The 115,343-nt window shown below is 45.3% G+C and carries 101 protein-coding genes, 1 tRNA gene and 4 riboswitches (2 of these 106 only partly in view); of the genes, 76 read left to right on the forward strand and 26 right to left on the reverse strand.

The window, feature by feature from the left end:
• The 10 genes from MHH50_RS02330 to MHH50_RS02375 all read left to right on the forward strand — a co-directional run.
• Nucleotides 1–111: the 3' portion of a LacI family DNA-binding transcriptional regulator gene (locus MHH50_RS02330; protein ID WP_076276011.1), read on the forward strand. 909 nt of this gene lie to the left of the window's left edge; the window shows 111 of its 1,020 coding nt (coding positions 910–1,020); its start codon lies off the left edge, out of view; it ends in the stop codon at nt 109–111.
• 394 nt (nt 112–505) lie between these two features.
• A complete protein-coding gene (locus tag MHH50_RS02335) occupies nt 506–1,843 on the forward strand; it encodes a glycoside hydrolase family 30 protein (protein ID WP_340033898.1) in 1,338 nt (445 codons plus the stop codon).
• A 28-nt stretch (nt 1,844–1,871) separates the two neighbouring features.
• Nucleotides 1,872–5,099, forward strand: coding sequence for a cellobiose phosphorylase (locus tag MHH50_RS02340; protein ID WP_340033899.1), 3,228 nt, complete (start codon nt 1,872–1,874; stop codon nt 5,097–5,099).
• 209 nt (nt 5,100–5,308) lie between these two features.
• On the forward strand, nt 5,309–6,262 hold the full coding sequence (locus MHH50_RS02345; protein WP_051491255.1) for an ABC transporter permease subunit: 954 nt from the start codon (nt 5,309–5,311) through the stop codon (nt 6,260–6,262).
• Between the two features lie 17 nt (nt 6,263–6,279).
• On the forward strand, nt 6,280–7,170 hold the full coding sequence (locus MHH50_RS02350) for a carbohydrate ABC transporter permease (RefSeq protein WP_036682603.1): 891 nt from the start codon (nt 6,280–6,282) through the stop codon (nt 7,168–7,170).
• 92 nt (nt 7,171–7,262) lie between these two features.
• The gene (locus MHH50_RS02355) at nt 7,263–8,957 is read left to right on the forward strand and encodes an extracellular solute-binding protein (RefSeq protein WP_036682600.1); all 1,695 of its coding nucleotides are present in this window, start codon (nt 7,263–7,265) and stop codon (nt 8,955–8,957) included.
• 118 nt (nt 8,958–9,075) lie between these two features.
• Nucleotides 9,076–10,986: a sensor histidine kinase gene (locus MHH50_RS02360; protein ID WP_081387132.1), complete on the forward strand. Its 1,911-nt coding sequence runs from the start codon at nt 9,076–9,078 to the stop codon at nt 10,984–10,986.
• Nucleotides 10,983–12,542 carry a response regulator gene (locus tag MHH50_RS02365; RefSeq protein ID WP_076124545.1) on the forward strand — a complete coding sequence of 520 codons (1,560 nt, stop codon included), beginning with the start codon at nt 10,983–10,985 and terminating at the stop codon, nt 12,540–12,542. Before MHH50_RS02360 ends, MHH50_RS02365 begins: the two co-directional genes overlap by 4 nt.
• Nucleotides 12,543–12,615: 73 nt before the next feature.
• Nucleotides 12,616–13,419: an AAC(3) family N-acetyltransferase gene (locus MHH50_RS02370; protein WP_036682594.1), complete on the forward strand. Its 804-nt coding sequence runs from the start codon at nt 12,616–12,618 to the stop codon at nt 13,417–13,419.
• A 38-nt stretch (nt 13,420–13,457) separates the two neighbouring features.
• The gene (locus tag MHH50_RS02375) at nt 13,458–14,096 is read left to right on the forward strand and encodes a histidine phosphatase family protein (protein WP_076124544.1); all 639 of its coding nucleotides are present in this window, start codon (nt 13,458–13,460) and stop codon (nt 14,094–14,096) included.
• Between the two features lie 106 nt (nt 14,097–14,202).
• On the opposite strand, the gene MHH50_RS02380 is transcribed toward MHH50_RS02375, so the two are convergent.
• The gene (locus MHH50_RS02380; RefSeq protein WP_340033900.1) at nt 14,203–20,499 is read right to left on the reverse strand and encodes a 5'-nucleotidase C-terminal domain-containing protein; all 6,297 of its coding nucleotides are present in this window, start codon (nt 20,497–20,499) and stop codon (nt 14,203–14,205) included.
• A 415-nt stretch (nt 20,500–20,914) separates the two neighbouring features.
• Entirely contained in the window at nt 20,915–22,204 is a 1,290-nt protein-coding gene (gene serS, locus MHH50_RS02385; protein WP_340033901.1) for a serine--tRNA ligase, read from the reverse strand.
• Nucleotides 22,205–22,605: 401 nt separating this feature from the next.
• Here serS and ssuE point away from each other — a divergent pair, with 401 nt between their 5' ends.
• The gene (ssuE, locus tag MHH50_RS02390) at nt 22,606–23,154 is read left to right on the forward strand and encodes an NADPH-dependent FMN reductase (RefSeq protein WP_036682586.1); all 549 of its coding nucleotides are present in this window, start codon (nt 22,606–22,608) and stop codon (nt 23,152–23,154) included.
• Nucleotides 23,155–23,334: 180 nt separating this feature from the next.
• Here the strand turns inward: ssuE and MHH50_RS02395 are convergent, their stop codons facing one another.
• From MHH50_RS02395 to MHH50_RS02410, 4 genes are all read right to left on the reverse strand, one after another.
• On the reverse strand, nt 23,335–24,366 hold the full coding sequence (locus MHH50_RS02395; RefSeq protein WP_036682584.1) for a ribonucleotide-diphosphate reductase subunit beta: 1,032 nt from the start codon (nt 24,364–24,366) through the stop codon (nt 23,335–23,337).
• Nucleotides 24,367–24,650: 284 nt separating this feature from the next.
• Nucleotides 24,651–26,984 (reverse strand): ribonucleoside-diphosphate reductase subunit alpha, encoded by a 2,334-nt coding sequence (locus MHH50_RS02400; protein ID WP_076142084.1) that lies wholly within the window; start codon nt 26,982–26,984, stop codon nt 24,651–24,653.
• Between the two features lie 55 nt (nt 26,985–27,039).
• A complete protein-coding gene (nrdG, locus tag MHH50_RS02405) occupies nt 27,040–27,555 on the reverse strand; it encodes an anaerobic ribonucleoside-triphosphate reductase activating protein (protein WP_076124537.1) in 516 nt (171 codons plus the stop codon).
• Entirely contained in the window at nt 27,552–29,537 is a 1,986-nt protein-coding gene (locus MHH50_RS02410; protein WP_076124534.1) for an anaerobic ribonucleoside triphosphate reductase, read from the reverse strand. The genes nrdG and MHH50_RS02410 overlap by 4 nt, the downstream gene beginning before the upstream one ends.
• Nucleotides 29,538–29,778: 241 nt before the next feature.
• A riboswitch (cobalamin riboswitch) is annotated at nt 29,779–30,014 on the reverse strand.
• A gap of 378 nt (nt 30,015–30,392) precedes the next feature.
• Here MHH50_RS02410 and MHH50_RS02415 point away from each other — a divergent pair.
• The 6 genes from MHH50_RS02415 (at nt 30,393) to MHH50_RS02440 (ending at nt 33,933) form a co-directional block, all read left to right on the forward strand.
• Nucleotides 30,393–30,701, forward strand: a complete 309-nt coding sequence (locus MHH50_RS02415; protein ID WP_036682575.1) for an MTH1187 family thiamine-binding protein — start codon at nt 30,393–30,395, stop codon at nt 30,699–30,701.
• Nucleotides 30,702–30,794: 93 nt separating this feature from the next.
• Nucleotides 30,795–30,866 (forward strand) — tRNA-Thr (locus tag MHH50_RS02420).
• 234 nt (nt 30,867–31,100) lie between these two features.
• On the forward strand, nt 31,101–31,268 hold the full coding sequence (locus MHH50_RS02425) for a hypothetical protein (RefSeq protein ID WP_179087594.1): 168 nt from the start codon (nt 31,101–31,103) through the stop codon (nt 31,266–31,268).
• A 461-nt stretch (nt 31,269–31,729) separates the two neighbouring features.
• Nucleotides 31,730–31,885 (forward strand): hypothetical protein, encoded by a 156-nt coding sequence (locus MHH50_RS02430; protein ID WP_179089420.1) that lies wholly within the window; start codon nt 31,730–31,732, stop codon nt 31,883–31,885.
• Nucleotides 31,886–32,084: 199 nt separating this feature from the next.
• Complete coding sequence (locus MHH50_RS02435; RefSeq protein ID WP_076220559.1) at nt 32,085–32,888, forward strand: undecaprenyl-diphosphate phosphatase; 804 nt, start codon at nt 32,085–32,087, stop codon at nt 32,886–32,888.
• 661 nt (nt 32,889–33,549) lie between these two features.
• Nucleotides 33,550–33,933, forward strand: coding sequence for a hypothetical protein (locus MHH50_RS02440; RefSeq protein WP_076278888.1), 384 nt, complete (start codon nt 33,550–33,552; stop codon nt 33,931–33,933).
• Between the two features lie 215 nt (nt 33,934–34,148).
• On the opposite strand, the gene MHH50_RS02445 is transcribed toward MHH50_RS02440, so the two are convergent.
• Both MHH50_RS02445 and MHH50_RS02450 read right to left on the reverse strand, forming a co-directional pair.
• On the reverse strand, nt 34,149–34,628 hold the full coding sequence (locus tag MHH50_RS02445) for a hypothetical protein (protein ID WP_305953691.1): 480 nt from the start codon (nt 34,626–34,628) through the stop codon (nt 34,149–34,151).
• A gap of 346 nt (nt 34,629–34,974) precedes the next feature.
• On the reverse strand, nt 34,975–35,319 hold the full coding sequence (locus tag MHH50_RS02450; RefSeq protein WP_076142087.1) for a DUF3221 domain-containing protein: 345 nt from the start codon (nt 35,317–35,319) through the stop codon (nt 34,975–34,977).
• Nucleotides 35,320–35,670: 351 nt separating this feature from the next.
• Between MHH50_RS02450 and MHH50_RS02455 the strand changes: the two genes are divergently transcribed.
• A complete protein-coding gene (locus MHH50_RS02455; RefSeq protein ID WP_076179467.1) occupies nt 35,671–36,084 on the forward strand; it encodes an ASCH domain-containing protein in 414 nt (137 codons plus the stop codon).
• A 199-nt stretch (nt 36,085–36,283) separates the two neighbouring features.
• Here the strand turns inward: MHH50_RS02455 and MHH50_RS02460 are convergent, their stop codons facing one another.
• Complete coding sequence (locus MHH50_RS02460) at nt 36,284–36,781, reverse strand: hypothetical protein (RefSeq protein ID WP_141118591.1); 498 nt, start codon at nt 36,779–36,781, stop codon at nt 36,284–36,286.
• A gap of 389 nt (nt 36,782–37,170) precedes the next feature.
• A riboswitch (cyclic di-GMP riboswitch) is annotated at nt 37,171–37,261 on the forward strand.
• A gap of 108 nt (nt 37,262–37,369) precedes the next feature.
• Here MHH50_RS02460 and MHH50_RS02465 point away from each other — a divergent pair.
• The 10 genes from MHH50_RS02465 (at nt 37,370) to MHH50_RS02510 (ending at nt 49,336) form a co-directional block, all read left to right on the forward strand.
• Nucleotides 37,370–39,667 carry a choice-of-anchor A family protein gene (locus tag MHH50_RS02465; RefSeq protein ID WP_340033902.1) on the forward strand — a complete coding sequence of 766 codons (2,298 nt, stop codon included), beginning with the start codon at nt 37,370–37,372 and terminating at the stop codon, nt 39,665–39,667.
• Nucleotides 39,668–39,813: 146 nt separating this feature from the next.
• Nucleotides 39,814–40,749 (forward strand): alpha/beta hydrolase, encoded by a 936-nt coding sequence (locus tag MHH50_RS02470; protein WP_305953543.1) that lies wholly within the window; start codon nt 39,814–39,816, stop codon nt 40,747–40,749.
• Nucleotides 40,750–41,568: 819 nt separating this feature from the next.
• Nucleotides 41,569–41,958 carry a NusG domain II-containing protein gene (locus MHH50_RS02475; protein WP_036681022.1) on the forward strand — a complete coding sequence of 130 codons (390 nt, stop codon included), beginning with the start codon at nt 41,569–41,571 and terminating at the stop codon, nt 41,956–41,958.
• Nucleotides 41,942–42,499 (forward strand): Gx transporter family protein, encoded by a 558-nt coding sequence (locus tag MHH50_RS02480; RefSeq protein WP_076124520.1) that lies wholly within the window; start codon nt 41,942–41,944, stop codon nt 42,497–42,499. The genes MHH50_RS02475 and MHH50_RS02480 overlap by 17 nt, the downstream gene beginning before the upstream one ends.
• A 29-nt stretch (nt 42,500–42,528) precedes the next feature.
• Nucleotides 42,529–43,383 (forward strand): ATP-binding cassette domain-containing protein, encoded by an 855-nt coding sequence (locus MHH50_RS02485; protein WP_076124518.1) that lies wholly within the window; start codon nt 42,529–42,531, stop codon nt 43,381–43,383.
• Nucleotides 43,374–44,276, forward strand: a complete 903-nt coding sequence (locus tag MHH50_RS02490; RefSeq protein ID WP_076124517.1) for an energy-coupling factor transporter ATPase — start codon at nt 43,374–43,376, stop codon at nt 44,274–44,276. Before MHH50_RS02485 ends, MHH50_RS02490 begins: the two co-directional genes overlap by 10 nt.
• On the forward strand, nt 44,269–45,060 hold the full coding sequence (locus tag MHH50_RS02495) for an energy-coupling factor transporter transmembrane component T (RefSeq protein WP_036681014.1): 792 nt from the start codon (nt 44,269–44,271) through the stop codon (nt 45,058–45,060). Before MHH50_RS02490 ends, MHH50_RS02495 begins: the two co-directional genes overlap by 8 nt.
• Nucleotides 45,061–45,103: 43 nt before the next feature.
• The gene (locus MHH50_RS02500) at nt 45,104–47,029 is read left to right on the forward strand and encodes a U32 family peptidase (protein ID WP_076310508.1); all 1,926 of its coding nucleotides are present in this window, start codon (nt 45,104–45,106) and stop codon (nt 47,027–47,029) included.
• Nucleotides 47,030–47,126: 97 nt separating this feature from the next.
• Nucleotides 47,127–48,413 carry an aspartate aminotransferase family protein gene (locus MHH50_RS02505; RefSeq protein ID WP_076310507.1) on the forward strand — a complete coding sequence of 429 codons (1,287 nt, stop codon included), beginning with the start codon at nt 47,127–47,129 and terminating at the stop codon, nt 48,411–48,413.
• A 38-nt stretch (nt 48,414–48,451) separates the two neighbouring features.
• Nucleotides 48,452–49,336, forward strand: coding sequence for a UbiA-like polyprenyltransferase (locus tag MHH50_RS02510; protein WP_076179740.1), 885 nt, complete (start codon nt 48,452–48,454; stop codon nt 49,334–49,336).
• A 569-nt stretch (nt 49,337–49,905) separates the two neighbouring features.
• Here the strand turns inward: MHH50_RS02510 and MHH50_RS02515 are convergent.
• The 4 genes from MHH50_RS02515 to MHH50_RS02530 all read right to left on the reverse strand — a co-directional run bounded on the left by MHH50_RS02515 (nt 49,906) and on the right by MHH50_RS02530 (nt 54,420).
• Nucleotides 49,906–50,886, reverse strand: coding sequence for a polyprenyl synthetase family protein (locus MHH50_RS02515; RefSeq protein ID WP_076124510.1), 981 nt, complete (start codon nt 50,884–50,886; stop codon nt 49,906–49,908).
• 16 nt (nt 50,887–50,902) lie between these two features.
• Nucleotides 50,903–51,352 carry a hypothetical protein gene (locus MHH50_RS02520; protein ID WP_076124508.1) on the reverse strand — a complete coding sequence of 150 codons (450 nt, stop codon included), beginning with the start codon at nt 51,350–51,352 and terminating at the stop codon, nt 50,903–50,905.
• A 245-nt stretch (nt 51,353–51,597) separates the two neighbouring features.
• Nucleotides 51,598–53,478, reverse strand: coding sequence for an FAD-dependent oxidoreductase (locus tag MHH50_RS02525; protein ID WP_076124507.1), 1,881 nt, complete (start codon nt 53,476–53,478; stop codon nt 51,598–51,600).
• 48 nt (nt 53,479–53,526) lie between these two features.
• Entirely contained in the window at nt 53,527–54,420 is an 894-nt protein-coding gene (locus MHH50_RS02530; RefSeq protein ID WP_076124505.1) for an FMN-binding protein, read from the reverse strand.
• Nucleotides 54,421–54,880: 460 nt separating this feature from the next.
• On the opposite strand from MHH50_RS02530, the gene MHH50_RS02535 reads away from it, so the two are divergent.
• The 5 genes from MHH50_RS02535 to MHH50_RS02555 all read left to right on the forward strand — a co-directional run bounded on the left by MHH50_RS02535 (nt 54,881) and on the right by MHH50_RS02555 (nt 59,195).
• On the forward strand, nt 54,881–55,084 hold the full coding sequence (locus MHH50_RS02535; protein ID WP_036682530.1) for a CsbD family protein: 204 nt from the start codon (nt 54,881–54,883) through the stop codon (nt 55,082–55,084).
• A 169-nt stretch (nt 55,085–55,253) separates the two neighbouring features.
• Complete coding sequence (locus MHH50_RS02540; RefSeq protein WP_076124504.1) at nt 55,254–56,666, forward strand: ATP-binding protein; 1,413 nt, start codon at nt 55,254–55,256, stop codon at nt 56,664–56,666.
• Nucleotides 56,667–56,770: 104 nt separating this feature from the next.
• Complete coding sequence (locus MHH50_RS02545; RefSeq protein ID WP_036682545.1) at nt 56,771–58,036, forward strand: MFS transporter; 1,266 nt, start codon at nt 56,771–56,773, stop codon at nt 58,034–58,036.
• Nucleotides 58,037–58,055: 19 nt separating this feature from the next.
• The gene (locus MHH50_RS02550) at nt 58,056–58,721 is read left to right on the forward strand and encodes an oxidoreductase (RefSeq protein WP_076124502.1); all 666 of its coding nucleotides are present in this window, start codon (nt 58,056–58,058) and stop codon (nt 58,719–58,721) included.
• 93 nt (nt 58,722–58,814) lie between these two features.
• Entirely contained in the window at nt 58,815–59,195 is a 381-nt protein-coding gene (locus tag MHH50_RS02555) for a RidA family protein (RefSeq protein ID WP_036682524.1), read from the forward strand.
• A 94-nt stretch (nt 59,196–59,289) separates the two neighbouring features.
• On the opposite strand, the gene MHH50_RS02560 is transcribed toward MHH50_RS02555, so the two are convergent.
• A complete protein-coding gene (locus MHH50_RS02560; RefSeq protein WP_076124500.1) occupies nt 59,290–60,057 on the reverse strand; it encodes a TspO/MBR family protein in 768 nt (255 codons plus the stop codon).
• Nucleotides 60,058–60,520: 463 nt separating this feature from the next.
• On the opposite strand from MHH50_RS02560, the gene MHH50_RS02565 reads away from it, so the two are divergent.
• The 3 genes from MHH50_RS02565 to MHH50_RS02575 all read left to right on the forward strand — a co-directional run bounded on the left by MHH50_RS02565 (nt 60,521) and on the right by MHH50_RS02575 (nt 65,734).
• Nucleotides 60,521–63,616 carry a DEAD/DEAH box helicase gene (locus MHH50_RS02565; protein ID WP_076124498.1) on the forward strand — a complete coding sequence of 1,032 codons (3,096 nt, stop codon included), beginning with the start codon at nt 60,521–60,523 and terminating at the stop codon, nt 63,614–63,616.
• A gap of 33 nt (nt 63,617–63,649) precedes the next feature.
• Nucleotides 63,650–64,441, forward strand: a complete 792-nt coding sequence (locus MHH50_RS02570) for a hypothetical protein (RefSeq protein ID WP_076124497.1) — start codon at nt 63,650–63,652, stop codon at nt 64,439–64,441.
• Nucleotides 64,442–64,582: 141 nt separating this feature from the next.
• The gene (locus MHH50_RS02575; protein ID WP_340033903.1) at nt 64,583–65,734 is read left to right on the forward strand and encodes a YCF48-related protein; all 1,152 of its coding nucleotides are present in this window, start codon (nt 64,583–64,585) and stop codon (nt 65,732–65,734) included.
• 364 nt (nt 65,735–66,098) lie between these two features.
• Here MHH50_RS02575 and MHH50_RS02580 read toward each other — a convergent pair whose 3' ends face one another.
• A complete protein-coding gene (locus MHH50_RS02580) occupies nt 66,099–66,827 on the reverse strand; it encodes a GTP pyrophosphokinase family protein (RefSeq protein ID WP_076218890.1) in 729 nt (242 codons plus the stop codon).
• 204 nt (nt 66,828–67,031) lie between these two features.
• Here MHH50_RS02580 and MHH50_RS02585 point away from each other — a divergent pair, with 204 nt between their 5' ends.
• The 4 genes from MHH50_RS02585 to MHH50_RS02600 are packed head-to-tail and all read left to right on the forward strand — an operon-like array spanning nt 67,032 to nt 69,646.
• Nucleotides 67,032–67,823, forward strand: a complete 792-nt coding sequence (locus tag MHH50_RS02585; protein ID WP_076124493.1) for a zinc ribbon domain-containing protein — start codon at nt 67,032–67,034, stop codon at nt 67,821–67,823.
• 40 nt (nt 67,824–67,863) lie between these two features.
• On the forward strand, nt 67,864–68,682 hold the full coding sequence (locus MHH50_RS02590) for a TrmB family transcriptional regulator (RefSeq protein ID WP_076124492.1): 819 nt from the start codon (nt 67,864–67,866) through the stop codon (nt 68,680–68,682).
• Between the two features lie 25 nt (nt 68,683–68,707).
• Nucleotides 68,708–69,010 carry a hypothetical protein gene (locus tag MHH50_RS02595; protein WP_038568522.1) on the forward strand — a complete coding sequence of 101 codons (303 nt, stop codon included), beginning with the start codon at nt 68,708–68,710 and terminating at the stop codon, nt 69,008–69,010.
• Between the two features lie 42 nt (nt 69,011–69,052).
• A complete protein-coding gene (locus tag MHH50_RS02600; protein ID WP_076101352.1) occupies nt 69,053–69,646 on the forward strand; it encodes a xanthine phosphoribosyltransferase in 594 nt (197 codons plus the stop codon).
• A 113-nt stretch (nt 69,647–69,759) separates the two neighbouring features.
• Here MHH50_RS02600 and MHH50_RS02605 read toward each other — a convergent pair whose 3' ends face one another.
• The 3 genes from MHH50_RS02605 to MHH50_RS02615 form a co-directional block, all read right to left on the reverse strand.
• Entirely contained in the window at nt 69,760–70,716 is a 957-nt protein-coding gene (locus MHH50_RS02605) for a diacylglycerol kinase family protein (RefSeq protein ID WP_340033904.1), read from the reverse strand.
• A gap of 110 nt (nt 70,717–70,826) precedes the next feature.
• Complete coding sequence (locus MHH50_RS02610; RefSeq protein ID WP_036682511.1) at nt 70,827–71,165, reverse strand: membrane protein; 339 nt, start codon at nt 71,163–71,165, stop codon at nt 70,827–70,829.
• 93 nt (nt 71,166–71,258) lie between these two features.
• Nucleotides 71,259–72,248 (reverse strand): serine hydrolase, encoded by a 990-nt coding sequence (locus MHH50_RS02615; RefSeq protein ID WP_076276043.1) that lies wholly within the window; start codon nt 72,246–72,248, stop codon nt 71,259–71,261.
• 469 nt (nt 72,249–72,717) lie between these two features.
• Between MHH50_RS02615 and MHH50_RS02620 the strand changes: the two genes are divergently transcribed.
• From MHH50_RS02620 to MHH50_RS02680, 13 genes are all read left to right on the forward strand, one after another.
• A complete protein-coding gene (locus tag MHH50_RS02620; protein ID WP_019913840.1) occupies nt 72,718–72,906 on the forward strand; it encodes a hypothetical protein in 189 nt (62 codons plus the stop codon).
• A gap of 403 nt (nt 72,907–73,309) precedes the next feature.
• Entirely contained in the window at nt 73,310–74,356 is a 1,047-nt protein-coding gene (coxB, locus tag MHH50_RS02625; RefSeq protein ID WP_076124488.1) for a cytochrome c oxidase subunit II, read from the forward strand.
• Nucleotides 74,357–74,482: 126 nt separating this feature from the next.
• Nucleotides 74,483–76,330, forward strand: a complete 1,848-nt coding sequence (gene ctaD / locus MHH50_RS02630; RefSeq protein ID WP_076185229.1) for a cytochrome c oxidase subunit I — start codon at nt 74,483–74,485, stop codon at nt 76,328–76,330.
• Nucleotides 76,327–76,953, forward strand: a complete 627-nt coding sequence (locus tag MHH50_RS02635) for a cytochrome (ubi)quinol oxidase subunit III (protein WP_038568531.1) — start codon at nt 76,327–76,329, stop codon at nt 76,951–76,953. Before ctaD ends, MHH50_RS02635 begins: the two co-directional genes overlap by 4 nt.
• A gap of 5 nt (nt 76,954–76,958) precedes the next feature.
• Nucleotides 76,959–77,285: a cytochrome C oxidase subunit IV family protein gene (locus tag MHH50_RS02640; RefSeq protein ID WP_340033905.1), complete on the forward strand. Its 327-nt coding sequence runs from the start codon at nt 76,959–76,961 to the stop codon at nt 77,283–77,285.
• Nucleotides 77,286–77,370: 85 nt separating this feature from the next.
• Nucleotides 77,371–78,291: a cytochrome c oxidase assembly factor CtaG gene (gene ctaG / locus MHH50_RS02645; protein WP_248549082.1), complete on the forward strand. Its 921-nt coding sequence runs from the start codon at nt 77,371–77,373 to the stop codon at nt 78,289–78,291.
• A gap of 26 nt (nt 78,292–78,317) precedes the next feature.
• Nucleotides 78,318–78,782: a DUF420 domain-containing protein gene (locus MHH50_RS02650; protein WP_076124485.1), complete on the forward strand. Its 465-nt coding sequence runs from the start codon at nt 78,318–78,320 to the stop codon at nt 78,780–78,782.
• A gap of 865 nt (nt 78,783–79,647) precedes the next feature.
• Complete coding sequence (locus MHH50_RS02655) at nt 79,648–80,376, forward strand: hypothetical protein (RefSeq protein WP_076124484.1); 729 nt, start codon at nt 79,648–79,650, stop codon at nt 80,374–80,376.
• Nucleotides 80,377–80,437: 61 nt separating this feature from the next.
• Complete coding sequence (locus MHH50_RS02660; RefSeq protein ID WP_036676688.1) at nt 80,438–80,833, forward strand: GntR family transcriptional regulator; 396 nt, start codon at nt 80,438–80,440, stop codon at nt 80,831–80,833.
• 27 nt (nt 80,834–80,860) lie between these two features.
• Nucleotides 80,861–81,781, forward strand: coding sequence for an ABC transporter ATP-binding protein (locus MHH50_RS02665; RefSeq protein ID WP_340033906.1), 921 nt, complete (start codon nt 80,861–80,863; stop codon nt 81,779–81,781).
• A 4-nt stretch (nt 81,782–81,785) separates the two neighbouring features.
• Nucleotides 81,786–82,688, forward strand: coding sequence for an ATP-binding cassette domain-containing protein (locus MHH50_RS02670; protein WP_036676693.1), 903 nt, complete (start codon nt 81,786–81,788; stop codon nt 82,686–82,688).
• Entirely contained in the window at nt 82,681–83,961 is a 1,281-nt protein-coding gene (locus tag MHH50_RS02675) for an ABC transporter permease (RefSeq protein WP_076124479.1), read from the forward strand. The genes MHH50_RS02670 and MHH50_RS02675 overlap by 8 nt, the downstream gene beginning before the upstream one ends.
• Before the next feature lie 31 nt (nt 83,962–83,992).
• Nucleotides 83,993–84,184 carry a hypothetical protein gene (locus MHH50_RS02680; protein ID WP_312150298.1) on the forward strand — a complete coding sequence of 64 codons (192 nt, stop codon included), beginning with the start codon at nt 83,993–83,995 and terminating at the stop codon, nt 84,182–84,184.
• A 459-nt stretch (nt 84,185–84,643) separates the two neighbouring features.
• Here MHH50_RS02680 and MHH50_RS02685 read toward each other — a convergent pair whose 3' ends face one another.
• From MHH50_RS02685 to MHH50_RS02695, 3 genes are all read right to left on the reverse strand, one after another.
• Complete coding sequence (locus MHH50_RS02685; protein WP_139331106.1) at nt 84,644–85,003, reverse strand: hypothetical protein; 360 nt, start codon at nt 85,001–85,003, stop codon at nt 84,644–84,646.
• Nucleotides 85,004–85,136: 133 nt separating this feature from the next.
• Nucleotides 85,137–85,658, reverse strand: a complete 522-nt coding sequence (locus MHH50_RS02690) for a hypothetical protein (protein WP_051490930.1) — start codon at nt 85,656–85,658, stop codon at nt 85,137–85,139.
• A gap of 14 nt (nt 85,659–85,672) precedes the next feature.
• Nucleotides 85,673–86,227, reverse strand: coding sequence for a hypothetical protein (locus tag MHH50_RS02695; RefSeq protein ID WP_076306879.1), 555 nt, complete (start codon nt 86,225–86,227; stop codon nt 85,673–85,675).
• A 68-nt stretch (nt 86,228–86,295) separates the two neighbouring features.
• Nucleotides 86,296–86,460: riboswitch (cyclic di-AMP (ydaO/yuaA leader) on the reverse strand.
• 419 nt (nt 86,461–86,879) lie between these two features.
• A riboswitch (cyclic di-AMP (ydaO/yuaA leader) is annotated at nt 86,880–87,069 on the forward strand.
• A 250-nt stretch (nt 87,070–87,319) separates the two neighbouring features.
• Between MHH50_RS02695 and MHH50_RS02700 the strand changes: the two genes are divergently transcribed.
• The 5 genes from MHH50_RS02700 (at nt 87,320) to MHH50_RS02720 (ending at nt 94,772) form a co-directional block, all read left to right on the forward strand.
• A complete protein-coding gene (locus MHH50_RS02700; RefSeq protein ID WP_076124472.1) occupies nt 87,320–87,736 on the forward strand; it encodes a hypothetical protein in 417 nt (138 codons plus the stop codon).
• Between the two features lie 216 nt (nt 87,737–87,952).
• Nucleotides 87,953–89,629: a potassium-transporting ATPase subunit KdpA gene (gene kdpA / locus MHH50_RS02705; RefSeq protein WP_076141854.1), complete on the forward strand. Its 1,677-nt coding sequence runs from the start codon at nt 87,953–87,955 to the stop codon at nt 89,627–89,629.
• Nucleotides 89,630–89,645: 16 nt separating this feature from the next.
• Entirely contained in the window at nt 89,646–91,679 is a 2,034-nt protein-coding gene (gene kdpB / locus MHH50_RS02710; RefSeq protein WP_076124469.1) for a potassium-transporting ATPase subunit KdpB, read from the forward strand.
• 37 nt (nt 91,680–91,716) lie between these two features.
• Complete coding sequence (gene kdpC / locus MHH50_RS02715; protein WP_081383332.1) at nt 91,717–92,343, forward strand: potassium-transporting ATPase subunit KdpC; 627 nt, start codon at nt 91,717–91,719, stop codon at nt 92,341–92,343.
• 104 nt (nt 92,344–92,447) lie between these two features.
• Entirely contained in the window at nt 92,448–94,772 is a 2,325-nt protein-coding gene (locus tag MHH50_RS02720; protein WP_076185175.1) for a histidine kinase, read from the forward strand.
• A gap of 99 nt (nt 94,773–94,871) precedes the next feature.
• On the opposite strand, the gene MHH50_RS02725 is transcribed toward MHH50_RS02720, so the two are convergent.
• Nucleotides 94,872–95,111 (reverse strand): glutaredoxin family protein, encoded by a 240-nt coding sequence (locus MHH50_RS02725; RefSeq protein ID WP_076124465.1) that lies wholly within the window; start codon nt 95,109–95,111, stop codon nt 94,872–94,874.
• Nucleotides 95,108–95,434, reverse strand: coding sequence for a bacillithiol system redox-active protein YtxJ (ytxJ, locus tag MHH50_RS02730; protein WP_042123836.1), 327 nt, complete (start codon nt 95,432–95,434; stop codon nt 95,108–95,110). Before ytxJ ends, MHH50_RS02725 begins: the two co-directional genes overlap by 4 nt.
• Nucleotides 95,435–95,662: 228 nt before the next feature.
• Between ytxJ and MHH50_RS02735 the strand changes: the two genes are divergently transcribed.
• From MHH50_RS02735 to MHH50_RS02765, 7 genes are all read left to right on the forward strand, one after another.
• The gene (locus MHH50_RS02735) at nt 95,663–96,385 is read left to right on the forward strand and encodes an SDR family NAD(P)-dependent oxidoreductase (protein WP_076307921.1); all 723 of its coding nucleotides are present in this window, start codon (nt 95,663–95,665) and stop codon (nt 96,383–96,385) included.
• Nucleotides 96,386–96,434: 49 nt separating this feature from the next.
• On the forward strand, nt 96,435–97,070 hold the full coding sequence (locus tag MHH50_RS02740) for a ThuA domain-containing protein (protein WP_076124462.1): 636 nt from the start codon (nt 96,435–96,437) through the stop codon (nt 97,068–97,070).
• 145 nt (nt 97,071–97,215) lie between these two features.
• A complete protein-coding gene (locus MHH50_RS02745; protein WP_076307920.1) occupies nt 97,216–97,608 on the forward strand; it encodes a MerR family transcriptional regulator in 393 nt (130 codons plus the stop codon).
• A gap of 37 nt (nt 97,609–97,645) precedes the next feature.
• Entirely contained in the window at nt 97,646–97,972 is a 327-nt protein-coding gene (locus MHH50_RS02750; protein ID WP_076124458.1) for a thioredoxin domain-containing protein, read from the forward strand.
• Nucleotides 97,973–98,083: 111 nt separating this feature from the next.
• The gene (locus MHH50_RS02755; RefSeq protein WP_143763881.1) at nt 98,084–99,832 is read left to right on the forward strand and encodes a spore germination protein; all 1,749 of its coding nucleotides are present in this window, start codon (nt 98,084–98,086) and stop codon (nt 99,830–99,832) included.
• A 27-nt stretch (nt 99,833–99,859) separates the two neighbouring features.
• A complete protein-coding gene (locus MHH50_RS02760) occupies nt 99,860–100,951 on the forward strand; it encodes a GerAB/ArcD/ProY family transporter (protein WP_076124454.1) in 1,092 nt (363 codons plus the stop codon).
• The gene (locus MHH50_RS02765; protein ID WP_340033907.1) at nt 100,948–102,159 is read left to right on the forward strand and encodes a Ger(x)C family spore germination protein; all 1,212 of its coding nucleotides are present in this window, start codon (nt 100,948–100,950) and stop codon (nt 102,157–102,159) included. Before MHH50_RS02760 ends, MHH50_RS02765 begins: the two co-directional genes overlap by 4 nt.
• Nucleotides 102,160–102,187: 28 nt before the next feature.
• On the opposite strand, the gene MHH50_RS02770 is transcribed toward MHH50_RS02765, so the two are convergent.
• A complete protein-coding gene (locus MHH50_RS02770) occupies nt 102,188–103,075 on the reverse strand; it encodes a CHAD domain-containing protein (protein WP_340033908.1) in 888 nt (295 codons plus the stop codon).
• Between the two features lie 239 nt (nt 103,076–103,314).
• Here MHH50_RS02770 and MHH50_RS02775 point away from each other — a divergent pair, with 239 nt between their 5' ends.
• Nucleotides 103,315–104,208, forward strand: coding sequence for a hypothetical protein (locus MHH50_RS02775; RefSeq protein WP_340033909.1), 894 nt, complete (start codon nt 103,315–103,317; stop codon nt 104,206–104,208).
• A 102-nt stretch (nt 104,209–104,310) separates the two neighbouring features.
• Here the strand turns inward: MHH50_RS02775 and MHH50_RS02780 are convergent, their stop codons facing one another.
• The gene (locus MHH50_RS02780) at nt 104,311–105,096 is read right to left on the reverse strand and encodes a carbon-nitrogen family hydrolase (protein WP_076124736.1); all 786 of its coding nucleotides are present in this window, start codon (nt 105,094–105,096) and stop codon (nt 104,311–104,313) included.
• A gap of 158 nt (nt 105,097–105,254) precedes the next feature.
• On the opposite strand from MHH50_RS02780, the gene MHH50_RS02785 reads away from it, so the two are divergent.
• From MHH50_RS02785 to MHH50_RS02820, 8 genes are all read left to right on the forward strand, one after another.
• Nucleotides 105,255–105,683 carry a MarR family transcriptional regulator gene (locus tag MHH50_RS02785; protein WP_076304354.1) on the forward strand — a complete coding sequence of 143 codons (429 nt, stop codon included), beginning with the start codon at nt 105,255–105,257 and terminating at the stop codon, nt 105,681–105,683.
• A gap of 33 nt (nt 105,684–105,716) precedes the next feature.
• Nucleotides 105,717–106,352: a nitroreductase family protein gene (locus tag MHH50_RS02790; protein ID WP_076101373.1), complete on the forward strand. Its 636-nt coding sequence runs from the start codon at nt 105,717–105,719 to the stop codon at nt 106,350–106,352.
• A 58-nt stretch (nt 106,353–106,410) separates the two neighbouring features.
• A complete protein-coding gene (locus tag MHH50_RS02795; RefSeq protein WP_076124444.1) occupies nt 106,411–106,704 on the forward strand; it encodes a putative quinol monooxygenase in 294 nt (97 codons plus the stop codon).
• 175 nt (nt 106,705–106,879) lie between these two features.
• The gene (locus MHH50_RS02800) at nt 106,880–108,448 is read left to right on the forward strand and encodes a phosphatidylserine/phosphatidylglycerophosphate/cardiolipin synthase family protein (RefSeq protein ID WP_076124442.1); all 1,569 of its coding nucleotides are present in this window, start codon (nt 106,880–106,882) and stop codon (nt 108,446–108,448) included.
• 62 nt (nt 108,449–108,510) lie between these two features.
• A complete protein-coding gene (locus MHH50_RS02805; RefSeq protein WP_038568565.1) occupies nt 108,511–108,888 on the forward strand; it encodes a hypothetical protein in 378 nt (125 codons plus the stop codon).
• A 61-nt stretch (nt 108,889–108,949) separates the two neighbouring features.
• The gene (locus MHH50_RS02810; protein WP_036676741.1) at nt 108,950–109,276 is read left to right on the forward strand and encodes a metalloregulator ArsR/SmtB family transcription factor; all 327 of its coding nucleotides are present in this window, start codon (nt 108,950–108,952) and stop codon (nt 109,274–109,276) included.
• Nucleotides 109,277–109,383: 107 nt separating this feature from the next.
• On the forward strand, nt 109,384–111,147 hold the full coding sequence (locus tag MHH50_RS02815; RefSeq protein ID WP_340033910.1) for a SulP family inorganic anion transporter: 1,764 nt from the start codon (nt 109,384–109,386) through the stop codon (nt 111,145–111,147).
• A gap of 150 nt (nt 111,148–111,297) precedes the next feature.
• Complete coding sequence (locus tag MHH50_RS02820; RefSeq protein WP_038568569.1) at nt 111,298–111,993, forward strand: DUF1361 domain-containing protein; 696 nt, start codon at nt 111,298–111,300, stop codon at nt 111,991–111,993.
• Here MHH50_RS02820 and MHH50_RS02825 read toward each other — a convergent pair.
• The gene (locus MHH50_RS02825; RefSeq protein WP_076124439.1) at nt 111,990–112,307 is read right to left on the reverse strand and encodes an MGMT family protein; all 318 of its coding nucleotides are present in this window, start codon (nt 112,305–112,307) and stop codon (nt 111,990–111,992) included. The genes MHH50_RS02820 and MHH50_RS02825 overlap by 4 nt on opposite strands.
• 214 nt (nt 112,308–112,521) lie before the next feature.
• On the opposite strand from MHH50_RS02825, the gene MHH50_RS02830 reads away from it, so the two are divergent.
• Nucleotides 112,522–113,574, forward strand: coding sequence for a LacI family DNA-binding transcriptional regulator (locus MHH50_RS02830; RefSeq protein ID WP_076124437.1), 1,053 nt, complete (start codon nt 112,522–112,524; stop codon nt 113,572–113,574).
• 67 nt (nt 113,575–113,641) lie between these two features.
• Nucleotides 113,642–115,343: the 5' portion of a hypothetical protein gene (locus MHH50_RS02835; protein WP_076310498.1), read on the forward strand. 713 nt of this gene lie beyond the right edge of the window; only the first 1,702 of its 2,415 coding nucleotides appear in the window; its start codon is at nt 113,642–113,644; its stop codon lies beyond the right edge, outside the window.

Raw genomic sequence — 115,343 nt, forward strand, 5'->3', positions numbered from 1 at the left:
GACATTCTTTTAGCATCGATTGAAGGGAAAAAGTTGGATAAGGAAGCGGTTTTAGTTCCGGTAGAAGTGATCGAACGGGAATCCTGTGCACCTCCGGCTAGCGGGAATTAGGGCTGTATCAAATTCCATAACTACAGAGAGCGGGCTGCTATCCACAGGATAAATCTTGACGTAGAGAAAAGAGTCCTGATAAAGTAGAGGACATCATAGCTTGAATTTTTTCTATGCGGTATTTGCTACAGCGTATTCAGAGGAATAGGGCTATAATGGGCATATTGTTATGCCGCTTTTTACCTGCTCTCGTTAGATCATTTTTTTTCGTTATAATCGAAACCGGTTTCGATTATAGGTTTCGAATTGAGATGAAATCAAAATTTACCGAGGGCTTCCTTGAATTTTCTCAAACGTTTCAGTGGCCCATCGCTCCGAACCCTAACATCGGATGGTGATCCAGTAAAGGCAGTGCTTGTTGTTAGTAACAAAACAATTAGAGGAGATGGATGAAATGGCAAAAGTTCAAACTGTAGTAACTGCAAAAGATACAGGGGAACGCTTAACTCCGAAAGAGGCAATTGTTTTTAGCACAAGAGTAGATTCTGGATCTGCCGATGTAGAGCTTAGGCCAGAGCAGGAGTTCCAAAAGATGATCGGATTTGGCGGCGCTTTCACAGAAGCTGCGGCCTATACGTTGTCACGGCTCAGTCCTGAGAAACGGGCAGAGGTTATTCACCGCTATTTTCATCCGGTAGAGGGATTAGGCTATAACATGGGTCGTGTTCATATCCATAGCTGTGACTTTGCTCTTGGAAATTATACTTATGTCGCTGATCATGATACGGAGCTGGCTACCTTTGATATCTCTCATGATCATAAGTGGGTGCTTCCGCTGATTAAGGATGCAATGCAGGTAAAAGGCGGACCGTTCACGATGTTGGCGTCTCCTTGGAGCCCTCCGGCATGGATGAAAACAAATGGTGAAATGAATAATGGAGGATCACTCAAGCCAGAATACGCTGAAGTTTGGGCACGCTATTATACCAAATTTATCGAAGCTTATGGGAAGGAAGGCGTACCTATTTGGGCGGTTTCCGTGCAAAATGAGCCGGCTGCTGTTCAAGTCTGGGATTCTTGCATTTATAGTGCGGAAGAGGAACGCGATTTTGTTAAAAATCATCTCGGTCCAGTGATGCAGCAGGCAGGCCATTCCGATGTGAACATTGTCATCTGGGATCATAACCGCGATATTATGGTCGAACGTGCTTCGGTCGTGTTGTCTGATCCTGAAACTGCACAATATGTGTGGGGTACAGGCATCCACTGGTATGGTGGTGAGGAGTTCGACAAGGTAGAGAAGGTACATGATCTATTTCCTGACAAACATCTATTGTTCACTGAGGGCTGTCAAGAGGGCGGCGTCAAGCTTGGCGAATGGTTTACAGGTGAACGTTACGGCAGAAATATGATTGGGGATCTCAATGCATGGACAGAAGGGTACCTGGACTGGAACCTGGTACTGGATGAGACCGGCGGGCCCAATCATGTAGGGAATCTCTGTGATGCCCCAATTATTGCAGATACAACAACAGACGAATTGCACTATAACAGCTCTTATTATTATATCGGGCATTTCAGTAAATTTATCGCGCCAGGTGCGGTACGGATTGGCTTTACTTCTGAAGCGGAAGGAATCCTATCCACAGCATTCCGTAATCCGGACGGCAGCATTGCTGTCATATTGATGAATGAGAGCGAAGAAGTTCGCACAGTAACCCTGGGGCTTGGCGATGAGATTGCCAACTGCGAGCTATCCCCTCATTCTATCGTAACGCATCTGATTTCATAAATAAGTAACAGTTTAGGAGGACATTAACGTGAGTAATTATTATTTCCAATCAGGTAACTTTGTAATGGAGCAGTTTGATACAGGAAAGCCTTTCTCTAGTTTCCTGCCAGGTCTTGCAGGTCTTAAGGGAATTCCAATGTGGACTTTTTATGTAAACCGGGGGCAAGCGATTTGCAGCTTTGGGGTACGCGACAAGAACTCGCCAATCATGGAATTCTCTCCAGCAAATATCTCTTATAAAGACGTAGGAACCACCGGATTCCGAACCTTTATTAAAATAAAAGGCGAGCAAGAGATTTATGAGCCATTTCAATCGGCACGTCCAGATTCTGCCGCCAAGCGGATCATGACCATTTTGCCTAACGGACTGACCCTTGAAGAAAGCCATGCCGGGCATGGGCTGAAGACGACTGTACACTATTTCAATCTGCCTAATGATGATTATGCCGCGTTGGTACGTCGGGTGGAGATTGAGAATATCGGTGGCAAAGAGATTGAGCTGGAGCTGATGGATGGTCTGCCTGAGATTTTGCCTTACGGAGTAGAAAACAGCGGCTACAAGGAGATTGGTAACCTGCTGCGCAGCTGGATGGACGTATACAATCTGGAGAACGGTATTCCGTTCTATAAGCTGCGTTCCAGCACCAATGATAGTGCACAGGTTAGCGAAATCACAAATGGACATTTCTATCTGTCGTTTACTGGAGATGGAGAAAAAGTCGCACCAATCGTTGATTTCGAACTTATTTTCGGCGGCAATACCTCTCTTACTTACCCAGACCGCTTTGCGGGATTAACGCTTTCGGAGCTGAGTGAGCTTCCACAATATCCAGTCAATAAGGTTCCTTGCGGCTTCAGTGGTGTGGCTAGACGTTTGGCACCCGGCAGCAGCTTGACCCTGAATACTTTGGTTGGGCATGTAAATGACATCGACAAAATCAATAAAAAGGCGGAGCAGTTATGCCGGGATGAATATATCCTGTCCAAATCCAAGGAAGCCGCAGGTCTGACAGAGGAATTAACAGAAGACATTGCCACGCACACTTCATCGGCTGTATTTGATGCTTATTGCCGTCAGTCCTATCTCGATAACTTCCTGCGGGGAGGCTATCCTTTTATTTTTGACAATGGCGGAGATGGCTTTGTAGTTCATTTATATTCCCGCAAGCATGGCGATTTGGAGCGCGACTATAACTTCTTCTCACTTGCCCCAGAATACTATTCACAGGGGAACGGTAACTTCCGCGACATGAATCAGAACCGCCGGAATGATGTGTTTTTTAATCCGAAGGTGGGCAGCTTCAACATCAAAATGTTCTATAGCTTGATTCAAGCAGATGGCTACAATCCACTAAGTGTTCAAGGAACAACCTTTGAAGTGAAGCCAGATAGCAAAGCTAAGGCTGCGGAATGGATCGGAGAAGCGGCTGCGGATCATCAAGCTGAGCTTGTTAAGCTATGCAACAGCCGGTTCACCCCAGGCAGCCTGATCAATTACATTGCGGATCAAAACGTTACGCTGAAGGTTAGTGAGCAGGAGTTTCTGTCGGGTCTGCTGGCTCTTTCACAGCAAAACATTGAGGCTGCTTTTGGCGAAGGCTTCTGGTCTGATCACTGGACATATAATTTGGATCTCGTAGTAGGTTATTTGGACATTTTCCCTGACAAGAAGCAGGAGCTTTTATTTGGGGATAGTACTTATGCGTTCTATGACAGCCCAGCATATGTGCTGCCACGTAGTGAGAAGTATGTAATTAGTGACGGAAAAGCCCGGCAATATGGCGCCCTCCTTGAGGATGAGGAGAAGCTGCATAAGCTGAAATGGAAAGCTGGAGATACCCATTGGCTGCGTACCAAAGGTGGGCAAGGTGCTATTTACCACACCAATCTGTTCGTGAAGATGTTGTCTCTTGCTTTGAATAAATTTGCTACGCTTGACCCTTACGGCATGGGTGTGGAGATGGAAGGCAACAAGCCGGGCTGGAACGATGCTATGAACGGTCTGCCGGGATTGTTTGGCTCCGGAATGAGTGAGACTTTTGAGCTGAGGCGTACTGTAGTCTTTTTGCTGGATGTGCTGAACGGTGCTGAGAATGTACAGGGAGCTGTAAAGCTGCCAGAAGAAATCGCGGAGCTGCTTGAAGCGGTATATCACGCGGTAACTGCTGTCCTAGCAGGAGAAGTGGAACAATTCAACTATTGGGATACAGTAGCTTCAGCCCGTGAAGCTTATAGAGCAAGTATCCGGTTTGGCATTACGGGTGCTGAAACTGAAGTAACCTTGGAACACATCCGCGAAGCCCTTTCCAAGTTCCTGGTTAAAATTGATGAGGGGATCAACAAGGCGGTAGAAATGGGCAATGGACTTACCCCAACCTATTTCCGTTTTGAAGCGGAGAAATTCCATCAGGTAACAGATGCTGAGGGTCAGCCAGTCATTAGCGGATACGGATTGCCAAAGGCTGTGGTAGAGGAGTTTAAGGCTTATGCCTTGCCTTATTTCCTTGAAGGACCTACCCGCTGGTTGAAGACGATGAAGAACCCGGTGCAGGCAAAAAAAATCTATAATCTGATTAAGCAAACAGAGCTGTATGATCAGGCAACATCTATGTATCAGACCTCTGTTAGTCTAGAAGGTGAATCGCATGAAATCGGACGGATGAGAGCCTTCACACCAGGCTGGCTAGAACGGGAGTCTAACTTCCTGCACATGTCCTATAAGTATTTGCTTGAGCTGCTGAAGGGCGGGCTGTATGAGGAATTCTACGGCGAGCTGAAGACGTCGCTGGTGCCATTCCTTGATCCTTCTGTTTATGGACGTAGTACACTGGAGAATTCATCATTTATCGCAACTGGAGGCAATCCTGATCCAAATAACCATGGTAGAGGGTTCGTAGCGAGACTTAGTGGATCGACCGCGGAATTCTTAAGCATGTGGAGAACAATGATGGCTGGAAGCCATGTTTTCAGAATGGAGGATGGAGCGCTTACGCTGTCTCTCGATCCGGTATTGCCAGGATGGCTGTTTGATGAAGAGGGCAAACTGTCTTTCACTTTCCTAGGGAATACGGAGGTAATCTATTCTAATCCAAAACGTGAAAATACCTTTGGCGAGAAGAAGGTTAGCATTCAATCTTTGATGCTTGTATACCGCAATGGAACTGTGACTAAAATATCTGGAGCGTTCGTGCGCGGTGAAGAGGCAGAGGCTCTGCGGCGTGGAGAAATCGCGCAAATTCAAGCAGTATTAGCATAAAAATAGAGGGGCGAGCTGCGGCTCGCCCTTAAATTTTCACTCAATCCGAAAAATGGTACCTATAATCCGAAATTCAAAGCCTTACGGAGACAGGCAAAAGCAAATACAATGGATACATAAACATTGTAAGCGCTTTAGATTAAATACAGATATAGAGCCTGGAGGTCCAAAGGATGGAGAACAAAAAAAGCATGGAAGTAAGCTCAGCGATGAAGCCGTTAATTCCTGGCAATTTCGAAACCGGTAAAGTAAATCGGAGCCCGCTTTGGAAGAGGTTCATTGCCCAGCGTCATTTGCAGACAATGGCTCTACTCGGCATTGCGTGGATGATAATCTTTAACTACATTCCCATGTATGGAATTATCATTGCTTTTAAAGATTACAACATCGTTAAAACGATTGCAGAAGCCCCATGGGTGGGACTTACACATTTCAAAGAGTTCATGGATGATGACAATCTCTCGAATGTAATTAAAAATACGCTCGGCATCAGCTTGTTTAAGCTAATTATCGGATTTCCATTGCCAATAATATTTGCTCTATTTCTGAATGAAGTTCGTTCAATGAAATTCAAGAAGACCATACAGACGATTTCGTATTTGCCCCACTTTCTCTCATGGGTGGTACTCGGAGGGATTTTGGCTACATGGCTTGCTGATGTAGGAATTATCAATAACATTTTGCTAGCGCTTCATCTGATTGATCAGCCAATTACATACTTGGCTGAGCCTGGTTACTTCTGGACAATTATTATCTCCTCTGATATCTGGAAAGAACTTGGATGGTCAGCGATTATCTATTTAGCAGCAATTTCCGGTGTATCTCCTGAAATGTACGAGGCGGCGACAATCGACGGCGCGGGCAGATTTCAGAAGATGTGGTATGTTACCTTGCCGGCGATTAAATCGACAATCAGCATTCTCTTCATTCTCGCGGTCAGCGGAGTGCTGAACTCCAACTTTGATCAGATTCTGGTCCTGCGCAACTCACTGAATGATAGTGCAAGTAATGTAATTGATTACTATGTGTACTATACAGGGATTCTCTCAGGCCGCTTCTCTTACTCAACTGCAGTTGGATTGTTAAAATCGGTTATCGCTCTAATATTGCTGCTGATTGCCAACCAAGTATCTAAAAAAATCAACGATACATCGTTGTTCTAGGATAAGGAGGACCATATATGTTTGCACTTAAGCGTAAAACGAAGGGCGAGGCCCTGTTCGATATCATCAATAACCTTATCATGTTATGTATCTGCTTCATAACGCTTTACCCGATCTGGTACGTATTGGTTAATGCCTTCAATAACGGTAATGACGCCATGCGGGGAGGAATCTACTGGTGGCCGCGGATGTTCAGCTTTGAGAATTTCGAGGCCGTGTTTGCCAGCCCCGGCATCATGCAGGCGATGTGGGTTACTGTCGCCAAAACACTTTTGGGTACTGTACTGCATGTATTTTTCACAGCGATGGTAGCTTATGCATTCTCCAGAAAAAACCTCATTGGCGGTAAGTTCTACATGCTGATGGGTACAGTGACTCTCTTTTTTGGCGGGGGACTCATTCCTACCTTCCTGCTGATGAAGGACCTTCACCTATTGGAGAATTTCCTAGTCTATATTATTCCGGTTATGTTTAGCTTCTTTGATCTTATTATCTTCATGACCTTCTTCCGGGAGATTCCCGATGGGCTGGAAGAAGCGGCACGGATTGACGGTGCTAATGATTGGTCCATCTTTCTAAGAATCGTACTTCCAGTATCCATGCCTGTAATTGCTACCATTGCGCTGTTCCATGGCGTGTATCAGTGGAATGATTACTTCACGGGTATGATCTATATCAATAATACTGATCTACAGCCGATTCAGACGTATTTGTTCCGGGTCGTCGCACAATCGAGCTCTAGTCAAATGATGGTCGCTGTACAAGGCAGCAGCGTTACGAGAAGCGTAACGTCACAGTCCATTAAGCTGGCGACGATGGTAGTGACCACACTGCCGATAGTATTCGTGTATCCGTTCCTGCAGCGTTATTTCGTTAAAGGGATGATGATCGGCTCCATTAAGGGCTGATGTCTAGCAGTGATAACTCCTCCGGTTGCCTACAGCTGTAGGCACTGGGGTTGAGCTTATAATTAACATTCATAGAAAAGGGGTAAACAAGCATGGGCATGAAACGTAAGCCAAAAGCAATGGGAGTTCTGCTTCTCGCAATAATGATGTCATTGTCAGCCGCAGGCTGCTCCAGCGGGAATAATGCTGGCAAGAATGCCGAAGGTAATGCTAACAGCGCTAAAGCTACTAATACGGAGGCAAGTGCTGAACCGACTGCTGCTGCATTATCAGCAGATGAACCGGGATGGAAGATTGATACTTCACCCATTACATTTGACTGGTACCTGAACTTCTCATGGTTCCCTAATAAATGGGGCGTGGACCCAACCTCCCAATATGTAACTAAGAAGACCGGAGTTGATATTAATTTCATCGTTCCGGCTGGTAACGAGAATGAGAAGCTTAACACGCTGATTGCATCCGGTAAATTGCCTGATTTCATCACTTTGGGCTTCTGGGAAGATGCGATTAAGAAAATGGTCGAAGGTGAACTTGTTCTTCCATTGAACAAACTTGCTGATGAATATGATCCGTACTTCTTTAAAGTATCCGATGCTGATAAGCTGGGCTGGTATACACAAGAAGACGGCAATGTGTATGGCTATCCTAACTCTTCTTCCTCTCCTGCCGACTATGAGAAATATGGAGAAAATTACGTATCCAACCAAGTATTCGCTGTCCGCAAGGATATGTATGAAGCTATTGGAAGTCCAGATATGCGCACACCAGAAGGTTTCTTGAATGCGCTTAAATTAGCGAAAGAGAAATTCCCTGACGTAAATGGACAGCCGCTTATTCCACTTGGTTTGCATGAATTTACCGAGAACGGTAACGATTCTTTGGAAGGTTACCTGCAGAACTTCTTGGCAATCCCAAGAGAAAAAGATGGCAAGGTATATGCTCGTGAAACCGATCCTGAATATATCCGCTGGATGAAGGCACTTCGTCAAGCGAATCAAGACGGTCTGCTGGCTAAAGATATCTTTATCGACAAACGCCCACAAATGGAAGAAAAAATTGCCCAAGGCCGTTATTTCGCAATGCTGTATCAACGTACAGACTTTGCAGCACAACTAGGAACGATTTACCAACAGGATCCAACTAAAACGTATATCGCTGTTGACGGACCTTCCAATACGAACTTGGATAAACCAACCCTTGATGGCCCTGGTATCTCCGGTTGGACGGTAACACTGATCTCCAAAGATGTTAAGGATAAAGCACGTGCTATCCGCTTCCTCAGCTACTTGAACAGTGAAGAAGGCAACAAAGACTTGTTCTTAGGCGAAAAAGGTGTCAGCTACGATACGATTGATGGAAAAGATCAATTTAAACCAGAAGTGTTTGATTTGATGAATAAAGACCGTTCGACGTTTGATAAGCAAATCGGATCTTCCTTTACATTCTGGATGCTGCAAAATACGAATATCACAGACCAATGGGCTCCTAAATCGGTAGAACCATTTAAGCAATTGGAAGATTGGACTAGAGGTAAATCCATAGGCTCCTCCGAGTTCCAACAAATCGAACCAACAGGAAACTCTCCTGAAGGCATCATCGCTTCGAAGCTGAAACAGCTGCGCGGTAAAACTATGCCGAAATTGCTCATGGCTTCCTCCGATGCGGAATTCGATAAGATTTGGAATGAGTATTTAGAGAAGAGAAAGAAGGAAGGCGAAGATGTATTTGATGCCTACCAACAAAAGAAATATGAAGAGAATAAAGTGAAGCTGTCCATAAAATAAAAAGTATGACCCAAAATGCCCGCTAACTGCGGGCTTTTGGGTTATTTTCGAATTATAATAAGGAATAGATATTAAGTATTTGAATATTCACTATTTTAGCGAGGTGGACAGGACAGAAGTGTATAAAGTGAATAGGCGAGATCGAACCAGAGCATTATGGCATTCTTTTAGTTATTGGTGGGGGCGAAGATCACTTCAGAGCCGTTTAATTGCAGCTTATGTTTTTATTGTTTTAGGCCCGTGTATGCTGGTTTCTGTCTACTCCTATAAAGCCATTAATAATACCTATCTCCGCGATGCCGTCGAGAAAAATGATTATTTGTCGCAAATGGAGAAGCTGCATATTCATAATCAGATCGAAGCGATGGAACGGGCGGCGCAAATGGCTTATTCTGATGCCGAAGTAGAAAAATTCTTAGCGAATGAAACCGAACCGCAGCTAGTAGATTTGGTTGATTTTAATACAAATGCTTATGTGAATATGACTCGTATTCAATTTAATAATCCGAATATTGAGCATTTAAGACTGTATTCGAGAAGTAATAAGGTGCATGAAATTTGGCCGATTATCTTTCGCGAAGAGCGGGTTTCTTCCACCCCATGGTTTCAGAAAGCGCTTCAATTGAAGGGGCAGGAATACTGGTCTTTTCAGAAAAATGATCCGGATTTGATGCAGAGATACTTGGGAGCACCGACGGAGAGTCTGCCAAAGGTTTCTTTGCTGCGTGAGAAGAGTCGGCCAGCAGACAATCATATCGGCATGGTGCAGGTGGATATGCTGCTTAGTCGATTTACACCCAAGACGTATACAGATGTACGGGATAATCAGACCCAGATGTTTCTTGTGGATAGTGAGCTGCAGCTTTTCACCAGGCCGGACAATTCTTTTTTGCAGGATAATCTAGAGATGGCTGATATGATTGCAGAACGGTATAAGCAGTTCCGGGAAACTGGCGAATGGGACAGTAATTACTCGGAGAATGGTAAATCGTTTTTGTTAATTAACACTCCGCTAGAACGAATTGATGCTTATTTGTTAAATGTAGTGTCAATGGAAGGAGTGATGAAGGATATCTCCCGCACGCGCAACTTAATCATTGGAGCCAATGTTGGTTTTATTACTTTACTAACGCTGATCGCTTATGTGACAAATGCCTTTATTCTAAAAAATCTGCGTAGATTGACCGAAACGATGAAAAAAGTGCGTAGAGGTGAAGCGTACACTGGAATAATGATTCGTGGTGGAGGGGAAGTCGGGGAGCTTGCCCATCATTTCTCCAAGCTGATGAACACCATCAATACGTTGGTGGCTCAGGCAGTGAGCAAGCAGGCGTTGTCTAAAGAGGCTGAGCTGCGTACGCTGCATAACCAGATTGACGCACATTTTTTGTATAATACGCTGGAAAATATAAAAATGCTGGCTGAAATTGAGAACCAGCGAACGATCTCGGACGCACTGACCTCGCTGGGTGGGATGATGCGCTATAATTTTAAATGGTCCGGAGAGTATGTGAAGCTGCGGGATGAAGTCCGCCACATTGAAAATTACATTGAAGTGATGAATATTCGTTTTGAATATCCGGTTAAGTTAGTGCTTCATATTGAACCTCGATATTTGGAGCTGGAGGTGCTGAAAATGTCACTGCAGCCTATTGTAGAGAACAGTGTTAAGCATGCTTGGTGCGACGAGAAAGAGAATTTACAGGACCCGAACATTCATATTCATATTTCGGAAACGGAAGGTGATATTTGCATAGAGCTTCGTGATAATGGCATCGGCTTAACTCCAGAGCGTTTGGTTGCTTTGAACGAGGCGATTTATGCGAAAGATGAGCGCTGTGAGAGTGCTTCAGAACAGAGGGATGTTGACCGCCGAACAGGTGGTATTGGACTGAGAAATGTACATCAGCGACTGCAAATCTTTTATGGTGATGAATATGGGCTTGTAGTACAGAGTGAAGCAGGGAGTTGGACGATGGTACGTCTGACCTTGCCGAAAGTTCTTTTGACAGGAGAAAAACAACTATGAAGAAGCTACTGATCATTGATGATGAAAAGAATATCCGTTACGGTCTCAAGACTATGATAGAAAGAGAATTTCCGTCCGTGTATACCATCACAATGGCGAGTAATGGCGCAGAGGGTTTCGAGATATTTAAGACCGAAGGTGCAGATATTATTATTACAGATATACGTATGCCAGTGATGGATGGAATTACACTGTTGGAGCAGATATCTAAGCTAACAAGTGGTGAGAAAAGCCCAGCAGTGCTGATCTTAAGCGGGTATGATGATTTCGAATATGCCAAAAGCGCGATTCGTTATCGCGTGAAGGATTACTTGCTGAAGCCGATTCGCCGAGATGAGTTGTTCGAAATTTTGAAGAATATCGATAAGGAACAGGAAGAACAGGATCTCAGCGCAAGGCAGCTGGAACAGGAAACGGAACACTTCCGCAGGGAACTGCGGTCCAGTCGTTTACGGGGACTGCTAATGCAGCAGGAGGTTCCGCTGGAGCGTGAGCAGCAAGAGTGGCTAAGTGATCTGCAAGCACCTTTTACAGTTGGTGTGTTGAATTACTATTACAATGACGGAACAAGAATGAAGTCGGGGGATGTTCAGGGACTGGCGGAACGATTGATCGGACCGCTTGAAAAGTTTTTCTCGGAAATCACAACGGATTGGGATGGCAAATTAGTCTTGATCGGGAGCAGAAAACAGGATTTTATAGAGCTGTCCAGACAAGCTGAAGCTAAGGAAATAAAGGGATTATCGATTGGGATTAGCAGCGAAGGAGAAAGTCTTGAGGACCTCCGTTCCTGTTATAAGGAAGCATGCCGGGCACTGCAATATACTTTTTTATATCCGCAAGTGAGTTTGTTGGATTATGGGGATGTTGGTCAGGGACGGTCTAACTTTCCGTTACCTAAGGAAGAGCTTCGCAAGCTGCTCAATATGCTGGGAACAGAACGCGAGAAGGAGATGAAGCATCTTCTATCTGTGATTTTTCAAACTGAGCATTTGAAGGAACTGGACCTAGCTTATCTGGAGTCCGTGGGACAGAATGTAAACGAACTGGTGTTGGATGAAGTATTTCGGGTACATGGCGAAGCCTCGGTAGAGGTATTGAAGCTGTATCGCACGGTAGGCAATATGTACAACTATCGTCATTTCCACGAATATTATCGTGCGCTGGAGAACTTACTCTTGAGTGTGAATGAATACATTGTAGGCGTAAGGTCCGCGCATACCGAGCATGCGGATATGGAAGAGGCACTGAGCTATATTGAAGCCAACTACGCCCGTCCACTGAATATGGCTATGGTCAGCAATCATGTATCCTTGAATTATTCTTATTTTAGCGAAGCCTTTAAGGCATATACCGGTGAGAATTTTGTTATTTATTTAAAAAAGGTCCGTATCCGTCACGCTAAAGAGCTATTGGCAAAAGGCTGCAGTAAGCTCGCAACAGTCTCAGAAGAGGTAGGCTTCGAGAACAGTAAACAATTTGCCCGTGTTTTTAAAGAGCTGGAGGGGATTTCTCCAGGTGATTATAGAGCGAAAATAGTATCCGAAGAGTGTTGAGGCTATTGAAGGTGCATTTAGAAGCGGCCCTCCTATATAATGGATTTGAGAAGATTCATTGGAGGAATGAAGGGTGGAAGAAATACAAGGCAATTTGATTACGGTTCAGACATTAGCAGCGGATTTTCGTCGACTGGGCGTTAAGGCGGGCATGACGATTTTATTGCATTCTTCTTTTAAATCGTTAGGCCAATGGGTAGCCGGGGGCCCGGTCGCTGTTATTTTGGCATTGGAGGAGGTCCTCGGAGAATCTGGCACGCTGGTAATGCCCACTCATTCCAGTGACCTGACTGATCCCGCAGGCTGGAGCAACCCACCGGTGCCGGAGGCGTGGTGGCAGAGTATCCGCGAGCAGATGCCGGCTTATGATCCAGACCTGACCCAGCTTAGAGGAATGGGGGTTATTCCGGACTGCTTCCGTAAACAAAAAGGAGTAAAACGCAGTGACCATCCGATTCATTCGTTTGCCGCTTGGGGCAAGCATAGAGACGAAATTATGTATGGTCATTCGCTTGAAATGGGTCTGGGGGAAGATTCTCCGCTGGCTCGGATTTACGATTTGGGCGGACATGTACTGTTGCTGGGTGTTGGCAATCTTAATAATACTTCTCTGCATCTTGCCGAATGCCGCGCATCTTATGCTGGCAAGAAGGAAACCCTTGGCGGGGCGCCCATTATGGTGGATGGAGTTAGGCAGTGGGTGGAATTTAAGGAGCTGGATTGGGATTCTGACGATTTCGTTCAGCTGGCAGATCAGTTTGGACAAGAGACGGGACTTATTACATATGGACAGGTTGCTTCCGCAACCGCTCAATTGATTCCGCAACGGGAAATCGTAGATTATGCAGTGAACTGGATGGAACAGAACAGGAAGTAAAACCTCATTGGATAGGGGAAACGGAAGGAGAAGCTGGCATGAGTACAACAACGATATTTTTAACCCGGCATGGTCAAACGGAATGGAACGTGCAGCATCGGATGCAGGGACATATGGATTCTGAACTGACGGCTCTTGGTGTGCAACAGGCAGAATGGCTGAGCCGGGGAATGCGCACTGAACAGCTGGATGTCATCTATGCAAGCCCCAGCCCAAGGGCGCTGCGCACAGCTGAAATTATTCGAGGAGAGCGGAGTACTCCGCTTAAGACCTCTGAGGCGTTCAAAGAGATTGGCATGGGGGTATGGGAAGGCCGTGATTCTACTGAGCTGGAGAGCGAGTATTCGGAGCAGCATCGCAATTTCTGGCAAGACCCTGAGCAGTTTAAAGTGGAGGGTAGTGAAACCTTTGCAGAGGTGCAGGCACGGGCGCTGGGCAAGCTTCAGGAAATTCTCATTGCCCATCAGGGTGAGACCATTCTTATCGTCACACATACAGTAGTGATTAAGCTGTTAATGGCCTATTTTGAGGGCAGAGCGTTGCCTAAGCTCTGGGATCTGCCTTACATTTATCCGACCTGCTTATGCAGGGTTGATTTTACGGATGGTGTGCCGGAAATCCTGCTGCATGGGGATACGAGCCATTACGAAGAGAGTGAAGCTGGGATGGAATCATAACACTTCCTACAGATCAGATTGGGTTTATAAAAAAAGGCGGTTCCTCGGGTGCATTACGCACTCGAAGAACCGCCTTTTTGACTTCAGAGCTGGAGATCAGCTTTTGCTAGTTGATAAACTGGAGAGATTTCAATGTCTTCTCCAGCATCGTAACCGCTTCGGCACGAGTTGCCAGCTTCTGTGGAGCAAAGGATCCATCTGTTGCTCCTTGGATAATTCCCTCAGCAGCGATTTCTGCTACTGCTGCTTGGGACCAAGCTGGAATGCTTGCTGCGTCACTGAATTTAGCCAGTGCTGCAGGGTCGGCATTTAAGGTTTTCCCTGTGTACTTAATAGCTTTCGCTAATACCGAGGCCATTTCCTGACGAGTGATTGGGCTACCCGGCTTAAAGCTACCATCGGTATAACCGGAAATCAATCCGGCTTCTGCTGCGGTGCGAATAGCATCAGCATACCAAGCACTTGGGTTTACATCTTTAAATGTGGTCTCACCATTAGCTATCGCAAGTCCCAGAGAACGCGTAATTATTGCCGCGAACTCAGCACGTGTGATCGACTGTGAAGGAGAGAACGTATCGTTGCTTGTTCCGCTGACGATTAGTTTGGTAGCTAAGAGATCAATGGATGATTTAGCCCAGTGTCCGTTAGTATCTGCGAACGTTTTGGAAGACTTAACAACGGTGTAGTAGCTGTTGCTGTTCCGTTTAATCGTAACGTCCGTTGTTCCATCTGCTTTAGGAACAAAGATAGCAGGCACGAAGGAGATCTTACCTGAAGCAGGATCGAAGACCACTGCCGTTGCGTTATTTGAATTTAAGACGGCAGGTACATTGATCGTGCGCTTCACGTAAGTGCTGCCGAAATTGTTCAACTGCACACTCTTAGTTCCGGCTTGTGCTGAAACGCTGAATTCGATTACTGGAGCAGCTAAAGTAGCATTACCTAGCTGTGAGGCTATAGCTTGGTTTGTGCTGCTTTGTGTTCCCGAATTCGCTACTAGAATGGATACCGTAATTGTAAAGTCGCTGGTGCCTAATTGAGCGGCAAGTGCTGCGCTGTTTACAACACGGAGTGGCAAGGAATAAGAAGCACCATCCGTAGTAAAGGTAAGAACTGTGTTAGGTTGTGCTGCTGCTTGTTTTACAAGCACACTGCCTGGAAGCACTACTTGAGCGCCGCCTGTAGTGGCTTTAACCGGAATAACCAGCTCTTGGCTACCCGTTGGCAGTTCAGCAAGTTGTTTGGTTAGATCAGCAGCATCAATTGTTGTTACTTGTGCTGAAGCAATTGGAGCCACAGTTGGAGCAACAGTTGGTGATGGTGTAGCTGTTGGTACTGTTGGAGCCGATGTTGGTACTGATGTTGGTACTGAAGTTGGTACTGAAGTTGGATCTGGTGTTGGTACTGGTGTTGGGTCTGGTGTCGGAGTTGGATTTGTCTCCGGCAGTGGTGCACCTTTTAGATCAACAATCCGGCCTTCAACGGCGGAAGTGTTCGCAGTGACCGTTCCAACCTTCTGCAGATACTTCGTAAATACATCAAAGTCCGGTAGGTACAGCAGATTCACGCGGCCTTCTTTATAGGCCTTTTCAAGTGAAGTATAGAAATCTCCACCCTTAGCTGTGAAAGCATTAGTAGCTACTTCATAAGATGCTTTTAGATCTAGAGGAACGTATTTATCCCCGTTTTTCACTTCAATACGCAATACACGTTCGTTCACAGGTTTCGTAGAGTCGTAATAGAATTTCAACCCTGCAACGTGTGGGAAACGTCCGTCTGCTGCCGGCGTTTTGGAAACCCCGTTCTCCATAGCATCCTTAATTTCTTGTCCAGTCAAAGTGATCGTAACCAGATCGTTGTTGAATGGAAGTACACCGAGTACTTCGCCTTGTGTGATCGGTCCTTCGTTGATGGATTCGCGAATACCGCCGCCGTTTTGCAAGGCGATTACGGCATTAGTGCCCGCTTTTTGAGCTGCATAAAGCATGCCATCGGCAATCAGGTTACCAAGATTAGTTTCCTTTGTGCGCACATTATCACGAACGCCGTTTAGAACAACCTCTGAATTTCCTACTACCTCATTGGTTAGTTCTTGAATCCCCGGCTTATACTCGGTATCCAGGATCTTTTTAGCTTCAGGGTCCTCTGCGATAACGTAGTTAGTACCGTTTTTAGCATCGATGGAGATTAATTGGTCTTTCCAATCGGTCAGTACGCCATCTTTGTTAAATTTAACTTCAAGTTGGCCAAGGAAAAGACCTTTTTCACCAGTTTGTACAATTAGCTTCGGTGCTTTTGGATCGGTGTTATCAACAACGGCTTGATTCAGTTGCGTGTGGCTGTGACCCCCAACGATAATATCAATGCCGTTAACGGCTTTGGCTAGCTTGAGATCTTCTTCATAGCCAAGGTGAGAGAGAACAATGATCTTGTTAACTTTCTCTTTTTCAAGCATAGCGACCGTTGCTTCCGCTTTAGCGAAGGCATTCTCAAAGGTCACTTTACCTGGTGAAGCAATGTTCGCCGTATCTTCTGTCGTCAGACCCATGATACCGACCTGTTGGCCGTCTACTTCTTTGATCAGCGCAGGGTAGATGGTTCCAGCATTACCTGACCGGCCGATTTCATTGGTGAACATTTTGCTAAGAATATCATCCGCTGAGAAGTTCACATTGGAGGAGACAAATGGGAACTTTGCGTTGCCGATGAATTTGGACAGTACATCTGAATCTTTATCAAACTCATGATTACCGAAAGTCATAGCATCATATTTAACCAGATTCATAAAGGCCAGATCTGCTTGACCCAGATACTTATTGAAGTAAAGCGTTCCGGAGAACACATCACCTGCGTCTACAAGAATAGGATTCTCTGTAGTCGCCTTGGCATCTTTGATTGCTGTTACACGGCGCAAGATGTTGTTTGGCGAGCTGACAGTATCTAATCCTGCATGTGTATCATTGGTGTGCAGAATGGTTAGTGGGAAGTCTTCAGCAGTATTAAAATCAATCTGTGCCAAAACCGCATCATGATCGGATACCCGACCGTTCGATGGTGAGAAGTCGGCATTTAGATGAACGACATCTACTTTAGAAGAAGCCGTTAGATTTTTACTGACAAGAATATGATCTAGCACTTGAGAGTTTCCATCATAGGTGTACGTATACTGCTCATTTAAAGGTAATGTATCGATCAAATTGTCTAGTTCTGTACCTTTTAAGAGGGTTGCAGTTTTAGTAAATTGGAAATCATTCAAATCGCCAAGAGCTACGATGTTGGCTTTAGGATTTGCAGTCAGAACCTCTTTGACAAATCCGTTTACGACCGCCGCGATTTTATGGCGTTGTGTTTCACTGGACAATACAGGGGGCTGAACGTTTCCGAAAGGACCGGTATCGCCGCCTTTTGAATTGAAATGGTTAGCGATCACAATTACTGTTTCGCCACCGAATACGAACTGTGCAGCAAGGGGTTTACGTGAACTTGCAAAGGCAGAGTTTGTTGGATCAATTCGTCCTGGATTGTAGGTCAATTGATCTGCCGCTGCGTTATATCCAACGGATTGTGTAGCTGTACCTTTTTGTCCGCTCACACTGTCCGCAAGCTGTACTCTTGCTGGATTGTACAGGAATCCTACGCGAATGTTTCCGCCTGGGGCACCGCCATCCATATTGTTCTCCGGAGCGATATCTGTGTATTTATATACAGGACCGCCAGCGGTTTCAATAGCCTTAATCAATTCGGCTGCACTTGCTTCAGTGATACCATTATTGGCTTCACCATTGCTGTCCTGCATTTCGACAACGCCGATAATGTCAGGTTTTTTCATATTGTTTGTGATGGAGTCGGCTAGTTTCTGGATTTTTGTTGCTCCGACACCCGGGTAGAAGTTTTCAATGTTGTACGATGCGATCAACAACTTACTATCATTGACTTCAAGAGTAGTTGTTTCTTGCTTAAAGGTACTTGGAGTGATGGCTGGAAGCTTACCGTTTTCCGGAATCACTTTGAAGTTACTGTTGTTGTATCCGATGACGCCAGTTACATCTCCCGCGAACTTATCTCCGGTGATGACTTCTTGACCCGGATTTCCGTAAGCAATGATGAGGCGCTGAGGATTGTATTGGTTGTATTCTTTGAGAACTAATCCACCAGCTGGTGTGATGACATCAGGTGTTTCATTTTCTACTCTTGTAGGGATGTTATACAGCATGGAATTTCCGCTACCACTTGTCCAGTAAGGACTGATAATCGTAGGGGTAGGGAGCTTGACGAGCATACCTTCTAACGATTCGTAGAAATCAATTGCATCTTCATTAGGCTCAAAATCAGCCATGCCGTCATTGTCAATTATGGAAGACGGAATGGCTCTCCCGCCTTTACCAAGTACGACAGGCTCTGGCACAGTATAACTTGAAGAGGAGTCTACTTTTATTGAAGTCATAGTAATTTGAGTAGAGGTTAAATTACTTGCGTTACCTTCGTTGTATTCGGAAACAGTTCCACTAACTTGGACTAAATCTCCAATTTGAGGCTTAAGGGATGAATTAGTGCTGTATACAAAAATACCTTCCGAAGTGTTTACATTATCGTCTGGCTGAGGGTCTTGCATAAAGAAACCTCTATAAGCGCCAGTGGCGAAGGTGTACCCATATTGGGTAACGATGCCTTCTACATCGGAAACGTTCTGACCTGCATACTCAGAAGTATGAGATTCTCCTTGAATATCATGTATACGAGGGAGTTCAGATGCTTTATATGCAAAGGTATAAACCTTACTTGTCTTGCCATCTGCTACGACAATTGCATGGATGGTAAGATCTTGATTAACTGTAATCGGATCTGAATAAAGCTTACTTGCTGTTGTTGGTTCAGTTCCGTTGGTCGTGTAGTAAATCTGTGCTCCAAGAGTAGGGCTGGATAGGGTCACAGAACTTCCTTTGATGATGCGACCTGCGCCAGGGCTGGCCATAACGGAAAAAGTTTCTTCCACCAAAGCATTTTCATTAAGTGGAATGAATTGATAAGTCGTACTATATTGCTCGATAACTCCAGTGATATTGTCAAAGGTTTTACCCTTAACTAGTTTAGGCAGGGTTGAAAAAATTGTGAATTGTTGTCCACCTTGGCTAGCAGTCACCGTGCTGCCATTTACATTGTCTATGGTCACATTATTCATAGTTACCAGCTGAGCTTCGTGGCTTTCGCCGTTCGCGGCAGACAAGTCGGTTGCTGTAATCAATTTTGGTGCAGGCACCCCAACATTTTGTGCAGCTACATTGTATTGAAGTCCACTTTGGAATTTGATTTCTTGCAGGTTGCTGTAGATATCCATTGTGCCGCTTACTTCAACACGATCTCCAACGTTTGCGAACTCTGGGAAACCATAAAGTACGATCCCGCCGGATTCATCCTGAATATACATTTTTGCTGCATTAATGTGAGTTACGATACCTTCTGTTAAAATATTCTGACCTTTACTAGCAAGGCGTGCTTTTGCAACAACTGTTTTGGCCAGAATAGTGTAATCAAAAGTCGATATAGGGCTGTCTGGCATATTTGGTTCTGAAGCATACGCTTTAATCGTAGTGTCCTCAGTTAAGGTAATAGGCCCTGTGTAAGGTTGGAAATTAGTTGAACCACCTGATCCATAAACAGCTGCATAGACGGATGCTCCAACCGTTGGAGAATTCAAAGATATTTCTGTACCAGCCGGCCAGGCATTAGGGGCTGGTAAAGCTACTGCGGAACTAGCAGTTTCCGGTAATTCAGGGAACGTACCGTAGGTGCTGTTCCGTGGACTTGGTGCTTGGACAACAAAATCCGTAGAGTTGTTATCCGTATCTAGACCGCGGCTGTCTGCTGGTGCACCAGCCGCAGCTTTACGGATAGCGGCTGTCGTATTGGAGAGAGCAGCGGTCGCACTTCCCTCGACATTTGTAGCTGTTCCGTAGCCAACTAAATCAATTGTTGTACCTGATTTATCAACGAGGTCGACTTTGCCGTTTGTACCACTCATAGCAAGGATTCCCTTGCTAACATCAGGAGTAGGCAAGTCGGTAGTTCCTCCCGTTCCAGCGGCCTCCTCAATAAGGAAGTATCCATTTGCCGGGATGGTTCCATTTAAGTCTGTTCCGCTACTAAAGGTTCCGGCCGCTGAGGTATAGCGAACTTTCCATCCAGTCAAATCTACTGGATGATTTGTAGGATTGTATAATTCAATAAAATCATTTTTAAATTCCGCTCCGCCGTTTCCACCACCACCATAGACCTGCGAGATAACAATATTGCTATTATCCGGTGCTGCCTCGGCGGTCTGGACAGCTGGTAACACACTGCCGGCAACCATTAACATTGCCAGTCCAGTAGCGAACCATTTCCTTACTCTTGAAGAAATAATCATTTGGATAAGTCATTCTCCCCTCGAATCTTTTATTTACAACCTATTAAATCTTAGCATTCAAATGTAAAATGAAAGGTTGTCTTTCATGAATATAAATTAAAGTTTGCATCATTTAAATCTAAAAATTGAAATGTTGTGATTTTAGTATAAAAACAGTGCATAAATACAATATTAATTATAAATTTAGTGTTTTTATGGTTAATAGATCACCGATATTTTAATTTTATGTTATATATATTGTTGAATTTATTATGGATTGCGACAAATTTATTCTAGAGTTTTGTTAATTTTTACATAGGGAAAACAATAGAGATTAGAATTATATAGAATGTATCGGAACAAAAATAATGCCCCTCCAGCTTCTTATCGAGAAGTGGAAGGGCATTATTAATTTTAAATCTACTTGGACAACACATCACTGCTGGTGCGGAAGCTCAAGCCGTTCAATTCCATCCATATATTTACGCAGTGCCTGCGGAATGTAAATGGATCCATCCTCCAGTTGATGATTCTCCAGCAGCGGAATTAGGATCCTTGGTGTAGCCACTGCGGTGTTATTTAAGGTGTGGCAGTATTGCAGCTTACCGTCGGCATCCCGGTAACGAATGCCCGAACGACGAGCTTGGAAATCGAGCAGGTTGGAAGCCGAGTGTGTCTCTCCGTATGCCTCTCTGCTTGGCATCCAAGTCTCGATGTCATACTGCTTATGTGTCTTCAGGGACATATCTCCTGTGCAGACAGACATGATCCGATAGGGAAGTTCCAAGAGCTGTAGAATATGCTCTGCATTCGCAAGAATCTCCTGCAGCATGCCCTCTGATACGCCCTCATCATTCCGACATAAGATAACTTGTTCAATTTTTGAGAATTGATGAACACGGTACAGGCCACGCACGTCTCGTCCCGCCGATCCTACCTCACGGCGGAAGCAGGCCGACATTCCGGCGAGTCGCATTGGCGAATCCAGTTCGACAATCTCATCGCTATACAGCGAGACAAGCGACACCTCCGATGTGCCTACCAGCCAGCGATTGTCTCCGTTTAGCTCATAGGTCTGATCCATCCCGCCGGGGAAGAAGCCCGTACGTTCCAGCGCTTCCGGACGGACAATTACGGGAACATCCATCACCGTGAACCCGCGGGCAGTTAGTACATCAATGGCCAGCCGCTGTACAGCGAGATGTAACAACAACCCTGCACCCTTCAGCACATAGCTGCGTGGGCCGCCTGCTTTGATGCCACGGGGGATATCGATGATATTGTGGAGCTCGCCTAGCTCTACATGATCACGCGGTTTAAAGCCGAATTCCGGCAGCGTTCCGGTTCGTCGCAGTTCTACATTATCTTTATCATCATGGCCAATCGGTGTATCCTGCGATACAGGGTTTGGTGCGAGCAGCATGAGTTCTCCACAGCGCCGGTCTGCCTCAGTTAGTTCTGCCTCATAGAGATTCAGGCGGTTGTTCAGTTCTCTTACTTGTTCTTTAACTGCTTCTCCTGCCACGCTGTCACCCTGTCGTAAAAGTCGTTCAACCTCTTTGGTCAGCCCGTTACGCTGGGCTCTCAACTGTTCCGTATCTTGGCGCAATTCGCGCCGTTTCTCATCCCATTCCAGCAGTTCATCCAGTGGGAAGTCGACTCTTTTCCAAGCCGTAATGTTTCTTACAAGTTCCTGATTGTCTTTGATCCAGTTCATATCCAGCATACCGTTTCGCTCCTTTTTGGTTAAAAAAACGCAAAAAACGCCCTCATCCATGGGACGAGGAGCGTCAGCTCGCGGTGCCACCCAGGTTGATCGAATCTCCTTAACTGCAGGAACAATCCGACCCTCTTTGGTCTTCGCGGTAACGGGCGAAACCCGGTGAACTTAGGGAGTTGTTGTAGACTCCGGTCGCAGACGCCTCACGGTTGGATGCCGATCATTGGCCTGATTGTTGGATTTAATATTGTTGCTTAGTATAACGTAAGAGTGGGAGGAGCGCAAGTGGTTATGGTTTGACAAAAATATCAATTCTACGTTAGGATTAGTATTAATTTAAAGTAATTTTGTCGGGATAATAAATAAAGCAGTGAGAGCTGCTTAAGTGGGATGGAAGAGGTGGAGAAGTGGCTAAAATTGTTGTGATTAACGGAACGCCTTCCCTGGTATCGCGTATCAATGCAGCTATAGAATATGCGGAGGCCAGCTTAACCAATCAGGGCTTCGAGGTTGAGCGTATTAACGTAGCAGAGCTACCAGCGGAGGATTTGATTCACACTAAGTTTGAAAGTGAGTCTATCGTCAAAGCCAATGGCCTTGTAGCGGAAGCTGATGCGGTAATTGTGGTTAGCCCGGTTTATAAAGCTTCTTATACAGGCGTGTTGAAGACCTTTTTAGATCTGGTTCCACAAAAGGGATTGGCCGGAAAAGTTGTACTCCCGCTGTTCATGGGCGGCAGTCTTGCACATCTGCTCACAATTGATTACGCATTGAAACCTGTGTTGTCTGTACTGGGCGCGCGTTACATTCTTGGCGGCGTCTATGCCGTGGATTCTCAAGTGGTTCGTAATGATCACGGAGTGGTAGAGCTTGCTGAGGAGCTGAAGCTGCGCCTGAACGATGCATTAGATGAGCTTGCAGAAGAAACTACACATCGTGTGGAACGCAAGGCATAAGACTAAGTAGTAAGCCTTCTGTGCTTAGTGCTAATAACAAACGTATAAGCGTCTCTTTCATCCCTGATACCAGGGGAGAGGGGCGCTTTTTGCATTATATAAGCTATAGCAAAAAGGCCATCTCACTAAGAAAGTAGAGAATGGCCTCTTTTTTATATAGGGATCGTTATATATCCGGTCTTACAAATCGTCGAATCCGTTATCGTCGCCAACCTTACCATAGTTGCGGGACTTAGCTTCGAAGAAGTCAGTTTTGGTAGCATTAAGCGCATCATCGGAGAAGGGTTTGATCCAAGGCATACAGTTAACGTCAACACCTTGATAAGCTTTTTCCATACCCATCAAAGTCAGACGTTTGTTCGCTGTATATTTGATGTAGTCGCTAAGCTCGTTAAGATCAATACCACGCACGTTAGTAAGTGTGTAATAAGCCCAGTTGGTTTCGAGCTCTACCGCGCGGTCGATGGTACGGTATACGTAATCCATGTTTTCTTTGGTGTTCAGCTCAGGGAAGTCTACAAGCAGCTGCTTAAATACTTCTGCGAAGAAGTAGCAGTGCTGATTCTCGTCACGTTGAATATAAGAGATCATTTGGCTAGTTGCCATCATCTTCTGGTCACGGGCCAGATTGTAGAAGAAGGCGAAAGTACTGTAGAAGAAAATCCCTTCCAAGATGAGATCTGCTACCAGCGCATGGAAAAAGGTCTGTCTCGTAGGGTTATCACGGAACTCTTGATAAATATCAGAGATAAACTGATTACGTTCCAGCAGGACAGGATCTTTTTTCCAATATTCAAAAATTTCCTTCTGCTCACTCTCCGACACGATAGAGGAAAGAACATAGGAATAGGATTGGTTATGCACCACTTCTTGCTGCCCGATAATAGCGGAGATAGCTTCCAAAGAGGAATCGGTGAAATAACGCTTCACGTCGCTCACGAACATCGTCTGCATCGAATCCAGCACAGCGAGTAGGGAGATATTAATCTTAAATACGCGTTGTTCCTCGGCATCCAGCATCGGGAATTGTTGCGCATCCTTGGACATTGGAATTTCATCCGCGATCCAGTGATTAAGCAGCAGTACCTTATACAGCTTGTACATATGAGGCATGCGAATATCATTCCAGTTCAGAATACCTGAGCATTCACCGTCGATAATGCGTGTGGATTGGTTAGGTGCTTCAGTATTAAAAATCTTTTGTAATTGCATTTCTTATCCCTCCATTTTTTGCGCGGGTAATCTTTCTTGGTGTCTTGTTCATAGAAAGATGGTGATGGAGTAACGGAGAGGAAGTTTGGAGCTGTAGGAGCGTCAGCGTTCGCCCGAAAGCTTTCCGTAGGAAAGCTCGCATCGAAAGCATATGCTGTCATCGGATGTCATCCGCTAATAGCGGTAAAGATCTAGACCTCTGATGACAACAGCGGCCGGAAGCCCAAACATTCCTCGCAGTTACGAAATTCATCATCGTTTTTCTATTCAGGGCACTAAGATAATTAGCTAGCGCAAGATTCACACTCTTCTATAGTCAAAGCACGGCTACGCACATAATAAGTTGATTTCAAGCCGCCCTTCCAGGCATTCAGATGCAGTTCCAGGAACTCGGTAGCCTTGATGTCAGGACGGACATACAGGTTGAAGCTTTGGCCTTGATCGACGTGACGCTGGCGAGCAGAAGCCATGCGGATCGACCAGTTTTGGTCAATCGTAAATGCTGTCTTATAGTACCAGATCGTTTTGTCGGACAGATCCGGTGCTGGGTTAGCAATCTTATAAGTTGTTTTTTCTTCATAGGAAAGCAGTTCATACAGCGGATCAATGCTGGCGGTGGAGCCGGCAATAATCGATGTAGATCCATTCGGCGCAATGGCGAACATCCAAGCGTTACGTACGCCGTCCTTAGCTACTTCTTCTTGCAGCTCGCGCCATTGCTCAGTCGTTACATATTTACCTTCTTGCTCACCGCTAACATAACCGCGGGAAGTGAAGTATGCGCCAGTCTCCCAATCGGATCCAGCAAATTTCGGATAACGGCCTTTTTCACGGGCAAGCTCCATGCTCGAACGAACCAACAGGTAGTTGATATGTTCATATAAATGATTGTTATATTCTACGGCTTCATCGGATTCCCAACGAATGCCCTTGAGTGCCAATAGGTGATGCAGGCCGAATGTGCCGAGACCTACTGCGCGGTACTGGCTGTTCGTGTATTGTGCCTGCAGAACTTCAATATTATTAATGTCGATTACGTTATCAAGCATACGAACTTGGATCGGAACAAGTCTTTCTAATACGCCAGCTGGAATCGCCCGTGCTAAGTGAATCGAATTCAGATTGCAGACTACGAAGTCGCCAGGGATTTTGGAAATAACGATCCGGGTCTGGCCATCTTTAGTTACTAATTCTTCTTGCTCAATAACTGTTGCAGACTGATTCTGCATAATTTCTGTACACAGGTTGGAGGAGAAAACCATACCTTGATGACGGTTTGGGTTAGTCCGGTTCACGGTATCGCGGTAGAACATGTACGGTGTACCTGTTTCTAGCTGTGATTTCATAATCCGTTTCATGATGTCGATCGCAGGAACAGTGATCCGGGATAATTCCAGGTTCGCTGTAGCTTCAGCATATTTTTCACGGAAAGTACCTTTGCCAAGCTCTTCATCGTAGAAATCTTCCAATCCTAGTGGACGGCCATTTTTATCTGTCCAGCCCATGACCTTTTTCACCTCATGAGGGCAGAAGAGGTTCCAATGGCTGCGCGATTCTACAGCTTCCATGAACAGGTCAGGCAGGGAGACGCCATGGAACACGTCATGTGCACGCATGCGCTCGTCACCGTTGTTCAGCTTAAGATCGAGGAAAGCGAGAATATCTTTATGGAATACATCAAGATAAACAGCTACAGCACCTTTACGTGTGCCCAACTGGTCTACACTGACTGCTGTATTGTTCAACTGGCGAATCCAAGGGATTACACCGGAGCTTGTGTTCTTGTGGCCACGGATATCCGAACCACGTGCCCGTACTTTTCCGAGGTAAACGCCGATGCCGCCGCCCATTTTGCTAAGACGTGCTACGTCTGTATTGGAGTCAAAGATACCCTCTAGGGAATCGTCTACAGTATCAATAAAACAGCTGGATAGTTGTCCAGCGACCTTTTTGCCGGCATTGGACATTGTAGGTGTAGCAGCAGTCATATAGATGTTGCTCATAGCCCAATAAGCTTCTTTTACAAGCTCAAGACGTTTTTCAGCTGGCTCACGGTGCATCAGGTACATAGCAATAATCATATAACGTTCTTGTGGAAGCTCCATTACACGGCCGTCAAAATCATGCGCCAAATAACGGTCGGATAGCGTAAGCAGACCGATATAGTCAAACAAAAGGTCGCGTGTATAATCGATACACCCGCCTAGTTCGATAATTTGTTCTTTGGTGTAATGACTTAGAAGTTCTTCGCGATAGATTCCTTTTTTCACGAGATCCGTAATTAGTGGATACAATTCACCGTAAGGCTCTTCTGGATAAGCTTTGTAGCGGCGATGAACGGCAGCTTTTTTATAAAGGGTAGTCAGAAGGGCGCGGGCAGCTGCGAACTTCCAGTTAGGCTCTTCTTTTGTTACAAGCTCTAGAGCGCTCATGGTGAAGGCGTTGCTGATTTCTTCTCCGCTTACCGAGTCACGACGCAGTTTGGAATTCACTCCACGCAGCAAAGTTTCTTTATTTAGTTGATCGAGACCTTCCAGAATACGGTCAGCGTAGACGGAGAGACGGTTCTCATCAAAAGCCAGTTGGCGATTATCCGGTTTTACTACGAATTGCGGCATGGTTAGTTTATCCCTTCTTATTTCAAATTAATTTTCAATATCAAAAATTGATATATTATAGCGCAGCAGGCTGCCACAGAAAGACCTCCGAGCCGTTCATGCTGGCCGGAATGTCGATAATGCGTTGGTTGGAGCTTCCCCGGTAGAGAAGCGTAGTATCTTTCAGTTCTTCTACAAATCTTCCATCTATTAACACCTGACACTGTTTAAGTAGATTCCACTCCGGCGTACCGGGAAGGGCTGTAAGTTCTTCGTACGTATAACCACTGTAAATCCAGATTGAGAACCCTGGCAGTACAGTGCGAAGCTCATGAATGAACCCCAGCAACTCTTCTGCTGAGAAAAAAGGATCGCCGCCTGCCAGTGTCAGACCATCCAGCAAAGGGTTAGCGGCGATTTCTGCAATGATTTCATGTTGTCGTTCTAAGGTGAAGACTTCTCCATATTTAAAGTTCCATGTCTCGGGATTAAAACATCCCGGGCAACGATGGCGGCAGCCGCTGAGAAAGAGGACGGCCCGCATGCCCTCTCCCTCGTTAATCGACTCCGGATAGTAACCGCAAATATTCATAGATGCTTAACGCGATCCCGAACTTCAGCTTGTTTGGCGGCATTAAAGCGGGTCTGATAGTCGCCGGTTAAATAACCTGTAACTCTGCGCAAACGGCGGATGTGCACATCATTCTCATTTGCGTTGCAGGAAGGACAGTTTGTCCCAATTACGCCTTCGTATCCACAGCTGGAGCAGCGGTCAATCGGATGGTTAATGCTGAAATAACTGACCTGTTGTTCGAGCGCATATTTAATGATTTTGATAAAAGCCGATGGGTTGTTGCGGGCATTGCCGTTTAATTCGACATAAGAAATAGCCCCGGCATTGCAGTATTCATGGAAAGGAGCTTCCAAGCTGATCTTCTGAGCAGCACCCAGATCGAAGTATACAGGGATGTGAAAAGAGTTCGTATAATATTCACGGTCGGTTACGCCCGGAATGGAACCCAGTACCTTGCGGTCAACTTTGGTGAATTTACCGGACAAACCTTCTGCTGGAGTAGCGAACAGGGTGATGTTAAGATCCAGTTCCTCACTTTTCCGATCGCAATAGTCCCGCATATGACGCACGATAGCCAGCGCCTTGGCATGAACTTCCATATCCTCGCCATGGTGTTTGCCGTACATAGCTTTCATACATTCCGCCATACCGATGAAGCCAAGAGACAGACTGCCATGCTTCAGCAGATCGCCTACAGTGTCATCGGGTGCAAGATGTTCGCCGCCTTCCCAAACGCCTTCTCGCATCATGAAATCGGAAGCTTTAGCTTTTTGTGCGGTTTGGATGTGGAAGCGATGGAGAAGTCCTTCCAGCGCAATATCCATATAATGATTTAGATCTTCATAGAAGCCAGCTTCGTCTGCGACGGTACGTCTGCCTGTTACTGTGCCGTGTGCCAGACCTAGCCGAACCAGATTTAGTGTATTAAAGGAAAGGTTGCCCTTCCCAGAGCAATGATTACGCCCAAAACGGTCACCGAGCACTCGGGTTCGGCAGCCCATTGTAGCGAACTCCGTATCAGGATCACTTGAATCATAATACTGCAAGTTGAGCGGAGCGTCCAGATTAGCGAAGTTTGGATATAGTCTGCGCGCAGAACATTCAGCTGCTTTTAGGAACAGTTCATAGTTAGGATCGCCTTGCTGTTGATTGATTCCTTGCTTGCATTTGAAGATTTGAATCGGGAACACTGGTGTTTCTCCGCTGCCAAGTCCGTTCATAGTTGCGGTTAGCAGAGAACTGATCACAAGCTGACCTTCTGGTGAAGTACAAGTACCGTAGTTGATGCTGGTAAACGGTATTTGTCCACCGGATCGGCTGGACATGGTATTCAGATTATGTACCATACTTTCAGCCGCTTGCAGGGTTTCGATTTCGGTTTCCTTTAGTGCAAAACGGAACGCTCTTGGATATGACTCCGCCAGATCGGTCCGGCTCATCGTAATCTCGCCCAAAGATTCGTCAGCTTGTCCTTCTTCAAAATAATCCAGACCCTTGCGGAACAGCTTGGCGAAGGATTTGGTTACATAAGGTGCCAGATCGTAATCGAGTTTATTGGCGGATACACCACCATATTGAGCATTTTGCTGGGATTGGAAAATAATCGCTACCAGAGACATAGCTGTCATTATTGAGTTCGGAGGACGAACGCTGCCGTTGCCGGTATTGAAACCTTCACGGAGAAGTTTATCAAACGGGATAAAAATACAGTTCGTCGTTCCAATCGCGTATTGATCCAGATCATGCACATAGACGACATTGTCATCAATAGCCTGCACTAGCTGTGGCGGCATCGTAAAATTGCGGGCGTACCATTTTGAATATTCACTGCCGAACTTGCTCATTTTACCGGAGAAACTCTCTCCATTCAAATTGGCATTCTCGCGCAATAGGTCCATATCCCGACTGTCGATAATATCCCGGCCTAAATCAATGAGCTCTTCTAAAAGAACTTCCCGTGCATTTTCTACTCCATTAAATTGTCTCTCCAACAACGTCATTGTACAGCTCTCCTCTCAGTATAAAAGAAAAACATCTATCATCAAATCCATATATCCATAAGAAGTTGGACTGCTATAAGCAGTCGTATATTTGTTCAGATTACATAAAAAAAGCATCCCCTACCCGAGGATGGCAGAAAATGCCCGATGCGTTATGTAAATATCCACACGGATATTTGCAGAGGTCTCTACGTAGATGACCGCATGCGGACACCATCCCTGTTCCTCGCAGGCATCAATAGTTGGTGTCGTCGAAACAGGTAGGTCTCCTGGCTTCCGTGGGATCTCTCGGCGCCTTCCCAAGGGTGTTCCTAACCCTCAGTGGCATTTGCCGGGAGATGTGGATTCTCAAGCTTCCCAGAAGCTTAAGAAGGCCATCCGGTTACAGTGGCGGGACCGCAGCGGATTCTCACCGCGCTTCCCTATTAAGCTCTAAATCCGGTTAAGGATCAAAGCGCCTGTCTCCACTATATTTTGTTGTCGTTAGATAAAAATAACCCAAGATGTTGTGTTTGTAAACAGTTTTTTAGAAAACCCGCGCGGGGAGCGGGTTCTTCAAAAGTACTCCACAAATGATCCACAGGCTGTCCATAAGTAATCCACAATTGATCCACAGGGAGATGCGAAATGATTCATAAATTGTCCGAAAAGATGCCACAAAGAGTCCATAAATATAGTGCAGATGACCCTAGAATTTGCTCATGAGAAAATACTCTTAGCCCAAAGTCATATTTTGGAGTAATCAGAAGAAATAGAAGAGATAAGGGAGGATAATCTTGCTTAGTTTGTGACAGAGCGGTGGAATTGTTACAATGGAAGGAGACAGCTACTATAAAATTTCGAGGAGGTATTCTCATGCCTATCGCTGAAGTTACAGTTATTCCAATTGGAACAGGCAGTACCAGTCTTAGCAGCTATGTTGCGGATATGCAGCGGGTGCTGAAGACAGTAGAAGGGATTACTTATGAACTTACGTCTATGGGTACGATCATCGAAGGGCCTCTGCAACGCATTTTTGCCGCGGTAGAAGCTTTGCATGAGTCTCCTTTTGCCGCAGGTGCAGAACGTGTCTCTACTTCACTTAAAATAGACGACCGCCGCGATAAACCCTCTACTAGCCGTGGAAAGTTAGAGTCTGTGGAGCGTAAGCTACAGGTGGATTAGCAGTTTAGGAGGGCGGAAAACAGGGAGAAATAGGCTTGCGTTTCTGGCTGAAAGTTGTATAATATTTTTTGTTTGACAGAAAAACAGCGTTAAGCTGGTGTAGCTCAGGGGTAGAGCAACGCACTCGTAATGCGTAGGCCGGGGGTTCAATTCCCTTCACCAGCATATCTAAGAATGGCGCAATGGCGCGGTTTTCCGGGATTCCGGGACCGTGCCATTTTTCGTTAAATCCCCCTGACTTCTTCCATTCTTCTACCCTTTATCCGAGTAAAGTGGGTGTCTCGTCAATTTTCTCCACTTCTTTTCGGGTTCCTAGAATAGAATCTCCGATACATCGGGGCACTGCTTCCTGCAAGTTGGGGAGAACATGTGAATAAGTATCCAGGGTGATATTTATTGATGAATGGCCTAATCTTTCCTGAAGTCGAATATGATGGACAGCCCCTGCCGTTCCCTGTTCTTCTGGAGAAACGTATCAAGGAAGATAAGACATGGCGCGAAATCGCTAATGAAAACGGTATGACTAGTGGTCACTGTCGAGCAGATGGAAGGCGTGTCGCAAGCTGACAGCAATCAGAATGAAGGATGTGGCGGAGGTGCAGCATAAGCTGCTTTTCTCTTGCGGGGGCAGATCGGTTAGATGGTAATTACTATAAAAATAAAAAAGACACCACAAGGTGTCTTAGTACAGATACTTTTCGCTCGAATTTCACGAGCTCGTCAGTGAACTGAGTTCATAAGCAAGACTGGCTACGGCTAACAGATGAAGAGATAAAGTAATATCAATGTTAAAATGTGCGGTAATATTAATTTTCATAGATAACCACGCTCCTAAAGTATAAATACACATAAAGAAAACTTTATAAAGCGCTTGGCCTGCCATCATCAGTGCCAGGTAGCCATCCTGTACAGACGCCTTAGCGTTTCGACAATAACATTATACTTAATATTTTGTGTTTTGCCAAAAAAAGCCCCCCTATTCTTGGTTGGGGTGGCGGTTCTGTGTGGTTTCTCAGCGTTTTGGAATCATGATGGTCATTGAGGCTACGCGCACGCAGCCGCAGAATGATCAAATGGAAGTTACGTTTCGGTATTCATATCTGCTGCATGCTCTGAAATTGATTATCCAAAATAACGGGCAGCAAGTTCAGAAGGTTAACGGATTTTTTATTGATACAGGTTGAATTTAATGTTTGATACTGTTGTTATGCTAACAGGAAAGGATAGTTTAATAAAGGAGTTACTTAAGACTGGAATAATGAGCAATGTGACAATTATGTCATTCTGAATTGAATATTGTTAGGTTAATCGATGGGGAAGTTTACGTGTCTCCCTTATACTGGAAATTAAATGATTTTATTTCCGAAAGGGGACAATGCGCTAATGACTGATGTAATTAAAGCAATAATACTTGGCATAATAGAGGGCTTAACTGAATTTTTACCAGTATCATCTACTGGACATCTTATTCTAGCAGGAGATTTGCTTAGCTTTGAGGGAGATGCTGCAATAACTTTTAAAATTGTTATTCAGTTGGGTGCAGTGATGGCAGTTTTAATTCTTTATTGGAAAAGGTATTTGGAGATTGGGGTTAATATGATTAGAATGGATTTTTCCAAAAGCAAAGGATTAAATGTCATTCATATGATTTTGGCTATGTTACCAGCATTAACCCTATATCTTCTCTTCAAGGACACAATAAAAAGCCAATTATTTGGCCCAACCCCTGTTTTGATAGGTCTAGTTGTTGGTGGCGTGTTGATGATCATTGCAGCGCGGAATAGGCGGACTGAAACCGCTGATACTATCGATGGGATTAATTATAAACAGGCTTTCGGAATTGGTCTGTTTCAATGCTTGGCGTTATGGCCGGGATTTTCGAGATCAGGTTCGACGATTTCAGGTGGCCTGTTGCTTGGCACTAGCCAAAAAGCCGCAGCAGATTTTACATTCCTTATTTCTGTGCCTGTTATGTTTGGTGCAAGCTTGTTGGATTTGTACGATAGTCGTGATTTGCTGAGTTCTGACGATTTGCTTCTAATGTTAATTGGCTTTGCGACATCCTTTCTTGTGGCAATGATTGCAGTAGTGACGTTCATCAAACTGATTAAGAGACTTCGATTGGAGTGGTTTGCTCTATACCGGTTTGTTTTAGCAGCTCTCTTCTATTTAATTGTCATACAGTAATTAGGCAAATGTAAAGAAAATTGTAGCCTTAATGGATTACGAGGGAAACCCTATCGAAACCGTTATTCAATATAGCGGAATGGAATGGACAATCTTAAGGCCGTCAGAATTTATGAAGAATGCATTATATTTTTGGGCAGAATCCATTCAAAAAGAAGGAATTTTAAAATAACCCCCCAGTGAGTTTGCACTAGGAGTTCCAGTGAAGGAAACGAGGTTAGAGTTTCCTTATCAATATATGCACTATAAAGGTTGTAATCGGATATATTTTACTACCCAAAGCGGAAATGAAATAATACCATTACCTGTGTTTAAATGGACGAATTGGTTACTAAAATTTTCTTCGCAAATGCCTTCAAAGGTTTCGCCACTGATTAAGTATAGGCGCACTGGTGAATGTTCTTTTATTGACTCCTCGACTCTTTTGTTGATCAAAACAAGCCACCTCTTTTTTTAAGTGATTACATTATCACTTATGCTATACCTATAAACACATTTATCCCAACTCAACAATAAGTGTGAATTTATATGTGAAAAATAATACATATATTTATGTTTCAAAAGAGTATATACTGGATTCACTATCAAGTTGTGATTACCAACTAGAATTTTTTTGGTGAGTTTAGATCACATCTTCTTATCATTTGGGGAGGTGTCTTATTTGGAAAAAACCCTTAATTATGTACAAGATTTTAAATTGCTTGAAGAACGAATTAATGCATTTATAAATTATGATTCATGCATTGAATACGTAGAAGGATCTGAAGAAGTTGTAGCTGGCGGGGCCTTTGCCTGGACCAAGTTAAAATCGGCGGAGAGCTATAAACAAGAGCACATTGATGCTGACTACGTAGAATTAGCAGAAAGGGTACGTACAGTACTGGAAAACGAACATAGTCCTAACATTGAAAAGTTTGAGCGTAGTTATGAGCTAGTAATGAATTATATCCGACAAGATACTTTTCTCTGGGTACCTGGTTTGAAAAATGTTATTGAGAGTATAAAATCTGAATTGGATTTGCAACAATTTTTTCTTAATCAATAGTAATAGTAAATTTAATGCGTCAATCATAAGTGGTGACTAGCTATTTCATAGGTGTCTTATAAAAAGTTTAATTATATAAATTGAGAATGATACTTTTAATTCAATTAATTCTACATACAGTTTTCTTCCTTTGAATTTGGGAACAATACTAAAGCCTCCATTTATAACTCCATAAAAAAGCCCGTCAATTTTAATGGTTGGCGGGCTTTTTTTGTTTATTGAATTGTATACTCACTGACTTCAAATGTAAGTATTTTATCAAATATTACGTACTCTTTGCGCTTGCTAAAAGGCCCCTTGTTGTTGGAATGCTTATTAATTCCATATGATCCTGTACCTCTTCCTGCATCACGAGCATCGTACCAGTTTAAGAATGCATCTACTTCAGCAATTGGTAGGTCGTATTCTTTTTCTGTTCCATTCACCAGAGTGATGGTAAGAATAGCTCGATCCCCTGATGGCTGCTCTGGAGTTGTTGTAGGTTTAGGCGTCACTGTTGGTATTGGGTCTTCTGAATAAGTGCCGAATATATCAAATTCGTATATACGAGCAGTAAAAGGGCTATAAGTATTAACGAATTCAATATATACAACACCTTTTAAATCAAGCGCATACTCAGCACCGGAGGTTACTCCAGGCGAATTATTAAACGAAATTTTCTTTAAAAGTTCTCTTTTACTATCAAGAAAGTTCATATAATAATATGAAGATGTCTCAGTCGACTTTAAATAAAACTTAGTAATATCAGCGCTATAGTAATTTGGAAATTAAGATTGATACGTTACCTTGTTTGATCGGTTTCGATAAAAATAATAAAAATTCAGCAAATCTTTAGACGGGCTTCATACTTATTTAAGCTAAGAGGATTATAGTAATTACATAACCCCCTTATAATATAGATCTAGACCCTGCCGGAAGTTGGTGGGGTCACTTTTTTGCACAGAGTAATTTTATAAATATGGATTTCTCCTTAAATCTACACAAAGAAGCGCCGTCCCTTTGGAGACGCCGCTTCTTTATAGTAGATTCTATTCTTTTTGCTCAATTCTTGATTTTGGTGATCTTTTTGGCGGTAACTTGTGCAGGGAATGAATCATCACTTACTTCAAAAAACACTTTAATCTCATCGCCTTTTTTATATTTAGAAGGTGCAACTTTATTTACCCAAATGGCTTGAGAGTACTCATTAGATTCGAGAATTTCCTTGTATTCCTTGTTCAAGTCTTCTTCTTTTAATTCAGAAATTACTAAAATTCTTTTATTTTCTACATCTATTGTGTGTACAATTCCTTTCAAAACTTCATTATTCTTACTACAGGCGGTGACGAATAATAAAAAAACAAAAATAAGAGTCCATTTAATAGTAGTACGTGGTTTTTGAATCATGGACCTTCCCCTCCAGTGGTTACGACATTAGTTTAAAATCGGTTGCACAGGCATAGCATTTAGTACATTACCAATATAAGAATAAACAGCAGCCTTTCCATTATGACGACCTTTATTGATTCTGGGGAGTTACAGGTGAATGCCTGTAGTATTGATATTTTCATAAGAACTTTTGTTTGTATATAATAAAAATAAATGTTCTTATTTTAGAGGCGATCAATGATGGAAATGAGTATCGACCAAACGGTTGGGATTATTTATCAGGTCAAGGTGAGCAAGATTACACAACGCGAGATCGAGATCCGTGGCATCCGTGACAAACGTCCAACATAAACAAAGGGGATAAATATCATGCGGTGTATAACAATACGGCAGCCTTGGGCGACCTTAATTGCTCTTGGTGAAAAAGAGTTTGAAACTCGTTCATGGAGAACAGCCTACCGCGGCGAGTTAGGCATCCATGCCGGAATGAGGATTGACAAAAAGATTTGTGAACAGGAACCGTACAAATCAGTATTGGCGAAACATGGCTATACAGCGAATAATTTGCCGACAGGAGCTATTATTGCTACAGGTCAGCTCGCGGGATGTTATGTGGTTACTCCAGAGGTGGATTTAAGGGAATGGATCAATGGGAACGAATATGATTTTGGCGACTATAGTGAAGGACGGTTTGCCTGGAAGCTTGAAGGGGTTCATCCATTAAGCCATCCAATTCCAGCTAAAGGTCGGCTAAGCTTGTGGGAGCACTCTAATCACTTCTGAACGGCGAACAATATTTTTAATGTAATTTTTATGTGCCTATCAGCTATTTTTCAGGTTCGAGGTATATATTAGAGACACCAAACACCCCCCAGTGTTTTGTGGTATATCTCTCTCAGGTCTTGCCAACTCCCATGGTAAGGCCTATTTTTTTGTTCACTAATTGATTGGGGGGAGAGAGCGCAGCGGCTTCTATACAGCTTTACTTAATCTGGTACTGTTCTTCGTAACTCTTAAAAGATGAAATATCCAGCCCTAGGTATCTGCGCATATGGATGGCAGCTTGAGCCGCAACAATGTCATTCAACAGCAGCATTCGTTCATGATAGCCACGACATATATACTTGGCTTCAATTCCCGTATTAAGTCTGTTTTGCTCATACACCTTGATTCCCCGTCTTCTCATTTCTGCACGAACATCCCTTAGATCTGTTGTAGCTACTGCAGCAGCTGTTCCAAGAACCTCCAGATAAGGGGCGGGTGTTCGTAAGTGTGTAGATAAAATGGCGGAGTCCCGTTCGAAAGCTGATAAAATCATCGGAAGCAATAAATAAGATTTCACCAGCATGTTGTCCCTGCTTTCTGCTCTATGCATGAATCTCATCACCTCTAATAGGAACGTATATTCGTATTCTACCCCGATATTCCAAAAATAATCAATGGTATTTCTAAACAGCTTATCCAATGTGATTAAATTCACAACTAAATAACGAAGAATAAATTATATTAAAATTGTAATAATAAAAATTAATGTATCTAACGCACATAAAGGAGAATTATGATGGAAAAAGAGGGCAGCCTCCAGCGTGGATTGTTTTTTGGTTTAATTCTGAGTGTTCCCTTATGGATATCCATATTGGGCTATATACAGTTACTTTAAAATTTAATGAAAAACCTTATGCGAAGCGCCTTTAGGCGCTTTTTTTGTGTGGTACTAATGCGGGGAATTATCGAAAGGAATTGATTGACAATTGTGGGTGTCGGGAGCTAAACTGTTATTAATTCAAAAGTATTAAAAGTCATAGACTGTTATTGGATAGAATGCTTCAGCTACCAGTTCTGGACTTGCAGTGTAATACATATATATAGTCATGATAATAGCAAACCGTCTGAAAGGGCGGGACGCAAAGTCCAGGAGTCTAAAGTGTCTTAAAGGCACAATGACCGTCCGACTGCCATGAGAAGGGAATTCCACTTCTTTTTGGCGGTCTTTTTTGTTGTTAGGTCCTTTAGAGTTTCTGGTAATTATTCTGATTAATATAAATCATAGTTTTAGGAGGTGTGCCATTTGAAAAGAAGAATAAAACCGTTACTCTCGCTTGTATTAGCTGGGATTTTGACGGTAGGTAGTGGGCTTTCCTCATTGGGAGCTGGAGTTGCTGGAGCTAGTAGTTCTTCTACATTGGGAATTGCAGCGGTCTACAACGTGTTTATTCTAGGGGATATAACAACAGTTTCGGATACGGAAGGAAGGTTTGCTGCTGGAGGTAACGTTAACTTAACCAACTATAGTGTTGGAGATAGGTTGACCGCTGCAGAGGTTTCCCTGACTGACACACTTGTTGTTGGAGGGAATCTTACTTTCAACGGAGGTACTGTTTATGGGAATATCGTGCACGGGGGAGATTTTTCAGGGAATGTAACGCTCCTCAAGGGTGGTACAAAAAGACAGGGGAGTACGATTGACTTTTCAGCCGTAGGTCAGTCTTTGAAGGACAAATCAGCAGAACTTGCAGCATTGCCGGCGAATGGAACAACAGTGTACCAATATGGCAGCCTTACCCTGACAGGTACAGATCCTGCGGTCAATGTTTTTAATGTTTCAGGAGATAACGTCTCTAATACCTACGGAATTACAATAAATGTTCCTTCAGGATCTACTGCAATTATTAATATTGATGGTTCTAACGTAAAAATGAAAAACTTCGGATTTCTACCTAATAACGTGTTGAACAGCAAGAAAATTTTGCTTAACTTTAGCCAAGCTGCGTATCTTGATATGGCAGGCATAGGTGTAATGGGAAGCATACTTGCCCCCTATGCTCATGTTGATTTTATTAATGGTCAGATTAACGGTACTTTAGTGGCGGCTTCACTCAAAGGTACTGGTGGTGGTGAATTTCACCACTATCCATACGATGGTGATGAACCCGGACCAACGCCGACACCAACGCCGACAGTGACGCCGACACCAACAGTGACACCAACGCCGACGCCGACAGTGACACCAACGCCGACACCGACGCCAACACCATGTCCGACGCCGACAGTGACACCAACGCCGACGCCGACACCAACGCCGACAGTGACGCCAACGCCGACAGTGACACCGACGCCAACACCAACAGTGACACCAACGCCGACAGTGACGCCAACACCGACACCAACGCCGACAGTGACGCCAACACCGACACCAACACCGACGCCAACGCCGACGCCGACAGTGACACCGACGCCAACGCCAACAGTGACACCAACACCGACACCAACGCCGACAGTGACGCCAACACCGACACCAACACCGACACCAACGCCGACAGTGACACCAACACCAACGCCGACGCCGACAGTGACACCAACGCCGACGCCGACAGTGACACCAACGCCGACGCCGACAGTGACACCAACGCCGACAGTGACGCCAACACCGACACCAACGCCGACAGTGACGCCAACACCGACACCAACACCGACACCAACGCCGACACCAACGCCAACGCCGACGCCGACACCAACGCCGACAGTGACACCAACACCAACGCCGACAGTGACACCAACACCAACGCCAACAGTGACACCAACGCCGACAGTGACGCCAACACCGACACCAACGCCAACGCCGACGCCGACACCAACGCCGACACCAACGCCAACGCTGACGCCGACACCAACGCCAACGCCGACGCCGACACCAACGCCGACAGTGACACCAACGCCGACACCAACACCGACGCCGACAGTGACGCCAACGCCAACACCGACACCAACGCCGACGGTAACACCTGAGGCGACGCCAACGCCATCGCCGACGGTAACGCCTGAGGCAACACCAACACCGACGGTAACGCCTGAGGCAACACCGACACCGACGGTAACGCCTGAGGCAACACCAACACCGACGGTAACACCAGAGGCAACACCGACACCGACGGTAACGCCTGAAGCAACACCAACACCGACGGTAACGCCAGAGGTAACACCAACGTCGACACCAGAGACTTCTGTGTTCCCGACACCAACGCCATCATCCGTAATTGGCACTATAGTTCTTGCAGAAGATCCCGTGCCGCTTGGGCCTGTAGCTTCGCCGACACCAGCGCCAGTACCAACACCGTCGAATAGCACAGAAGTACTTGTTGATGATGATGAGATCCCATTAGGTCCGGTACCGGCAGTGACACCAACGCCAACACCAACACCTGATGAAATCATCGTAGTGGACGATACGATCCCATTAGGAAAGCCACCTGTGAAGGAATTGCCAAAAACGGGTGAATCAAGTCCTGCACCTTACTACGTAGCAGGTTTAGGTTTTGCACTTATCGGATTATTAATGAGAACCAAGTTCTCCAAAAAGAATAAATAATAAAGGGTAGATCAACATAGAGTCGCTTTCGGGAGTGTTCCGATGGCGGCTCTATTTGTATGTCATGATTGCGATAGTTTGGTGCATTCTAAGTAGATGGTATACTCTTGTTGGAAAAGAAATGAAGAGGGGATGGCGAAGGCGAATTGATATGGTTCATTATTAGCGCTGTAATCATCATAGGGATTCTAATCTATGTGGGATTTTTCTTCTATGGTATTGCTATTAAACGAGCGCCAAAGGTATTTCTAAGTAATAATCCTAATCTGAAGGCTGATCCTCCGGTTGCCGGAGCTTCTTGGGGGGAGGGGAAGGATTGGGTCTCTCGCCAGAGCTTCGAGAATATTGAGATCGTATCTGCAGATGGACTTAAATTAAGAGGTTACTTACTCCAATCTAATCGTGCTGCGGGACGCACAGCCATTCTAGCCCACGGTTATTCAGGTAAAGCAAAGGATATGGGGGCGTACGCCAAAATCTACTACGAGAACTTAGGCTTTAACATCCTAATTCCCGATGCAAGAGGGCATGGAGATAGCGCAGGGGATTACATTGGTTTTGGTTGGCCGGAACGAAAAGATTATTTGCAATGGATTGAATACATGATTAAAAAGACTGGGCCTAGTGCTCAAATTGTGCTTCACGGTGTCTCTATGGGTGGTGCTACAGTGCTAATGACCTCAGGGGAAGATCTTCCGCCGCAGGTAAAAGCTATTGTTGCGGACTGCGCTTATACCTCAGTAAAAGCACAATTATCTTACCAACTACGACGAATGTATCGCTTGCCAAGTTTCCCTTTCGTTCAAAGTGCAAGTCTAATCACCCGCTTGAAGGCGGGGTATGGCTTTGGTGAAGCCTCTGCATTAAAACAAGTGCGGAAAGCGAAGGCTCCGATTCTTTTTATTCATGGGGATGCGGATAACTTTGTACCTTTTGCTATGATGAATGAATTGTATGAGGCATGCCAGAGTCCAAAAGAGAGGCTCATAGTACCGCAAGCGGGGCATGGATTGTCTTATGATACGGATAAGGCGGGGTATATAGATGTAGTAACAGCTTTTGTAAGTCGATATGTAAAATAAGTCCTGAACGTAGACAGCGCCCGATATCCGCTAGGTAGCGGTTATCGGGCGCCTATATTTTTCCACACATGACGTAGTCCTTGAATAAGGATCGTACCGTCATGCTTTCTCGTTATATTCATCCCCCGCCGTTCGTGAGTAACGGGTGTCTTAATTCCTTGTTATTTCCAGCAGCCGTGTGGCGAGAATAATCCTTCCAATACGACAAAAGCCCTACCTCTCTTTTGCCCTTGCGGCTCCATTGACCGCGCCAGTGTGAATCGGAATGCTATATTTCGAATTTAATCTCATAAAAAGGAAGAGTACTGCAAGAAAACATAAAGCCTCTTTGTCCAAAATGCCGATGTGTATAATAGTCGGCCTGACATCTTCTTGGTGGGGATATTCAATATATCGAAAAACAAATACCATATAAATATAACACACTATTGTTTAAAAGGCAAATATAATAATGAATTCCAAGATAAGGTTTATTTGATTCTAGAGAGGAACAAACCTCGATAAGGGGCGCTTAGATTTTGAAAGTAACTTAAATTGGGTTAATTGTGAATTATTCCGGAAAAGCTAGTAAACCAGAGGAGATGGGCGATCTCGGTGCAAATGGGCTAAAATGTAAGTTGGATATTTTTGCAAACGCTACAAACTTCAACTGAAAATGCCAGAGACGAATGGGTTGTGTCTGCTGGGGTTATTTTGCGTGCCTATTTTGTGAACAGCTCTCTAAAACTGACAATAAACTCCAACATTGATTGAAGGATTGAGGGTAGACCGTTATAATTAATAAGTCTGGATTTTAATTAAAAAATAAGGGAGATTTTTATGAAACGCGCAGATGTGTGGCTGATTTCCATCGTATTGATTGCTGCGCTCGCTTTTCTCGTACCGAGATGGTTTTCGGACAATGATGACAAAGGTGGGGCCGGTAAAAATCTCATAGCCAATGTAACGGTGGACGGTGAGTTATTTAAAACGGTAAAGCTTACAAAAGAAGAACAAACCATTGAGGTCCGCACGGAACGCGGCTATAACATTTTGAAGGTGCATGATTACGGGATTGAAATGTACGATGCCGATTGCGCTGATAAAGTTTGCCTAGGTTTTGGTTTTATTACCCTGCCCAAACAGACGATTGTCTGTCTACCGCATAGAGTATTAGTCGAAATCACCAGTGCGTCGGGGGAGGATGATATAGATGCCTATGTCCAGTAGTGAATCTGCAACAGCTTTAAAAAGAACAGTGATTATTGCGATTTTCGCCGCAGTGGCAGTAGTGTTAAGTTTAATAGAGGCACAGATTCCGTTATCCGGAATGGGACTGGTGCCGGGTGCTAAGCTCGGACTGGCCAACATTATGATTTTGACTTGTATTTACTTTTTACGTGGACGGGATGCTTTGCTGCTTGTCATCCTCAAAACACTGCTTACTGCATTTCTGCTAGGTACCTTCTCAAGCTTGCTGTTTAGTTTATTTGGTTCACTTTTTAGCTTTGTTGTTATGTTTGTGCTGATGCTGATTAGTGGCAAAGGTAAGAGTATAAGCTTGATCGGAATTAGTATAGCCGGTGGGATTGCGCATAATATCGGTCAGCTGCTGGCAGCTTCTATGGTATTTGCATCACTTAGTATTTTTTATTATCTTCCCATGCTGCTGATCACTGGGGTAGTAACAGGAATTGCCGTGGGCTATGCAGTCCGTTATTTGGTGGCGTCATTGTCAAAAATATCGCTGTTTGAAGAATTTTTGGACTGATTAGTCACATCAGCGGAAGGATGACTAACATGAATGAATCATACGAAGGTCAAGACTTAGAGGGAGAGGGACAAGCAGTCATCTCTCTGGATGGGGTATCGTTTGGCTATGATCCCGAGCATCCGATTCTTCAAAATATAACGTTATCTATCTCTCAAGGACAATGGGTCAGCTTGGTTGGTCCTAATGGCTGCGGGAAGTCTACGTTGGTCAAGCTGCTCAATGCTCTGCTGCCTAAGGGGGCTGGTGAGATTGTGGTTAGTGGCATGCTGCTTAGTGAGGAAACGATCGGAAGCATTCGGCAATGTATCGGAATGGTGTTCCAAAATCCGGATAATCAGTTTATTGGAGCCACTGTAGAGGAAGATATCCTATTCGGCCTGGAAGGGCTTTGTTTGCCGTACGAAGAGATGGCTGAACGTTTGCGCTCCTATACGACGAGACTAGGAATAAATCATCTGTTGTCCAAGCATCCGGGTGAGCTGTCGGGAGGTCAAAAGCAGCGTGTTGCTATCGCTTCCATTCTTGCTATGGAACCAGGCATCGTCATTTTTGACGAGGCCTCTTCTATGTTGGATGAAGGAAGCAGAAATGACCTTCTCGGTATTCTGCAGGATATGCGGGCAGAAGGGAAGTACACGATCCTCATGATTACACATGATGCAGATGAGATTTTGGCATCGGATCGGGTGCTTGCGCTGCATGGAGGTGGTTTGGCTGCAGATGTTACACCGGCGGAGTTGTTCCGGAACGAGGAGCTTCTGGAAAAATGCCATCTGCGTGAACCTTATCCTTGGCGCCTTGCACGCGAGCTGCAGAACCAGGGTATTCATGTGGATGTTCCGACCAGTGAAAAGGAGCTTATAGACACGTTATGGCCATAGAATTACAGCAAGTAAGTTACACCTACGCTGACCGAAGCCTCTGGAAGCTGACGGCGCTCCGGGACATTAACCTCAGTGTACCCATTGGCTCGATGGTTGGTATTGCGGGGGCGACGGGCTCAGGTAAATCGACGCTGCTGCAATTGTTTAACGGGATACTGAAACCAACCGAGGGTACGGTAAAAGTGCTTGATGTAACTATTCAGGCTGGTGAGAAGTCACCTAAGCTAATGCCACTGCGCCGCCGAGTCGGATTGGTATTTCAATTTCCGGAGCAGCAGATGTTCGAAGATACGGTCGAGAAGGATCTCATTTTCGGTCCCCTTAATTTCGGCATGAGTCTCGAAGAGGCAAAGTCACGTGCACGTCAGGCCATGTCAGATATGGGGCTGGATCTCGCACTGCTAGAGCGGAATCCTTTCCAATTGAGCGGTGGACAAATGCGTAAGGCGGCTATCGCTTCCGTGCTAGCTATGGACCCTGAGGTCATCGTTCTGGATGAGCCCACGGCAACGCTTGATCCCATTAGCCGTGCAGAGTTAATCAGCTTGCTGGAGAGATTATGTCGTGAGCAGGGCAGAACGATCATTATCGTCACGCATCGGATGGATGAGTTATTGCCCTATGCAGACAGCTGGGTTGTACTTAAAGAGGGCAGCACGGCGTTTCAGGGCAGTGTAAAGGCGCTTGCAGATGATCCTTCAATTCTGGAACAGTGTGGTTTGACGGTTCCGCAGTCCCTTCGTTACTGGCGTGCAGTTGCTGATCATTTAGGTCTTGTGGATGAAGCCCCCCGCTTGACGGCTGAGAGTCTGGCAGAGCTTATAGCTTCGCTGCCAGCGGAATCAATAAGCACTGGTAAGCCCGATGGAAAGAGGGATGACCATGAATGAGAAACTGATCTTAGGTAGGAGTATTGAGACCGGTTCGTGGGTGCACAAACTGGATGCTCGTGCCAAAATCACTGGCATGCTATTATACGTAGCTGTTATCCTGCTCTCACGTTCGTGGATGGCCATGGCTGTGCTGGCTATTTTTTCGATAGCCGTTATGGCTTCAACGCGGATTCCGCTTAAATACTTCCTGAAAGCAGCTAAGCCTTTACGTTATTTAATGTTGTTTATCTTTATTGTGCAGGTGGTGTCTGTAAAGACAGGGGAGGTAGTGCTGACTCTTGGTTCCTGGTCTATCTATGAGGGAGGGCTAAGATTAGGGGCATTTTCGGTCATCCGCATGTTCTTTCTTATCACCTTTACAGCGCTTCTGACCTTCACAACAACGCCGGGGAAGCTGAATCAAGGGCTGGAGGGGATCTTGACACCCTTCAAAAAGCTTGGCTTATCCCCTGACCGTATCACGCTGATGATCAGCATTTCACTTCGTTTCATTCCTACGATTCTAGATGAATCGCAGATCATAATGAAAGCGCAGGCCTCAAGGGGAGCCGATCTGAAAGAGCTGCCTTTGAAGGAAAAGGGACGGATGTTAGTCTCCCTGCTGGTCCCGATTATCGCCAGTGCTTTTAGGCGTGCTCAGGATCTGGTGTATTCCATGGAAGCCCGCGGTTTTCGCATGGATGCTCCCCGCAGTCGGTATCACCGCCTAAGGTGGGGCAAATTCGATACTGTTTTTATTGGGATGTTTGTGGTCATGGGAATTGCAGTAGCTTTGTTATAATACTCATTCCCTATTAGTAGTATCAACTTGGGAGGGAACTTGAATGGCACGTTATTTTAACGGTAGAGAAGTCGAATTACTCGCACCCGCAGGAACGTTTGAGATTTTCAAGGAAGTGATCCAATCACGGTGTGATGCAGTTTATTTTGGTGGACCTGTATTGAATATGAGAATGATGCGTAAAGGTTATAATCTTACTCATGAAGAGATCGTAGAGGCACTTGATATCGCACACCGTCTAGACAAAAAAGTGTATATCACTGTGAATAATCTTTTTAGTGAGGAAGATGTGGAGGAAGCTAGAGAATACTTGTGTTTCCTTGATGGTGCTCGGCCAGATGCCTTGATTGTTCAGGATATGGCAGTGTTGGAGCTTATTCGGGAGATGGAGCTTAACCTTCCTATTCACTCTTCCGTAATGATGAATGTTCACAACCTGGAGATGATCTATGCGCTGCGTGATCTGGGTGTAACTCGTGTAGTTACCTCGCGGGAAATGGACCTGCAGACAGCTAAGCTGCTTGGTCAGCGGAGTGGCATGGAGCTGGAATATTTTATTCACGGGGATATGTGCTCTGTCCATGGTGCAAATTGTTACTTCAGTTCCCATGTCTTTGGTATGAGCAGCAACCGGGGGAAATGTATGAAGCCTTGCCGCTGGGATTATCGGGTAAAAAAAGACGGATATGTATATCCTGCTGAATATCCACTGGCTGTCAAAGATATGTTTATGTATGAGCATCTTCCGGAATTGATTGAATCAGGCATTACTTCCTTCAAAATAGAAGGCCGTATGCGTGATAAGGATTTTATGGTGATGCTGGCGAATAGCTACGGCGAAGCCATTGACCGATATATCGATGATCCGATTGGCTTTGATCGTACGGTTGATACTAAAGAGCTGTACAACAACCGCAAGCGCGACTTTTCGACAGCTTATGCTTTTGGTAAACCAGGGTTAGCTAACATTAACCGTCGTTATGAAGGTACGGGCAAATTCTATAGCACTGGAAAAGTATTTAGCACACCAACCGCAGAACGTGAGCTATCTGAAAAACGTGTAGAGGAATTGCGGGAACGTTTGGCGCAAGAAAAGAAACCAAAGACAACAAAAGCTAAGTTGGCTGTACGTGTGAATAATATGGAACAGGCGCGCGTAGTATTGGAGCTGGGTGTGGATAGTTTATACTTGCCGGGGGATGTATTTGAACCGGATAGACCTTTTACAAAACGTGATATTAAGGAACTTGGTGAGCTAAAAGGCGATAGCAAAATCTATTTAGGGTTGCCACGCATGATGACCGAGCTGCATTTCGATCAATATGATCAATTGCTTGGTGGAGAACGCTTGCCGATCGACGGTATAATCGTTACTAATTTGGGAGCGATTCGCAGATACAGTTCTACAGGTTATCCGTTAATTGGAGATGGTAGTTTAAATGTCTACAATCATCTTTCAGCCCAATTATATGCAAAATTAGGTTTAACTCAGCTTTCGGTTTCACCGGAAATGACGCTGGAGCACTTTGCTACCTTTGCCTCGCGTTGTGACACGCCTTTGGAAGTTGTTGTACATGGTACACCTGCACTAATGTATATGGAACATGACCTTTATGAGAATACTGAAGTAATGGAGCCTATCGCTGAAGAGGATAATCAATATGTGCACAATAATGTATTGGTTCTAAAAACAGACAAAGGTGAAAATCCGGTATATCGTGATCAGCACGGCCGTTGCCATCTTTTGTTCGCGAAAGAGCTCTGCTATTTACCGTTGCTTGGTGAGATGATTGATCTAGGCATATCTAGTTTCCGTATTGAAGGAGCGACATATAGCGCTCAGCAGTTGCGTGAAATTATAATTTCTTATCAACAAGCTATGAATCGTACTGAAGTAAAAGATGATATGCTAGGTGGTCTTGAGCCCATTTATGCGGGTTATACTCTAGGTTCGCTGCAATTTAACTAATTCTATTTTTTGGGGCAAAATACCGTCTGCTAGTAAGAAGAATGCACAGTACTCTATGAATAAGTTACTATTTTCACAAGAAGAGAGGGAATCAATCATGGAACAACAAGAATTCATCGGAAGAGAAGCCGTAGCGGCAAAGCGTAAGCAATATTTCTATCCGTGTACACAGCATTTTTACCGCGATGCGCCTCAGCTTGTGCGAGGTTCGATGCAGTTTGTGTATGATGAAAATGGCAAACAATATACAGATTTCTTCGCAGGTGTATCTGTAGTTGCCTGTGGGCACTGCAATCCAGCCATAACTGAACGTACGATTGAGCAACTGCAGCAGCTGCAGCATACGTCTACGATCTATTTAACTCAGCCAAATGTGGATTTGGCTGAACGTCTGGAAGAGGTTATGCCAGGCGGTCTACGCCGAACCTTTTTCGTGAACAGCGGCTCAGAGGCTAATGAAGGCGCACTGCTGCTCGCTCGGATGTATACAGGACGCAAGGGGTTCATTGCACTGGAAAGTGGTCTACACGGCCGTACCAATCTAACTATGAGCGTGACAGGTCTGCCGATGTGGCGTACCGATAAATACTTGGATCATGACGTTGAGTTTATTCCTCGCCCATATCATCCAGAACTATCTCTAGAGGAAGCCGCTGCACTATCCCTGGAATCTCTGGAGCGAGTGCTTGAGGAGAAGGGGAATACTATCGCCGCAATGATCGTAGAGCCAATCCAAGGCAATGGTGGTATGATTATGCCAACGCCAACCTATTTCAGTGAGGTCAAAATGTTGCTGGAGAGATACGGCGTGCTTCTGATCGCTGATGAAATTCAAACTGGATTTGGTCGTACAGGCAAAATATTTGCTATGGAGCATTTTGACGTAGTGCCCGATATTATTAGTATGGCCAAGGCACTGGGGAATGGAATTCCGGTGGCAGCCTTTGCGACAACGGATGAGATTGCCCTCGCGCTGAACCGTCCGTCGGCTTCAACCTTTGGAGGCAATCCGGTATCTGCTGCAACGGCGCTGGCTGTGCTTGATTATATTCGCGATGAACGGCTTCCTGAACGCTCAGTGCTGCTCGGAGAACGATTGAAAGCAGGGCTAAAGATCCTTCAAGACCGTTATCCTTCGCTTATTGTGGATGTACGGGGAATTGGGCTTATGTTGGGAGCGGAGCTTGCTGGTGAGGATGCAGAAGGCTCTGCGGCGCTTACAGATCAAGTACTGGAAGCGATGAAAGACAGAGGATACCTGATCGGCAAAAATGGCATAGGACGCAACGTACTAGCCTTTCAACCGCCGATGATTATTACGGAAGAGGATATCGACGGGCTGCTTAACAACCTGAATGAAGTCCTTGCGGAGCTTAATGACTAATATAATGAATTTCAAGTAGCGAAGAAAGAGGAAAACGAATGGCTATTCTAAACATTTTTAAAACTGCAGGCCTAAAGCTTAAAATGTTCAGTGAACTGGTGATGTTCTCTCATACGCTTTTTTCGCTGCCGTTTGCCATTATCTCGATGGTGTGGGCTGCTGGGGGCTGGCCATCAGGGCATGTGATGATCTGGGGTCTGATTGCATTGATCGGTGCCCGTAATGGCGCTAATGCATTCAATCGGCTGGCAGACCGTACGTTTGATGAACAGAATCCTCGTACGGCACATCGGCATTTGCCACAACGGTTATTGGCAGAAAAAGAAGTGGTTGTCTTTGTTATTGTCAATTATGCCATCTTTATTGTGGCTTCAGGCATGCTGAACTTGCTCTGCCTGCTCTTATCGCCGGTAGCAATCGTGTTAATATCGACTTATTCTTATACAAAACGTTTTACCTTTCTAAGCCATTTATATTTAGGCTTTGTTATTGCTTCCGCACCGATTGGTGCATGGTTTGCCGTAACCGGAAATATCGCATTTACCCCGTTTGTGATCGGGACGGTAGTTATGCTCTGGATTGCCGGATTTGATATTATCTACGGCACTCAGGACATTGAATTTGACCGGCGGCATGGATTATGGTCTATTCCAAGCTTCTTTGGATTAGAGAATGCGCTGCGTATCGCCAAAGGTCTACATTTCATTATGATTATGCTGCTATTATTTCTATACGTATGGCAGGATCTCGGCTGGGTGTATCTGGTTGGGATTGGCATCGCTACATTGCTCCTGATGACCGAGCATAAGATTATAAAACCTTCGAATCGTAAGCTGATGAAGGTGGCTTCTTATAATCTAAATCAGGTAATCAGCATAGTGATATTATTGTGTACGCTGATTGATTTTTTCTATGTTAGTTAGGGAGCGGGCTTTGGTGAGCCGGCTGGCTGAGCATTGGCACATTGCCCTCAAACTAACAACAAAAGACAATAGCCTACCCAAAAGGGGTAGGCAAGGGGATCGGAAAGCTGGCTACGCTAGCTTTCTTTTTTTGTGTTGACTCGGGTCCCCGCTCTGCAAGGGGGAAGCTACGAGTTGAATGCAAAGATTAGGGAAAACCTCCCTAATCTTATTGAGTTTTTTATCCTTTGACTCTGTTTTAGGGAATTTCTCCCTGAAATATAGCTGATTACTCTTAAAAGCATGCTAAAGTGGACTTTATTAGGGAGCAATTCCCTAATATCGTGCTTTTCGAACGATTATTAGCTAATTTTAGGGAGGTTTTCCCTAATTATATCCGATGGAGTAGAATGACTGAATTAGCTCATGTGCGCTACGCTGCGTTTGCGTGTTTAGCTTGTCCTGTTGAAGCGGAAAAATAGCAGTTGAATTGCGACAAGATCAATAAAATGATGTGTCTAAATCAAAAAAAAAGGATACCCCCAAGTGAATGGGAGGTATCCTTTTTTATTTGTATTAGATCGTACGCTTTAGCGATCACGGTCCGCAAAATATTGCAGCAACGTTTCCAGATCAGCATGCGCAGGGTAGGAGGAGAGCTGCTGCACAATAGCTGCAGCTTTATCCAGATAGTTCTGGCTGACCCGTTCAGCGCGAGCGAGGGCATCGCTATTGTTAATTAGGGTGAGCACATGTGCTACTTCAGCGTCGGAAGAATCCGGGCCGATTGCACGGATCACAGGCGAGAGCTTAGGGTCCTGCAAGGCGTACAGCACTGGCAGGGTGACCTGACCATGTCGCAGGTCGCTACCGGCAGGTTTGCCTAGGACATCGGCGGACTGTGTGAAATCTAGCAGGTCATCTTGTATCTGAAAGGACATCCCTAAGGCTTCTCCAAAATTATAAAGGAGATTGGCAACTTCTTCGGTGCTTTCAGTGGACAGTGCACCAACCCGTAAGCAGGTTGCCATAAGAAGAGCGGTTTTGTTTAAGGATTTCTCCAAATACTGATCCATTGTAATTTCATAATCAAAAGCATGTTCCATTTGCTGATATTCACCCAGACACAGCTGAGCGGTGGCTACAGAGGATAAGTCATGAACGTATCTGTTTTTATCGCCGGTATATTTGCTCAGCAGCTCGATGACCCGAGCGGACATGTAATTACCAACATGTACTGCTGACAATGTCCCCGTCTTAATATGTAAGGCGGGTACGCCCCGCCGTAACTCAGAACGGTCAATGATATCATCATGAATTAATGAGGCGGCATGAATAAATTCAGCAGCAGCAGCTAATTGAAGCGCTCTGCGACCGGTATCCTTACGGCCAAACCGACTGCCAACAATGACCATGAGGGGACGAAGGCGTTTACCACCGGAATTTATAAGCTCTAGAACACTTTGCGCGAGCTGAGATTTCTTAGGTACATCTTTATCACGCGTCACAAGGTTTACGATTTCGCGGTTGATTTCATTTATGTCTATATTTAAGGCCTCATGCAGCTTCATTTATGGATCCCACCTGTCAAATGGCTTTGCTTGTGCGACTACGCTGTCTGCACTCTTGAATCAAGAACTCTTCGATTCCAGTAGCTGGATCATGTTCCGCGAAGTCTCCATTTGACCGTCTAATCTGCATTTTTTTGATCGAAGGAGCTAGATAAGCAACTAAGTCGAGCTCACGGCATTTCACCGCAAACTGCAGGTAAAAGCTATACAAATAATCTCCATCCAAAATGTTGCGTGTAAGGTCGGGATGATGTGGGATACATTCCATATGGCGCTCTGCTGCCAAAGTGAGAATAGTGTAAATACCCAGCAAATTGACTTTGCGGCTGTATTCCAGATCATGGCGTTCCAGTACCGAGATTAGCTGTTCACATGCAGCCGGAGAGGGCTGAAGCTCAATTCCGGCAATAGGTGACATTTCAGTATGCAACAACCGGAGGGTATCTTCTATGAGTTGTTTGTTCACAAGATTCTCTCCTTCTTGTCGGTTTTGCCGGAAGAAACCATACCCCGATCATCCCTACAAAACCATTCATTCAAGAAAAAACCACCATTTCCTAGGATTAGGAAGGTTATTTTCTTCTTGTAAATAAGGAGAGTAATGTGTCCTAGGGACACATTACTCTGAAGTATATCCATATTTAACCCTAATAAAATACAATTTGCACATATGTTCTATATGATAAATTACACAAATTCAGGGTTTTATTATCAGTCGGTGTATAGATACCATCGTCTGACGAGCGGAATTCTCTTCCACTGTTTCTTAAGCCAAGGAAGTACATAGTAGTCTAGACCAAGTGTGCTTCCCGATCCGCCGATGCAGGCAATACCAGCAGCAACGTACCATAACATTTCTGTCGAGGCCATTTTGGTTGACCAAATCATGACCGACATGCCTACGGTTGCTATAGAAGCAAGTGCTGTGAAGAGACCAACGATGAGCATAATACCGAAGACGATTTCTGCACATACCATACCGATTTGGAACCATTTCGCGAGGAAAGTATAACTTCCGTCGTTGTTGTAGAACATCAAATCCATGAACCAGTTTGTAATGTTGTATACGAAGTTAGGTACAGGCAACGCTTCAACTGCTTCTTTTGCAGTGGATACTGCTGAAGCTGCAGATTGTGCATCTACGGTGTCTTTAACTGCATCTACTGCAACACTGGCTGCTGATGAAGCATCCGTTGCAAAAGGAGCAGCTGGAATCAAGAAAATCTTATCTGGATCTTTCCAAATCTTTTGGATCTTCTCAATACCTTCGTATAACCACATACCCCCAAGTAGAACACGAAGTGGAACGAGCCAGAAATTAGGTGAACGTTTGGAGAAGTGACCACCCAAGAAGCTCTTGCGGTTCTCAACATGGAAGAATTCATGCATCATATATGTCCATACTTTATTGAATCCGACAACCTGAGACAGGTAGAACATATTAATAAAGTGTTTGGATAGCATTGCCATGAATCCAGTAAGCATAAAGAACTTACCTGGCAGACCAACGTTAGCTACGCCGTAGCGGCTACCAATGGAGACCATTGTACCGTGGAAACCTGGTTTGTAAGCTTTTTTAGCAGTGTTCTGAATGTCGGCGGCAATGTTGCCAGCAACAATCGGAGCGGCTTGTTCAGCGTTCTCAACCATTTGTGGTACAGGACGAGTTTCACCTTCAGGAATGTAGAAAATGTTGTCCCCTACTACGTAGACGTTCTTATGATCTACACTTTCCAGGTTCTCATTCGTAACAATCCGTTTGCGGCCTTGTTGTTGAACTTCAAGTCCACCAACGATTTCGGAGCCTTCAACACCAGCAGTCCAAACAATTGTTTGGGAATCGACAACGTTTTTCTCACCAAGGGCAACACTACCATTGCCTACTTCGGTGATTTTAGCGCCAGTAACGATTTCCACGTTCAGCTTACGAAGGCGAGCTTCAGCTTTTTGAATCAGCTTATCTGGAAGGATAGGCAGAATCTTCGGAGCCATATCAGCCACAATCAGTCTTACTTCGGATGGGTCGATAAAGAACTCCTTGCATAATTCCTCGCGTTGTTCAGCCATTTCACCAACCAGCTCGACACCAGTAAAGCCGGCACCGATAATAACGAAGGTCAGCATAGCACGGCGTACAGCTGGATTTTTCTCCATAGCCGCTTTGGTATACATATCGCGGATTTGGCGTTTCAATGCTACCGCATCATCGTAAGACCAGAAGGAGAAGGTGTTTTCTTCTGCGCCTGGAATACCGAAGAAGGTTGGTTTGCTACCTGTGCCGATTACAAGGTAATCGTAAGCGTAGGTAGCTTTATCGGACTTAAGTTTTCTGCTTTTGAAATCGATATTGCTGATCTCATCAAGAACAACATCTACTTTAAGGCCCGCAAAAATTTTCTTAAGATCGATCTTGATTGAATCCTCTGGAGCACGGTTCGCGGCAACCTCATGCAGCTCAGTCAATAGAGTGTGATATGGATTCCGGTCGATCAGTGTAATTTCAACATCTTTGTTTTTCTTAAATTTCTTTGCCAGTTTCTTAGCCGTGAGTACGCCGCCGTAGCCGCCGCCCAAAATGACTATTTTCTTCAAGAGAAATTCACCTCATTCGTCTGATTAGCTGCAGAAGGTCCTGCGAAATTATTTCGCGCCTTCGAGTGCTTTTTCTGCAAGTGTAAAATATTCACCAACATGAATACTCACGCCGGAAATTGCATCAGTTTTGCCTTCAGCATCAAGCGTTGGAGCAGTACCTTTGTTTTCAAGGAAGTATTTTTCAGCCAAAGCGATTTCTTCATGCCATTCAGCAGAAGCGCCGCCAGCTTTCATACCATATTTACCATCAACGGAGAATTGCTTCTTGTCATCGCCAGCAGCATTCAAACCACTGAATTTAACAGCTACAACATTACCGTTAGCAACAGTCAGGTCAACAGTGGATTTCCAACCGGATTCAGCGTCCATTTCGCCTTCAGCATGGTAGCCTCCGTCTTTATATTGACCAGCTTCTACTGGACCAGCAGCAAGAGCAGCTTGAGCAGCTTTTACAAAGTCAGATACGTGTACGGATACACCAGAGATGGCATCAGTTTTCCCCTCAGCATCAAAAGTTATAGCTGCTGGATCTTGTTTTTCGATCAGGAATTCTTCAGCTTTAGCTGCTTGCTCGTGCCATTCAGAAGAAGCACCGCCAGCTTTCATGCCATATTTACCATCTTCAGAAACCTTTTTCTTCAGGTCGCCTGCAGTGTTAACGTTAAAGGCATCCCAGTCAGCTTTAGTGATCTTTCCACCTTCTACAGTTAAGAGTGCGAAATATTGCCAGCCAGTTTTAGCATCAACGTCAGCAGTACCGTAGTAAACTCCGTCTTTGTACTGTCCAGCTTCAGTTCCAGCGTTACCGGAATTTGTTGCAGGAGCAGTTGTTTCAGCTGGTGCGTTAGTAGGGGCTGCGGCGTTGTCTGTGTTGTTACCACAACCTGCGAGCAATCCAAGGATAAGTGCGCTCGACAAGATAACAGAAGCTTTTTTCATTTCAAATGACCTCCAAAAATATAGTTTAAAATATATATATTAAAATGTAAAACATTTTAATAGTCGAGCGAAGTGATAAAAATCACTTTATAAATGATATTTGTCACTTTAATCTCATACCTCATTACCCGTTTGTAACAGTATCATGACTTATATCGGCATAGATTAGAAAAAAATTTAATGATGTTGTTTTATCTCCGATGGCATTCTAGCATATGGAATAGGAAAACATTTGTGAAATAAATCACTTAAAAAATTAAATATTTAATTTATATCTGGATTATATCAAATTTTAAAAGATTTGAATACATAAATTAAAAAATATATGTGACAGAATACGACTTAATTTGCTAATGCCATGAATGGCGGAAAGATTCATAGCGAATGGGGAAGGGTAAGTAAAGGTAACACGGGATAACGATCCTACCCTAATTAATTCAGCTAAGGAGATGAGCTAATAATGGACAACAATGTATTTAAAGGGAAATGGAAACAGCTCAAAGGCGAGGCCAAGAAGCAATGGGGCAAGCTTACAGATGATGATCTTGACGTAATTGATGGTGAAAAGGATAAATTAGTAGGTAAACTACAAGAACGTTATGGACACACGAAAGAAGACGCGGAAAAAGAGTACCAAACTTGGGGACGTTCCTACCGCGATTAATTCGTTACTAATGACGTCTATAATAAAATTCCAGAAGAAGAGCGCAAATCGCATCTGATTTGCGCTCTTCTTCTGCGTCCGTGGGCGGTTAGTTATCGAATAGGGCTTTAGTATGGTAGTATTATGAGATGAAAGTTGTAATTTATTTTGCCAAGGTGGGAGTGAATCTATGGGTTATCTTAAAATATTTTTTGGAAACACCGCGATGCTAATAGCTGTAGCCTATTTGGCTAATCTTATATATAAAAGCACCATTTCAAATGCAAGTGTAAGAATAAAGAAAGTAAGCTGGGTATTACTAGCCATCTTTGCCGGGTGGATTAGTACTCTTTTTGGATATAGGCTGGATGAGCATGTGATTTTTGATTTACGTTTTGTGCCACTTATTATTTCAACGCTGGCTTATCCGCATCCTTTCATTCTTGTTTTGATTGGTATAGGAACAGGTCTTACACGGTTAACTTTTGGAGTAAATGAGGCAGCAATGGCTGGTACAATTAATTTGTCCATTCTAGGATTTATTTGTGCTGCGCTTAGCTACTGGGTCAGACGATCTAGCTTATGCATAGTGAACAAAGGTTTGATCGTGATTCTAGTCGTAAATGTAATGAATGCAATCAACATTATGGTGTTTGGTGTGATTCCCGCCCCAGAGTACATAAGAGAGATTATGCCGATTACTTTCCCTGCGGGGTTGATTCTAAGTGTTCTATTCTCCTTAATTATTCGTGACTTTCAATTAGGACTCTTACGGAATGTGCAGATTCAGCGTGCTAATGAACAACTGTCCGCCCAGACGGAGGAGCTGCATAAGAATAAGATAGCGCTTGAAGAACGTGCCGATCAGTTAATGATGGCTTCGCAATTTAAATCCGAATTTCTGGCCAATATGTCTCATGAGCTTCGAACACCACTGAATAGCATCATTAATTTATCGCAATTAATTGAAGACAATGATAATTCTCTTACGGAAGCAGAAATGAGTGAGTATGCAGCCATTATTCGCCGTTCTGGTGAAGAATTATTGATGATAATTGGCGATATATTAGATCTGTCCAAAGTGGAAGCAGGTCGATTGGATATTATAAATGAAGATTTAAGTGTTATTGAGATCCCAGAGATCCTGGCTATGCAATTCGCTGTCACGGCTAAACAAAAGGAATTAGAATTTACTATTGCTATGGAAGAAAACATCCCGCAAATGATTCATTCCGATCCACAGCGGATTCAGCAGATCCTGCGTAATTTGCTCTCTAATGCTTTTAAATTTACAAAGTCTGGCCATGTCGCACTCCGTATTCGTCAAGAGGAACGTGGGGAAAGAGCTATTGTGAAGCATTGGATTGTATTTGAGGTAGAAGATAGTGGGATAGGTATTGCACCAGAGAAGCATGCCATGATCTTTGAAGCCTTCCAACAGGCGGATAGAACAATTAGTCGAAAATATGGCGGAACAGGATTAGGACTTTCTATTAGTAATGATTTGGCCAGACTGCTCGGAGGGTTCATTACTTTAGAAAGTGAGGAGGGTAAAGGGAGTCGTTTTTCGCTTTATTTACCCCTCGAATTCATAGAAGAGTAAGCTCCAATATTATTTGTTAATTTGGCGTATTGACAGTAGATTGATGCGGAGTAGAATGAAGCAAATGCCGCATCAAAGGAGTGTTACCCCTTTCTATGAACAACATGGAAACTAAGCACACAGTTACTAGTTCAAAGCGTGTCCGTAAAACCTCAGTACATCGCAGGAATTTGCGCATTGCTACCTGGGAAGGTGTGCCATCGACCATTTTCCAGGTCCTGCTGCAAGGGCAGTTTCTAACAGGATTCCTGCTATATTTAGGAGCCACTTCAAGTCAAATTGGATTTGTGCTAGCGCTTACCACTTTGGTTAACGTGATGCAGATCGGGGTAGCTTTTTTGATTCAGAAGCTGCCAAGCCGCAAATGGGCTATGGTTACTTTTATCGGCCTGCATAGGATACTTTGGAGTTCTACGGGGCTAATTCCGTTTATTTTTCCTAAAGAGTATTGGGTCATGGCTTTTATAGCCTTATATACTACTGCTTTTATTGCCAATACGGCGGGTGGTGTGCTGTGGAGCTCTGTGATCAGCGATCTTGTTCCGGCACGTGTGCGTGGACGTTATTTTGGGATTCGTAATACGTTCCTGAATGCACTCGGTAGTCTGGTGATGTATGGTGGGGGTATCGTTTTGGATCGTTATCCCGGGAGCCATGGCTTTCTGATTCTTTATATTGTTGTGTGGATCTTCGCGATCTCTAACGTCGTTGTATTCTTTTTTTATCCCGACGTGCCTTTCGAGAAATCGGAAGAACATAAATTTTTACCGATGTTTAAGAAACCGCTTAAAGATACTTTATTTATGAAGTCTACTTTGTTTCTGGCCGCCTGGTTGCTGCTGCAGAATTTAACTGTTCCGCTATACTCGTATGTCATGTTGCAGTTACTTCATATAAATTATGAAACGTTATCACTGCTTAATGTGTCCCAGACTCTTTTTATGATGGCTAGTTTCTACGTTTGGGGTAATCTAAATGCAAAATATAGCAATAAACGTCTGTTGTTCTTTACGTTGCCGATTATTGCCTTGTCCTCGTTGATGTGGGGACTCTTGTCTGTGTTGCCGATGCTGTTGGTGTTGTTTGCCGCTCATATTGTTTTTGGTGTAGGTGTAGGCGGTTTCAACCAGCTGGCCTTTAATTTTATTATTGGAGACACGCCGAAAAAAGAACGGCCTATGTATATGGCGACCTATGCGGCGCTTACGGGTTTATCATCCTTTTTTGGTCCGCTTATTGGGGGACAGCTGTATGAAAAAATTGCCCACTGGCCGCAATGGACCCAAGTATACGGTATGCAGTTGGTAGTGGGAACGCTTATGATCGCTCTTGCCTTCCTGCTGGGCCGTCGTATTCTAAAGGACGAATAGAAGTAAAGGGGACTATTCCATGTTAAGGATTGCGTTGGTATTAGGGGCTACTGGATTAGTAGGGAAAGCGGTTACGGAGGAATTGCTGAATCGTGAAGGTTGGGGTGAGGTGAGAGTGCTTGTACGGACTCCATTAGCTTTAGAACATCCTAAGCTTAAGCAAATCGTTGTGGATTGGGAGAGCCTGGCGGAGTATAGCGATTCGTTCGAAGGCGTTCATTCCATCTTCTGTTGCCTCGGGACTACGATCAAGAAGGCAGGTTCACAAGAGCAGTTCGAACGTGTCGATCTGGATTATCCGCTTGCAGCTGCTGCTATTGCGAGAGATCACGGTGTTAAACAGTTCTTGGTTGTTTCATCCATGGGGGCAGATGCCAAATCGCGCAATTTCTACAGTCGGACTAAGGGGAGAGCAGAGGAAGCGTTAAGCAAAATCGGTTTTCAAGGGCTGCATTTGTTTCGGCCATCCTTGCTGCTGGGTCATCGTGAGGAATTCAGACTGGGAGAACGCGTCGCGGCTAGATTGATGAAAGCACTGGAGTTTGTGATGGTTGGCAAAGCGGCTAAATATCGTGCCATACCTGGTGTAACTGTGGCGAGAGCTATGGTTAACATTGCCTCTGCTGACACGCATGGTCTGCATATCTACACGAATGAAGTAATACATGTGATTGGAAAACGTTAAGTTTTTCGGGCTGCTAATAAATTTGCATTACGGTGAGAACAGGACTTACAATGGACAATAAATGATCAGCGTTTAATGGAGAGGGGTAACAAGATGAGTAAAAAACAAGTAGCTACTACAAAAGCACCAGGAGCCATTGGTCCTTATAGTCAAGCCATTACCACCGGTAGTTGGGTATACACTTCAGGACAACTGGGCCTTAATCCCGAGACAGGGAATTTGGCTGAAGGCGTTCAGGAACAAGCTCGTCAAGCACTTAGCAATGTACAAGCTATTCTTGAGGAAGCTGGTGCATCACTGGATCATGTAGTGAAGACCACCGTATTCCTAAAAGATATGAATGATTTTGCAGCAGTTAACGAGGTTTACAGCACTTTCTTTAAAGAACCTTATCCTGCCCGCAGTGCCATTGAGGTTGCTCGGCTGCCCAAAGACGGACTTGTTGAGATCGAAGCGGTAGCACGTAAGAAATAAATATGATTTCGCACTTCTAGATTATTCTACAAAAAAAGGCGGGTTAAGGAGGATCACCTTCTTAGCCTGCCTTTTTATATTATCAAGAGGACAATCAGTATCTGCTGTATCTTCTGCGGCGTGGTGTGAGCAATAGCCAAATGCTGTAGAGCAGCAGAAGACCTGCCGTTACTGTGCCCGTTACAAAGACTGCATTAGCTTCTCTATGTTCCAAGGCGATCGCGATGAAAGCCCATACGAAGACCAGAGGATAGATGCTGTCTCGGTTAGGGTAGCTGACTAACACCGCAAGCAGTGTCCCCACGCAGAGCATGATCACGGCCCAGGTTATCCCGCTAAGTCCAAACCCATCCCAATGATTTTTCTCCAGAACAACGCTAACATTCACGATAGTCGCCACAGAGATCCAGCCAAGGTATATACTAAAGGGTAGCTTGATCAGCCATTTCTCACCTGAAGTAGGATTTGCGATCTGGCGCGTTCGGCGATAGATAACAATGATGGAAATTAACATTAACACCATGGCAATCAAAGAAAGCTCGATGTATAGATACTGCCAGAGGAAAAGCCAGCTCATATTAAAAACACAGCTCAGGATAAACCAGAACGAAATAGCTCGTACAGAATCCCTAGAACTTGTATAGGAGCGGAATTGATAAATAACGAAACCGGCTAACAAGAGGTAGATCAGCGACCAAATGGAGAACGCGTAGCCAGCAGGAGTCATGTAAGTCTTATATTTGTCAGAGATTTCTCCTGTACTGTTTCCGCCCAAAGGCAAGGTTACCGCCAGCACATTTACGATAATTACACCCACAAAGAATACGAGGTTCCACCATTTATAAGGATTATAACGTCTCAAATAATTCACTCCCTAGCTTTTTTAATAGGGTGTTGCTTATTTAGAATATACCCCTTTTTGGCCTAATTAAGACTATAAAAAGAAAAGAAGTGACTAGTGAGTCATAACATTCTTGGATAGCAGGGCAGTAGTGCGGGGTATTTTAAATGAATCAAATTACTGGGTGTTTCTATATCCTTCAACTTTATTTCATAAAAATCTACAGAAAATATGCAGAAATGTTTTTAAATCAGCGCTTTTTCGTATAAGATGAAGAGATGAAGATTCAAGAAAATATAAGTTTTGTCCTAGTTCTTTATCCTTATATTTACCGCAGGACCGCATTCCCTCTCTAAAAGAGGAAGAAGCGACTTCTACTTGTATAGCTTCAAAATTTATTTCTCGCGGAAAAGGTTGCAGTTACCCTTCCTGATGGTGGGGGGCTGGTTCTTTTTTTGCTTGCTTAAAAGACAGGAGATCACCGATGACTAAGCATCTGTATGCAATATGGTTAGGGGACGTTTTATTTTGCTTCTCTGGCGAAACTTCGGAGCCGAAGGTTGACGCTTGGACTCGCGTAGTGAAGCGGATGGAGCTACAGGGAGGAGTGCGTCCTTTTGCAACTGCTGCTCTGCGTCTGGCAGAAGTGAAATATCCGGCTCCCCCTGTAGAGGGGAAGCCAGCCCGGCGCGGATTGCCCGGACGAACGTTCGAAGGGCTCGCCTTGGTTCCTAGCGATGCATTTCAACTGCTTCTGGCATGGGATGAGACGTTATGCCGAGATCAGGGAGTGGAGCCAGGCGGCGAACTGCGTTACTGGGCGGCAGCGGCACGTTTTGCGCTGGAGCTGATGGGTACGGGCGGGATTACGCCGGGGGCCTTGCCACCACGCCCTGTGGGCTCACGTCGCCGCGGCGGCGAACAGGCGGCGACGGTCTGCTGGTCGCCAGCTTTCCGAAAGCAGGAGGACAAAGAGATCTTTCTGCAGCTGGCAGCATCCATGCCTGTTCTTGCACTAGGAACGCATATCGCAGAGGCAGGGGATTTATCCTCTCGTGATGAGGCTGGAGCATATGTGCTTTACTCCTTTATGCAGGCTGTAATGACTGCTGAGATAAAAAAAGTAATTGCGGGCATTGAAAGTGAGTTAATCCCTTATAAAGCGAATTATCGCCGGGGTTATTCCCCTTTAACTGAACTGTGGTGGAATAGCCTTCTCACGGGAAGCCGAGATATACCCGTGCAAGGAACTCCAGCTGAGGTGACAGACCTTTTGGTCACTGTGAACGAGACCGCTGGCAGCGATGTGCCACATTCAGAGCCAGAGGAAGCACGGAGCGGGCAGCTGGGTCTTGGGCTACGGCTGGAGCCGCCAGAAGACAATGAAAACAATAATGAAGTCTGGCGGTTAACCTTCTGGGCGGAGAATAAGGAAGAAGGGGAATTCTGGTTTCCCGCCAAATCGATCTGGAGTAGTAAAGAACGAGAGTTTACGTTATGGGGTAAACGCTATCGCAATATCCAGCAGCAGCTGCTTATAGCGCTGGGCCGGGCTGCGAAGATATCGCCGGATATTCAGCGCGCTCTTGCTAAGCCTGCGCCTACGGGGGCGGATTTGGAACCGGAGCGTCTTTATTTCTTTTTGAAGGAGACGGTGCAGCAGCTGCGCGATCGGGGAATAACGGTGCAGATGCCTTCGCGCTGGAGCCGTGAGGGACGCCGCCGCATTGGCATGAAGATGAAAATGCAGCCGGGCGTGAACGGGGGCGATAGCCCTGCGCCCGCAGCTCTGGGTATGGAAGAGCTGATCTCGTTCCGTATTGAGGCCTCGCTTGGAGATAGTACGATTAGTGAGGAAGAATTAAATGCATTAGTAGAGGCCGGTGTACCTTTTGTACGTTTCCGCGGGGAATGGATCGAGATAGATCCTAAAGAAATCCGCCAGGTTCTTAGATATATGAAACGCCATGAAAACGGAGAAATGACTGCCGCGGATTGGATGCGTCTAGAAGCCGAGGATGGTGAAGATCGGCTCTGGAAAGGAATGTCCGTCACTGGGATGGAGACATCCGGGCTGTTGGCATCACTTATGCGCGGAGATGTATTACGTAATCTTCCGGTGCGTCCCGTACCTGAAGGTCTGCATGGAACTTTAAGACCTTATCAGGAGCGGGGTTATCAATGGCTGGCCGAGCTCAGTGGTCTGGGTTTTGGGGTATGCCTCGCCGATGATATGGGTCTAGGTAAAACGGTGCAGGTTATCACTTGCCTGCTGGACCGGGCGTTAAGTGCTCCCCCTGAAGAGAAGCAGGAGCCTGTGCTGATTCTCTGCCCAACTTCGCTTCTTGGCAACTGGCAGCGGGAGCTGCAGCGCTTTGCACCTTCGCTTAATGTACACATACATCATGGTGGACGCCGTGTTCGGGGAGATAGCTTCTTAGAACTGGCAACGAGTCATGATATCGTACTGACGACCTATCATTTGGCAGGCCGTGACAGTGAGGATTTAGCCAATGTTCAGTGGTCAACAGTGGTGCTGGATGAAGCTCAATATATTAAAAATCACCGTACGAAGCAGGCGCAGAGTGTGATGAAGTTATCAGCGCCGCATCGCATAGCTATGACAGGTACTCCGGTAGAGAACAGACTTGGCGAGTTATGGTCTATTTTCCACTTTTTAAACCCGGGCTATTTAGGAACCTATCATTCCTTCCGGCAGCGTTATGTGTCTGGTGAAGGTGGGGAACGTCTGCGGGAGCTGCATCGCTTGGTATCCCCCTTCCTGTTGCGGCGTCTGAAGAGTGACCCGGATATTTCTAAGGATTTACCGGAGAAGCTGGAGCTGAAGTCTTATTGCCCTCTGACCGAGACCCAAGCTGCCCTGTATCAGGGTGTCGTGGATGAAATGCTCGGTGTGATCGGGGAGAGCAGTGGTATGGCCCGCCGTGGACTGGTGTTATCCTCTCTGACGAAGCTGAAGCAGATTTGCGATCATCCTCAGCTATTCCGGAAAGAAGAAGGACGGAGTCCACGCAATGAACATTCCGGTAAAATGGAGGTTATGTTCGAGGTGCTGGACAGTGTCGCTGAAGTTGGCGAATCTGTGTTGATCTTTACGCAATACGTAGCGATGGGGGAGCTGCTGGTGAGCAAGCTTACTAAGCGTTATGGTACATCGCCGCTGTTCCTTCATGGGGGGATTCCAAAACGGGAGCGGGACGAGATGGTGCATGATTTTCAAGAGGGCAAGGGGCCAGCCTTCTTCGTGTTATCTCTTAAAGCGGGCGGAGTAGGTTTGAACCTAACCCGGGCCAATCATGTTATTCATTACGATCGCTGGTGGAATCCGGCAGTGGAGAATCAGGCGACAGACCGGGCTTTCCGAATTGGGCAGGATAAGAACGTACAAGTTCATAAGCTGATTTGCCAAGGAACGCTGGAGGAACGTATTGACGAATTAATTGAGCGGAAGAAAAGCCTTTCGGAGCAGGTTGTTGGTTCTGGTGAAACATGGTTGACCGAGATGTCTAATCATGAACTGAAGGAGCTTATTGAACTGCAGGATCAGGATTGGATGTAAAGAAAGACATGAGCAATACGGAGGGATCGAACAATGAGTGAACTGTTAGAGATGCGGCTGGAAGTTGTGCCTGGATTAGTAAAAGCAGCATGGACGGCTTCGCCCGGGAAAGTGACGGGAGGGTCGCGGGCAAAAGGTGAATGGAATGTCGGTACTTCTGCTGTTCCTCAGGGACAAAGAACGGAGCAACCTCTCTCTCTGAAGGTTCCAGTATGGCATGCTGCCCGTAGAAAAGAAATATTGCGGCGTCTGGCGCTAAGTCCGGATGAGGTATTTGCTTTGCTGCAAGGGAGATTGACGGGTGGGCTGGCGGAACTGGAGCTTCTGCCTACAGATACTGAGCTGGAGCAAGCCCTCTTTGAGGGGGAAGGGTTAGAGAACCAGGCGGAGACTCTGCAGCTTATAAAAGAACGACTTGCTGAAGAGCCGCTGCTGGCGCTTTCTCTGAGAGGATTTACTAAGGGAGAACTCCTGGATGGAATATTTGCCCTTTGGGCTGAAACTGATATAGCTGCCGATGATTCTGAGACAGAGGCAGCCCCAGCTAGTGAGCTTGCAACAGAATTAGCACGGCTAGAGCGCAAGGGCCCCGCAATTTCTTCTGGGGAATGGCTTGCAGAAGCGGCTGCTGAAGGTTCGCTTCACCAGCCGGGACCGCAGTTCCATGAGATTACGGCTAGGCCATTTCCCTCATCGCCGGTAGTAGCAGCGGTAACGGAAGACTGGGGAGCTTTGCTGCCTCAGACACCTAAGGCTCTAGAAGGCCTAACTTTGATTATGAATCGAGTAGCAGAAGCTGCTGCCCGTCGTGCAAGTAAGGCGTAGTTAAACAGCAGTGGAGTTTAGAGAAGCCGCTTCCTATCTGAGGAGGCGGCTTCTTCTTTGTGTAAAGCTTCTGTAACCTTTTACTATTAAACTCTGTCTATGATTATAGAATAGAAGGAAATGGAAAAAGGAGGGTTTCATTTGAGACTATATGCCGTTTTTGCCCCGATAATCATTGCTGGGTTATTTCTGCAATCCTACATGGTAAACGATAATCTTGGTTTAGATTCGAGTATGGGGACAAATACCGCTGAGCTGAAGACGAATATGAATTCTTTGCAGGGGTATCCTGCTAAATTTAGCATGAATGACATAAAGCATGGATGGGGAATAGACGAGACTGGATTATGGACTACGAACGATGGAGGAAGTAGTTGGTACCATCCGGACAGCAATATCGTTCCTATTCCACAAGAAACAGGCATCTTTGCCGCAGCAAGCTTTTTCCTGAATGCCACAAATGGCTGGATTATTAGTAGTCATGGTATGGGTCAACCTATTCAGATCTATCATACCTCTGATCAGGGCCAGACCTGGAAGGAGACAAAACTTCCCGTCACGGAGGATTGGGAGCAAGGATACAGTGGCGGATTTATTCATTTTATCGATGTGAATAACGGGTATGTGCTGCTGGATTCAGAACCTGGTCTCGGGATGATGGAGAAATCCTTGTATCGCACGGCTGATGGCGGGAACAGCTGGAAGCGAATCGGAAATCTAACGGGGAGTATTAAAGCCTATCCAACAGGGATAACCTTTCAGGATTCCCAGAATGGCTGGATCACCTCCAGCAACCATGGGCAAGAATACATTTTAACGTTCAGAACTACGGATGGCGGGAAGAGCTGGAAGCCGGAGCAATTAAAGAAGCCAGCTGCTCTGGCAGCCTTTACTTACAGTAATAGTTATCCGCCTAAATTCTCAGGCAAAGACAATATGAAAGGCATCCTGCCGCTGGAGATTGTTGACGATGGGATTCGAAGTATGGTGTTTTACACAAGTGATAACGGAGGCAGGACATGGAAGCTTGGCCCTCAATTGCTCGGTACTGAGGCAGCGAGAACAACATGGCTGAACGCTCGTGAAGGTTGGGCTTTGCAGGAGGGCGGCAAACTGGTGGCGACTGTCAACGGGGGTGTAAGCTGGAGGTTGATTGCGACATCACAGCTATTCGCGAAGGCAGAAAACATTCAGTTCGTTACGCCGGAAAACGGCTGGTTGGCGGGTCCAGGATTTCTACAGACCACTACAGATGGCGGCGTTACATGGAAGCCTTTGGTTAGTAAGCCTTGAGGCTGAATACAGCGGAACGCCGGGTCATGATTAGCCGTTGGTTGAGGCTTAGGGACTCAGGAGGCGTTATTCACACATTTATCGCCTATCCAGTATGTTTTCGGACTCCAGTGCAGCTATTTCATATAGTAGGGCGCAGATCGGGTGTTTTTTATGCCGTTAGCGACTTTGGGGTCCGTTAGTATGCAAAATGGAGGATTATTTTGCGAATAAGATCGGCTGTGTCCGATAGCACCTTGCTTCGGCGGCGAAGGGTAATGATCAAACGGCCTAATCGATTAAAAAGAAGGGGGTGGCCCAGCAGCCATTGTCATGGCTTATGAGACATCCCCTTAATTTTTGAGAAATGTAGAAATATGAAAGCTTAAACCTGCCCGCCGGCAGGGGATTCCCCTTCTGCAAGTTCCAGAATCTCGCGGCGTAGGCGCAGCATTTTTTGATCCAGTTCATCGGCGGCGCGTGCGGCATCCTTCAATTCCTCCGCAACATGCGAAGGAAGCTGCTTATCGAATTTATAATACAGAATATGTTCCATACTTGCCCAGAAGTCCATGGCTAGGGTTCGCAGCTGTATTTCGGCTTTGACCCAGCGTGTTCCTTCCAGCAGGACGAGCGGAATTGCGACGATAAGATGCAGGCTTTGATACCCATTCGGCTTGGGATGGGCTATATAATCTTTGATCTCCAATACGCGAATGTCTTCGCGTGTGCTGAGGTGATCAACCAGACGGTAAATATCTTTAACAAAAGCACATACAATCCGCATACCTGCAATATCGTGAATGTGCTGCTCCATATTTTCCAAGTTGAACTCGAAACCTTTGCGCTCCATCTTTTGAAGGATGCTCTTGGGTTCTTTAATTCGGCATTTAACATGCTCGATGGGACTGAAGCCGTCACGGACCTGCCATTCCGTTTTGATCACATCGATTTTATTCTCAAGATCGTTTAGTGCATGGCGATAGAGTGCTGGCAGAGACTTGAACTCATTGATAAGATTTGTGAAATCCTCGTTATCCTGCCAATGTTGCAGATCCTTAACGTGTACCTGCATCTGTTTTAGCGTAAGCTGTGTGCTGTCATGTTCTTCCACTGAAACTCTCCCAATTTCGTTATTTGTGATTAATTCTATTTTAACCGATGTAGAACCCCTGACGCAAAATAACGTCTGAAATCAGGGAAAATAAGAATTTATAGGAACATTCTCCGCTAAATCGCGTATTAAAGCACATTAATGAATCTGTTCGATACATTTGGTATGATAGAAACACGTATCGCTGGAGAGGGAGGAACTGTAATGAGTTTTATGAAACGAATCAAAGATAGTGCGAGCCGGGTTACCGAAAAAGCACAAAGCTCTGTTGAGATCGGCAAGCTGAACGGGCTTATTTCCGATATTGAACGTGAGATGGAAGTGGAATTCACGAAAATGGGCAGGCTTTTTTATGAAGGGTATCGCTCTAAGGATATGTCTGTAGCTGAAGGCAAAATGGTAGAACTGGCACGGACCTGTTCCAAGCTTCAGGAAAAAATTGAAGTCCAACGCGCAAGAATTGCTGAACTGAAAAATGAACGGTTATGTTCTTGTGGCAATGTTGTGGCGCTCGATGCAAATTTTTGTCCAAAGTGTGGAAGTAAGCTGGAGGAGCTAACCACATCAAGAAAGATTCCGTCACCGCCGGTATTCGTCAAAACTGTGGATGAGGACGAAGAGGATGAGGATCAATACTATGGTGCGGATGAGCTAACGGATGAAGAGAAGGAGATTGCAATGAAGCTCCATCCGCAAAGTGTGGTGTATTCTGAGATCCTGCCTTCAGAGGATGATGAGCTGCCATTGGAGGAATATGCGGCGAACGAACATGACATTGAACGGGATCGCAGACATGCTGATCAGCTGGAACGGGAAAGACAAAGACAGCTTGAGCTGGATCGTCGCATCCGCGATTGGAACGCGAATGAACATCAGGAGGAGACCGCAGTCACCCAGGACAGTGGTGTTCGTGATATGATTAAGTGTCAAATCTGTCGGAATGAATTGCCAAAGGGCTCCTTATGGTGCCCACGTTGTGGATCGGAGCAAATATAGTACAGATATCAGTCAGCTTAGGGCTTAGGGGGACAACAAGATGGAACAGCTGCTGCTGCATCTGCGCAATCTGGGCTTCACGGAGATGGAGTCCAAAATCATGGTCGAGCTTGCGACTAAAGGTCAGGCTTCTGGCTATGAGGTTGCCAAACAGCTCGGAGTTTCAAGATCAAATGTGTATGCGGCGCTTCAGCGCCTAACACAGCAGGGATATGTACGATGTGGTGAAGGAGAGCCTGCGCGGTATAGTGTTCTTAATCCGGAGGAGCTGGCGACGATGATCTCGGGAAGAGTTCAAGCTTCGCTGGCTTATATGGAAAGCGAGATGCCTCGCGGGGGGCCTGTTAGTCCTTCTTTTTATAATGTAGAGGGCGACCGCAATGTAATGGGGGCGCTGATTCGCCAGCTTAACATGGCAGAGCAGGAGATTGTAGTGGATATGTGGCGCGAGGAAGCGTCGCTTCTGCGGAGCGAACTTGAACAGGCCGAACTGCGTGGCGTTAGGCTTTTATGGGCTTTTGACGGTGGCAATGCTGCTGCTGCCTCTTACCCGGTATGGCCGTCATTCGGAAAAAATTCGCAGCGGGCGGATGGACGGAAGTTCTCATTTGTGATTGACCGGAGCTGGTGTATGCTGGGGATGCGTTATGATGATGGATCCGCGCAAGCAGTGGTAACAGAGCACCCGGTGTTAGTGGAGCTGCTGTTGAATCATTTTACACAGGAAATGGTCTTGTTCGAGCTGGAGCAGGATATGGGCGCAGAATTAGTAGAGCGTTATGGAGAACGTTACAGCAAAATTCATAGCAAATATGTTATGTATGATCAAGGCGATGATGGGGAAGAACAGGCGCAGTAGTTATTATCATAGGGAGGTGAGAAGCATGGAATGTATCGTCCATTTTGAAGTGGTGCACAATGATGGTCCTAAGAAATTGCGTGGACTGTTGTTTCTGGATAAGGGAGCATCTCCTGGAGAAGCAGAATTAGTCGAAATGTTTAAGGATATGAATTTTAACGTGAGACTGGAAGACCGCGAAAAATTGATTTTTAAACCGGTAAATCCGGGGGATTTCTTGGAGATTCGAATTACGGGTTATGATAACGGTCAGGAAAAGAGCAAGGATGATCATAATTTAAAATCGATCGTTGGAAATTTATTGCCTCAGAAGCCGACAGGTCTGTAATGTGGGGAGAATGGATTCAATGATGGGAGAAGGAGGAGCACTATGGAGCTGTTGAGACAAAAAGTGTTGAAAGAAGGTATTGTACTCGGGCAAGGAGTGCTCAAGGTGGATTCTTTTCTGAATCATCAGATGGACCCCTTCCTGATGCGTGAGGTTGGCCGTGAGTTTATCCGCCGGTTCGCTGGCGAAGAAATTACGAAGGTGCTGACTATAGAATCCTCGGGGATTGCTCCGGGGATTATGACAGCATTAGAGCTGGAGGTTCCGCTGATTTTTGCCCGTAAGCAGAAATCGCTGACGCTGACAGAAGACATTTACGTGGAGAAGGTCTACTCCTTCACGAAGAAAGAAACGAATGAAATTACCGTTTCGAAGAAATTCATTGCTCCCGGAGAACGGGTACTGATTGTTGATGATTTCTTGGCGAATGGTGAAGCCGCCTTCGGACTTGCCCGTATTGTTGAGCAGGCGGGGGGAAGTGTGGTTGGAATTGGTATTGTGATCGAAAAAGCGTTCCAGCCAGGGAATCGGCTGCTGCAGGAAGCGGGATATCGCGTAGAGTCACTTGTGCGTATTGCTTCATTGGAGGACGGAAGAGTCACTTTCGTGGAAGACGAGGAAGAGCCTCTTGTTTGAGGCTTTTGGAATGCATTCTCAAACAAAAGCTATAGGATATACAAAACAGCAAGCGAACTGGTAATGAACCAGTCGCTTGCTGTTTTTTGTGTGTATGGTATGCACGGGTCAGGTTACCCGTTGCTGCCGCATGCCGCTGCAGTGTCGACGGGCAGCTGTACGCTGTCCGCCGTCAGCGGCGATAGCACCCGCAGCGCCCCCGGCTCGCAGCGAACGGCCAGCGGCCCTTTGCCGAGGCTCTCGCCGTCGCCGATCGCAGGCCGGGCCTCGGCAAAGCCCACAGCTACGCTACGTCCGCGCAGCATAGACACGAAGGGCAACGCCACATGCTTGCCCTTCAGTACCGTGGGGAACAACCGCAGCAGCTGCCCGCGGCTGCACCCATGCACGACGCAGACGTCAAGCTGGCCGTCATCGGCCTTTGCCTGCGGGCAGATCAAAAGCCCGCCGCCGTAGCTGGGCAGGTTGCAGATCGAGACCAGCCATGCCTTCTCGAAGGCGTGCTCCGTACCGTCGCAGACTACGCTTACCCGGCAGGGCTTGAATGTCATCAGCGTATGCAATATGCCGATGATATACGCGAGCTGGCCTGCTCCAATGGCATTGCACAGCCTTTTGTATCGGCTGGCATTCACATTCTCGGCCACTTGAGCATCAAAGCCATTGGCAACGGCTGTTACGGTCAGTCCGTTTGCTCCTGAAAGCAGGTCTGCTTCGATATACCGCTCGCTAAGGGCGGCCTCCAGCGCGGCTTCTATGGAAAGTGGAATGCCGAACCCCCGGGCGGTGTCGTTGCCGGAGCCGGCAGGAATTACGCCCATGGGGATATCTTTGCCGCAAAGTGCACCCAAAATGCTATGGAGCGTGCCGTCACCGCCGATTACAATCACGGCTTTCCAATCCTCGCGATGCTTTAGTGTATTTAAAACAAGGGCTTCTGCACCCTCTACGCTGTGCGTAAACAAGGACATGAAAGGCAGCGAACGCTCCTTCATGAGCGCCTCTACAGTATGCCAGGTCCGGCCGCCTGCTCCCCCGCCGGAACGCGGGTTTATGATAAATAGATACATATGATTTCCTCCAGCCTGTAGAATTCCATTGATGCCCTTTCTACATTGTAAGGAGTGGATGGGTAAAAGGGAATACTTTTCAGCGATCAGAGGGGCTGCTTTTTGGGGGATTACAGATGGCGAATCTGACTTTCTGCGATATCACCTGCCCAAGGAAGTTTATACCACCTGCCACTTAAGGCATGGTAGATCATTAACAGCCACACCCCAAAGCTGCAAAGAGAGACGAGGGCACTCATCAAGGGGCCGAGGAATGGGACCAATCCGGTTAGAACGTGGAGGATCATCAGCACCCCGAAGGTAATCAGTGATTGCAGCGAATGGAACAGCACAAAGCGGCTGCGTTTCTCCAATGCGAGAAAGACGACGCCGCCGAGAAAAGGGAAAAAGTAACATAACGCGCCCGCTATATTATCGGGCAATCCGGTGGATGATTTAAAAGGGGACAATGGGCTCACTCTCCTTCTGCTTGGAGAAGAAGGGGCTTGATTGTTCGAATCCTTCTTCCTTACAAGCCTATGACTTGTCAGGAAAAAGTATGTTTAGCTCATTGAAGGGAGAACATACTTTTCAAGCAGCCTGCGAGGGTTCTTCCAGTTGTTTGTCTTGCTCTCTGCTGTAAAGACCACTACAGCATCCAGATTGGGAAAGAGCAGAATCTGCTGCCCGCCATGCCCGTGGGCGAGCTTGTAGGGCTGCCCGCTCATCGTACCGATCCAAAACTGATATCCGTAATCACCAAACGCTGGATATCCCTTTGCTTGAGCGGTAAGTGCATCCTGCAACCAATGTTCTGGGATGATTTGCTGCTCTGCAAACACTCCATTATTCAGCAGGCAGATTCCGAATTTAGCCATATCCCGAGACGTTAGGTGCAAACCGATATGACCCATGCTATGTCCTTCGGGGCTAGGTAACCAAGCGGTATTAGCCATTCGGAGTGGAGTGAATAAATGCTGTGCTGCATAGGAAAATGCATCAAGACCTGTAGATTCACTAATCATTATCGAGATTAGATGTGAGTCGATGCTTCGATATTGGAACTGGCCGATTTGTTCTGGAATAATGTTCAAGCTAAGGCCAAAGGAACCCCAGCGGCGGCTGCGATGGAGGTTCCGAACAAGCGGTTCACCAAGCTTCTTCCCTGTGATCCAGCTAAAACCGGAAGTCATGGTAAGAAGATGACGGAGTGTAATTTTTGAGAGATGTGGGGAGTGAAGGTATGGAATATGCTTGCGAAGGACCTCGGACACAGAAATATGGAGATCAGGCATCTCTCCACGGCCGATAGCGATTCCCGTAAGGACACTGACAAAACTTTTGGTGGCAGAACGGAGATCATTTAATGCTCCAGCATGATGGTCGTTATAATAACGTTCGAAGATAAGTTTTCCATGACGCACAATAAGCATGCTATGCATCTTGGGGTATTCTTTTAGGATAGCTTGATGGGCTTGTTCAAGACCCTCCCTGCGTGTATCGGTGTCTTCTGGCGTTGCGGTAGTCATTAGGGGAATTACAGGCTGGGCCATAAAGATCTCCTTCTCATTTGTTGATAAATACAATTTCGCTTGCTGTATAGGTTATTGTATTTTAACCAGTTTGGAGAGATCTGACTTACGAAGACAGCTGTAAAAAATAATATTTTCCAAATAGTACATTTTACAAGGAAAGGTGGAAGTTAATCCGGAATATGATACAATATAACGATAAGGCCCGAAAGGAGTGATTCAGTAAGTGGCTCTTCGGGTAATAAAAGTGTCAAGGAGCTATCGTTCATCAGGCGTCCTTACTCTCAGCCCAAATCACGACGAACCTGCTTCACCGGCAAGGCGGTGTCTCAAAGGCTAGATTTAGCTTTAGATTCCACGTTTTGACGGATAGTGCAAGCCACGTATGTGTAATGGATACTTCACTTGCATTCGAGGTTACGGCGTACTTTTCATCATGCATTCTCTACAACGGAGCATTCATTTTCAATGTTTTGGGAGGGAACTGATCATGGCAAGTAAAGGTCATAACGAAGTCAAGGAAAGTCTACGGGAAATGACACGCATTTTCCGGCCCAAAGATCCCAAGAAATTCGTAAAGGAGTACGTCCGAAAGTATCGGATTACAGGAGGCTATGAAGAAGAACTGACCATGGTCGTGGAACACGAGTTGGTACGGATGAATTCATCCGTCTCCTAGCTAACAGATACGTTTGTCACTTGCTTAACTTTAGACATCATTTTGAGTAATAACATCCACGAGGATTCTTATAAACCGTGCCCGAGCGACTTTTGTTGCTGGAATCGGTTTTTTTTGTATGTACATTTACGAATAAGGAAAAGTCTTCCTCATAGAATAGTCAAATGAATTAATAGACACTTTTTAAATTGAATGCGCTTTCTTTATTATTTTTTATTTGTTTGCGTTTTCATAAAATGCTATAAAATCCAGATGGGACAAGGGTTTATTGTGTCGAAAATTACAATGTGAACTAGTTGTGAACGATTGACAAAACTTTCCCTTAAACTTATATTAATAGTGATTGTTATAATTGACAGAAAAAAACAGGAATCTACGAAATCGGGAAAAGCGGGGTAGATCAATGATGAAAACGTGGCAGGCTGTAAAGCGACTCCTTCCCATGACCGCTATGTTTGGACTCTTTCTTGCCGGGTGCGGTCGTGAGGACTTGTCAGTACTCAGACCACAGGGACCTGCAGCAGACAGATCTTACGGATTAATGGAGCTGTCGATCAGCATTATGATCGTGGTGTTGCTGATTGTCTTTACGATTGCAGCTTATGTACTGATCCGCTTCCGCAGAAGACCGGGTCAGAATGAAATCCCTGAGCAGGTTGAGGGCAGTATGAAACTTGAGATTCTCTGGACAGTCATTCCGCTCATCCTTGTTGTAGTACTGGCCGTGCCAACGGTTAAAGCTGTGTTTGCCGCTGGAGATGATCATTCCAATGACAAGAATGCGATCAAGGTTAAAGTAACCGGCCACCAATACTGGTGGGAGTTTGAGTATACCGACTATAAGGTAACTACAGCGCAGGACCTGATTATTCCGGTGGGCAAAGATATCGCCTTTGAACTGGAAACTAAAGATGTGCTGCACTCCTTCTGGGTCCCTTCTCTTTCCGGTAAAATTGATACCAACCCAGCTGGAACGATTAACCGCTTTAGCTTTAGTGCGCCTAATGAAGGCGTTTACCGTGGGAAATGTGCGGAGCTATGTGGACCTTCTCATGGATTGATGGAATTTAAGGTGAAATCAGTTAGTGAACAAGAGTTTCAAAAGTGGATTGATTCGATGAAAGCACCTGTAGCTGTGCTGCCAGAGGATCCTGCTTTAGCTGAGAAGTTCAAAGCGGCATGTCTGACTTGCCACGCTGTAGGCGATCAAGGGATTAATAATGCGCCGAACTTGACCGGAATTGGTTCTCGGGAATCGATTGCTGGAATTCTGCTCAACGACGACACGAGGGAAGATGGTGCGCCGATTGAAGAGAATCTCAAAACCTGGCTGCACGACCCGCAATCCGTAAAACCAGGCAATCTGATGCCTAACCCCAAAGATCTGGGCCTGAGTGATGCTGAGATTGATGGCATTGCAGAGTATCTGGCCAACTATAAGCTGGACTAATGCCTTAGCCTAAAGGCGGGCGGAACTTTCGAAAAGGGGGGACGAACTTTGGCTCAAGCAGCGCATACCTTGAATTCATCCAAGCCTCTGGGGCACGGCCACAGTGTGAAGCGCCATACAGGACTTATGGATTGGCTAACAACCGTCGATCACAAAAAAATCGCGATTTTGTACCTATGGGCCGGAGGATTATTTTTTGGCATCGGGGGAATTGAAGCGCTTCTGATTCGTTGGCAGCTCATCAAGCCGATGAATAACTTTTTGGATGCACAAACGTTTAATGAACTCATAACCATGCATGGTACGACGATGATCTTCCTCGGCGTCATGCCAGTCATCTTCGCACTCATGAATGCCGTCATTCCGCTACAGATCGGTGCACGTGACGTAGCCTTTCCTTTTCTAAATGCACTTGGTTTCTGGACCTTCCTGTTCGGCGGGATTCTACTGAATCTTAGCTGGGTTATGGGTGGTGCTCCTGATGCCGGGTGGACCGCCTACACCCCACTATCTACGAGTACATACAGCACTACACACGGTGTAGACTTCTATACGATCGGCTTGCAAATTGCCGGATTAGGGACCCTCATCGGGGGGATTAACTTTCTAGCCACGATCATTACGATGCGTGCGCCGGGAATGACCTATATGCGGATGCCGATGTTCGCCTGGACTACATTTATTACTTCCGCCATTATTTTGTTTGCTTTTCCAGCAATAACAGTAGGTTTAGTACTGCTGACATTCGACCGGATTCTAGGAGCCAATTTCTTCGAAGTCGGAGCCGGAGGAAGTCCAGTGCTATGGCAGCATATCTTCTGGATATTTGGTCACCCGGAAGTGTATATTCTCATTCTGCCTGCCTTCGGGATTATTTCTGAGGTCATCCCAACCTTTTCGCGTAAAAGACTGTTCGGATATAGCTCCATGGTGTTTGCAACCATCTTGATCGCCTTCTTAGGTTTTATGGTTTGGGCTCACCACATGTTCACAACTGGACTTGGACCTGTAGCTAACGCGTTGTTCTCCGTATCAACGATGTTAATTGCGGTTCCGACCGGGATTAAAATTTTTAACTGGTTGTTCACGATGTGGGGCGGGCAAGTACGTTTCACAACCCCTAACCTGTTCGCTGTAGGATTTATTCCTACATTTACTATGGGGGGAGTAACTGGAGTGATGCTGGCGTCCGCACCTGCTGACTTTCAGTTCCATGATACGTATTTTGTTGTAGCGCATTTCCACTATGTTATTGTAGGTGGTTTGGTGCTTGGCCTGTTCGCAGGTCTGCACTACTGGTGGCCAAAAATGTTCGGAAGGATGCTGAGTGAGACGCTGGGCAAGTGGACTTTCTGGACGTTTATCATCGGATTCCATCTGACCTTTTTTGTACAGCATTTCCTTGGGCTTATGGGGATGCAGCGCCGCGTATTTACTTATTTACCAAATCAGCAATTTGATTTGCTAAATCTAGTCAGTACCATTGGTGCAGGACTTATGGGTGTTGGTATGATTATTTTCTTGGTGAACATCTTCCTGACTTCCAGAAAACCAGCGGATGCAGGCAATGATCCGTGGGAGGATGGACGTACATTGGAATGGACCATTCCTTCACCGCCGCCAGAATATAACTTCAAGCAAACACCTCTTATTCGGGGGATTGATGCCTTCTGGAAAGAAAAAGTAGCAGGGAATAAAGGCATGACACCAGCAGAGCCGGTGGGCTCAATTCATATGCCGTCGGCAACGATTTTACCGTTTACGATGTCTGTCGGAATTTTTATCGCTGGGCTTGGCTTTATGTTTAGCCGTGATGAATTCGGCAATGCTTTTATGAGCTTCCTGTTTAATAATTATATCGTTACAGCCATCGGTCTTATTATTACATTTGGATCCATGCTGATGCGTTCGCTGTATGATGATCACGGATGGCATATTGAACCTGAAGAGCTGGAAGGAAGTGAGCGGACATGACAACGGCACATGCAGAAGCTTCTAAGGATACCTTTCCGCACGAGCCGGAAAAAGCTACGCTCGAAGGACGCAACAAGGTTCTTGCCTTTTGGTTGTTTCTAGGCGGCGAAGCGGTATTGTTCGGCACGTTGTTCGCTACTTTCCTCGCACTGCGTAATCAGACGAATGAGGGGCCTTCGGCGAATGAACTGTTTCATCTGCCGCTTGTAGCCGCTGCAACATTCATCCTGCTGGTAAGCAGTCTGACGAGTGTATTCGCTATTCAAGCAATGCACAGAAATCGGCCGGCACTGCTACGGAATTGGCTTTTAGTTACTGTAGGTTTAGGTTTAGGTTTCCTGGTTTTGGAGATCTATGAGTTTACTCAATATGTAAGACACGAAGAATTCGGAATGACCACAAGTGCATTCAGCTCGGCATTCTACACACTGGTAGGATTTCATGGTGCGCACGTAGCCTTCGGGATCGCTTGGATCTCCATCTTGATCGGGCAGCTCGCCCGCAAGGGGTTAACGGTTGTTACTGCACCAAAAGTGTATGTGTCAGCCATGTACTGGCATTTTATCGATGTAGTATGGGTCTTCATCTTTACGGTTGTATACCTACTCGGAAAGGTGGGCTAGGCACTATGACGACGGATCAGCATATGCCAGATAGCGGCGGGTATAAGCAACGTCATCGGCATGAAGGACCACAGAAACATATTGTTGTCTTTATTTTCTCCATTGTCTTAACATTGATTGCTTTCGCTGCTGTTGCGGCTGGGGGCGTAAATGCAACCTTTGCGATTATTTTGCTGCTGGTAATGGCTGTTCTTCAGGTCATTGTGCAGATGGGCTTCTGGATGCATCTAAAAGATAAAAGGCATCTTCTGCCGATTCTCTTCATGCTGGGCGGCTTCTTTATCGCTGGGACCTGTATTGTTATGTCGCTGTATTGGGTTTGGTGGAATTAACGGACGATAATGAAAGAGGTGGGCTGCGATGCCCCCTCTTTTTGATGTTTAGATATATGAATTCCTGCGCTAGGAGGTTGGGATTATGCTGGGATTAGAATACTTTAACTTTGCTGAACTATGGAGTCCGCTTTTTCTAGCGGTAATGCTGCTGCTGACAGCAGGTTATTTTGTGTGGATTGGTCCGATTGCTGGGCGTTATGCCGATTCATTACCGGTGCCATTTTGGCGTAGAGCGTTATTTGTCTGTGGGATGCTTGCCCTTTACCTGGCACAAGGAGGACCCATTAGCCTTTTAGGGCATATGATGTTTTCCTTCCACATGGTCAGTATGGCCTTGTCTTATCTGGTAGCGGTGCCGCTGATTATGCTTGGAATTCCAGATTTTATCTGGCGCAGGATACTAAAGGTGAATCCGCTTCGGCGGTTATCTTTTTTAGCTCATCCGGTAGTAGCTGCTCTATTGTTTAACGGACTTTTTTCCTTGTACCATATTCCTGTTATTCATGATTATGTGATGCTGCATTTTACTGTTCATCGTATTTATTACATTGTTTTGTTCCTGACTTCTGCTTTAATGTGGTGGACACTGATTAATCCGCTGCCGGAACATCGTATGGCGAGTGGGCTTGGGAAGATTGGATTTATTTTTCTGAACATGGTATTGCTGACGCCGGCTTGCGGGCTGATTATATTTGCCGATCATCCGCTCTACGCCACTTACAGTGATCCAGAGACTTGGGCGCGTGCTATGGGCTATTGTATCTCGGGAGACCCCTCTGTTTTACTTCAGAATTTTGGAGGTCCTGCATTCTTTGAAGTGATGTCGCCGAAGGTGGATCAACAGGTGGGAGGCATCGCGATGAAGTTCATTCAGGAATTTATTTTTGCCTCTATGCTTGCTTATGTGTTCTATCATTGGTATAAAAAAGAGAACGGACAAGACGACGATGAATTGTCGACGCCATCCTCAACACTTCAGGAGAGCAACTTGAACCGTGCATAACTGGTAGACTGCCGAGGGGGAGAATCATGGATATTTTCACAGTGTTTCCGACTATTAGTACGTCATTCATCGTGATCAGCGCGGTGCTGGTGGCTATAGGTTGGTGGCTCATTATCAAGGGCAAACGCGAGGCGCATAAGAAAACGATGATTGCTGCCGCTATCGCTGCGCTGCTGTTTTTTATTGTTTACGTATCGAGAACGTTGTTTGTGGGAAATACCTCATGGGGTGGACCGGATGAACTGAAGACAATTTATCAAGTGTTTTTGATCTTCCATATCGTTCTGGCAACCGTAGCTGCGGTATTCGGACTTACTACGTTAACACTTGGTTTCAAGGCGAAGTATTCCAAGCACCGTAAGTGGGGCAGAGTGACATCCATAATCTGGTTTATCACAGCGATTACAGGCGTTATGGTGTACGTGCTGTTGTATGTTTTGTATCCAGGTGGACACACCAAGCCGGTGTGGGAAGTTATTTTGGGTGCGTAAAATAAGTGCTTGAATAGAGCACAGAGTTTAGTGCGTTGAGCGAATGAACAGCACTAGAGTAGCAGAACCGTAAATAGTTATGAAATAAGCCTATATATCCGCATGTTCCTGAGTAGGGATTGCGGGTGATGGGCTTATTTTGGTTTGTAGAGCTTCGGGATCTGTCCTGAAATTGAACGAAGTTAGCTTGAAAAAGACGCAATTAGGGAAAACCTCCCTGATAATGCACGAAATTAGCTAAAAAAGGCCATAATTAGGGAAATCCTCCCTGAAAGTGAATGGATTTAGCTCAATAACGGAGTAATAGCTGAAATTTTGGGGAGGATTTCCCTAAAAACTAATAATCTAAGCTCGGTTGGGCAGATTTTAGGGAGTTTTTCCCTAATGTTAATCCGCCCGGCAGTCGCCCATATCCCACACCCGAAACCTGAACCAGTCAGCAGCCGAATCAGCACCCCGCCCCCGAAACCGCACCATCCGCCATACCCGCCTCCCTCAACACACATCACACCAACACGTTGCATAGAAGCAGAGAGTGAGCTCTTACTACTTCATTTCCAGAATGAATTATCTAATAAACTCAATTATCCCAGTTACATTCGCCCCGTAGCATTCTGCCTCAATTCCCCTTCATTGTAGTTAATCTCAATTAATAAGCGTTACCTAACGTTCGAGAGTGTCTTCATAAGCTTGAAGTATGAGGTTGCCCAAACCTCCTATTTCTTTTGAATAATTTCCAGTTACAGGATTGACAATGTAAAATCAAGGTCATATACTGTGTATATAGATATATACAGTAAGCACAGGGATATGAACACCTGCTTCTGCTAGACGCTGAAGACATTGTAAAGCGAGGTTAGCATTAATGAGAACATTAAAAGATTCATGGTTTATGTTGCGCTCTGATTTTCGCGGAGACAAATTAAAAATATTAGGGACCCTCGTAATAACAGTTGTTTTTATGAGTTATCTTGGTGGACTGACTAGCCTGATAGCAAATGATGTACTAGGTGAGCAGGATCGGACGATGCTAGCGGATTTCTTATTTCTCTCCTTTATCCCCTTATTGGGATTAACATTCTCTCGCCGCTCCATGAAATATTGGAGTGAAGACTCTTACACAAAAATGTTGGTTTACTTACGAACTTTACCGATTCCAGCTGCAGTAATATTATCGCGGAGGAAACTTCAGGGTGTGGGCTCCTTTACTCTAAATGGTACGTTATTCTTCGTTATTATTTACTTGTTAGGAGAGAATTTCCGGGCAGAGCTGGCGGTTCCTTCGTACATAGCTTTTGCGATTACTTGGCTCGGCTTCGGATTCATGGTCTCAGGTCTATATATTTTTATTGAATATCTTTTTAGCGGCAAAGCTTATCTATGGCTAACATTGCTTATCGTAGTTTTATCGTGGGCAACATCGTTCTTAGTTACACTGGGCGGAGGCAGTTTGTTCTTATACAGTATCTCCTATTCGAAGGAGTGGGGGCTGTTATCTCCGATCATGTGGGGGTCACTTCTGCTGGGAACAATATCTGTGCAGTTATTCTCTAAATGGACTATACATCGGCTGAAAAGTCGCAATCTCATATAAAAAATCGGAAATGGCAAGGACTGCGCTCTAGCACGCTAGAGTGGAAGGCGAGGTGTAAATAATGTGGATACCGGTACAAATCAACGAAAATAGTGCAGAGCCCCTCTATCATCAAATAGAGACTCAGCTTAGATCATTAATCATTAGCGGAGTCATTACAGAAGGTACGCTGCTGCCCTCGATTCGTGAGTTCGCAGGAGATCTGAAATGCAGTGTAATTACCGTGCGGCGGGTATATCAGGATCTGGAGAACGAAGGTTTGCTGCGAACGCGACAAGGAACGGGTACCTTTGTATCCCATGTAGGTGACGGAGCCATGGAAGAATATAAACGTGAAACGGTTGGCAAAGCACTTGAAAGTGCAGTCGATATCGGCCGATCGGTACATTGCAGTAAGGATGAGCTTGAACAGATTTTTATGGAGATTGTAGAACGCAAGTATAGAGAAAAGGATTGAGAGGGGGCGCTTACTCATATGGTACAGATGGCTATAGAATTGCGGAATGTACTTAAACGGCGGCGAAACAAGACGATAGGACCGCTGACCCTGAATCTGCCTAAAGGATATATTACAGCTTTGGTAGGTCAGAATGGATCCGGCAAAAGCACGCTGCTGAATCTGCTGATGCAGCTGACTAATCCAGAGGAAGGCGAGATTTATTGGTTCGAGAACAGGTATGATAGCGGGTTGTCTCTGGAGCTTCGCCAGACCATTGCCTATGTTCCTGAAACGTCAATTACTGAGGAGAACCACTGGAATGCAGAGGAGGCAGCTCGATTTCGGAAGTATTGGTATCCAAATTGGGACGATCAGTATTTTCACGAGCTGATGGATCGCTTTGAGGTTCCGTATCATATGAGACTTTCGAAGATGTCTAAAGGGGAGCGCCGGAAATTCGAAATTGCTGCAGCACTTGCGGCACGGCCAAGTCTGCTGCTATTGGATGAACCTTCATCGGGTCTTGATCCTTTTGCCTGGAAGATTATGATCGAGACACTTCGTAAATATATGGATGAGCACAACGCAACGATTATCATCTCCACACACATTGTGGATGAGGTGCGGCGGCTGGCGGATTATATCGTCCTTATGCATCGGGGAGAACTGCTGGGTATGGCTGAAAAAGACAGTCTGTTCGGTGCTTGGACCGAGGTTTGGGTGAATGCTGCGGATGAAGAGGAGCTTGCGGAGTTATCGGCTGAGTTGCCAGGAGGCTTGCACTTTACCATGGATACACCGGGTGTAGCTTCTTTTATCATAGAACAATTTTCTGAAAACGAGAAACGCATTCATGACTTGGGCGTAATGGTTATCAAGAGCCGCAGTTTGGAACTGGACGAAATATTAAGTTTATGGACACAGGGTCATCGTCCTATTCTAATTGACCACAAGAGAGGGGACTAGAGAAATGGAAGCCTTAAAGCTGGAAAGTGTAGTTAAGCAATATGGAGAAAAAACCGCAGTAAACGGAATTAACCTAACCGTAGGTAAAGGGGAAATTTACGGATTACTGGGGGCGAACGGCGCGGGGAAAACAACCACGATGCGTATGGTGCTCGGCCTAATCTACCCTGATGAAGGCAAGATTTTGTATAACGGAAAACCTTTCAACAGTGAACTGCAGCAACTTATGGGTTATCTGCCCGAAGAACGTGGACTATATCCTAAGGTGAAGATCAGTGATCAAATCGTTTACTTGGCCCGCCTGCGTGGGATGTCAGCTAGTGATGCAGATAAGAGCTTGCGCTATTGGCTGGATCGATTCGAGGTTCCGGATTATTACAATAAAAAAATAGAAGAGCTTTCCAAAGGAAATCAGCAAAAAATGGGCTTTATCGCCGCTGTCGTTCATAAGCCGCAGATTCTGATTCTAGATGAAGCTTTCAGCGGGCTGGACCCAGTAAACGTGGAGCTGCTGAAAGATACGGTCAAAGAATTACGTGATTCGGGAACAAGTATTCTCTTCTCTACGCACCGGATGGAGCATGTGGAAGAGCTATGCCGTAATATTACGATTCTCGATCGTTCCAATACGGTCGTTCAAGGGGATATCCGCACGATCAAGAATGGCTACCCGCGGGAAGAAGTATTGCTGCGTACAGCTAATGAGGTAAAAGGTCTGGAGTCCATCGCAGGTGTTACAGCAGTGAAACGGCTGGAGCGTGGGTATCTGTTATCGATCAGTGAGATCGGTGCAGCACAGCGTATTTTACAGCAGGCGATAGCACAGGGTGAAGTGGAGCATTTTGAAATCAAGGAACCTACGTTAAACCAAATCTTTATCAGAGCGGTGGGTGAATCTAATGAATAAGATGGGGACAATTATCGGCTTTACCTTTAAAAATAAAGTTAGAACGAAATCATTTATGATTACTACTTTGATTCTAGTATTATTGCTCAGCATAGGGATGAATCTTCCCTATATCATCGATCAGTTTAAGGGTGATTCGGCCAAAAGTGAAGTTACTCAAATTGCTGTGATTGCTGAAGAGGGAAATCAGGTTGCAGAATTGTTGAAGGCTTATACTGCGCCAGAGGGCATGCCACAGGCTAAGATAGTACAATATGCTTCTGCGGAGGATGCCGAGTTAAAGAAAGCATTAGATGAAGAGACCGTAGAAGGTTATGTTACTTTTGCGGAACCTACTGGTGAAGGGCTTCCACCCGTTACTTATCATAGTAATGATGGGGAACTAAACGGAGATGTGCAAGTTTATCTCCAAAATGCACTTCAGCAAGCAAATACACAATTCATCGTTGGCGACAAGCTGACCTCTGAACAGATTGCTGCAATGTCAACACCTGTGCAGATTACTACACAACAGCTTAACGCAGGCGGTGGCAGTGAAAGCTCTCAGGAGGACACTCCAGCCATTAACTACATTATCGTATATGCCATGCTTATGTTGTTCTTTATGTCCATTATGATGACAGGCAACATGATTGCCGCAGAGATAACTTCTGAGAAAAGCTCGCGGATTATGGAGATTCTGATTACAAGTGCCTCACCTTTAGCGCAAATGTTCGGTAAAGTTATCGGTGTTTTCCTAGTAGGAATATTGCAAATTGGGATCTTTGTCGCAGCGATCGTCGTCAATTTGACGCTCCCGCATAATGCGACTGTATTGGCTGATTTTGATCTCGATTTAGGCCAGCTCAATATTAACTTGCTGCTCTATGGATTTGTCTTGTACGTATTAGGTTACTTCCTCTATGCCTTGATGTATGCGGCTGTAGGTTCGATTGTCAGCCGTACGGAGGATCTCGGTCAGGCGGTAATGCCAATCATGATGTTAGGCTTCGTAGCGTTCTATGTTCCACTGTTCAGTATCTCCAATGCAGATACTCTAGTGGTTAAGATAGCGAGTTATGTGCCTTTCACCTCACCATTGACGATGCTACTCCGAATTGGTGTCGGCGAGGTGGCGATCTGGCAAGTCATTGTATCGCTGCTGATCCTGCTTGTGACTACCTTCATCTTCGGATGGCTGGCAGCCAAGATCTATCGTACCGGCGTACTGATGTACGGCAAACGCCCAAGTATTAAAGAAATCAGAAAAGCAATGAAAGCTTACAAGATCTAAGATGACCTCATATAACTTTTAAGGAGTGCTAATGATGTCTACAAGCGAACAATATACCATTATGCTTTTAATGAGTTCTGTATCGCTGGCTACGGTTAGTAGAATGCTTCCGGATGGCTCCACTTTTATGGATTTCGTTCAAGGCCTATTGACTGGTATTGCTATAGTGGGGATGTTGGCGGGATTGTGGATGTACGGTAAGGCGCGTAAGAGTAAAGCGTAATAGTAAGCACTGAGTTTTCGGGGGTATCCTAACAGCCGTTTATGGTTGCTGGGATATCCCCGTTTTTGAGTTGGCAATCTCTTTGTATACGAGCTGATATAGCTAACGAACCCAGCAGCACTTAAATGCAGCAATCATCGAGATTTGGCAAGATATCGGACACTATAGTCGCTATTGGCATGAAAAAGGGTGAATCAGTAGCTCTTTTAACCAAATAGTTGCACTGGAGTCCGATACTATGCTCAAAAGGCGATAAACGTGCAAATAACGTCATCTGGGTCCGTAAGCCTTGGTGGAAGATGATTAGGGCTTGCTTTAAGACGATCCGAGACGTTCATTGCTCGGGATTTCTACTGGAGTCCGAACGCCGGCCATATTTGTGGAAAAGCTTCAATTAAAGGCTCCTGAGTCCATTAGTCGCTTCATGCGCTCAAAGATCGTTTGAATTCTAGTCAGAGACTAAATTATAGAAAGATTTGCGCTCGTTAGTATATCCGTTTGGGTGGTCATCTGCTCCCGTAGAGCTCTAAGCTGTGTTTTCAGTGCGGGAACACTTTTTTGCAGAATAATGCTTATTTGAGAAAGAGGCAGCTTTAGGCCGTACCACATGACCTTCACAAGCTGTTCCTCCCAAGGTAATGCCTTAGCCGATAGAAGGGAGCGCCGGGCAAAAGAATCAGCACACTGGTGAATACAAGTGCGGTAAGCGTGGATAGAGAATAACTGAGGATCAAAATCATCCTGACGATATATTTTATGAAGCTCTATGAAGGTGCGGATAGTAATCTTGTCTGCCTCATTAGATTGTTCTAACAACATGGAACTAAGTACGTAGACTTCATTAGTATACTTTTGAACACACTCTGCAAATTTAGTACTGTAGGTGGACTCGGGAGGTAAGGGGTCAGGCATGGTGAACACGATCCTTTCAGATTGAGAGATTTGCTTGAATCTATAATATAGAAAAGTAAGAGATGGATTTATTGATGAGATCGGCGGTGTCTGGTTCCGGGCAACTGTGTTTTTGCTGGGAGGCAGTGGATAAAGCTTTTGAAGGCTTGTAGTAGAGCCGTTCACTTCTGGAATTGCTCCCCCCTGCTGCAACACTGTACAGACGCCCTTGCTGAATATGCCCTGCCAAGGATTTACCCTGGAGCTTGGCCTTTAAATCCTGCAAAGCACCCTGAACTAGCTCAAGCTTAACCTGCTCCCAATCTGAACCTTCGCGGCGGACCTTATCCAGCGCTTCTTCAAGACGGCAATGACAGATGGCCCGTAAAAAAGAACTCCATTTAATAAGATCGAAATTTTTGGTGTTGGCAGAGATCAGACAAGCCCCCCAACTGCAGCCTCCCTTACAGGTGAGCTTCAGAATACCATAACGGCAGCCTTCAGCCCCTTCCATTCCATAGTGAATAGGCTCGGGTTCATCCAATACAAATACTTCAATGCGGGATAGTCTGCGCTGGTCCATAGTAGGGTTCCTCCTTAGATTTCCAAAAGCTTTAAGTCAACATGATGAGTGACACTAGCCTTTTCTACACAAGCGAGCATCTCCATTTTATTCTCACAGACTGCGGTATGCTCTAGCCATAGTCGGAACTTCTCTTTTCGTATAACAGATAGATGTAAGGGAAAGGTGCTGCGGGATCTCAAGACATACCAACCGGCGCTTACATCTTTCCAAGGCTCCTTGAAGGCTGTAAACCACGGGAGCTTTTGGTGTGATGACCAATCCTGCTGCTGCTGTTGTTCTCGAATTTTTTTATATATCTCATATACAATCTTAGAGTCTAAACAGTCTTTACAAGAAGAAGGTGTGCTGAACTGGCGAAGGGCTTGGATCTGGTTCTGGCCAAATGCATAGCCTACAATGTACCTGTGATTATGTTCTTCGAACCACAAGGCCCCGAAACAAATGTAATTTAGACTTATCGGCTCAAGCAGCCCTTGATGTATCCCTAAATAATAGTGCTTCAAAACATTCACCCCATCCAGCGTGCTATCACCTAATAAGCTTAGGTAACGCAAAAACCGCAGCAAGAGGAGGACCTCTGCTGCGGTTTTGGATTACAGGCAGATATACCTGGGCCAAAGCGTGGCGGATCAAGGGTCTCTCTCTTTACGCTTACGAGGTTAGCTGTCGGATTCGGACGGTGAGAGTCGCCCTACCTATTGAGACTTATGCAGTCTCCTTTGGATTCACCCCAAGTAGGCCAGGTGGCCTGATGGTTCCCCCGTTCCCTGCGAATGCAGGAACTCAGCGTTGATTGTTTTTCATGAATTAGATTCAACCCGAATCATACTCTTTTCAAGATTTTCTGTAAAAAACGGAAAATGTTCTTTTAGAGCAATTTTAACCATATCCTGCCGACTACGACTGAAAAACGAGGTAAATAGGTATTTATGGCGTGTTATCGCGCCTCTTTCTCGCTCAGCCTCAGCTTCTTGCGTTTCTACCTATAATGGGAATTTGCAGTATTTTCGCTCTAAAAAGGTGAATAAAATCACATGTATTATAGATAGCGATTAAACGCTCCAAACTCGAGTAAACAAGAGATATAGAGAGATTAGATATCAAGTAAGCGCTATCTAATGGGAAAATAGTTTTTAATTTGCATTATTTTGGCATCATTCAGGTTTTACAAGTCTTCGTGCATAAGAGTATGATTACTCCTGTTTCAACGACAATCGAATATTTGATCCGCTTAATTTCCGGTAAGGAAAGCGGGGGAACCAACAATCGGCAGCCGATGTGAGAGTCGGAAGCCGGTTATGGGGTGAATCCTGTAGAGGGTGTGAGTGAGCTTGCATCTATACAGGTAGGGCGACTCTCACCGCCCGAATCCGACAGCTAACCTCGTAAGCGTATGGAGAGAGGATGAGTGCAATGTGACCGCTAGCGAGCCACAGAGGAGATCCTTTGTGGCTTTTTGCTGTGCTCTTAGAAGCAAAGCATTTATGGAGGCCTCCCCTAAGAGGTCGCTAAATTCATCATTAGCGGTATTTGTAAGGCAGCGTCTAATGACGTGACACAACCGAGCTTTAGGTTGTGCCCGAAAATGACGATAGGTCAACATCCTTTCGGAGATTTTCGTTGCCTCCTTGTTGTAAATGAGCAGGAGGAGAAAAAAGATGACGGATCAGAATGAATATGTGCTTGTATGTGCGCCTACAAAGGCGGGAGAACATTTCATTAAACTTCTGAAGTTCAGGGGTATTAAGATGGCGGGATTAACCAACAATGTGGCTGAGAAAGCTTTACTTGAGGAGCTCGGGATTGAGCAGGTTATTCTAGTGGATACCCGCCATCAGAGCACTTGGTTTCGCCCATCGTTCCCGGTAGGAAGGGTATATCTGTTTGAGAGCAGCTTTCCGCTTTGCTGCCGCTATATTCAGATGTGCCGTACCTGGACGACACAGCCGATTTTTGTGATTACAAGTTCAATAAATCCTAGATTGGTCTATAAAAGACTTGGTGCGAGCTATGTAATCTATTCCCATAGTGGTGATGCTGATTTTCTAATCGATAGATCACCTCATCAAGGATAATGGAAGGAGTGCGGAAGATATGATGGATCTGTATATGGTGGCTTCGTTAGCTGTAATTTACGGGTTATTTTATGGCTTTATGCGCTGGTGCGCAGGTGTAGTTGAGGATACGGGGAGGGATAAGCTGTGATTCTAGTAATCGCTGTTACCCTACTGTTGTTTATATATCTGGTTTACGCGTTGATTCATCCTGAGAAATTTTAAGGAGGGGCATTCATGGGCATTTTGCAAATAGTCGTCGTAATTGTAATTCTCATCTTGCTGGTCAAGCCGATGGGAACGTATTTATATCATGTATTTTCTAACGAACCGAATCGTACGGATCGCTGGTTTGCAGGCACAGAGAAAGGTATTTATAAGCTGATCGGCCTGAAAAAACGGGACGGAATGTCCTGGAAGAAGTATGCACTCAGCTTTGTTTTAACTAATATCGTACTGGTTGCTTTCAGTTATATTTTTCTAAGATTACAGCGGGGATTGCCGCTGAACCCGAATGGAATTGCTGATATGGAACAGACGCTTTCATTCAATACGGTGATCAGCTTTATGACCAATACGAACCTGCAGCATTATAGCGGGGAGACGGGACTATCGTATTTTTCACAAATGGCAGTCATCACGATGATGATGTTCACGTCTGCAGCGAGCGGATTTTCTGTTGCGGTTGCTTTTGTCAGAGGGATTACAGGACAGAAATCAGTCGGGAACTTTTTCGAGGACTTCGTAAAAGCACATATTCGTGTATTCATTCCATTAGCTCTGCTAGTTTCATTGGTGCTGGTAGGATTGCATGTGCCACAAACGCTCAAGCCATCGCTTGAGGTCACTACACTTGAAGGGCAGACGCAACAAATCGCTATCGGTCCAGTCGCTTCTTTGGAATCAATTAAACACTTAGGTACGAATGGTGGCGGCTTCTTCGGAGCCAATTCAGCACATCCTTTTGAGAACCCTAATCCACTTACGAACGTTCTGGAGATTCTCTCTATGTGGATGCTGCCAGCCTCTTTGCCATATATGTACGGATTGTTCGCTAAGAACAAACGTCAGGGCTGGGTGATTTTCACAGCAATGATGACCTTGTTCGTACTACTGCTGGGATTGAATTATTATGCGGAAACCAAAGGCAATCCAGCTATCAATGCGCTGGGGATCGAGTCTTCGCAAGGCAGCATGGAAGGTAAAGAGGTACGTTTTGGTATCCCGCAATCTTCGCTGTTCACTTCGGTAACAACGGCAGCTACGACAGGTAGTGTTAACAATATGCATGATACGCTGACACCGCTGGGTGGCATTACCCCTCTGGCCCTAATGATGCTCAACAACGTCTTCGGGGGAAAAGGTGTCGGACTAATCAATATGCTGATGTATGCCATCATGGGCGTCTTCTTATGTGGACTAATGGTCGGCAGAACTCCAGAGTTTCTCGGGCGAAAGATAGAAGCCAAGGAGATGAAGCTGATTGCGATTGCTATCCTTGTGCATCCGTTCATTATCCTTGTACCAACAGCAGGTGCGTTCTTAACGGACTTGGGCAACGGTTCCATCACGAATCCCGGATTCCATGGACTTAGCCAAGTGTTATATGAATATGTCTCTTCTGCCGCGAACAATGGTTCAGGATTTGAAGGGCTTGCGGACAACACCACCTTTTGGAATGTTACAACCGGAATCGTAATGCTGCTTGGCCGTTATGTCTCTATAATCGCGATGCTGGCAGTTGCAGGCTCACTGATCCAGAAGAAGCCAGTTCCTGAGACGATTGGCACATTCCGCACAGACAATGGTCTGTTCACCGGAATTCTGATTGGTACCGTAGTAATTATCGGGGCTCTGACGTTTCTGCCAGTCATTGTGCTCGGCCCGATTGCAGAATATTTGACCTTACGGTAGGAAGAGGGAGAACAAGATGAGTACTGTAAAAAGAAAAAAGCTGCTGACGGGACCCATACTCCTAAGCGCTGTAAAGGATAGCTTTATTAAGCTTAACCCGGTGACGTTAATCAAAAATCCGGTCATGTTCGTTGTCGAAATCGGTACGATTATTGTATTGCTTATGGTACTGGCCCCCGGATATTTTAATGCAGAGAAATCGGTAGGCTTCAATATCACAGTGTTGTTCATTCTGTTATTCACAGTGTTGTTTGCCAACTTCGCTGAAGCGCTGGCTGAAGGCCGCGGGAAAGCCCAGGCGGATTCACTCAAGAAAACGAAACAGGATATCACAGCTAACAAACTCGTTGGAGGGTCTGTGAAGACCGTTTCTTCTTCCGAGCTTCGTAAAGGAGATATTGTCATCGTCAGTCAGGGAGAACTTATCCCTGGCGATGGTGAAGTGATTGAAGGGCTGGCCTCCGTAGATGAATCTGCAATTACAGGTGAATCTGCACCTGTTATTAAGGAAGCCGGCGGAGATTTTGGCTCAGTCACAGGCGGCACCCGGGTAGTCAGTGATGAGATTAAAGTCAAAATTACCAGTGATCCCGGTGAGTCATTCCTGGATCGGATGATCTCCCTCGTTGAAGGGGCGAAACGCCAAAAGACACCCAATGAAATTGCACTAAATACACTTTTGATCAGTCTGACGTTGATTTTCCTGATTGTAGTAGTGACCTTGCGGCCTATTGCGACTTATCTGGGCGTTGATCTAGATATTCCTGTTATGATCGCCTTGCTGGTCTGTCTGATCCCGACCACAATCGGGGGACTGCTCTCCGCTATCGGGATAGCAGGGATGGACCGCGTCACACAGTTTAATGTCCTTGCTATGTCAGGGAAGGCCGTTGAAGCTGCCGGCGACATTAATACAATGATTCTAGATAAGACCGGTACGATTACTTTCGGAAACCGGATGGCGAGTGATTTTGTGCCTGTTGGAGATGAAACGGAAGCTGAGCTTACGGCTTGGGCAGCTATTAGTTCGCTAAAGGATGAGACTCCGGAAGGACGTTCGGTTATTGAGCTGGCTAAGAAGCTGGAGCGCAGCTATGACAGCAAACTTGCTGAAGGCGGAGAGTTCGTAGAGTTTAAGGCTGAGACCCGGATGAGTGGTATAGATCTACTTGATGGACGATCTGTTCGTAAAGGGGCAGTCGATTCCGTGAAGAAATGGGTACAGTCGAAGGGCGGAGTCATTCCCGCGAACCTCGACAGTAATTCCGATGCTATCGCTCGGATGGGGGGGACCCCGCTTGCTGTTGCGGTAGACAACCGGATTTATGGACTTATTTACTTAAAGGATACGGTTAAGCCAGGGATGAAAGAGCGGTTTGATGAGCTGCGAAAAATGGGAATCAAGACTATCATGTGTACAGGGGACAATCCGCTGACCGCAGCTACTATTGCCCGTGAAGCAGGGGTAGATGATTTTATTGCAGAGAGTACACCTGAGGATAAAATAGCGGTTATCCGCCGTGAGCAGAACGAAGGCAAGCTGGTGGCAATGACTGGTGATGGTACGAATGACGCACCTGCCCTTGCCCAAGCTGATGTGGGCTTAGCGATGAACAGTGGGACTACAGCCGCTAAGGAAGCAGCAAACATGGTTGATCTGGACTCCGATCCCTCGAAGATCATTGAGGTTGTAGCTATTGGTAAACAGCTACTGATGACGCGGGGCGCGTTGACAACGTTCAGTATTGCGAATGATATCGCTAAATACTTCGCAATTATTCCGGCAATGTTCATGCTCGCCATTCCTGAAATGGAAGCCCTGAATGTCATGGGATTGGGTTCACCTAGCTCGGCAATTATATCTGCATTAATATTTAATGCGATTATTATTCCGCTGCTGATCCCATTGGCTATGAAAGGTGTCTCGTATAAAGCGATGAGTTCTACGAAGCTGCTGGGACGTAATATTTTTATCTATGGTTTAGGTGGAGTAGTCGTTCCTTTTGCGGGCATCAAGCTTATTGATTTGCTCGTAAGTGTATGGATATAACAACGGATTGACTAATCATTGAAAGGGTGAGAGCATCGTGAATAACAGAAAATCGAATGCGGACGCTGAAGAACAGTTGTCATCATCGAAGGGTGCTAATTTCTTTATTATATTACGGCTATGTCTAGTGTTTATTGTTCTTTGCGGAGTGATTTATCCTCTGACTACTACAGCGATTGCTCAAGTTCTGATGCCATCGCAAGCGAACGGCAGTCAGCTGAAGAATGACGCTGGAGTAGTTGTGGGCTCAGAACTCATCGGGCAAAGCTTTACGGACCCGGCATTATTCCATGGCCGTGTATCCAGCATTGATTATAAAGCGGAAGCCTCAGGCTCCAATAACTACGGCCCATCCAACCCGGATATGCTGCAGCGGACGAAGGATTCCATCACACAGTGGCAGCTTGATAATCCGGATGTGCCTGTAAACAAGCTGCCGGTTGATTTAGTAACCAACTCGGGTTCAGGTCTTGATCCGCATATCACTCCTGCGTCGGCAATTGTGCAGATTCCCCGGATCAGTAATTTGACTGGGATTCCAGCCGCGCAGCTGGAAGAGCTAGTGAATAAGCAGACCGAAGGTCGCGATCTAGGGCTGTTTGGTGAAAAGCGGGTAAATGTTCTGAAGCTGAACATGGAGCTGCAGAAATTAACGAACAAATAAATATAGCTAATATCCCTGCCCGATTGTTCAAACTGGGTCAGGGATATCTTGCTTTCTGGCATAGAAGAGTGAATGGGTGAACGGGTTATTAAGGAGTGGTCTTGATGGGAACATATCGGAGGAAGACGCCGGAGGAACTGCTGCTCTCTATTTATGAGCTGCATCGTGGACGTCTGAAGATCTATATAGGTCCGGTCAGTGGATCAGGCAAGACCTATCAGATGCTGCGTGAGGGTCAGGCGCTGAAAGCACAGGGCATCGATGTTGTAATCTGTGCGGTTTCAACCAACCAAAGTCCAGAAACAAGGGATCAGCTGGGTGACTTGGAACGGATTCCAAGTATTCATTGGTTTCAGAAGGAGATCGAGAAGAAGGATCTGGACGTGGAGGCCATTGTGGCGCGTAATCCAGAGGTTGTACTGACCGATGGATTGGCTCATCATAATCGCGAGGGTGCGGAGAGATCGACTAGGCTGGAGGATATCAAATATTTATTGGGCTGTGGAATTAGTGTCATCACAACTGTAAACGTATACGAGCTGGAAGGCGCAGCAGATCTTGCGCGGAAGTGGACGGGGATTGAGGTGGAATATTCCTTGCCTGCGGAAGTGCTCACCCTTGCAGATGATATCGTTCTAATTGATGTGACTCCGGAAAAGATACTTCAACGTTTGTCCGAAGGACATTTGGGCAAGAAGCAGCGGACTTCGCTTTTTAACAAAGGGAATCTAAGCAAGCTGCGGGAGCTGGCGCTGAGAATGGTTGCGGAGGATGTTAATGGTTCGCTGGAGAAGCATCGGGAGGAGCAAGGATTGCTGGGGGCTTCGGGGATTGCCGAAAAAGTGTTGGTGTCCGCACAGTATTATTGGAATGGCTCGATTCATATCCGCCGTGGGCAGCAAATCGCTAAACGGTTAAACGGAGATCTGGCGGTGGTATCCTTCTGGAAGCAGGGCCTGACGCCCTCTAAGGAAGCAGCAACCTTCAAGCGATCCCTATGGAAGCTGACTGAGAAGATTGGGGCCTCGATGGAGGAGATTTCTTTTCGTTCGAAGAGGGAGATTCCGGGACTTCTAGTGAAATACGCCATCCAGCATAATATTACCCGTATCGTTATGGGTCACTCTAAGCAAACGGCGTGGCAGGAGCTGTGGAAGGGTTCGATTGCTAACTCATTGTTAAAGCAAATCCGTGGAGTAGATGTGTTTTTCGTGGCTGATCGTGCTGAGCGTGAGGGAGAACGTGTTCTTCCTACCCGGCAGAGCCGAAATGAGCGGAAAGCTGATGCCTATCACAGATTAAGCACTCAGGAAGTAAAGGATAAAATCGATGCGATTCGTGGGGGCACATTTAAAGTGTACATTGGTGCTGCTCCCGGGGTGGGCAAGACTTATAAGATGCTGCGAGAAGGAAATGATCTCTTAAAGAGAGGGATCGATGTTGTTATTGGACTACTAGAAACGCATGGACGTAAAGAAACCCTTGAACAGATCGGTGATCTGGAGATCCTTCCGCGACTGAGCATTGACTATCGGGGGACTGTCCTTGAGGAAATGGATACGGCAGCTATTATTAAGCGTAATCCGGAGGTCGTACTGGTAGATGAACTGGCACATACCAATATGCCGGGCAGCAAGCATAAGAAGCGGTATATGGATGTTATGGAGTTATTGGATGCGGGGATCTCTGTAATCTCCACAGTGAATGTTCAGCATTTAGAAAGCTTGAATGATGCAGTAGAACAAATTACCGGAGTTAGAGTTAGAGAGACTTTCCCGGACAGCATTCTGCAACGGGCCGACGAGGTTGAACTTATCGATGTATCCCCCAAAACACTGCAAGAGCGGATGAAGGATGGAAAAATATATGCGATGACCAAAGTGGATCAGGCGCTGGGTGCTTTTTTCAAAATCGGCAATCTAATCGCCCTCCGTGAACTGGCGCTGCGGGAAATTGCTGATGATGTGGATGAACGTCTGGAGGCCTGGGAACGTGTCGGGTCGCTGCGGGGACCTTGGCGGCGGCAGGAAGTGATCTATGTGTGCATCACCTTAGGAGATCATGCGGAACGTCTGATTCGGCGCGGTTTTCGGATTGCCTATCGTCTAAAAGCTTGCTGGTATGTTACGTACGTACAGGAATATAAGCAGAGCGGGCCTTCTTACGATAAACGAATTAATGATTTGAAAGAATTGACGGAACGACTGGGTGGAACGTTTAAGATGATTCCTAACGTGCTCCCGGCACGAGTGTCTTCCTTGCTGCTTGAAAGGTCTCAAGCCTTACAGAGCACACAGATTATTATCGGCCAGTCCCAACGCTCATGGGTGCGCAAATGGCTACGCGGGGATGTCACTAAACAGATTTTGCGTTCGGCCAGAAATGTAGATGTACTGGTCGTGGCAAATCTTATGCGTGAGGAACCCTAAGCTTTAGAACAATGAAAAAAAGGGATTCCTTGCCGAGTGGCTGCTGGAATCCCCTTTTTTGTAAGCATATATCAAGTGCTAAATAATTAAACGAATGAATTACTGAGCAGCTTCGAGAAGTGCTTTCAGCTCGGGAAGATTGAATCCTTTGGTGGCGTGATCCCCTGCTACAGTAACAGGAACACCCATGAAACCAAGCTTTTCGACTTCCTCTTGATAGACGGTGCTAGTCATAACATCTCTTACTTCAAAAGGGATACCTTGCTCCGTAAGATATTGTTTGACCAGATTACAGTCGCTGCAGCCTGCTGTTGAATAAACAATCACTTGCTGGCTCATTGGTTCACAGCCTCTTTGATAGCATCTCTTGTGATCTTCCAGTGGGAAGTGTTCCAGCGGACCTCATTATCCTCAAGCAGGAAGAGCTGTGGAGATTCATGCTTAATCCCGAAATCCTCGGCAATTTGATTGGAAACTGGACGATCCTCGATGACTAGAACTACTGCTGCTGCAGTATCCGCATCCTTTAGATAAGCCTGGAATTCTTCATTAGCTTTGGCGCTAATCGGGCAGGTAGTGCTGTGTTTGAACAGCAGCTTCTTGCCAGGTTTAGCCACATACTGCTCAAGATCTTCCAATGTATGAAGTTGTTGAATAGACATAGATATCACCCTCCTGGGATCGTTATTTTACTAACCATTGTGTTGTTAACAACCTGTAATCATGATTGTAACATATATTAAATTTAAAACAAAAAGGATTCTGGAGCAGCTAATCCAAGGATGACTAAACCCTCATTTTAGTGCGTTGAAAAAAAGAGGACGGCATGCTAAGGTGAAAGGAAGACAACTTGCTTCAATAATCCTTACTAGGTAGGAGTGTTGATAAGAATGAACAGAGTTGCATGTGTGACTGGAACTGATCGGGGTCTCGGATTGTCTCTTGTGCACTCTCTTTTAGAGAAACAGTTCTCAGTATTTGCTGGACAATACATGAGAGATACAGATGAATTGAAAGCGCTTAAAGAGGAGTATCCGGAACAGCTGGAACTTATTCCACTCGATATTGGTAGTAAGGACAGTGTAAAGCAGGCAGCAAGGGCTATCGCCAGCAGAACTGGGCATGTTGATATTCTTATTAATAATGCCGGAATTATTCATTCCGCAGATGATGCTACGATGCTGGTGGATATGGATGATGAGGGCATGGCGGAGATTTATAATGTGAATACACTAGGCGCGTTGAGAGTCAGCAATGCACTTATGGGACTTTTATTGCAAAGTAAGGATAAATTGATTGTTAATATTTCTTCGGAAGCGGGCAGCATTGGCAGAAATAAACGTATTAATATGTACGGCTACTGCATGTCTAAGGCGGCTCTCAATATGCAATCCTCCCTGATGCACAATCATCTAAAGACGCTTGGGGGTCAAGTGATGGTGTTTCACCCCGGCTGGATGAAGACTTATATGCATGGCGAAAAAAATGAGCAAGCGGATATTTCACCCGATGTGTCTGCAGACCAGATTATAAGTCAGGTTATGGAGTATAAAAAGCATCTAGGGGATGAGCCGGCCTATCTTGACGTGGATGGAAATACATGGCCTTGGTAGATGGGCTTCCCGTAATCAAAAAAACTACACGAAGAAAGGCGATGATAGGATGTCTACACTAAAAGCACTGGCACTCGGAAGTTATTCGGAGGTTAAATATCACCCATTTGCGGGAGTAGACCGGGAGATTGAGCAGATCCTTGCCAATGATCTGCAGGTATTCTCCTCGGAGGATTATGGGCTGCTTAATAAAGAAACATTATCTGACTACAAGCTGGTGATCTCTTATACCGAATTCTCCGATTATAAAATACCGGCGGAACAAAGCAGCGCATTGCTCTCCTATGTGGCTAACGGTGGCGGATTACTAGTGGTACATAACGGAATCTCCTTACAGCGTAATCAGGAGCTAGGCGCTATGCTGGGAGCGCATTTCACTCATCATCCAGAATTCACTTCGCTCCAGATGTCCATACCGGCACGGGAGCATCCCATTATGCAGGGGATCGAAGAATTTGTGATCGATGATGAGCCTTATTATTTTGAGCAGCATCCCTATTTCGAAACAACTGTGCTTATGGAATATCCTCATGATGGGGCAATGAGACAGGCAGCTTGGTGCCATGAATTTGGTCTAGGCCGGGTTGTTTATTTAATGCCTGGTCATCATTTGCCGTCATTTTCCGTAGAGCCCTTTCGCCAGATGATTCTTAGAGGTGGACTTTGGGCGGCAGGATTATTATAGGATATAAGCGGATATACCTGTTGTAAAATAAAACACGAGTCCAACTGCGGGTTAGCCGCGGTTGGATTTTTTTTGTTGACTCTAACATTGGTGTCAGGGTTTATACTGGTGTAGAACAATTCTCATGAACCCCGGGGAGAATGCTATGAAAATAGGTGAGCTTGCTAAACTGACGGGCGTAAGCGTCCGTTCACTTCGTTACTATGAGAGTCAAGGATTAATCTCGCCGATCCGTCAGGCCAACGGATATCGGGAGTATTCTTCACTTGCTGTAGAGACGGTAGAAACGATTAAACTATATTTGAACCTGGGTCTGTCGACAGAGCAGATCGCGGGCTTTCTACATTGTGTCTTGAAGAACAAAGAAGCTTTCTGCGCAGAAGTGATGCCACTATACCGCAGTAAATTGGAAGATATTGAACGTCAGCTTGTAGAGCTGAATCAGATCAAGAGGAATTTGGAAGAACGAATGGCATCTATTCTGCAGGAGCAGGATGAGAGCAAGTTGAGAACGTGTCCACTGGAGAACTTGGAATAGTACTGCTGGTGTTGAAAAATATGAGGAGGAATGGCAAATGTCTATTATAAATGCCGATAGTGCGGATTGGGTGCGGTCAGAAATACGTGGTGGAGGAACGGTACTGGTGGATTATGGTGCGCCATGGTGCCCCCCTTGTAAGGTGCTGCTGCCTGTTCTGGAAGATCTTCACCAGGAATATGGAGACGATGTTTCTATTGTTAAGGTGAATTGTGATGAACTGCCGGATTTGGCTGGAGAAGCGGGTGTTATGGGGATGCCTACAGTCATTGTATATAAAGAGGGGCAGCCCGTGGAAAAGCTGGTCGGTCTGCGTCCGAAAGCAGCCTACCAAGGCATACTGAACAAGGTTCTTCAAGCATAAGGCGATAATTTTAAAGATGAAATTAGGGAGACTCCATATTGTGGGGTCTTTTTTGCGTGCATGATTTACCCATCTTCGGTAAAAAATACGAACACAGTTATAAAGGAGGTGATGAGGGTGTGGAATATTATTCTAGAGATAATTCCTAAATGGAGTGTGATTTTCCAAGCTATTATGATCTTTTTCGTTCCGTTTATTCTAATCCGGATGATGAGTTGGGCTAATGTAAAGGAAGATACGATAAGTACTAGAGCAAAAAAAGCTGCCGGCAGCATAGGTGGTGGGGTTCCTTACGGAGAAGCATCTCTAGGTTCTAGCAATACGAAAAAGGTTACTAAGGCGGACGATTCCGTTGGAATCAGTGAAGAATCTCCTACAGGAGCAAGCTATAGCGGTCAATTTCGGGAGGATTTGCAAAGATTTAAAGAGATGAGCACAGATATGCATGATGTGAGTTTTCGGGAGTTGCGTATCGGAGGTATAAAGCTGCAAGCGGCCCTTATATTTGTAGATGGACTGACAGATAAAGATAAAATGGATCGCAATATTCTGAAGCCTTTAATGGATGCCTATAAGGTTTTTAAGGATCCCCATACGATACCGGAAGCAAAGGATCTAAAAGATATTCTCATTCATGAGATCGTGCTTATTTCGGAAGTTGAGTTTACGGATAATGTGAAGCTCTCCCTTCAAAAGGTATTGTTCGGCTCTGTAGTGCTGTTAGTAGAAGGGATACCGGAGGCTATTGTGCTCAGCACCCCGAAGGGGAACACAAGAGGGATAGAGGAGCCTGAATCAGAAGCTGTCTTGCGGGGATCTCGAAGCGGATTTAATGAGACGTTAAGTGATAACACGGCATTACTGCGCCGACATGGGCAGAGCACAGAGCTAGCCATGATTTCTTTTACTGTAGGAAAGAGGATGAAGAAGGATCTGGTTCTAACTTATATCAAAGATATCGCGAATGATGAACTTGTCGAAGAAGTCAAACGAAGAATTAGGACGATTGATATAGATGATGTGCAAGAATCTGGTTATGTGGAGCAATTAATCGAAGATAATAGCTTCACGCCATTCCAGCAGATTCAGAATACGGAAAGACCTGACCGCGTAATGGCAGCGTTATTGGAAGGGAGAGTAGCTATCCTGCTGGATGGCACACCCTTTGCCTTGATCATGCCCGTGTCCTTCGGGATGCTGTTGCAATCCCCAGAGGATTATTACGATCGGTGGATGGTGGGGTCGTTGGTGCGCTTACTGCGTTTTCTCGCCGCATTGATATCAATGTTTGCACCGGCACTATATATTTCCTTCCTCTCCTTTCAGCCGGGATTGATTCCGACAAAGTTGGCCATTTCAATCATCAGCTCCCGCCAAGGTGTACCTTTTTCGGTATTAATCGAAGCTTTGATCATGGAGACCTCAATCGAAATATTACGGGAGGCTGGACTCCGGCTGCCTAAACCTATCGGTCCCGCGATGGGGATTGTTGGCGGTCTAATCATCGGCCAAGCCGCGGTAGAAGCGGGAATTGTGAGTCCAATTCTAGTCATCGTTGTTTCAGTTACAGCAATCTCCTCCTTCACCATCCCTATGTATAGTGCGGGAATGACGCTGCGTATGCTCCGTTTTATAGCGATGTTTTCTGCAGCAGTCTTTGGATTATATGGAGTTGTGTTATTTTTCCTTTTCCTGAGTGCCCATTTAATCAAGCTAAAAAGCTTCGGCATGCCTTATCTTGGCATGTTTATACCTTATAAGATTAAGGATTGGAAAGATTTTATATTCCGTATGCCACTGCAATTTCTAACAGGCCGCCCTACGCTGTTGAAGCCGAAGGACCCCCGACGCAAAGGGTGAGAGATCGAAGTAAAGGAGGAAGCGAATATGAGTACCGAGGTGAAGGACCGAATTACTGCTGTTCAAGCGACGATCATACTAGCCAATTATACTATTGCGGCAGGGATACTTACACTTCCTCGGACGATTGTAGAGGCTAGTGAAACTCCAGACGTGTGGATCTCCGTTTTTTTAGGGGGAGTAATTACCTTTTTAACAGGTTTAATTATAGTGAAACTTAGCCAACGGTTTCCAGGTCAAACTATTTTTCAATTTAGCGGGAAAATCATTGGCAAGCCACTTGGAGTGATGCTCTCTATATTAGTGATTGTTTATTTTCTGTGTATAGCCAGTTTTGAAGCACGTTCCGTACAGGAAGTGACCTCTTTTTTTCTGTTGGAGGGAACCCCTCCTTGGGCTATTGTTGCTGTGTTTATTTGGATAGCCTTCTATTTATGCAGAGGAGGACTTAATGCTATCACTAGCATGTGTAGGTTGATTGTTCCGATTACTTGGACAGTTTTTGTTGGAGTATGCTTGCTTAGTATTGAAGTTTTCGATATCGATAATTTGCGGCCTTTCCTTGGAGATGGTTTAGGACCGGTATGGAAGGGCATCAGGCCAACCATTCTGACTTTTACTGCTGGTGAAGCGATGCTGTTCGTTGTTGCTTTTATGGATAAGCCACAAAAAGCAGTAAAGGTAATTCTTGCTGGATCATGTATATCAACGTTCTTTTATCTTTTAGCTGTTGTAATGACTATTGGTGCGTTTTCTATAGATGGAGTGGTCACAAGAACTTGGCCATTTCTTGATCTAGTGAGAAGCTTTGAGGTGAATTATCTTATTTTTGAGAGGTTTGAATCGCTGCTACTGGTAATTTGGATTATGCAAATTTTCTGCACCTTCTGCATCACTATTTATGCTGCTGCTTTGGGAGTTTCTCAAATATTTCATAAACGATTTAATAGCTGCTTATTGGCTATACTTCCAGTAGCCTATGTAGTTTCCAGAATGCCACCAAATGTGAATGCTCTATTTGCATTAGGAACAGTCGTAGGTAATTGGATGATCGTTTTATTTGGATTAATTCCATTGCCGCTGTTGATCATCGCACATTTCCGGAGGGCGGCTTCATGAAAAAATGGAGAGTGTCGATTACATTTCTTATATTATGTACTTTGTTGACTGGCTGCTGGAGCAGCACACCTGTTGAGGAGTTAAGTATGGAGATTGGTGTTGCCCTGGACAGTGCGGAGGAGACAGGGGATGAGGAGGCAACACAGCAAGGAGGTGGGGGAAATCCCATGCCTGCCCAAATAATGAGTACCTATCAGTTTACGATTCCTCAAGGCTCAGGAGGGTCAGGTATGAAGTCTGGGGCTTCCCCATCCTCAACCAGAAATTACTATAACATGAGTGAAGTAAGTGATTCGATGTTTGAAGCATTACGGGCACTTTCACTGCGTACTAGACGTACTCCAATCGGACATCACCTTAAGGTCATTGTGATCGGTGAGAAGCTTGCACGCTCTACCAAGTTTTCTGAGTTAATTGATTTCTTTAGCAGGGATAACGATATCCGTCCCAGTGTTCTACTATATGTCAGCAAGGGAAAAGCCAGAGATGTATTGGAAAATGCGCTGCCGGGCCAAACCCCGTCATTTGTATTAGAGGGGATTTTTGTGAATAGAAGTCGGAGCACGAGGATATGGGAGCCGGTTTCAATAGCTAAAGTGGCGGGTCCTTTGCATGGTAAAAGAAGTTTCATGTTGCAGAATGTAATTTCTTTAGAAAAAGAGAAGGAGACAAAGCTGGATGGAGCAGGCGTAATTAAAGGGAAAACGGGAAAGCTCGTTGGTTTTTTAGATGCATCGGAGCTGGAAGGTATGGTTTGGCTGACTGGAAAGGGAGAGGGGGGTGCTCTCAAAGCATACGACCCGTCTAACAATAAGCTCATTACCTATGAAATCAAATCTCTGGGTAGTAAGTATAAAGCTAATGTGAAGGATGGGAAGATCTCTTTTCATGTGAAAATAGAATCTACGGGGAGATATGGTGAGGCTTTTGCCAAGAGTGCAAAGAAGTTACATGACGGCATTGTAAAGGAGGATAAAGCAGTGCTAGAGAAGCATGTCTTAGACATGCTTCAGGTCACTGTGAAAAAAATGCAGAAGGAGCTGCATACAGAGGTTGCAGGTTTCGGCAACGCTTTGCGTATTCAACATCCAGCCGTATGGCGGAGCGTAGAGAATAACTGGGATGAAACCTTTAGTGAGATTCCGATTACCTATGAAGTGAAACTAAATATTGAAGAGTATGGTGCATCAGATACAACGGCTGAATAGAAAGGACCATTTGCAATGTTGTATGGAGCTACTTCGTTTGTGTCTGGATAGGAATGACATCATTATGATGCAGTGCATCGAGCACTTCATCCTTTAATTGCGACGTGAAGGCATTCCATGCTTTTTTACCGATGTCCAGCTCTTCACGTCCAATAGCATTCAGTGTTTCCAGCCATAGACGTTTGTCGTTAATCAGCCCAAGTTGATCTTGAATCTCCTTATAGATCTCCTCATGCGCATGGAATTTCTGATTTAATGCAAAATCGGCTGCACTCGCGGTATAACGCAGTTCCTTAGCAGCGATTCTTAGCTGGTGCAAAGCGTCGAAGGCTTCTTTAGATTCGGCATTGTCTTCATGGAAAATAGCTTTATAGGTTTTTTTCTTCTGCTCATAAGCGATCTCAAGCTCACGCATAACAACGTTAACATTCTTTTTGGCGGCTAGGGCTTCAAGCTGCTCGCTTAGGAAGGTCTTCCACTTTTCCTCGAGGTCTTCATTAATTAGTTCAGGCAGCTCCTTAGCGAGCTTCTTGCGGTAAGTTTTGCGCTTGTCCTTTTGGTACGCAATCACTGCCTTTAACAGGTCTGCAGTTTTGGAATCTCCGTTCTCCTTCGCCTGCTTGCGCTTGTTCTTGAAAGATTCTATTAGAACATCTGCATCTCGCACTTTACCTAATCTCTTTTGCGCTTTTTTGAAAATAGGGTACAGGCCTGAAGTGTGCCGCGGATCAAGAATGGATAATAGACTTAGCAGCTTACGGCAGTTCACTCTTGCCTGGTGGATATCTTCATCAGCGAATTTATTTAATGCGTCATGGCTGTAATCCCAAAAGTTGATATAAAGGTGGTTAAGGGCTTGTTCCCATTGCTTTGTTTTGGTTAGCTGTCGTTCTTTGGTCAGCTTGTCTCCTGTCATGCAGCATCACTCCTTAACGTTTGGGATAGCATGAATTTAGGGCTTCCCCTATTATGCTCTGGGGTAAGTCCATTTACTATAAGAATAGCGTTATCATAACCTCATTTCAATTCTCTGCTCACAGCATGGAGACAGATCGGTTACAATATTACTATCATTATTTATACGGATAGGCTTGGATCTTTAGCTGGTAGAGAATAGCAGGTCTCGTGGCTCATATTCGGGAAAGAGGGGCTTTGGTGGATACTCGTGAGTATGATTCAATATTTAGTAAACTTCCTTCAGAAATGGGGCTCTTTCAACATCTGAGTGCAAGGGATGAGAGCAAAGGTATAGAAGTAGATAGCTTAGAGGATATGTTGGTCCCGTTCGCTTTTGAGGAAACCTTATGCCGGGATGTTGGAGCGGGCATTATACCTCCTAGCTTGCATCTGTGGAGTCATTCTGGTGGTGTAGCGCTTGGACTTCGGGACAGTAAGCTACCGTGTGCAGTTCAGGCGATGCTCACGCTTGAGGAGCAAGGGATTAGAACGGCGGTTAGGCATTCCGGCGGGGCTGCGGTGCCTCTGGATGCAGGGATCATTAATGTTTCTCTAGTTCTGCCCAAAGGACGTGGAAAGCTGGACTTTCATGATGACTTTAAGCTCTTGGCTGCTTTGATTACGGAAGCGGTTGCTATAAGTCATCCACAGGCTGCGGCGCAAATTGAGGCTGGTGAGATTGTTGGTTCTTACTGCCCTGGTGATTTCGATCTGGCCATTGGGGGGCGGAAGTTTTGTGGTATTGCTCAGCGTAGGCAGAACAATGCCTATTTTGTACATGCTTTTGTCGTAGTTTCTGGCTCGGGTCAAGAACGTGGTGAACAAATTCGGAATTTCTATGCGCAAGCCTCCGGAGGAGACTCCTCATTAGCTTATCCACGGGTTCGTCCAGAGACGATTGCTGGACTTGGTGAACTAGGTGGACCTGAAGTGGCGAAAGTGTTTGTGGAGGGGATTATTCAGGCTTTAATTCGTCGTGGAGTCTCTCTTAGAGCATCCCGCATTTTGCAGCAAGAGACAGGATACAGCTTGGACTATGATGATCCACGTGTGCTCGATGCAACGCGGGTGCTGCGCGAGCGGTATTCCTGAGGGCTGAGCATGGGTTGGAGTCTGTTAAAAAAGGACGTAACGGAAAGCTGGATAATGCCAGCCTACGTAACGTCTTTTTTAATATTCAACAATGACGCTCTTTTAATTATACAACTCAGGACGTCTGTCCGAAAAAATCGGAATTTGTTTCCTAATCTCACGCACCTGATGTAAATCGATCTCTCCGGTTAGAATTTCTTCCTCTTCAGAAGCCTCACACACAATATCTCCCCAAGGATCAATAATCATTGAATGCCCAGCAAAGATATTGGCAGGATCGCTGCCTGCACGGTTGCAGGCTACAACAAAACATTGGTTCTCGATGGCCCGGCTGATCAACAGCGCCCGCCAGTGGGACACTCTGGACAGTGGCCATTCAGCACAGACGAACAGGATTTCCGCCCCTTGTGCAGTATGGGCGCGAACCCACTCCGGAAAACGAATATCATAACAGATTAGCCCTGCACATAACGTTTCGTCTAATGTAAATAGTCCTTTGGCTTCTCCCGGTTGTAGATACAAATGTTCATCCATCAGCTGGAACAAATGCAGCTTGCTGTATTGTCCGACGAGCTCACCTGATCGATTAAATACATACATACGATTAGTTACACCAGTATCATTTCGGCTAGCGACAGAACCAGCGATGATATTGATGCTATATTGTTTAGCTAAGCTGGAGATGAATTCCTTGGTAATTTCTCCTTCCGGATCGCCAATATCTTCTAAGCGATTTAGATCATAACCAGTGGTCCATAGCTCAGGGAGAATCAGACAATCAGGGGCTGCGGAAGCAGCTTCACTTATTTTTTGGGCTACGGCAGCATAATTCATAGCGGGATTGCCAAATGCTATATCCAGCTGAATCAGGGATATTCTCATAGGTATCCTCCTCTTTTGTTCAAGCGTATAGCACCGGATGAGGATAAGCAATGTTGATTTTTTAAAAATGATTTGATATATTAGTTGACGGGTCAATGATTATGCGTTAGTATAATTTCATACAAAACAATTGCATGCAATTAAATGTAGAAAGGAGGTATATTTTGACGGAGTACTGTCCTGAGGAAGAACATATATTTGAACTGCTGCAGGCCTTAAACAAAGGAATCTCTCCAAAATTCGAACGTTGTGCAGGGATCAGTCCCACACGGCTTCGCCTCCTGCATGAACTGTTTCGGGTAGATGAAGTCAGCCAAATCAGTCTGCAAAAGGAAATGGATATTGATGCGGCAGCCGTCACACGTCATCTGAAGGGATTGGAAGAGAGTGGCATGATCGCTCGCCGCAATAACCCAGCCGATAACAGGGTCACATTGGTCTCATTAACCGATCAAGGTCGGGAAAGAATGGTTAAATATAGCGAAGAGAAAAGGCGGTTTATCGCTACTCTGCTAACAGGTTTTAACGATCAGGAGCGAGCAGTGCTCATTGATATGCTCAATCGTCTGCAATCTAATATCATTCTGTTGTAACTTACAAAACACACTCAAAGGAGAATTAATCATATGAACGCTACACAAACAAATGATTTTCAAGAAATTATTACAGGACGCCGCTCTATCCGCAAATATGATCCATCCGTTAAAATCAGCAAAGAAGAAATGACACAGATCCTTACCGAAGCTACACTTGCTCCATCTTCAGTGAACATGCAGCCTTGGCGTTTTCTGGTCATTGAAAGTGACGAAGCTAAAGCTACCTTAGCGCCTCTCGCTCGTTTTAATAACGTACAAGTAGAGACTTCTGCGGCTATGATTGCCATCTTTGGTGATCTCAACAACTTCGATTACGCTGAAGAAATTTACGGTACGGCTGTTGAACGTGGACTTATGCCTGCTGAAGTAAAAGAAAATCAATTAACCAGATTATCCGCTCATTTTGCTAACCTGCCACGGGAAATTAACAGAGACACCGTGCTTATCGATGGCGCACTTGTTGCTATGCAGCTGATGCTGGTTGCTCGTGCACATGGTTACGATACAAACCCAATTGGTGGATTTGAAAAAGACCAAATCGCTGAAGCGTTTGGTATGGAAAAAGATCGTTATGTTCCTGTAATGCTACTCTCCATTGGTAAAGCTGTTGATGCAGGTTACCCCTCTGTTCGTCTGCCTATCGATAAAGTTGCTGAGTGGAAATAATTATAAAGTTAGTAAGCCAACGCGCTACCATAAACACTAATCTTAGGAGGAATATACAATGATCATTATTCATGCTGTACTTAAAGTTAATCCAGAGCGTCGTGAACAGTTTTTGACGGAGTCTAAAGCATTACTGGCTGCTACTCATGCTGAAGAGGGTAACCTTTCTTATGAGCTATATGAGAATGCTGGAGAAGCCAACTCATTTATTATGATTGAGCAATGGCGTGATGCTGATGCAGTATCCAGCCACAATACGAGCGCTCATTTCACTGCTTTCTCAGCTAAAGCTGGCGAATTCTTGGCTGCTCCTCTAGATGTTAAAGTATTTAGCGCAGAACAGGTAAAATAAGCTGTCTCCATTCTTAGCGAATTTTATTTAATCCTAAACAGGGATGATCCATAGCCATAAAGGCTGTGGGGCATCCCTGTTTTGCATTTCACCCCGTTTATAAAAAGGAGATCTAGGGTATCTATCCTTACCTTGATTCAAAGGCATGCAATATAAACGATGGGGGACTTTACATATGAAGACACAGAGAAATATGATTGATTTCTTGAATTATTATCTATCCGGCGGATCGCTTGCCCGTATTATGGGTGTAGCAGGAGAAGAGGTGGAGCGTAAGCTTGAGGGGATAGACCTAGAGGCTGCCAGAGCCTATCGTCAGACGCTTGGCGGAGTCATTACGACAAGTCAGCAGCTATTCCAGCTTCCTGGATTTAGCCCAAGCTTACTGGAACAACTTACTGAAGTATTGGGCAGACTAGACTCAGGCAAGCTAAAAGTTCTGGCTCCGCAGACTACGTGGAATAATCAAGTAACACCTTACGTGAATGGTCCAGAGTGTCTAGGAATGATATTAGAGGAGATCAGAAAAGCGCAGCATTATATCCACCTGTCTGTCATGCTTTTTTTTAATGATCGCTCGGGCAATCTGGTTGCAGATGAACTGTTTTATGCTCTTAAGCGTGGCGTTAAGGTAAGGGTTATGGTCAATTACACATTGACGGCTTTGGGGTACGGAAATAATCTGGAGTACGGCCAGTTCTCCAAGATTGCTGATCAGCTTGAGAATGCAGGCGCCAAGCTGCTGAATACCTTCAATTCGTATTATTCAGCTATGGAATGGCGGGTGAAACGAAAGGCGCTGGAGCAAGCGGGAGTGCCGGAAAGTATCCTGTTTCTGCAGGATAAAGTGCAAGAGGATGTTGAGGTCACAGGACTGAATGTCATCGATCATCGGAAGTTTATGGTCATAGATGGGGTAACCTCGATTATAGGCAGTGTAAATATTGGTGACCAATATACGTATGAGACCCCAGTGCAGGCATCCTCTGCAATGAGTATAGATGGACATCCACAGGGGATTCCTAGTAAAGAGGCTGAGTGGCATGATGGCTGCTTCCGGATTCGCGGCGCAGCAGCGCAGCCTTTGAATGCGATGTTCTATTCTCGCTGGCTGCTTCTAGGCGGAGATCATTTTGATGTGAATGATGTCTTTTATTATCCGGATGTGGATTATCATTTTGGTGAGGAAGAATGTACGCTGTTAGCAAGCTTTCCAGGTAACCCGGTTAACCTGATTCAACAATATTATCTGGATTTAATTACATACGCGGCTGAAGAGACTATCATCGTGAATCCTTATTTGATTGATCAGGATTTTTGGGATCGGCTCGGGCTGCTTGGTCCGGAATGCTCGTGTAATTTGAACATTTGTAACCCGCTGGAGGTTAATGATCATCCTACAAATCGCGCGGCGGTAAGAGGCAATATGTATATGCCGTTTATTAACGGTGTTTCCTTCTATGACTACAGTGCCACCGGTCGATTTTCCCATTGGAAAATTACCTATGATCATAGATCACAAGCCGTTTTTCATGGTTCATATAATATCAACGAAAGAAGTGCCTGCCACGATTTTGAGCTGGGAATGCTGGTAAAAGGGGAGGCCTTTGCAGAGCAGATAAAGTCTATGATCAATTATGACCTGAGTGTCTCGCGGAAGATTACCAGTAAAAGTGAGTTCTTTAAGCATCCTTGGTTACACCCTAGTACTTATCTGAATAAGGCAACCCAGAATTATACTTGATAAATTGGGCTAATTCTCATGATATAATGATCGTTATAAATCATTAGGGTGGAGTATGGGCTATGCAAATCAAAATTACAAAAAGTGGTTTGAAAAAGGACGAGGTATTTTTTCTCACAGAATTTGGGGAGGGCCGGGGAATCTGGTGTGGTGCTCCTGTGAATCCAGGGGTAGAAATGGATGTGGAATTCGAGCTTTCGGAGCTGCTTATGAGGTGGGTGGATATCCATCCTGTGCCTGCAGGTGAGTTCAACATCAGGCTCGAACAGGATAGGGTTATTTTTACGGGCGTGTTGGAGAATATTGAAGAAGATGGCACAGGATTTTTACGAATAGGTGAAGGGTTAGTGATGTTCGAGTGTCTCGGTGAACCTATGGCACTGGGTGTGTTCGTAGAATTGCAGGTCCGTGATGTGCGAATCTATCCCTTCAGTATTTGACGCTTCTTAGGGACTAAGATAACATTAGATTCAGAAAGTTAAGCATGAGGAGTAGAAAGCTATGAACACCGAAATTCAGCAATTTAAGACCGAATTCTTCAAGGCGCTGGCTCATCCGATGCGTATTCGTATTCTGGAGCTGCTTAGCGAAGGTGAGAAGAATGTGAATGAACTGCAGGCTATTCTCGGCTCGGAAGGTTCTGCTGTATCCCAGCAGCTAGCTGTTTTACGCGCCAAAAATGTAGTAACCAGTGTGAAAGAAGGCACCACAGTCATTTATGCCTTACGTGATCCTCTGATCAAGGACCTTCTGGTCGTGGCCAAACAAATATTTGATAACCATCTCGTGAATACCATTTCATTGCTGGAAGGCATGCGCGGCGAGTGAAAATGGAATAGATTAACGTTATTTTGGCGTTGACAACAGTCGCGTCCTAGAGTAATGTTCTTCTTATATTCAAATAATCAGATATTTAAAGAAAAGAAGGTTTGAACATGACAGGGCGGGGTCGTTATAAAGGCTACAACATGAACGCTTTTCGCAAGGATTTGATATCAGGGACAATCGTCGGGGTTATTGCCATTCCTTTAGGGATGGCATTTGCTATTGCTTCTGGTGTAAAGCCGGAATATGGCATTTATACGACAATCGTTGCGGGCATATGTATTTCATTGTTCGGGGGATCGAAATTTCAGATTGGTGGACCGACAGGTGCATTTATTCCTATCTTGTTCGCCATTGGGATGCAGTATGGTTATGAGAACCTGCTGTTAGCGGGGATGATGGCGGGGGTTATTTTAGTCCTCATGGGATTGTTAAGGCTGGGTGTACTGATTAAATTTATTCCGAAGCCGGTCACGATTGGTTTCACAGCAGGCATAGCGGTTATTATCTTCACCGGACAGATTGCTAACTTCCTTGGGTTAAGGGATATTGAACGGCACGAGAGCTTTGTAGATAACATGAAAGAAATTGGACTTCATCTATCGACGATCAATGGATATAGTATCCTGACCGCCGCGATTTGTCTGGCCGTTGTTATCCTAGCGATTCGCTTCGCTCCGAAGGTGCCGGGTTCATTGGTCGGTCTTCTTTGTGCAACTGTCATAGCAGCGTTATTTTTTAGCGGTAAGGTGACTACGATTGGTTTGGCCTATGGGAATATCCCTAATACATTGCCAAGCTTCCGTTTTCCGACCATTACCTGGGAGCGGATTACACTGCTGATTCGTCCGGCCTTTATCATCGCGATGTTGGGTGCTATTGAATCCTTATTGTCAGCTGTCGTAGCTGATGGGATGACGGGCAGCCGCCATAACAGCAACCGTGAACTGATTGGTCAGGGAATCGCCAATATTGCAGCTCCATTGTTTGGAGGAATTCCAGCCACAGGTGCCATTGCCAGAACCGCCACAAATATCAAAAGCGGCGCAGTTTCTCCGATCTCAGGGATCGTTCATGGGGTAGTGGTATTCCTAATTCTTCTGTTGTTTGCACCCTATGCTTCTAGTATTCCGTTGGCAGCGATGGCTCCTATCTTGATGGTAGTAGCTTGGAATATGAGTGAGCGTAAACAATTTCTTCAATTGCTTAAAATCAAAACAGGCGATTCTTTGGTATTATTCATCACCTTCTTGTTGACGATATTTGCAGATTTAACGCTGGCCGTAGAGGTGGGATTGATTCTTGCGGTGATTTTGTTTGTGAAACGGATGGGAGAGGTTCATCTGGTATCCAAAGTATTGCCTGATCCTAATTCCGTCAAGGTAGGAGCACATATGGTAACGGAGAGTCATGATTGTCCGCAGATTGGGATTTATACCGTGGAAGGGCCGCTGTTTTTTGGCGCTGCGTATAGATTTGATGACACCATGCCGGGTTATGGCTCCGATCAGCCGAAAATTATATTAATGCGGATGGGAAAAGTGCCATTCATGGATACTACGGGTGAATCCAATCTGGCGGAGCTGGTGCGGCATCTCCATGCTGTTGGAGGGAAACTGATGATCTCCGGTGTTCAGCCGCAGCCGCTTGAGCTTCTTAAGAGAACCGGGCTATATGACAAAATAGGAGAGGCACAGTTCTATCATCATACCGGTGAAGCGATCAATGAAGCTCTTAGCAGTATTAATCACAATAAATGTATCGGATGCAGTCATGCGGCGTTTAGGGAGTGTACGGCATTATCCTGTCATGAGGATGCAGGTGGACTACGAGGTCTGACAGGACGCAAGAAGCCAGCATTGCCTCTGAACTAATCAGCGGTACTTGAGCTTAATAAATAAAGTCGGCCTGGGCGCTATTCTTGCGTCTGGGCTTTTGTATTAAAATTGGACTTCGGAATTCTGAATTTGTACAATTGGGTATAAGTTTAATGTAATTAATATCGATAAGGAGAATATAAGCTCATGAAGGAATTGAATTATCCGAAGGTGTTTATGCTCTTGGCGGGATTGTCTGTCGCTACATTGGCGGTATATCGTGTAGTGTCACTTCAGACGGATTCGTTTTACGGTTTTTTAATTTGGAATTTGTTCTTAGCTTGGATTCCGTTTTTATTCTCCATGGCTGCTTATGAGCTAGACAAAAGGAAGATAGGCGGTTTATTACTTCTTCCTTTGGGTGTCGCGTGGTTGCTGTTCTTTCCCAACGCGCCTTATCTCATGACTGACCTGGTGCATTTAACGGTAAGAAAAAGTAGATATATCGTGGAGGGGGCCATTCAGAATCGCTACTGGTATGACTTGGTCACTCTTTTATTGTTCACCTGGAGTGGATGGTTGACCGGTTTTTTCTCATTGTATCAGTTCCAGACGGTCATTTATCGCAAAAGCAACCTGCTGTGGTCATGGGTATTCGTGCTTGCGGCATGTATGCTCGGGGGATATGGTGTACTGCTTGGCCGAGTCTACAGACTCAATAGCTGGGACGTCCTGACGGACAGGCATCAGTTGTATCAACTTGTTCTGGATAGCCTGAATCTCCAGTCCGTATTTTTCAGCTTGTTCATTGCCTTTGTCCTGCTGGTCATTTACGCGACGATGTATTGTCTACTCAATGCTCTTGGCACCGGAGAAAGACGAAGAGTTACCAGAGGGTACTAATCGGCACACTCCGGCTCAAACTGGAATTGCTTCAGATCTACCACACCTTTTTCATTAAAACTAACTCCCTCTCCCTGTAGATAGAGCCTCTGGAGGGAGTTAGACTCATCCTCAGTTAGTGCGATCATTCCCTTAGCATTAATGACCCGATGCCAGGGCAGCTTATATTTTTTGCTCATGGAGTGAAGGATGCGAACGACCTGCCTCGCTCCTCTTGGGCTGCCTGCCGCGCGGGCAACTCCTCCGTAAGTCATCACTTTACCTTCTGGTATAGACTGTATGATATGAATAACTCTCTCAGTAAATGGTGTCATCGCAAGCTCAAGCTCCTATATCTTATTTTTATCCAATGCTCAACAGATAAATCAATTCTAAACGAAACGGGGGACGAACAGGAGGATTTTTTGAGAATAGCAAAAAAGGGGTTGCAAAGCAATAAATACGCGTGGTATATTTTAACTGTAAAAATAATCTAAACGTTTAACAACGTGATTGAAAGAGTTCCATAATAAGATAGGAGAAGGTGTAATGAGGAAAACCAGCATTAAAGACATAGCCGCAAAGGCTAATGTTTCGATTGCTACAGTCTCCTATGTGCTTAATGGTACCCGCAATGTACGTTCCGATACAAGGGAACGAGTTGTTGCAGCCATTGAGGAGTTGAATTATAAGCCGAATGCTATTGCGAAGAGTCTCAAACTCAACCGTACGAATACAATAGGTGTTATTGCAGAAGATGTGACGGTATTTAACACCCCCGATATTATCGATGGAATTAATGATTTTGGAGATCGTAATGATTTGCATATTTTACTGGTGAATCTTCGTTTGGACAAGCGTATCGGCCGTAACTTCTCGAATACGGAAGACTATCGAAAGTATGCCGCTAATGCGGTTGCCGAACTGCTCAGTAATCAAGTGGATGGGATTATTTATATCGGTGTTCATCCCCGTGATTTAACGGGTTTAATCGATACGGAAGGTAAGCCTATTGTGTATACCTACTCTTACACACAGGACGATATCTCTATCCAGTATAATGATGAGCAAGCTGCTTACCAAGCCATGTCCTACTTGGTTAACCAAGGACATAGCAGAATTGCTGTAATCAGTGGTTTGATGGATTCAATCCCTTCCAGATTAAGACTGAACGGTTATTACAAGGCCGTTACTGAATATCAATTACCGTTCGATCCACTGTTAATTAAGATGGGAGACTGGGAGAGGGAATCAGGGTATCGTCTTACCTCCGAGTTGCTCGCTTTGCCGGAGCCTCCAACCGCGATTCTTTCCATGAATGATGTAATGGTTGTAGGTATTTTGCAGGCGGCAGAGGAAAAAGGGTTTAAAATACCGGATGATCTGTCGGTTGTCGGTTTTGATAATCGTGAATTCAGTGATTACTTACGCCCGCGTATAACAACGATGGAACTTCCGCTACATGAGATGGGCTATCAAGCTATTGAGGTTTTGTTCAATTTAATCAAGGGGACGAAGATGGATTCACTGACCATGCCGGAGTGCCGGTTGATCGAACGTGATTCTGTGGCTACGTTAAAAAATGCTGTGAGACAAAAATAAGTTTCACAGCTCCTTTTTCCTCATAAATCTAAACGTTTAACTTAAAATATTGAAGAGGTGCTAGGCAATGACGATTCTAGGCAACGAAAATTTCAGGATGGAGCTAAGCGACCGCGGAGCACTTCAGTCTCTGATATTACAGGGCGACCCTAGTGAAATGAATTGGGTAGTTGATCCGTCTTATTTGAAAGAGGCAGGTTATGCGGATACAGATAAGCTATTCGGAGAATGGACAATAGAGCTAGACGGGAATATCATAAAAAGCACTGATCTGTTGCCCAAAATCACGCCAGAAGGAAAACACCGTGTAATTGTGGATTTTGAAGGCGCGCCGATTGCAATCAGACTTACATATTCTTTGGAAGATGAGCGACTAAGATGGACTATTGAAGCTACGAACCGCTCAACACAGTCTGTAAGAATTAATGGACTTCATGTGTGGTTTTCGCTCGCTTATATCATGTACAGAGATGAAAATGTGCAGCGCAATATGAGTCAGTCCTGTGCAGTATTCCCCCATCTTGGTGGAGATTTCGCTAAAATTGCTGCCATTCGACGGAGCAACGAAGCACCACATCTGGGTGTTTATGGTGTTCAGGGCAGAACAGTAACCGTAGGTACTTATTGTAGTTATAAGAATCGTTTTCTTGAGCAGGTTTCCCCTTCTTTGGATGGTCTGCTGTATCATCGGCTATCGTTGGTAGAGGACGGATCATCTATGACCGAATCTGCAGCTGCCGACTGGATATATGGTGACGCTTACAGTCCGCTGGATCTTGACGCTGGAGAGACCTCCAACTGGGAATACATATTCCATCCCTGTCAGAATCGAGATGATTTCTATAGGCAGGGTATGGCCTATGGACATCCACGCTGGAGCTATACGCCTGTATTAACCCGGGGAGGAAGGTTCGAAGCTGTTGTTGATCTGCCGCAGGACCAGGCTCTACGTGAGCTGCGTTTGTATAGCACTTCACCGGTAACGGAGCTGATCCGCCAGGAGAATATTACGAACGAAGCTGTACGGTTGGAGTCAGGCAGCAGCTACACTATATCTTTACAGCGTTTGGAGCCGGGAGAACATAAGCTGGAGCTGGGGCTAGAAGATGGACGGACCGATATCCTGGTCTGGAATGTACTGGAGTCGATTGACCTGATTCTGGAAAAGAGAGCCGAGTGGTTGGTAAATAACAACTTTGGAGGGACAGGTGAGGCTGAGAGGCCATATGCCTTCCGTCCGCTATCGAATCAGGGAGAATCGCTGGGTAAGGTTGCTTTTCTTCTAATGAAGAATAGCATGGCCAAGGCTGTCCCCGAACAAGTAGCTAAGGCCGAGATTGCCGCAGTATTGGATGTGAAGGAGCATTGGTTTGAAGGCGGAGATTTCAATCATCCGCGTCCCTTGTATGGAGAATTCTACCGCATTTATGATCTGGATTATATTGGGCATGTCTTTTATCTATTGTCACGAATGGATGGTTCATTACTTAAAATTCATTCTCCTAGAGAATATCTACAATGGGCTGCCGAAATCATGTGCCTTCGCCTAGACCCTGATCGGCATAGTGGGCAGCGTGAACAGGATGAGAGCCGTCTAAATGGTATATTTGTGCTCTATATTCTTGATTTATTAGAGGCACTGAAGCAGAGCGGTCTTTCAAAAGAGTATAAACGTCTACTTACCTTATGGGAGCAATTTGGCAGAAATCTGGAGACAGGGATACAGCAGTATGAGGGAGCTATAACGGAGCATTTTTACGATAATGCAG

Origin of the sequence: Paenibacillus sp. FSL H3-0302, assembly GCF_037982245.1 — a bacterium.
Classification (GTDB): domain Bacteria; phylum Bacillota; class Bacilli; order Paenibacillales; family Paenibacillaceae; genus Paenibacillus_AQ; species Paenibacillus_AQ odorifer.

Coding starts and splice junctions, on each gene's coding strand:
- kdpA (WP_076141854.1), top strand. CDS start 87,953: ATGGGCATTTTGCAAATAGTCGTCGTAATTGTAATTCTCATCTTGCTG.
- MHH50_RS02450 (WP_076142087.1), bottom strand. CDS start 35,319: ATGATTCAAAAACCACGTACTACTATTAAATGGACTCTTATTTTTGTT.
- MHH50_RS02605 (WP_340033904.1), bottom strand. CDS start 70,716: ATGTATCTATTTATCATAAACCCGCGTTCCGGCGGGGGAGCAGGCGGC.
- MHH50_RS02510 (WP_076179740.1), top strand. CDS start 48,452: ATGGCTATTCTAAACATTTTTAAAACTGCAGGCCTAAAGCTTAAAATG.
- MHH50_RS02765 (WP_340033907.1), top strand. CDS start 100,948: ATGAAAAAATGGAGAGTGTCGATTACATTTCTTATATTATGTACTTTG.
- MHH50_RS02665 (WP_340033906.1), top strand. CDS start 80,861: ATGGCTATAGAATTGCGGAATGTACTTAAACGGCGGCGAAACAAGACG.
- MHH50_RS02485 (WP_076124518.1), top strand. CDS start 42,529: ATGAATGAATCATACGAAGGTCAAGACTTAGAGGGAGAGGGACAAGCA.
- MHH50_RS02815 (WP_340033910.1), top strand. CDS start 109,384: ATGACAGGGCGGGGTCGTTATAAAGGCTACAACATGAACGCTTTTCGC.
- MHH50_RS02380 (WP_340033900.1), bottom strand. CDS start 20,499: ATGATTATTTCTTCAAGAGTAAGGAAATGGTTCGCTACTGGACTGGCA.
- MHH50_RS02590 (WP_076124492.1), top strand. CDS start 67,864: ATGGAACAGCTGCTGCTGCATCTGCGCAATCTGGGCTTCACGGAGATG.
- MHH50_RS02735 (WP_076307921.1), top strand. CDS start 95,663: ATGAACAGAGTTGCATGTGTGACTGGAACTGATCGGGGTCTCGGATTG.
- MHH50_RS02535 (WP_036682530.1), top strand. CDS start 54,881: ATGGACAACAATGTATTTAAAGGGAAATGGAAACAGCTCAAAGGCGAG.
- MHH50_RS02335 (WP_340033898.1), top strand. CDS start 506: ATGGCAAAAGTTCAAACTGTAGTAACTGCAAAAGATACAGGGGAACGC.
- MHH50_RS02350 (WP_036682603.1), top strand. CDS start 6,280: ATGTTTGCACTTAAGCGTAAAACGAAGGGCGAGGCCCTGTTCGATATC.
- MHH50_RS02790 (WP_076101373.1), top strand. CDS start 105,717: ATGAACGCTACACAAACAAATGATTTTCAAGAAATTATTACAGGACGC.
- MHH50_RS02365 (WP_076124545.1), top strand. CDS start 10,983: ATGAAGAAGCTACTGATCATTGATGATGAAAAGAATATCCGTTACGGT.
- MHH50_RS02490 (WP_076124517.1), top strand. CDS start 43,374: ATGGCCATAGAATTACAGCAAGTAAGTTACACCTACGCTGACCGAAGC.
- MHH50_RS02425 (WP_179087594.1), top strand. CDS start 31,101: ATGAATGGCCTAATCTTTCCTGAAGTCGAATATGATGGACAGCCCCTG.
- MHH50_RS02540 (WP_076124504.1), top strand. CDS start 55,254: ATGGGTTATCTTAAAATATTTTTTGGAAACACCGCGATGCTAATAGCT.
- MHH50_RS02795 (WP_076124444.1), top strand. CDS start 106,411: ATGATCATTATTCATGCTGTACTTAAAGTTAATCCAGAGCGTCGTGAA.
- MHH50_RS02570 (WP_076124497.1), top strand. CDS start 63,650: ATGAGTGAACTGTTAGAGATGCGGCTGGAAGTTGTGCCTGGATTAGTA.
- MHH50_RS02770 (WP_340033908.1), bottom strand. CDS start 103,075: ATGACAGGAGACAAGCTGACCAAAGAACGACAGCTAACCAAAACAAAG.
- MHH50_RS02800 (WP_076124442.1), top strand. CDS start 106,880: ATGAAGACACAGAGAAATATGATTGATTTCTTGAATTATTATCTATCC.
- MHH50_RS02565 (WP_076124498.1), top strand. CDS start 60,521: ATGACTAAGCATCTGTATGCAATATGGTTAGGGGACGTTTTATTTTGC.
- ctaG (WP_248549082.1), top strand. CDS start 77,371: ATGCTGGGATTAGAATACTTTAACTTTGCTGAACTATGGAGTCCGCTT.
- MHH50_RS02415 (WP_036682575.1), top strand. CDS start 30,393: ATGCCTATCGCTGAAGTTACAGTTATTCCAATTGGAACAGGCAGTACC.
- nrdG (WP_076124537.1), bottom strand. CDS start 27,555: ATGAATATTTGCGGTTACTATCCGGAGTCGATTAACGAGGGAGAGGGC.
- MHH50_RS02805 (WP_038568565.1), top strand. CDS start 108,511: ATGCAAATCAAAATTACAAAAAGTGGTTTGAAAAAGGACGAGGTATTT.
- MHH50_RS02760 (WP_076124454.1), top strand. CDS start 99,860: ATGAGTACCGAGGTGAAGGACCGAATTACTGCTGTTCAAGCGACGATC.
- MHH50_RS02615 (WP_076276043.1), bottom strand. CDS start 72,248: ATGGCCCAGCCTGTAATTCCCCTAATGACTACCGCAACGCCAGAAGAC.
- MHH50_RS02810 (WP_036676741.1), top strand. CDS start 108,950: ATGAACACCGAAATTCAGCAATTTAAGACCGAATTCTTCAAGGCGCTG.
- coxB (WP_076124488.1), top strand. CDS start 73,310: ATGATGAAAACGTGGCAGGCTGTAAAGCGACTCCTTCCCATGACCGCT.
- MHH50_RS02720 (WP_076185175.1), top strand. CDS start 92,448: ATGGGAACATATCGGAGGAAGACGCCGGAGGAACTGCTGCTCTCTATT.
- MHH50_RS02620 (WP_019913840.1), top strand. CDS start 72,718: ATGGCAAGTAAAGGTCATAACGAAGTCAAGGAAAGTCTACGGGAAATG.
- MHH50_RS02725 (WP_076124465.1), bottom strand. CDS start 95,111: ATGAGCCAGCAAGTGATTGTTTATTCAACAGCAGGCTGCAGCGACTGT.
- MHH50_RS02750 (WP_076124458.1), top strand. CDS start 97,646: ATGTCTATTATAAATGCCGATAGTGCGGATTGGGTGCGGTCAGAAATA.
- MHH50_RS02690 (WP_051490930.1), bottom strand. CDS start 85,658: ATGGACCAGCGCAGACTATCCCGCATTGAAGTATTTGTATTGGATGAA.
- ctaD (WP_076185229.1), top strand. CDS start 74,483: ATGGATTGGCTAACAACCGTCGATCACAAAAAAATCGCGATTTTGTAC.
- MHH50_RS02675 (WP_076124479.1), top strand. CDS start 82,681: ATGAATAAGATGGGGACAATTATCGGCTTTACCTTTAAAAATAAAGTT.
- MHH50_RS02830 (WP_076124437.1), top strand. CDS start 112,522: ATGAGGAAAACCAGCATTAAAGACATAGCCGCAAAGGCTAATGTTTCG.
- MHH50_RS02455 (WP_076179467.1), top strand. CDS start 35,671: ATGCGGTGTATAACAATACGGCAGCCTTGGGCGACCTTAATTGCTCTT.
- MHH50_RS02685 (WP_139331106.1), bottom strand. CDS start 85,003: ATGTTGTTAGAACAATCTAATGAGGCAGACAAGATTACTATCCGCACC.
- MHH50_RS02740 (WP_076124462.1), top strand. CDS start 96,435: ATGTCTACACTAAAAGCACTGGCACTCGGAAGTTATTCGGAGGTTAAA.
- MHH50_RS02500 (WP_076310508.1), top strand. CDS start 45,104: ATGGCACGTTATTTTAACGGTAGAGAAGTCGAATTACTCGCACCCGCA.
- ytxJ (WP_042123836.1), bottom strand. CDS start 95,434: ATGTCTATTCAACAACTTCATACATTGGAAGATCTTGAGCAGTATGTG.
- MHH50_RS02480 (WP_076124520.1), top strand. CDS start 41,942: ATGCCTATGTCCAGTAGTGAATCTGCAACAGCTTTAAAAAGAACAGTG.
- MHH50_RS02745 (WP_076307920.1), top strand. CDS start 97,216: ATGAAAATAGGTGAGCTTGCTAAACTGACGGGCGTAAGCGTCCGTTCA.
- MHH50_RS02355 (WP_036682600.1), top strand. CDS start 7,263: ATGGGCATGAAACGTAAGCCAAAAGCAATGGGAGTTCTGCTTCTCGCA.
- MHH50_RS02550 (WP_076124502.1), top strand. CDS start 58,056: ATGTTAAGGATTGCGTTGGTATTAGGGGCTACTGGATTAGTAGGGAAA.
- MHH50_RS02820 (WP_038568569.1), top strand. CDS start 111,298: ATGAAGGAATTGAATTATCCGAAGGTGTTTATGCTCTTGGCGGGATTG.
- MHH50_RS02435 (WP_076220559.1), top strand. CDS start 32,085: ATGACTGATGTAATTAAAGCAATAATACTTGGCATAATAGAGGGCTTA.
- MHH50_RS02660 (WP_036676688.1), top strand. CDS start 80,438: ATGTGGATACCGGTACAAATCAACGAAAATAGTGCAGAGCCCCTCTAT.
- MHH50_RS02495 (WP_036681014.1), top strand. CDS start 44,269: ATGAATGAGAAACTGATCTTAGGTAGGAGTATTGAGACCGGTTCGTGG.
- MHH50_RS02655 (WP_076124484.1), top strand. CDS start 79,648: ATGAGAACATTAAAAGATTCATGGTTTATGTTGCGCTCTGATTTTCGC.
- MHH50_RS02555 (WP_036682524.1), top strand. CDS start 58,815: ATGAGTAAAAAACAAGTAGCTACTACAAAAGCACCAGGAGCCATTGGT.
- MHH50_RS02505 (WP_076310507.1), top strand. CDS start 47,127: ATGGAACAACAAGAATTCATCGGAAGAGAAGCCGTAGCGGCAAAGCGT.
- MHH50_RS02445 (WP_305953691.1), bottom strand. CDS start 34,628: ATGAACTTTCTTGATAGTAAAAGAGAACTTTTAAAGAAAATTTCGTTT.
- MHH50_RS02670 (WP_036676693.1), top strand. CDS start 81,786: ATGGAAGCCTTAAAGCTGGAAAGTGTAGTTAAGCAATATGGAGAAAAA.
- MHH50_RS02430 (WP_179089420.1), top strand. CDS start 31,730: ATGATGGTCATTGAGGCTACGCGCACGCAGCCGCAGAATGATCAAATG.
- MHH50_RS02635 (WP_038568531.1), top strand. CDS start 76,327: ATGACAACGGCACATGCAGAAGCTTCTAAGGATACCTTTCCGCACGAG.
- MHH50_RS02475 (WP_036681022.1), top strand. CDS start 41,569: ATGAAACGCGCAGATGTGTGGCTGATTTCCATCGTATTGATTGCTGCG.
- MHH50_RS02595 (WP_038568522.1), top strand. CDS start 68,708: ATGGAATGTATCGTCCATTTTGAAGTGGTGCACAATGATGGTCCTAAG.
- MHH50_RS02700 (WP_076124472.1), top strand. CDS start 87,320: ATGACGGATCAGAATGAATATGTGCTTGTATGTGCGCCTACAAAGGCG.
- MHH50_RS02530 (WP_076124505.1), bottom strand. CDS start 54,420: ATGAAAAAAGCTTCTGTTATCTTGTCGAGCGCACTTATCCTTGGATTG.
- MHH50_RS02375 (WP_076124544.1), top strand. CDS start 13,458: ATGAGTACAACAACGATATTTTTAACCCGGCATGGTCAAACGGAATGG.
- MHH50_RS02755 (WP_143763881.1), top strand. CDS start 98,084: ATGAGGGTGTGGAATATTATTCTAGAGATAATTCCTAAATGGAGTGTG.
- MHH50_RS02410 (WP_076124534.1), bottom strand. CDS start 29,537: ATGACGTTGTTGGAGAGACAATTTAATGGAGTAGAAAATGCACGGGAA.
- MHH50_RS02825 (WP_076124439.1), bottom strand. CDS start 112,307: ATGACACCATTTACTGAGAGAGTTATTCATATCATACAGTCTATACCA.
- MHH50_RS02585 (WP_076124493.1), top strand. CDS start 67,032: ATGAGTTTTATGAAACGAATCAAAGATAGTGCGAGCCGGGTTACCGAA.
- serS (WP_340033901.1), bottom strand. CDS start 22,204: ATGCTGGATATGAACTGGATCAAAGACAATCAGGAACTTGTAAGAAAC.
- MHH50_RS02600 (WP_076101352.1), top strand. CDS start 69,053: ATGGAGCTGTTGAGACAAAAAGTGTTGAAAGAAGGTATTGTACTCGGG.
- kdpB (WP_076124469.1), top strand. CDS start 89,646: ATGAGTACTGTAAAAAGAAAAAAGCTGCTGACGGGACCCATACTCCTA.
- MHH50_RS02545 (WP_036682545.1), top strand. CDS start 56,771: ATGGAAACTAAGCACACAGTTACTAGTTCAAAGCGTGTCCGTAAAACC.
- MHH50_RS02680 (WP_312150298.1), top strand. CDS start 83,993: ATGATGTCTACAAGCGAACAATATACCATTATGCTTTTAATGAGTTCT.
- MHH50_RS02515 (WP_076124510.1), bottom strand. CDS start 50,886: ATGAAGCTGCATGAGGCCTTAAATATAGACATAAATGAAATCAACCGC.
- MHH50_RS02640 (WP_340033905.1), top strand. CDS start 76,959: ATGACGACGGATCAGCATATGCCAGATAGCGGCGGGTATAAGCAACGT.
- MHH50_RS02395 (WP_036682584.1), bottom strand. CDS start 24,366: ATGCAATTACAAAAGATTTTTAATACTGAAGCACCTAACCAATCCACA.
- MHH50_RS02345 (WP_051491255.1), top strand. CDS start 5,309: ATGAAGCCGTTAATTCCTGGCAATTTCGAAACCGGTAAAGTAAATCGG.
- MHH50_RS02650 (WP_076124485.1), top strand. CDS start 78,318: ATGGATATTTTCACAGTGTTTCCGACTATTAGTACGTCATTCATCGTG.
- MHH50_RS02400 (WP_076142084.1), bottom strand. CDS start 26,984: ATGCCGCAATTCGTAGTAAAACCGGATAATCGCCAACTGGCTTTTGAT.